The following is a 112951-nucleotide window of genomic DNA, read 5'->3' as shown; positions in this document are numbered from 1 at the left end:
TAAAGAAGGGGGATGGATGCCTTATTTCACCTGCTATTTGTTTGGATTCGTTTATCCATTATGCACTTATATCGTTTTTTTATCCCGAGATTATAAACGTATCCAACCATAGCAGCACCCAAACCCCGATTTGAAAGGAACGCCGTGAAGCGATTGCTGTCTGGCTGTTATTTGTGATGATATCGGCAGCGGGGCTGGCATTTGTTTGGATAATTATTGCTGGGCAGGTGTGATAGGCTTTCAGGTAGCCTTTATCAATGATGAACAAGGTGGTTCTGAAAATAAAATGAGCAATAACGAATTGATTGAACAAATCAAAAATCCGCAAACCCCGCTGCGGGACAAAATCCCACTGATTTTAGACCTTGCCGAACAACGTAATCGGGAAATCTACCCGTTGATTTTGGCCGCACTAGACAGCGCGGAATACACCAAAGTTCGCGGTACGCTGATTTATGCCTTGGCAAACTATCCGGCAGAGCCTTTGTTTGAGAAAGCCATTGGCTGGCTGATTGACGGCAATTTCGAAATGGCGCATGAAGCAACGGGCATTCTCGACAAAATTGAAAAAATAGAAGGCGTACGTGCAGACAAAGCATATGCCGCCCTCTCTACCGCGTTGGACAATCCTGCCAACGAAACATGGCGCGTTGAACTGTTGGAAGAGGTGCTGGGGATGTTTGAATAGCAAAGAGAAACGCGTAGATAAAGCCTATATCGCCTAATAAAGGCTACCTGAAAACCTAAAAAGCAGCCTGCACTTCGAATTCGCAAAGTGCAGGCTGCTTTTCCCACCTCCGCCTTCACACCGCCATTCCTTGTCACATGCTAAAAACCCCTATACCATTCAATCCACTAATCACCAACACGGCCAAACCCCATGCCCTCATCCCTTCCCTTCTCCCCTGCCGAACTCTGGCAAATGCTGCTCACACATTTATGGCTTTCCGGACTGGCTTTGTTCGCGGCAGTGGCAATTGCGGTGCCTGCCGCCGTGTTGTTTGCGCGCAGACAGCGGGCAGCGGAAGCGGTATTGCAGTTCACCAATATATTGCAAACCATCCCGTCTTTGGCACTGCTGGGTTTGCTGATCCCGTTTGTCGGCATTGGATCACCGCCCGTCTTGATTGCGCTCACGCTATACGCGCTGTTGCCGATTTTTCAAAATACCTATTTGGGGCTGACCCAAATCGACCAATCGATTCAAGATGCGTACACGGCATTCGGGCTATCACGTTGGCAGTCGCTATGGCGGATTGAGCTACCGATGGCGTTGCCTGCCATGATTTCGGGCATCCGCACAGCGGCAGTGCTGATTGTTGGCACGGCAACACTGGCGGCGTTAATTGGCGCAGGCGGCTTGGGTAACCTGATTCTGCTCGGTATCGACCGCAACAACATGACGATGACGTTTACCGGTGCATTGCTCTCCGCGTTACTGGCTGTCAGCGTAAGCGGCATTATCGGGCTGTTGCAGAAATCGCGACGCAAGTTGCCGATTATTTTGGCATTGGCGGTGGGCCTCGGCGCACTCGGTCTGTCGCAGATTTCATTTACGCCTACCACAAAAAATGTGGTGATTGCCGGTAAAATGGGTAGCGAACCGGATATTCTGATTAACATGTATAAATTATTGATTGAACGTGAAAATCCGAATGTGAAAGTCATAGTCAAACCTAATTTCGGCAAAACCACCTTCCTGTTTAACGCACTGAAAAGCGGTAAAATTGACATTTATCCCGAATTCACCGGCACAGTGTTGGAAGCCTTAGTACAAGTACCACCTGAACAGAAAAACCGCCATCTGTCGCCCGATGAAACCTATCGACTGGGCAAACAATTATTGGCGGAACAATATCAGTTAGAGTTTCTGCCGCCTATGTCTTATCAGAACACTTATGCGTTGGCAGTTAAAGAAAGCTACGGCGCGGTGCACCAACTGAATGCCATCAGCGACTTAAAGCAGGTTGCGCCCGATATTCGGGCAGGTTTCTCACTGGAATTTACCGACCGAGCAGACGGCTACAAAGGCATGCAGGCTGCCGGTATCACGCTAAAACATATTGTTAGCCTAGAACCTGCCCTGCGCTATACGGCGCTGCTGAACGACAAAATCGACCTGGTGGAAGCCTTTTCCACCGATGCCGAATTGAAGCAATACCAGCTGCGCCTGCTGAAAGATGATATTTCCCTATTCCCCGCCTATCAGGGCGCGCCACTGATGAAAGCAGAATTTGCCGAAAAAAATCCTCAAATTGTGACCGCACTTAACCGACTGGCGGGAAAAATCAGCGAAGAGGAAATGAGCGAGATGAACTACCGCGTAAAAGTGCAAGGCGAAAGCGCGGAAAACGTGGCGCGGGATTATTTGGAGAAAAATGGGTTGTTAGGAAAGTGAAATTGGTAGCAGGCTACCTGAAAGCATCAGATTCTTAGGGAGGTATTATGAAAGCCGTAAAAATCTACCAAGCCGGCGGTCCAGAACAACTGATTTATCAAGACGTGCCAACACCTGATATCAAAGAGGGTTGGTCACTGGTAAAAATTAAAGGCTTCGGCATCAACCATTCCGAGATTTTCACACGCGAAGGCAAATCGCCATCCGTCCAATTTCCGCGCATCTTGGGCATTGAATGTGTGGGCGAAGTGGCGCAAAGTTCCACGCCCGCGCTGGCGGTCGGACAAAAGGTCGTCTCTATTATGGGCGAAATGGGGCGCGCCTTTGACGGTAGCTACGCCGAATATGTGTTGCTACCCAACGAGCAAATTTACCCCGTTCATACCGACTTGGATTGGACAACCCTTGCCGCAATTCCCGAAACCTACTACACCGCATTCGGCTCATTGCAGCAGCTTCGTATCGCGCCGCAAGATCGTGTGCTGGTACGTGGTGCAGGCAGCGGCGTGGGCGTAGCCTTTGCACAGCTGCTTAAAGCGCAGTTTCCGCATGTCGTACTGCATGGTTCAACGCGTAATCCTGTCAAAGCTACCCGTTTGCAAGCGGTCGGATTTGACGAAGTGATTACTGAAGCCGATGGCAAACTGCAAACTGACCAAAGCTACGACAAAATTCTGGAATTGGTCGGGCCGGCAACTTTGCGTGATTCCTTCTCCCACATCAACGAACACGGCATCGTTTGCAATACGGGGCAGCTTGGTAACATATGGTACGTGAACGATTTTGAGCCGATTATCGAACTCAAAAACAACAGCTATCTCACCGCCTTTTATTCGGGCAATGTGTCGCAAGCCAAGCTGGATGCGATGTTTGACTATATCCGGCAGTTTAATGTGAAAATCTTAATTGAACGCGTGTTTGCATTGGAACAAGTTCCCGAAGCCCACCGTTTTTTACAAAGCACGGACGGATTTGGGAAAGTGGTGGTGGTGAACGAATAAGGCTACCTGAAACCCAAAAAGCAGCCTGCACATGGTTTGACAGAAACCCTGCAAACGGCAAAGCCATCACTTTTGAAAACGCATAAGGAAAACACCATGAATCTAGCCATCACAGGCGCCAGCGGCAACATCGGCGGCATGGTCGCCCGTCATCTAAACACACGCGGCCTGCCGCTTATCCTGCCGCTGCGCAACCCCGCCAAAGCGCCCGACCTGCCGAACTGCGAAGCGCGACGGTTTGCCTATGGCGATTTGGAGCTTGCCAAGCAGGCGTTAAACGGGGTGGACGTGCTGTTTATGGTGTCTGCCGCCGAAAGCCCAACACGCGAGCAGGAGCATTTGACTTTGGTGCAGGCTGCTTCGGAAGCGGGCGTGAAGCACATTGTCTATCTCTCTTTTGCACAAGCGGCGTTGGACAGCACCTTCACGCTAGCGCGTACCCATGCGGTTACCGAAAATTCAATCCGGCAAACAAATATGCGCTACACCTTTCTGCGCGACAATTTTTACAGCGAGATGATGGCAACGATTACCAACACAGACGGCATCATCGCAGGCCCTGCCGACGATGGGCGCGTTGCCTGCGTTTCGCAGCGCGATGTCGCCCAAGCGGCGGCAAACGTCATCGCCGACATCGCATGCGGCAACCACCGCCACGACAATCAGACCTACACGCTAACCGGTTCTCAATCATTAAGTTTTGCTGAAATAGCCGCCGTCTTAACCGAAATCACCGGCAAACCGCACCGCTACTACAACGAAACCCTAGAAGAAGCCTTCGCCAGCCGCAAAGCCGCGTACCCTGACACGCCCGATTGGCAGATTGAAGCGTGGGTTTCCACTTACACCGCCATTGCAAAAGGCGAACTTGCCGCCGTTTCAGACGACCTGCCGAAATTGTTGGAACGTGCACCGCTTAATTTTGAAGATGTAGTAAAGGCGCAATATGCAAAATAATCTTGTCCCGTTTATCGAATTTCGCGGCGCAGGCAAGCACTATGACGGCAAATATGCCGTGCGCGATTTGGATTTGACCATTTATCAGGGCGAATTTTTCGTGTTGGTGGGCGGTTCGGGCAGCGGCAAATCCACCACTTTGCGCATGATTAACGCGCTGATTGAACCGACCGACGGCAACGTTTATCTGCACGGCAAACGAATTAAAGACTACAACATCCGCCAGCTGCGCCACCAAATCGGCTATGTATTGCAGCAAATCGCGCTTTTTCCCACTATGACTGTGGCGGAAAACATCGAACTCATGCCAGACGTACTGGGGTGGCCGAAAGCAGAACGCAAAACGCGTGTGAATGAGTTATTGGAACTGGTGGAACTCGACCCCGCGCACTACCGCGACCGCTACCCGCACGAACTTTCCGGCGGTGAACAGCAGCGCATCGGCATTTTGCGAGCCATTGCCGCCAAACCCCAGGTGCTGCTGATGGACGAACCGTTTTCCGCGCTCGACCCGCTGGTGCGCACCGTGCTGCAAGACCAAATCGCCATGATTCACCAGAAATTCGGCACCACCATCGTGTTCGTAACCCACGATATGCAGGAAGCCCTGAAACTCGCCTGCCGCATCGGCGTGATGCACAACGGCCAACTGGTACAAATCGGCACGCCCGAAGCCATCAAAAAGCAGCCTGCAAACGATTACGTGCAATCGCTGTTTTCTACCGCCGACGCACCCGATGCCGAACGCATCATCCACCAATTCCTGCGGCTGGACCCACAAGGACAGGAGGCGGTGAGAAGGGCATTGCTTTGATGCGCGTTTGAGGCTACCTGAAAATATGGAAAAGCAGCCTGCACCTTGAATTTCTCAAGTGCAGGCTGCTTTTGCTATTTTTCAAACAGCCCTCAGCTTCTAAAGGCCGCCTGAAACGCTCAAATATCCACAATCTGATGTTCCATCCCTTTCACCGGCGGCAACCACGGCGAGTTGGTCAGGCAACGTTGCCACAACAGATCGGGCAGGCGGTGGTGGTCGGCACGGTCGGGATCGAGTGCGGTTTGGATGTCGGTATCGCGGTTTTCGCGCACTAAGTCGGCCAAATCGGGGTTAATCATCACGGTTTTGCCCAGCGCGATAAACTCCGCCCAGCCGGTATTAAACGCCTTGGCGATGTCGCTGCCGGTGTAAAGGTTGCCCACGCCGATTAAGGGCAGGCGGCCGGCGATGCGTTCGTGCAGCAGTTCCATACGGGCGCGATGGGGGTCTGCGCCGCGTCGGGCTTTTTTGTAGAAATCGTGCAGGGAAACATGCAGATATTGCAGCGGTTTTTGCACCAACGCGTCCACAAGGGCGAAGGTTTCCGCCATGGTGATGCCCTGCTCGCCCGGCTCTTCGGGCGAGAATCGGTAGCCCAAGATGAAGTCGGGTTTGGCGTGCGCTTTGACGGCGGCGGCCACGGCATCGACCACGGCCAGCGGGAAGCGCAGGCGGTTGTGCAGACTGCCGCCCCATTCGTCGGTGCGGCGGTTAGTTTGGGCGGACACGAATTGTTGCAGCAGGTAAGCGTTTGCGCCGTGGATTTCCACGCCGTCAAATCCGGCCTGCACCGCGAGGGTGGCGGCATTGGCATAGGCGGCAATGAGCTGTTCGATTTCGGCGGTGGTCAGTTCGCGCGCGCCCGTGGTCTCATCGACGGACGGAGCGACGATGTCGCCGCAAAGTTCTTTGGGGGCGAGTTTGCCGCCGTGGTGGATTTGCAAGATGGCTTTTGCGCCTTGCGCTTTGGCGATTTGAGCTACTTCGCGCAGGCTGGGCAGGTCGTCCTCGTTGATGGCATACGGCTGGCCGTGGAAGGTTTTGCCGTCGGCCTGCACCAGCGTGGCGGCGGCGATAAACAGGCCGAAGCCTTTGAAGCGATTTCGCAAAAACGTGCGCTCTTGGTCGGTAATGTGGCCATTTTCATCGGAGGCGAAATGCGTCATGGGGGCGACGGCGAGGCGGTTGGGAACGGTGGCGCCATTGTTGAAGGTGTAGGGCTGGAAGACGGGGTTCATGGGGATTCCTTTGCGGGATGAGGTTTTCAGGTAGCCTGAAGCGGCAGGCGCATTCGGTATACACGCAATTACCGCATCAGCAGCACTTTGCTAGTTGGGCGGTTTGGCTTGGTTTTCAAGCAGACAGGCTACCTGAAAATACCACGAAGCAGCCGGCGTTTCCCCCTGATATAGCTGCTTTAACTATCCGGGTGAGCCACTTTAGAGCTTTCAGGTAGCCTTTCACATCATCTCAAGCTGCTTATTCAGGTGTATAATCACTTTTGTAAGATTCTCATTTCTATTTAGCCCAACAGGCTACCTGAAAGCAGAGCTGCAACCCAGTTTCTGTACAGCTCAAATCTCCGTTTAAGGAAACGCCTGCAGGCAGCCCGGTTCAGGAGAGATACTATGCTGAAAATCCAAGACGCCGTCAGCGAAACCCTGCTGATTCCGCTCTACATGAAATACCTCGACGCACAGCAAAGCCGGCCGATACTGAACGACCCCGCCGCCCTGCGCCTTGTGCCGCAAATCGACTACGACTTCGCCCTGTTCCGCGCGGCCCGCAACAGCCGTGTGGGCACAGCCCTGCGCGCCCGCTATTTCGATCAAGTGGCCGCCGATTTCATCCGCCACCACCCCGAAGGCATCGTTACCATTCTCGGCTGCGGGCTCGACGGCCGCCGCGAGCGACTCGGCAGCGCCGCCGACCAAACCCCCTTCTACCAGCTCGACCTGCCCGACGTCATCGCCCTGCGCGAAGCACTACTGCCACCGCAAGCCAACGAAACCCTCGTCCCCGCTTCCGCATTCGACACCGGCTGGATGGAACGGCTGCGCCAAAGCCATCCCGCCGCCCCCGTGCTCTTTATCCTCGAAGGCGTGCTGATGTATTTTGCCGAAGCCCAAGTGCGCGAACTGTTCCAACAGCTTGCCCAACGCTTCCGCGGCGAAATCGCCTTCGACGTGGCCGGCACGTTCATGGTGAAACATTCCGACCAACACGACGCCCTCAAACACGCCCGCGCCCGCTTCGATTTCGCCTGCGACGACGACCGCCAAATGGAAAGCTGGGCCGCCAACCTCCATCTTGTGTCCGCCAAACACATGACCGATTTCCCCGAAGCCAAAGACATCGGCCTCAACTACTGGCTCATGCGCCTATTTCCCAAAATCCGCCATGCCTACCGATTGCTGCACTACCGGATTGATTAGGGCAAACAGAGCAAAGGCTACCTGAAATTTCAGGTAGCCTTTTCAGCCCAACAGGCCATGCCACAAATTCAGGCAACCAGGCATTGGCGTTTGAAAATTAACAGCCCAAACCTAGATGTCCGATAAAACCTTATAATCGAGCTACCAACTTTTCAGCCTGCCTCATCCCAACACACCACAGAAAGCCAGCCATGCTCATCCTGCTCGACCAAGACAACGTGCTCGCCGACTTTGAAAGCGGATTCCGCCGCCATTGGCGCAGCCGCTTCGGCGAAGACGCCCCAATAGAAGGCAAAGAACACCTTTTCTACATCCGCGATCGCCTGCCCGAGCACCTGCGCCCGCACGCGGCCGAGCTCTACGGCGCAGTCGGGTTTTTCGAAAGCCTGCCGCCCATGCCCGGCGCAGTGGAAGCCGCCCATGCCCTCTTGACCGCCGGACACGACGTGCGTATCTGCACCGCACCGGTAAACCAATACCGCTACTGCGCCGGCGAGAAAATCGCCTGGGTGGAACAACACTTGGGCGCGGAATGGACACGGCGCGTGATTATCGCCAAAGACAAAACCTGGGTGCGCGGCGACATCCTCATCGACGACAAACCGACTATCGAAGGCAGCCTGCCGCCCCTGTGGCAACACCGCCTCTACGATGCGCCACACAACCGCCACCTGAAAGTACCGCGCATTGTGTGGACACAGCCGGAAACCTGGGCTGATTTGCTGGATAATTGATACCGCCAGCTTGAAGGCTACCTGAAAAATGAGTGCAACTGTTTTTCAGGTAGCCTTTCTTATTTAAATAGCACGCCACTCTGCTCCCCGGCTGATAATTATCTTTTCCGCTCATCCGCACCTAAACTCTGCTTATGCAGAAACTACTTTCCTGCTTTTCAGGTAGCCTTCACTATTCTGCTAAATCGGCGGGGAAATTTATTCACAGCCAATCAATCTGCCTGTTGCCTGCCGCTTTTTCCGTTGTTATACTCATTTCCCGATTAATGAAATAAATCTGCGGCCAACGTCCATCCGGCCACAAAGCTAAAGCGCTTATTTCTCCACATCGGGCAATAAACGGAGAAATTGGGCTTTGGCTTTTGCTTTTGGCGGATGTGGATTAGGCGCAGGAAAGGAGAAAGCAAAATGAATGCCGTAGTGTTGGCTGTGCTGGTGATGCTGATTTTGTCGGCGGCACGGGTACACGTTGTGTTGAGCCTGGTTATTGGCGCATTTGTGGGCGGCCTGGCCGCTGGGTTGCCGCTGGCGGATATTACCGACCCGGCCACCCATGAAGTCATCACCAAAGGCGTGATTACCCATCTTCAAAGCGGCTTGGCCGGCGGTGCGAAGATTGCTCTCTCCTATGCCATGCTCGGCGCATTTGCCATGGCGATTGCCCACTCCGGCCTGCCCTATCAGCTGGCTGGCATGGTGGTGCGCAAAATGGGCGGCAATGCCAGCCGCGACCAAATCCCTTCCGGCGTAAACGGCCTGAAATGGGGGCTGATTGGTGCGCTCTTACTGATGAGCGTTATGAGCCAAAACATCATCCCGATCCACATCGCCTTCATCCCGATGGTGGTGCCGCCGCTTTTGCTCGTATTCAACCGCATGCAAATCGACCGCCGACTGCTGGCCTGCGTGATCACCTTTGGTTTGGTGACCACCTATATGTTCCTGCCCTATGGCTTTGGCGCGATTTTCTTAAACCAAATCTTGTTGGCCAACATCCAAAAAGCCGGCATGAACGTGCAGGGCATCAACGTGATGGAAGCCATGGCGATTCCCGCCGCCGGTATGTTCACCGGCCTGCTACTCGCCTTCATCCACTACCGCAAACCGCGCCACTACACCAATAATCAGGTGGATTTGAGCTCCGAGCAGGCCGCTGCCAATGCGCCGAAAATTTCCACCTACCGCAGCGTGGTGGCCGTGGTGGCGATTGTGGCTTCCTTTGTGGTGCAGCTGGTGTATAGCGATGCGCTGCTCTTAGGCGCAATGGTCGGCTTCGGCGTATTCATGGCCACCGGCGTGGTGCGCCGCCGCGAAGTAGATGTCGTATTCGACAGTGGTCTGCGCATGATGGCGATGATCGGCTTCATCATGATTGCCGCCCAGGGCTTTGCCGAAGTGATGCAGGCCACCGGCCAGATCGAACCCTTGGTCGACACCAGCGCCAACCTGTTTGCCGGCAACAAAAGCATGGCTGCCCTGGTTATGCTTGCCGTTGGCTTGTTGGTAACTATGGGCATTGGCAGCTCCTTCTCCACCCTGCCTATCATTGCCTCCATCTACGTTCCCCTGTGCGCCAGCATGGGCTTCTCACCGATGGCCACCGTAGCCATCATCGGCACTGCCGGCGCACTGGGCGACGCCGGATCGCCTGCTTCCGATTCCACCCTCGGCCCCACTTCCGGCCTAAACGTAGACGGCCAGCACGACCACATCTACGATTCGGTTATCCCCACCTTCATCCACTACAATCTGCCGCTGATGGCCGCAGGCTGGGTGGCCGCCATGGTGCTGTGATGACGCATAACGACACCGAAGCGCGGCTGGCCGAGCTGGAAATTCAGGTCGCCCTACAAAACGACCTGCTCGACAGCCTGAACGACACTGTCGCCCGCTTGCAGCAAGCCTTAGACTTGCAACAAGCCCAGCTGCGCCTGCTCTACGGTCGCTTGCAAGAGAAAGACGGTAGCGGCACCAACCAAACCTTTAATCCCGCTGCCGAAATCCCACCGCATTATTAAAGGCCAAGCGTGTATCAACCAAGAGGCTACCTGAAAAACATAAAACGTTTTCAGGTAGCCTCTTGCCAACTTGCCCATTCCTTTTTTTATCATTCCGCCTTTCATTTCCACCATGAAGAAAGCACATTATACCCACCCGAATCTCTATCGGCCGCACCACCCTCCTGGCCGGCCTCGTTTGCCTCACTGCCGGCTGTGCCAGCCTAGACACACGTATGAAACGCTTTGTTGGCAAACCCATCGATGCCGTTATCAAATCCTATGGCGTCGAACCAACAGGAGGTAGGGTCAAATCCGGAAACAATCGCTATGCCTACCTCTGGCGCTATACTTACTACTCCTACGGCGGCCGTGAATACGAAGGCAGCAGTCAAAACGGCCCCATCATTACCAACTACTATAGCGACGTCTGCTACGGCCAAAACCAAGACCGCATCTTCTACACTGATAACCAAGGCATCATCGTGGATTATTATTGGCAAAACAGCAACAAATGGCGCGTGAATTGCCGTACTCACCAAATTGGCCGGTATTTCCGAAGATCTCTGTAGTCAACCACATCCTTTAAACTGCATTGATGAGTTTGCCATAACGGAAACGGGTCAGCCACAGCAAAACCTTATCAAATAGTGGAAAAATAAGAGTGGAATAAAGTGGCAAGCCGCAGACAATACAACCTAGTGAGCTTGCACAATAGCATTCTTATTTTAACCCACTACAAATCAAGGCTACCTGAAACTTTCAGGTAGCCTTTCTACACTGCCAACACACTTCAAGCACACAAAAAATAGCAGCCCGAAGGCTGCCCAAACAAGTTTTACAAAAAGAAATCTGGTGGAGGCGGGGGGAATCGAACCCCCGTCCGAAAGTCCTCTACAAAGCGTTCTACATACTTAGTCTTGCCAACTTAAAATCTCACCCCCATTCCGCCGACAGACAGGCTGTTTGGGAGCCAGTTACCTTAAATCTCATTTCCCGCCAAGTAACCCGACGGGAAACCAGTCAATGTAGAATGACGTTGCGGTAGCTTACGCTACACAGCCCATTGACCAACTGCTGCAACGGCAGGCCTTAGGCGGCCAATGCGAAAGTTTCGTCGTTTGCGACTATTTAAATTCAGTGTTTTACGGGAAATCTGAGACCCCGGTATGCCCGCATCTGCTTCGCAACCCCCGTCGAAACCAAGGTCGCCCCCAGATAAAGGAAAATGGATTATACGCTGCCGGCCAGCTCTGGACAATTTGTTTTGCCGGCCGCCCCCCCTAAAGGCTACCTGAAAGCGCAACTTCAACGAGATGAACCGACGTCTTGGCGCAACCAAAGCCTGGTTGCTGCGAAGCTAAAGCGTTGGCTTCGGCTAAGCGGATCGATGGTTTGGCGTGGCCAAGGTTGAGTTACTGCCCAACCTTCTTCTCGCATTTAATTTCCGCACAATAAAAATCGGCCGGAAAACTCCGACCGATTTTCTAATCAGGCATTAGGCCAAAGCGGCTTTGGCTTTTTCAACCAGCTGCGCGAAAGCAGCTTTGTCGAATACGGCCAAGTCGGCCAATACTTTGCGGTCCAGCTCGATAGCGGCGCGTTTCAGGCCGTTCATGAACTTGCTGTAAGACAGGCCGTGCTGGCGGGCACCAGCGTTGATACGGGCAATCCACAGTTGACGGAACTGGCGTTTGCGCTGACGGCGGTCGCGGTAGGCATATTGGCCTGCCTTCATCACCGCCTGTTTGGCAACGCGATAGACGTTTTTACGACGGCCGCGATAGCCTTTGGCCAGAACTAATACTTTTTTATGACGGGCACGTGCGGTTACACCGCGTTTTACGCGTGGCATATTTCAGACTCCTTTAAGCGTAGGGCAACATTTTGTGAACAGAAGCCACGTCGCGCTCGTTCACCATAGCGGTACCGCGCAGCTGGCGTTTGTTCTTAGTGGTTTTTTTGGTGAGAATGTGGCGTTTGAACGCGTGGGCGCGTTTGATGCCACCGTTGCCCAGCACTTTGAAGCGTTTCTTCGCACTGGATTTGGTTTTCATTTTAGGCATGGGAAAACTCCATTGGTTTATCGGATTAGGCATCGGGAGGCTGCCTGCAACAGGCCGCGCTTAATACCCGAAACCACGGTTTTATGCCGCACACACAACATTGAAGCCGTTTCCCGCGGGCGGCGGAGCGGAAAACGGTGAATTATACGGTTACTTCTTCTTGGGTGCAACCATCATCACCATCTGGCGGCCTTCCATTTTTGGAAACTGCTCCACAGCGGCCACCTCGGCCAAATCGGCCTTCACACGCTCCAGAAGCTGCGCGCCCAAGTGCTGGTGCGCCATTTCGCGGCCGCGGAAACGCAGGGTGATTTTTACTTTGTCGCCATCGGCCAAGAAGCGGGTAACGTTGCGCATTTTGATTTGATAATCGCCTTCGTCGGTGCCGGGGCGGAATTTGATTTCCTTAATCTGCACCTGCTTCTGCTTTTTCTTGGCTTCGTCGCGTTTTTTCGACTGCTCGTATTTATATTTGCCGTAGTCCATCAGCTTGCAGACAGGCGGTTTGGCAGTGGGGGAAATCTCCACCAAATCCACATCTTGTTCTTCGGCCATGGCCAGGGCTTCTTTCACGGTTACGATGCCGAGCTGCTCGCCCGTGCCGCTGATTAAACGCACTTCTTTGGCGTGGATTTCGCCGTTAATCCGTGCTTCGCGTTCTTGTGCGATGATGAATCTCCTATTAAGGTTAGTCTTCTGGTGGTGCGCTTTGGCGCACCTGTTGTTCAGATAGCCTTAGGTGATAACGCTGTTCAACCCGGCTACCAAAACACTGTATTTTATCAAAAACCGCTGCGCTTGGCGCAATGCGCCCGCGATTATAGCAAGTTTCGCCATAAATACACCAAAAACCTGCATTTAGCCACCAAAAACGATACTTCCCGCCAACAATCCAAGCAATCCGTGTTGGCGATACACCCGATTTTGCCTGCTTACTGCCAAACATGCGCTGCGTATCCGCCCGAATTTTTCAGGTAGCCTCCAGTAATCGCCGGTACAGTGCTGCATCTTGCTGCGAAAAACAACAAAACACCACGCGCTCTATCTGCGGGCATTGCGGCAGCGTTTCGCGCACCGTCCGCACCGCAATTTTCGCTGCTTCGCGCACTGGGTAGCCATACACGCCGGTGCTAATACAGGGGAAAACAATGCTTTGCGCACCCTGTTCCGCAGCGAGGCATAGAGAATTGGTATAGGCTGCGGCCAGTAGTTTCGCTTCGTCATGCTGCCCGCCGCGCCACACCGGGCCGACGGTATGCACCACCCAGCGTGCCGGCAGCCGATAGCCTTGTGTGATTTTAGCCTCACCGGTGCGGCAGCCGCCCAGCTGGCGGCACTCGGCCAATAGCTCCGGCCCGGCAGCGCGATGTATCGCACCGTCCACCCCGCCGCCGCCCAACAGCGAGGAATTGGCAGCATTAACTATCGCGTCCACCGCCAGCGTGGTGATGTCGGCTTGGCATACTTCCAAAGTGGCATTCATATTGTTCCCCTTAAGTTTTAAATGAGGCCACCTGAAACTGGCTTCGGCCTTGCCGCAGGCTATTTTCACTATGTTGCAGCAACAGTTTTCAGGTAGCCTGATTTTACGTTGGCACGATACGCCCAGTTTACCGCCCGCCCTGATTTAGAGGCTACCTGAAATCTGTGCTGCCGTTTTAACTGCAGCAAGGCCAAAGCCTTAGCTACGCCAAAACCTTGGTTCACCTCGTTGAAGCCACGCTTCAGGTAGCCTTTGCCATTTCAGGTACAATAGCCGCCATCTCCGTACTCACACACAACCACCGTGCCCTACTGCCAAGTTGCCCTCAATGTTCCGCTCGACACGCTGCTTACCTACCGTGCCGACCACATTCCCGCGCCCGGAGTGCGAGTGGCCGTGCCGTTTCGCGGCAAAACCGTGGCCGGCATCGTGTGGGGTGCGTGCGAAGAGCCGGAAATCAGCCCGGACAAAATCCGCCCGCTCGCGCAAGTGTTTGAACACGAGCCGCCGCTGCCCGCCGCCTGGCGCAAACTGATTGAATTTACTGCCCGTTATTATCACCATCCCATCGGCCAAACCGCCTTCACCGCCCTGCCCGCCGGCCTGCGCGAAGCCAAGCCCTGCCCGCTGCCGCAGCCGGAAACCTATTTTTCTCTCACCGATTTGGGGCGGCAGCAGCCCGCACCGCCGCCGCACCACCGCCGCAAAGCCGCGCTGTGGCAGGCGCTGCTGGAGGGCTCGGTGAGCCAAAGCGCCGCCCGCACCATCGCGCCGCAGGCCGCCGCTCAGCTGGCAAGCTGGCAGGCGCAAGGCTGGCTGGCAGCCGAAACCGGCGCTTTGCCCGCCCGCCTGCCTATTCCGCCCTCGCCCGTGCCGCTCAACCCCGAGCAGCAGGCCGCTGCCGATGCGGTGGCGCAGGCACAGGGTTTTGCCCCCTTCCTGCTGCACGGCATCACCGGCAGCGGCAAAACCGAAACCTATTTCGAAGCCATGGCCGCCGCGCTCTCGGCGGGCAAACAGGTGTTGTTCCTACTGCCTGAAATCAGCCTAACACCGCAGCTCATCGCCCGCTTACAGCAGCGCTTTGCCGACGTGCCAACTGCCGTGCTGCACAGCCAAACCGCCGCCGGCGAGCGCACCCAAGGCTACCTGAAAGCCATGTGCGGCCAGGTGCGGCTGGTAGTGGGCACACGGCTGGCGGTGTTCACGCCGCTGCCGGATTTGGGGCTGATTGTGGTGGACGAAGAACACGATTCCTCGTTCAAACAAGACAGCGAGCTGCGCTACCACGCCCGCGATTTGGCCGTGTGGCGCGCACAGCAGGCCGGTTGCCCGATTGTGCTCGGCAGCGCCACGCCCTCGCTGGAAAGCTGGCACAAGGCGCAAAGCGGCGGCTACCGCCTGCTCAGCCTACCACAACGCGCTCGTGCGGCTGCCAGCTTGCCCGAAATCCGCCTGATCGACATCCGCCGCGAGCTATTGGACCAAGGCTTCAGCCCGGCCGCTTTCAAGCTGTTGCAACAAAATCATGCTGCCGGCGGCATGAGCATGGTATACCTCAACCGGCGCGGCTTCGCCCCCGCCCTCTTCTGCGGCGACTGCGGCCACACCTTCGGCTGCCCGCACTGCTCTGCCAAACTGGTGCTGCACCAGCGCGCACGCCAGCTGCGCTGCCACCATTGCGGCCTGGCGGTGCCGATTCCGAAAAAATGCCCCGACTGCGGCAACCAAGACCTCACCGCAGTGGGCATCGGCACGCAGCGGGTGGAAGAAGCTCTGCGTGCACAACTTCCCGAGGCCAAAATCGAGCGCGTGGACCGCGACAGCGTCGCCCGCAAGGGCGACTGGCAACGGCTCTACCAACGCATCGCCGAAAACGGCGTGGATATTTTGGTGGGCACGCAGATGCTGGCCAAAGGCCACGATTTTGCCCGCCTGAATTTGGTGTTGGTACTCAACGCCGACGGCAGCCTCTACAGCGCTGATTTCCGCGCCCCCGAGCGGCTGTTTGCTGAACTGATGCAGGTGGCCGGCCGTGCCGGCCGTGCCGAGCTGCCCGGCCGCGTGTTCATCCAAACCCGCCTGCCGGAGCATCGCGTGTATCAAACGCTGCTGCGGCAAAACTATGCCGACTTCGCCGCTGGCGAGTTGGCCGAGCGCGAAAGCTTCGATATGCCGCCCTTCGCCCACACCGCCGCCGTCCGCGCCGATGCCGCCAATATGGCCGATGCGTTGGAGTTATTGCGCCTGGCCGCCGAATGGGTGGCGCAACAAAGGCTACCTGAAAGCGTGGAAACCGAAGCCGCGGAAGTGCTCTGCCTCGGCCCCGTGCCCATGCTGCTGGCCAAACTCGCCGGCCGCGAACGCACCCAAGTGTTTCTGGAAAGCCCCTGCCGCAAAACGTTGCACCGGCAAGTTTCCCTCTGGCAGCAAGCCCTCGCCGTGCTGGCACGGCAATTTGCCGCGGCCAGATGGTCAGTGGATATCGATCCCTTGGAGACGTAAAGTTTCAGGTAGCCTCTACGCCTCCACCATCTTCCCGATATCGCCAAAAGCTACCTGAAAACCTAAGCTGCTATTTCTCTTTCTCTGCAAAACTGCATAATGCCCGCTTTTCACTTCACAATACAAAAAGGAAAACCGATAAAAACCCTAATTACCGCCACCCAAGCCTGTGCCCGCCAAGCAGGCTGCCAATCATCGGGCATAAAACAAGGCTACCTGAAACAGATTTGCTGTTGTTCATCTTTATCTAGCGAGGGGCAGATGAAAGTGAATTGCTCGTAAACCGTGCCGTAATCGTGTTCCACCACAATCATAGCCGGCACACTGGCATGGTTTCACCCAGAATCGGCTCGCACTCGCCAAGTTTCCAGTCTTTCGGCTCAAAGGGCCGGCCGAGCTCCTGCAAGCTGTCGTACATCAGCGGGGAGGGGAGTTACGATGTCTTTGTGTATGCCGAGGTAGTCTTTGGCCGGCTCGCTGAGTTTTTTGGCCAAGTCTTTGTGGATTTTTCAGTCAGGCCTGCTCTGCCACAGAGACTGCACCGCTTCGGTAAGCTGGCAGATGTGGAGGTGCATGTCAGACCTGTTCAAATCGTCTTTTTCATACCAGGTGGCGATGAGGAAATCACGTCAGCATACGTAAAGCGGTGGCATTCATGCGGAAATCGAGCAGGGCAAACAAATCCAGCTTGTCTCCTACGCCGTCACGCTGTTTCTCTTCGGTGGGTTTCAAGCAATCTTCTTCGACGCTCATCAGGCCGTTTTGCGTATCGGGCAGGTATTTCAGGAAATAATCGTACCCTTTACCGGAAGAAACCAAAATGTTGGAGTGCAAAATAAACATATTGTACGGCCAGTTTTTCGGATTTTCCGGATCGTTGCAAGACATTTCCAGCGTGCCCTCCTTCAACCCTTTCGCCACATAATCCACCGGTGCCATGCCGGCTTTTTCGGCCGCATCGGCTACATCCAGCGGATTGATTTCCAACTGCGGCGCGTTCGAAACCCAACCCATGCAAGCAACTTTGGCACAGTAATCAATTATGGTCAGGCGGCGCATTTCGTCGCCGACATCGGCAGTGGGCAGCTCCCCGGCAGACACGGCTTCGTGGCAGTATTGGCCGGTGTAACCGTAGCAGAATGCTGTACCATCACTCCCCGACCCCGCCCAATAACGCCTACTTAGGCTGGCCTGATCAGCAACTCCCGCCCTGTATGTCTCCTAAACTGAAAGGGCAGTTTACGGGTAACGGCAAAGCGAGCCGACTCAGTAGGAGGTGAAGTGCTTTAGCTGTATATCACTTCGCTGAAACCCCACTTTCAGGTAGCCTTTTGCCGTTCAAACGCCCTTTATGAGGCGCTTCGGCTATAGACAATTCCGCCGCCAAACGGCACAATATGGTTTCGTTCCCAATTCATCGTGTTAGAAAGGAAAGCCTAATGAAAAAATACCTATTTGCCACCGCCGTATTAGCCGCTGTTGCTGCTCCTGCCGCCCAAGCCAAAACCCTGCAGCAAATGCGCAATGAATTCGTGAGCGCTTGCACCCAATCTGCCACCTCTCAGGGCAGCACCCTGAACCAACAAATGGCTCGCACCCTTTGCTCCTGCACCTTCGACGAAACCGGCAAACAATATGGCACTCGCTGGAAAGCCGCGCTGGATGCCTACGACCGCACCGGCAACGACCCCCAGTTTGAAAGCCGCATGAAACGCAACACCCAGGCCTGCGTAGACCGCCACCTCAGACGCCGCTAAACGGTGCACAGGCAGCCCGCCATTTCGCAGGCTGCCTGATTTTTATCTTTAATTCATTCACATCAAAACATTATGTTCAGAAAACTCATCCCCGCCCTATTCCTGCTCGCCCTCATCCCCGGCGCCGCCGCCTATAACCCCTCATCCAGCATGCGTGATTTGTTTATCAGCCGCTGCACCGGCGAAATCGCAGCCGCCGGCATTTCCCACCAATCAGCCGCCGATATCTGCGCCTGCACTTTCAATCAAATCAGCAGCCGCTACGGCAGCAACTGGCCGCAAACCCTCACCAGCCAAGACATCAGCAACAAGTCCGAACTCACCAGATTCATCGACACCGCCACCCGGCAATGCGTCTCCCGCCATGCACCCCGCTAAATGCGGCATGATTCAAACCCACTTTTCAGGTAGCCTTTCCGTCATCATAAAGGCTACCTGAAAACACAAAATCCACTGCTTAAGGAAACTCATCATGCTGATTCGCCGCCTGTTCCCCGCAGCCATTGTCCTCACTGCCCTCGCCGCCTGCCATACCACCGGCAGCAACACCACCAACCAAACGCCCACCACCCCGCGCAGCAGCTTCGTCAACGCCTGCGCCGACAACGCCGCCGAATGGCGGATGACCCCCAACCAAGCCGCCGGCGTTTGCGCCTGCGCCTACGACAAAGTCAGCAGCCGCTACGGCCACAACTGGATTCGCCAGCCCGCCAACCCCAACACCCCGCTGGGCCGCTATTTCATCAGCAGCGTGCGCCAATGTGCCGCCCGCCCCAACGCCAATGCCAACCCCAACCGCCGCAGCATTGCCAGCCACCGCAGCGCCTTCCTCGATCTCTGCACTTCCAGAAACATCGGCACCCCCGCCCAAACCCGCCGCATCTGCGCCTGCACCTACGACACCCTGCGCAGCCGCTACAGCGCCCGCGAATGGCAACGCGTTACCAGCGCCTACGACCGAGGCCAAAGTAATCCCGTCCTCGAACGTCAGATGAGCGCTGCCGCAAACAGCTGCGTCCGCCGTTATCCCGTGCGCTGAATTTATAGTGAATTAAATTTAAATCAGGACAAGGCGACGAGCCGCAGACAGTACAAATAGTACGGCAAGGCGAGGCAACGCTGTACTGGTTTAAATTTAACTCACTATACAGCCAACTCCCTTCACCACACTTCTTTCAGGTAGCCCCATGCCCCAGCCCCGCACCCTGCCCGCCGACTTTGCCGCAGCCTACCGCGAGCGCATGGCCGAACTCGGCTTCAGCGAAAAACCCGCCGCCGAATGGGACGACAAAGCCCCGAGCTTCAGCGCCAAAGTCCTCCAGCCCAGCCCCTACGCCGATGCCTTTATCGCCCAAATGCACCTCCGCCCCGGCGACACCCTGCTCGATGTCGGCTGCGGCCCCGGCACCCTCGCCCTGCGCCTCGCCCCCAAAGTACAGCGCCTCTACGGCCTCGACTACAGCAGCGGCATGCTCCAATGCCTGGAAGCCAACGCCCGAGCCGCCGGCCTTACCAACATCACCCCCATCCACCTGAGCAAAGAAGACAGCTGGCACAACGTGCCCGTGTGCGACCTCGTCGTTTCCTCCCGCAGCGGGCTCGACCGCGACCTCGCCGCCCTCTTTGCCAAACTCAGCGCCCACGCCCGCCACAGCGTGTATTTCACCATCCTCGCCGACGGCCATTTCAACCCGCCCCAAATCAGCCGCCTGCTCGGCCAGGAGCGCGGCCCCTACCCCGGCTACATCTACGCCCTCAACATCCTCTACCAAATGGGCTACGACCCCACCCTCAGCTACATCACCACCCCCGGCCGCCTCGCCGACTGCACCCAACTGCCCGACTTCCTGCAGCGCATGGCCGCCGCCTACGGCACGCTCACCCCCGAACACACCCGACTCCTCACCCAATTCTTCCACCGCCACCACAGCCAATTCGCCGAAGCACCCTTCGCCATGAAATGGGCACTCCTGAGCTGGGATACCGAAGCCGCCGCATAACAAGCGGAAACAGAAAGGCTACCTGAAAACCTTTGCTGCAACGCCATGCAAATCAACACACGGCGTCCCGCCAGGCCGAAAGTTTCAGGTAGCCTCATCTCCCCTCATACCGCACCGGGTGCTTTAATCCGCCCTTCCCGCTACAATAGCCCCTTTTTCCCACCCCGCCCGCCATGAACATCCGCTTCGGCAACACCGTATTCCGCCCGCACCCGCACGGCAGCGCCGTTACCATCGGCAATTTCGACGGCGTCCACCTCGGCCACCGCCACATCCTCGAACGCCTGCGCCGCGAAGCCGACGTGCGCGGCCTCGCCGCCGTGGCCATCGTATTCGAGCCCCAGCCGCAAGAATTTTTCAGCCGGCAGCGCGGTGCGGAAAAACCCTTCCGCCTCAGCCCCCTGCGCGAAAAACTGCGCCTGCTGCGCGACACCGGCTGCCTCGATGCCGTCTGGGTGCTGCGTTTCAACGCCCGCCTCGCCGCCGTATCCGCCGCCGACTTCATCCAACACCTGCTCATCGAACAGCTGCACACCCGCCACCTGCTCATCGGCGACGACTTCCGCTTCGGCGCCGGCCGCCAAGGCGACTTCAGCCTCCTCAGCCGCCGCCCAGAATTCACCACCGAGCGCACCCCCTCCGTGATGGTGCAAGACGTGCGCGCCAGCAGCACCCTCGTGCGCCAAGCCCTCAGCGAAGGCCGCCTCGGCTACGCCGAAAGCCTGCTCGGCCACCCCTATTCCCTCAGCGGCCGCGTGAAACACGGCGCCAAGCTCGGCCGCACCATCGGCTGCCCCACCGCCAACCTCCACCTCCCCCCGTACCGCTACCCGCTCTGCGGCGTATTCGTCATCGCCGCCCACGGCGCATTCGGCACGCGCTACGGCGTGGCCAGCTTCGGCCGGAACCCCACCGTATCCAGCCTGCCCACGCAAAAACTGGAAGCCCACCTGTTCGACTTTGCCGGCCAGCTCTACGGCCAACGCCTGCGCATCGACTTCCTGCACAAACTGCGCGACGAAGCCAAATTCCCCGGCCTGCCCGAGCTGCAAGCACAAATCGCCGCCGATATCGCCCACGCCCGCGACTGGCTGGCGCAACACCAGCGATAGGCACATCATCAGCCGTACTGCCGAATCCGACTAGCACACAAAAGGCTACCTGAAAGCGCAGCTTCAACGAAGTGAAAAACCGCGTGCGTGCGTTCCGCAGCACCCCCACCCATACATGCTGCGCTGGCTTTGGCAGGTGGTTTCGGAAGGCGGGCATTGTGCAGCATTGGCGGAGCAGCAAGATGAAAAGGCTACCTGAAACTTTCAGGTAGCCTTTTGGTTTGAATAGCTTCTACAGCTTCTAACGTTGGTTGTAGTTGCTGTAGTCGTAGCCGGTACAGAAGGCGGTGCCGTTTTTGGTTCTGCTGGCTGAATACAGGCAGTTACCTTTACCGTGGCGGGCTTCGCAGGCACGAATGGATTTTTCTGCCGCCCTGTTGTGGTCTCGGTCATAACCGAAGAAGAAATCGCTCACAGAGTGGAGTTCGCGACCAGCGGGGAAAGTTAAAACCGCACAGGAGTTGCTGAAAGTAGTCAGTACTTGGCAGTTGCCGCTGCGGCAAAATTTCATGGCATCTTCAATGGCGCGTTGCTCGGTTCTAAACCCGCCTGCATAGGCTATTCTATCTGTGCCGAAATCATTGATGATGGCCATATAAAACGGCGTGCGGCGCAGTTCCGCGATTTCGGCTTGCACCTTTGCCTCGCGCTGCTGCCAGGCGCGTATTTCGGCGGCGGTGGGGCCGCGGTTGATCGGCTGTTGCCGTGTGGCATTGCGCTCGCGTTGTATCCGATCTGCTTCTGACTGCATGATGCCATTAAAGTTGTGCCATTGCTGCGAGCCAACCGGATAGGGGTTGGCATATGCCAAGCCCGCGCCGCCCAATAGCACTGCCGCCAACGCGCCCGCTGCCGTGTTCATCATGGTTTGCTTCATCTTGCCGCTCCTGTTTGGAAAGGGGAATAAGGGTATTGCCGATGATCGGATTGTAACAAAAAACAAGATATTGTAAACATCTATCCCGCTGCTTGAAGGCTACCTGAAAACCATAGGTCGGATTCACGAATCCGACACCCTGCCCAAAGCTACCTGAAAAAAGGCTACCTGAAATTTCAGGTAGCCTTTGTTTGCTTACAGCCAACTCCAACCCGTCAGCCGCGTGTCCAGCTGGTGCCGTCCGCGCCGTCGCGCAGGGTGATGCCTTGCTCGGCGAGCAGGTCGCGGATGCGGTCGGATTCGGCCCAGTTTTTGTCGGCGCGGGCTTGTTTACGCTGGGCGATGAGGGCTTCGATTTCTTCGTTGCTCAAACCGTTTGCGGTCGCGCCGCCTTGCAGGAATTCGGTCGGGTTGCGTTGCAGCAGCCCGATGGTGCCGGCAAGGGCTTTGAGGCAGCCGGAAAGCTCGGCAGACCGGGTTTTGTTGGCTTCGCCGGCCAGCTCGAACAATACGGCCACGGCCTGCACGGTGTCGAAATCGTCGTTCATGGCGGCGAAGAAGCGGCGGGTGTAGTCGTTGGCTTCGGAGGCTACCTGAAGATGGTTTTCACGAGTTTCGGCAGAGCCAAACTCGGCTGCGGGCGGCACGTTGGCCAGGGTGTTGTAGAGGCGGGTGAGGGCGTTTTTGGCGTCGTCTAAATGCGCATCCGAATAATTCAGCGGGCTGCGGTAGTGGGCGCGCAGGATGAAGAAGCGCACGACTTCGGGATCGTATTGCTTCAGCACGTCGCGGATGGTGAAGAAATTGCCCAGAGATTTGGACATTTTTTCTCCGTCTACGCGGATAAAGCCGTTGTGCAGCCAGTATTTAACGTGGCTGGCGATGCTTTGGCCGTGGTGGGTGTGCGCGTGTTCGTGTCCGCAAACATGGCCGCTGGCGCCAACGCTTTGGGCGATTTCGTTTTCATGGTGCGGGAACTGCAAATCCGCGCCGCCGCCGTGGATGTCGAAGGTATCGCCGAACAGCTTGTCGCTCATGGCGGAGCATTCGATGTGCCAGCCCGGGCGGCCGTTGCCCCACGGGCTTTCCCATGCCGGTTCGCCTGCTTTGGCGGCTTTCCACAACACGAAATCGAGCGGGTCGCGTTTGAAACCGTCCACTTCCACGCGCTCGCCGGCGCGCAGGTCGTCCAGCGATTTGCCGGATAATTGGCCGTAAGCAGCAAACTCACGCACGGCATAATAAACGTCGCCGTTGGCGGCGGGGTAGGCCTTGCCGTTGCGAATCAGGGTTTCAATCATGGCAATCATCTGCGGAATATTTTCCGTGGCCTTCGGCTCAACGTCGGGGCGCAGCACGCCCAAGGCGTCGGCATCTTCGCGCATGGCTTGGATAAAGCGGGCGGTGAGCTCGCCGATGGTTTCGCCGTTTTCGGCCGCTCGGGCGATGATTTTGTCGTCGATGTCCGTAATATTGCGCACATAAGTGAGCGGATAGCCGCACTCGCGCAGCCAGCGGGCAATCATGTCGAATACCACCATCACGCGGGCGTGGCCGAGGTGGCAGTAGTCGTACACGGTCATGCCGCAAACGTACATGCGCACGTTTTTCGGGTCGATGGGGGCGAAGGGCTCTTTTTGGCGGGTGAGGGTGTTGTAGATGCTTAGCATAATGGCAATGGATGTGGTTAGTTAAAGATTTAGAGGCTACCTGAAAATAAAACCACAGCGAAGTTTCTGTGCAGCCGAAATTTATTTGCTATCGGCTTCGGCGGGACAACTTGGGCCTTGGAAGGTGTAGCGCTGGTTAACTTGGGTGTTGTGGACGGAATTGCGTTCGGTGTCGGTGGAGTTGATTGAGAAGGCAACGGCAGGGCGGCCTTGCGGGTCTTCTTTCAGCACCATGCTCACGGTATAAGCATCCAAACCTGGCTTGGCTTGGGCGGGGTTGAGCAGGGTGTAAACCCAGCTGTGGCCGGTTTGGCGTTCTTCAAACCGGCCTTGGGGATAGAGGCCGGTGGTGAGCCGACTTATTTGCTCTTGCAGCCAGGCTTGGCTGTCGGCAGGGATACAAACTTTCCGCTCGGCATGGAAGGAGGGTGAACGCGGGAACGGAATAGCATCGGGCTCGTCGGCGGGGCGGTAGTTGCCGCCATCGTTGCCCTGGTATAAATAGAGGCCTGCGGGGAGCTCGGCGTGGGAAAAAGCAGCGGCAACCACGGCGAGCGCGGACAGGAGGAAGCGGGAGAGGCGCGGCATGTTTTCAGGTATCCTATCAGGTTGTTGGGAAGGGCATTGTAGCCGAAAGCCTTGTTTGCAGCCACCTGACGGGCAAATGTAAACAAACATTTGGAAAGTTTTGAAAACGGTAAATGTTGCAGCGGCGGCTTTTGTTTGCGCGGCGGCTCGCCTATAGTAACTGCTGCAAGCAGCATGCTCTATATTAACTTTTTGTTTTCAATGAAATCTACAAAACAAGGGAATCGATTATGATGAAACGTCTAACCGTTTTAACCCTGGCCGCCACCTTTGCCCTGAACGGCTGCGTTACCGACCCGGTTACCGGCCAGCAGACTATTTCCAAAACCGCTCTATTCGGCCTCGGCGGCGCGGCGGCCTGCGGCGCCATCGGGGCACTGACTCACGGTGGCAAAGGCGCGCGCAATGCGGCACTGGGCTGCGGCGTGGTAGGTGCGGGTGTTGGTGCCTATATGGACGTGCAAGAGCGCCGTTTGCGCCAAGAACTAGCTAATACGCCGGTGGAAGTGCAGCGCCAAGGCGACCAAATCAAACTGACTATGCCCAGCGGCGTAACCTTCGCCACCAACAGCGCCAGCCTGAGCCCCGATGCGGTAAATTCGCTCAACACCGTGGCCAATGTGTTGACGCAGTATCCGGAAACCACCATCACTGTGGCCGGCCACACCGACAACACCGGCAACGACCGCATCAACAACCCCTTGTCTGAAAACCGCGCCCGCTCCGTGGCCGGCTACCTCACCGGCCGCGGCGTGGCTGCCAGCCGCATCAGTACCGTGGGCTACGGCTCACGCTCGCCGGTGGCGGACAACTCCACCGAGAGCGGCCGCGCGCAAAACCGCCGCGTGGAAATCTTAATCAACCCAACCACGCAGGCAGGCCAATAGTAAGCGTAATAGCTGAAACAAAGGCACGACGGAAGCAGCTCCAGCGTGCCTTTAGTTTTTTTTGGGGGGGGGACAGCCGCCTTCATCAGGATCAAAGGCAATGCTGCTTTATTCAAATCTTCATCTCTATCTCTGCCGCGACAAAGGCTACCTGAAAACGAAGAATGATGCGCGACACAGTCAAAACCAAAATGTGCCGTTCCACTGGCGTTCTCAGGTGGCTTTTGCACCAGAACCCAGCTGTTTTCATGTTTTTCCGGTTTTGTCTACTCTAAAAACAGCATCCGGGCAGATTTTCCCAAGTAAAATCCGCAACACAGCAGGGAAAAATATTTTCTTCGACAAATCAAGCATACTATTGCAGAATATATTCATAAAACCAGAGCAGAAAGTGTTGCATTGCTACAACTTATGTTGCATTTCTGCTAAAATTACATCTATGTTCCACTCTCGTTTTGATTATGCTGCTCGACCTAAACCGTTATTCCACCGCCGTTTTCCGCAAAGAGTCCTCCAAATTGGGTGCTTTGGCGGTGCCCATGCTGCTGGCGCAGATTGCGCAAGTGGGGCTGGGGTTGGTCGATACCGTGATGGCCGGCGGTGCGGGCAAAACCGATTTGGCCGCCGTGGCACTGGGTAGCAGCGCATTCGTTACTGTTTACATAACCTTCCTCGGCATCATGACCGCGCTCAATCCGATGATTTCCCAAGAACACGGCGCGGGCGAAATCGAGAAAGTGGGTGAGCTGGGCCGGCAGGGCATATTATATGGCCTGATACTGGGCATTGTGGGCATGATTCTGCTGTGGCTGATGATTCAGCCCATCAATGGCTTTTTAGACTTGGATGCCGAAGTGAAACGGCAATTTGCCGTGTATGTGGGCCTTATTGCCCTTTCCATGCCGGCAGCCATGATTCACCGTGCACTGCACGCTTTTGCCTCCAGCTTGGGTAAACCCAAACCAATTATGTGGATGAGCTGGATTAGCCTGTTTTTAAACATCCCGCTCAACCATATCTTCGTTTACGGCGATTTAGGCATGCCTGCCTTGGGCGGCGCGGGCTGCGGCCTGGCCAGTACTTTGGTGTTCTGGTTTAACGCCGCCGCGCTGTGGGCTTATATTGCCAAACAGAAATATTTCCAACGCTTCGGCCTGTTCGCGCGTTTCACCAAGCCCAGCGCCAAGATTTTCCGTCAAATTACCAAGCTGGGTGTGCCGATCGGCTTGTCTTTCTTCCTCGAAGTGAGCCTGTTTACTGTGATGATGCTGCTGATCGCCCAACTGCCGGGCAATGCCGAAGACCACGTGGCCGCACAGCAAGTGGTAAACAGCATCACCAGCCTGATTTATGTGATTCCGCAAGGCATCGGCGCGGCAGTAACCGTGCGCGTGGGCTATGCCATCGGTGCCGACCGCTATTTCCAGGCGCGTTATGCCTCCGGCGTGGCCTTGGCCTGCGGCTCGGCTCTGGCCATTGTCACCGCGGTACTCACTCTACTGTTCCGCTATCCGATTATGCGCGTTTACACGGATGACCAGGCCGTGATCGGGCTCGGCGCCACTATCCTGCTGTTCGCCGCTGCCTTCCAATTAGCCGACGCCATCCAATGTATTGCCTCCTACGCCTTGCGCGGTTATAAGGTAACCAAACTGCCGATGGTGATTCACGGCATCGCCTTCTGGGTGGTCGGCCTCGGGCTGGGCTGCCTGTTGGCCTTCGGTACGCGTATGGGGATTTACGGCTTCTGGGCGGCGCTGGTGCTGTCACTAGGCTGTGCCGCTGCCGCCCTCTTATGGTGTTTGGCGGTAGTAAGCCAAGAAATGCTGGAACATGAAGACGATGAATAGGCTGCAATACGATGCCGATTTAACCGCACTGAACACCTTCGGCCTGCCCGCCCGCGCCGCCGCACTCTACACGCTGGACGCCGCCGAAAGGCTACCTGAGATTTTCCAACTGCCCGAATACCGCCGCGAGCACACCCTGTGGCTGGGCGGCGGCAGCAATATCCTGCTGATGAAAAACTATGGCGGGCTGGTGGTACGCATGGCCAATAAAGGCATTTCCGCGCCAGAGCCGGTCGGCATCGGCAAAATGCGTATTACCGCGCAGGCCGGCGAAAACTGGCACGATTTCGTGCAGCACACCATCACACTAGGCTTGAGCGGGCTGGAAAACCTCAGCCTGATTCCCGGCACAGTGGGCGCCGCGCCGGTGCAGAATATCGGCGCCTACGGCGTGGAAGCCGAAAGCTGTATCGAAACCGTACACGCCTGGGATTTAGACAGCGGCAAACCGGTATCGTTCGGCCATGCCGACTGCCGTTTTGCCTATCGCAACAGCGTGTTCAAACAATCCGGCGGCCGCTTCGTGATTACCGCAGTAACGTTCGTGCTGGATAGCGAATTCAAACCCAAGCTGCACTACGGCGACGTGCAAGCCGAAGCCGAAACCCTGGCTCAAGGCGCGCCGCTCACCGCTGCCATCGTGGCCGAGGCCGTGTGTCGCATCCGCCGCCGCAAGCTGCCCGACCCCGCCGAAACCGGCAGCTGCGGCAGCTTCTATAAAAACCCCATCGTTCCCGCCGAACAAGCCGCCGCGCTGAAGAAGCAGCACCCCGCCCTGCCGGTATACCCCCAGCCTGGCGGTCAGGCCAAACTCGCCGCCGGCTGGCTTATCGACCAATGCGGGCTCAAAGGCCACCGCGAAGGCCATGCCGCCGTACACCAAAAACAAGCCCTGGTGCTGATTAACCTCGGCGGCGCCAGTGCCGAAGACGTACGCCGTTTGTCCGAACACGTGCAAAACAGCGTTTACCAACGCTTCGGCGTGCGGCTGGAGCCCGAGCCGGTGTGGCTGGAATAAGGAAGCTGAAGCATATTTTTCCTACCAAGCGGCGAAGCACAGCCGTATGAAAAATAAGTGCTTTATCTATAAGGCAATACAATCGATAATGTATTAAAATCCCGCTATATCATTTTCAGGTAGCCTCTTGCACAGGCATAATTCACATTGCAGCCAAGGAGATAACCCATGCCCAGGAAGCCCGGCAAACCCAACACCTACAACCGGATCATCGACATCAGCCTCCAGCTGTTCAACGAGGAGGGTGAGCGCAACATCAGCACCAACCACATCTCCCAACGCCTCGGCATCAGCCCCGGCAACCTGTACTATCATTTTCGCAATAAAGACGAAATCATTGTTCAGCTGTTCCAGCGCTACAGCAACAAACTGCTCGACTACATCCGCCAAACCGAGCTGCCCGACAGCATGGCCAAAATGGGGGGATACCTACAGGGTGTGTACGACATCCTGTGGGAATACCGCTTTTTATTCAGCGATGTAAACACCCTGCTCTCCCGCAGCAAGCAGCTTTTGGGCGAACACAACGAATTCACCCATGTGAAAATCTCCCCGCTTTTGGTGAAAATCTTCATCGAACTACGCGACAAAGGCATCATCGAAGCTGACGACGAAGCCCTGCGCGAGCTCGGCCTAAACGTGTGGCTGCTCACCAAATACTGGTTCGACTTCGACAACTCCCAGCACATCGGCTGTTGGGACGAAAACGCCAAGCGGCGCGGCATCTACCAAACCATGAGCCTGATACGCGGCTTTGTGAGCAAAGAGCACTACCCAAACTACTGCGAACTGATGGCGCAATATCGCTCCTAAAGCAGCAAACCAAACGGCAGCCGGAAATCGCCCTTCCGCTGCCGTTGAATATTGCAGACTGGCTTAGCGGCATTTCCCTGCAGCTATCATGTCCAGCAAGCTGAAGCCTTTGCAAAACCCAGCTTGTTTCGCCCAACATTTTCAGGTAGCCTGCCACCCGCATTGAGGCTACCTGAAAAATAAATCTACCTCCTATTCCCTTCTATATACCGTCGATTAAGTTTAAGCAGAATCAGGCAACAAGCCAACGCCATGCTGGTTTAAAATGAATCACTATAAGCAAAAAAAGCTACCTGAAACACACTAACCATGATCCAATCCCTCACCATCCTCGGCAGCACCGGCAGCATCGGCAGCAGCACGCTCGATGTGGTTGCCCGCCACCCCGAACGCTTCCGCATCTTCGCCCTCAGCGGCCACAGCCAAACCGCCAAGCTGGCCGAACAATGCATTGCCTTCCGTCCGCAATACGCCGTAACCGCCAACGAAGCGCAAGCCGCCGAACTGCGCGCGCATCTGTCTGCTGCCGGCTGCCACACCGAAGTGCTGCATGGCGAGCAGGCCTTGTGCGACATTGCCGCCGCGCCGGAAACCGACGGCGTGATGGCCGCTATCGTCGGCGCCGCCGGCCTGCCGCCCACATTGGCCGCCGCCCGCGCCAGCAAAACCATCTACTTGGCCAACAAAGAAACGCTGGTGGTTTCAGGTAGCCTCTTCATGCAAACCGCCGCCCAATCCGGCGCCCGTATCCTGCCGGTGGACAGCGAACACAACGCCATCTACCAAGTGTTGCCACAAGAAAAAGGCTACCTGAAACATAACGGCGTGCAATCCATCATCCTCACCGCTTCTGGCGGCCCCTTCCTGCACACCGATTTAGCCGCCTTCCTTGCCATCACCCCCGAGCAGGCGGTCAAACACCCCAACTGGCAGATGGGGCGCAAAATTTCGGTGGACAGTGCCACCATGATGAACAAAGGCCTGGAGCTGATTGAAGCGCACTGGCTATTCAATTGCCCGCCGGACAAACTGGAAACCGTTATCCATCCGCAAAGCGTGGTACACAGTATGGTGCGCTATGCCGACGGCTCGGTGCTGGCGCAAATGGGCACGCCCGATATGCGCACGCCCATCGCCTACTGCCTCGGCCTGCCCGAACGCATCGCCTCCGGCGTGCCGCCGCTGGATTTCGCCGCCCTCTCCGCGCTCACCTTTGAAATGCCCGACTACCGCCGTTTCCCTTGCCTGGAACTGGCCTATCAGGCCATGCAGGCCGGCGGCGGCGTGCCCTGCGTACTCAATGCCGCCAACGAAATCGCCGTGGCCGCCTTTCTGGCCGGCCGCATCCGCTTCACCGACATCGCACACACGGTGCGGCATTGCTTGGAACAGGATTTTTCAGGTAGCCACCACAGCCTGGAAGGCCTGCTGGATTTAGATGCCGCTGCCCGACGCACTGCAGAAGCGTTTGTGCAGCAAGTGGCACATCGCTGAACATCTTTTTCATGCCAGGCAGTAAGCCGCATGAGTAATGCGGCAAGTCAAGCCAATATGACAGGCCTTAGTTATGGGCGCAGGCTTTGTCGGGAACCTCTGTTTCCATTACAATTACGTTTTTCTTCCTGCAGCCGATTGGCGGCTGAGGCTACCTAAAAATACGGCTTTCTCTCTTTCAGGTAGCCTGCATCCGATTCGCCTGCTTCAAGGAGCTTCTTGTTTGTTTCTTTTGCACACACTCGGCGCGTTTATCGTTGCCATCCTGATTTTGGTCAGCCTGCACGAGCTGGGGCATTTACTGGTGGCGCGCTGGTGCAGCATCAAAGTGCTGCGCTTCTCGGTGGGCTTCGGCAAGCCGTTTTTCAACAAACGCTGGCGCAATATCGAATGGTGCCTGGCGCCGATTCCGCTGGGCGGCTATGTGAAAATGGTCGATACCCGCGAAGGCAACGTGACCGAGGCCGACCTGCCCTACGCCTTCGATAAGCAACACCCGTTCAAACGCATGCTGGTGGTAGCCGCCGGCCCGCTTACCAACCTGGCGCTGGCCGTGCTGCTCTACACCTTCTCCTTCGGCTATTTCGGCGTGCAGGAAGTGCGCCCGATGGTGGGCATGGTGATGCCCGACACACTGGCCGCAAAAGTAGGCTTTCAGCCGGGCGACACCATCACCGCCGTAAACGGCAAGCAGGTGCTCACTTGGGGCGACGCACAATCGGAAATCATCCTGAATTTGGAAGCCAGTAAGGTTCAGGTAGCCGTGCGCGAGGCCAATGGCAGCCAAACCACACGCACCATCGATGCCGCCGGCACGCCGGAAGCGGAAGCCGTGGCCAAACGCGGCGGCTGGTTCGGCATCACCGCCCTACGACTGAACACTACGCTTGCCTCTATCCAGCCCGGCTCCCCCGCCGAACACGCCGGCTTGCGCAAAGGCGACCGCGTGGTGGCCGTGGACGGGCAGATCGTGCATACTTGGCCGGATTTAACCACCACCATCCGCCAACACCCGCAAGACAAACTTGCTATCGATATTTTGCGCGGCAAAAAACCGCTTCAGGTAGCCTTGCGCCCCGACAGCCGTGAAGACCGCAATGGCGAGCGCTACGGCTATGCCGGTTTTGAAGCCGAAGTCGACCAACAATGGATGGTTCGCGCCACCTACCGCTATCAGCCCACCTGGCTGGGCGCAGCCGAAATGGGTATGCAGCGCGTGTCTTCCTACACCGCGCTCACCGGCCGCCTGTTTGCCTGCCTGCTCACCGGCCAGGCTTCCGTAAGCCACATTTCCGGCCCAATTACCATCGCCAGCTATGCCGGCAAAACCGCCTCCGCCGGCATTCAGGATTATTTGGAATTCCTCGCCGTGGTGAGCATCAGCCTGGGGATTTTGAATTTGCTGCCGATTCCTGTTTTAGATGGCGGCCATTTAATGTATTATGCCGCCGAATGGATTCGCGGCAAGCCCGTTAGCACCAATGTACAAATGTGGGGGTTGCGCCTCGGCCTCTCCCTGATGCTGATGCTGATGCTGCTGGCTTTTTTCAACGATATCACCCGCTTATTGGGATAAGGCATGAAACTGAACAAACTTACTTTCTCTTTATTCGCAGCCGGATTGTCTTCTTGGGCGCTGGCCGCCGCACCGTTTACCGTCCAAGATATCCGCATTGAGGGCTTGCAGCGTACCGCCCCCTCCACTGTATTGGGCCACCTGCCGGTTAAAGTGGGCAGCACCTTCACTGATGGCGAAGGCGAACAAATCATCAAAAACCTCTATGCCACCGGCCTGTTCGACGACGTACGCGTGGAAACCATGGGCAACCAAGTATTGCTAACCGTAGTAGAGCGTCCCATCATCAACACGCTCACCGTTACCGGCGGCAAAACCCTGCCCAGCGACGCGATCAAGAAAAATCTCGACAGCTTCGGCCTGGGTCAATCGCAGCCCTTTAACCAAGCAATCCTGAACCAAGCCGTGACCGGCCTGCAGCAGGAATATGCCAACCAAGGCAAACTCTCTGCCACCATCACCCCCGAGATTTCCCGCCTCTCGCGTAACCGTGTGGACATCACGCTGAAAATCGACGAAGGCCCTACCACCCACATCAAAGAAATCGACTTTGAAGGCAACCAGCACTTCTCCAACCGTACTCTGCGCCGTCAAATGCAGATGGATCGCCACGGTATGTTGAGCTGGCTCTCCAAAGACGACCGTTTCTCCGACGAAAAATTCCGTCAAGACCTGCAATCCATCACCGATTTCTATCAAGACGAAGGCTTCTTTGAAGGCCGAGTGCAGGATGCCGATGTGCGCTACAACGCCGACCGTACCGAGCAGACGCTGTGGATTAAAGTACACGAAGGCGAACGTTACCGTTGGGGCAAAGTGCGCATCGAAGGCGACACCCGCGAAGTGCCGCGCGAAGAGTTGGAAGCCCTGCTGAAAATGCGCGAAGGCCGCCGCTACAACCGTTCACAGATGGTAGAAAGCCTGCAAGCTATCCAAGACCGTATGGGTCAGGCTGGTTACGCCCTGGCCCAAGTGGGCGTGCAGCCGCAGCCCGACCAGGCCAACCACACTGTGGATTTCGTTCTAACGGTAAATCCCGGTCGTAAATACTATGTGAATCAAATCCACATTTCCGGCAATAACAAAACCCGTGATGCCGTTATCCGCCGCGAAATGCGCCAAACCGAAGCAGCACCCTACGATTCGGCCAAACTCAACCGCTCCAAAGACCGTATCCAGCTCTTGGGCTATTTCGACGATGTGAAAGTGGAAACCCGCCCGCTGCCCGATACGCCTGACCAAGTGGATGTGGATGTATCCGTGAAAGAACGCTCTACTGGTTCGGTGGAAGTAGCTGCCGGTTGGGTGCAAGACACCGGCTTGGTACTTTCTGCCGGCGTGGCACAAGATAACCTGTTCGGCACGGGCAAATCTGCCAACTTCCGCATTGCACGCGGCAAAACCCAAAATACCGCGTCCCTGTCGTTTACCGATCCCTACTTCACTCCCGACGGTGTGAGCTTGGGCTACGACATCTACTATCGCGGCTACATGCCCTATAAATCCAGCTCCAGCTCCAGCTCCAACAACTACGAAACTACCCGTATCGGCTTAGGTGCGCGTATGGGTGTGCCAGTTACCGAGTATGACCGCGTAAACTTCGGCCTCGCAGTGGAGCACCTGAACGTGAAACTACATGGCGACGTAAATTATCAACCCTACCGCTACCGCCAGTTCCTCCAAGAACATGGTGAGAAAAACTGGATTCTCAAAGGCAATATCGGTTGGGGACGCAACAAAACCGACGATGCCCTGTGGCCAACCCGCGGCTACACCACCAGCGTAAACGCCGATCTCGGCCTGCCTGGCGGTGATTTAAAATACTACATCCTTACCCACGACCAACGCTGGTTCTTCCCCTTAAGTAAGAGTTTCACCCTGATGCTGGGTGGCGAAGTGGGCTATGCCGGCTCCTACGGCGGCACCTCCACTGTACCCTTCTTCAATAACTTCTACGGCGGCGGCCTGGGCTCCGTGCGCGGCTACGAAAGCGGTTCTCTGGGTCCGAAGGTGTACGAAATTTACGGCAACTCTCGCAACATCGTCAATTACGGCGGCACCTATAAAGCCTATGCCTCCGCTGAGCTGCTCTTCCCCTTCCCCGGCGTGAAAGACCAGCGCTCCGTGCGCCTGAGTGTATTTGCCGATGCCGGCAGCGTGTGGGATGGCAAAAACTACAACACCGGTGCCTACAGCTCTACTAACCCCTACGGCACCAACGGCTACTACAGCCAAGACCATCGCTCCACCTTCAGCAACGAATTGCGCTATTCTGTGGGCGCAGCGCTAACTTGGCTTTCGCCACTAGGCCCGATGAAATTCAGTTTCGCCCACCCGATGCGCCGGCGGGATAACGACCAGATCCAACGTTTCCAATTTCAATTAGGCACGACTTTCTAAGGAAAGCAGATGATGAAGATTAATCTCCCCCGTATAGCAGCGGCAGCTGCTGCGATGCTGCTCGCATTGCACGCCGCGGCCGACAGCATACAGAAGCTGGGGTTTATCGATACTGAGCGTGTGTATCAGCAGTCCACCCAAGCGCAGCGTATCCAAACCATCCTGCAAAACGAATTCAGTGCCCGACAGCAGGCACTGCAACGGCTGCGTAATCAAGGTATTGCCCTGAAAACCAGGCTCGACCAGGGGCGCCTGAGCACCACCGAACGCCGCCGCACAGAGCAGCAGCTGATTGCCCTGGATAGGGATTTGCGCCGCCAGGCCGCGCAGCTCACTGAAGAATACAACCTGCGCCGCAACGAAGAGTTCGCTGCCCTGCAGCAAAATGCCAACCGCGTGATTACCGAGCTGGCACAGCGCGATGGCTATGACTTGATTATCCAAGACGTTATCTACGTAAACAGCAAATTCGACATCACTGACCAAGTTATTCGCGCTCTCAACAACCAATAAAGGCCACCTGAAAATTCCGGCCTCCCTGCCGCAAAACAGGCTACCTGAAAGCGAAACTTCACCGAAGTTAAAATGCAGAAACAGCTTTCCCACATTATCGCCGCCTTAGGCGGCACGCTTACCGGACAAGACATCGCCATCAGCCGTATTGCCCCGCTGCATACCGCACAAAAAGACGACATCAGTTTTGTTTCCCACCCCAAACACCTGCCCGAAGCCCTGGCCAGCCAAGCCGGCGCGCTGATTGTGCACCACAAATTGGCCGACAAACTGCCCGGCCGCAATCTGATTGCGTGCGACAACCCGCAACTCTATTTCGCCCAAACCGCCCGCCTGTTCCACCCCGCTCCCGCCGCCAACCCCGGCATTCACCCCAGCGCCGTGGTGGAAGCAAGTGCCATCGTGCCCGATAGCTGCGAAATCGGTGCCAACGTTTACATCGGCGACTGCGTTGTGCTGGGCGAAGGCTGCCGCATCCTGGCCAACTGCGTGGTGGAAGCCAACTGTGTGCTTGGCGAGCATACCGTGCTGCACTCTAACGTAACCGTTTATGCCGGCTGCCGCCTCGGCGAACGTGTGGAAATCCACTCTGGCACCGTGATCGGTGCCGACGGCTTCGGCAATGCCTGGGCGCAAGACCATTGGTACAAAATCCCGCAAGTGGGCGGCGTGGAAATCGGTAACGACGTGGAAATCGGCGCCAATACCACCATCGACCGCGGTGCAATCGAAGATACCGTGATTGCCGAGGGCGCTAAAATCGACAACCTCGTGCAAATTGCCCACAACGTACATATCGGCGCCCACACCGCCATCGCCGCCTGCGTAGGCATTGCCGGCAGCACCCATATCGGCGCCTACTGCCAAATCGGCGGTGCTGCCATGTTTGTCGGCCACATCCACGTTGCCGACCGCACCTTCATTGGCGGCGGCACCCTCGTGGCCGCCTCCATCAACCAGCCCGACTACTACGCCAGCTCCTATCCGCTGCAAACCCACCGCGACTGGGTGAAAAATGCCGTGCACCTGCGTCGGCTCAACGAACTGCACCGCCGCGTAAAAACGCTGGAAAACACAATCAACTATCCCGAAAACAAGGAATAACCCATGCAAATCGAAAATATCGAACTCCCGCTGGACGTGCGCACCCTGCAACGCCTGCTGCCGCACCGCTATCCCTTCCTACTGCTGGATCGCGTGATCGGTTTTGAAAAAGAAAAAAGCCTCACTGCCATTAAAAACGTTTCTGTAAACGAACCGTTTTTCCAAGGCCACTTCCCCGAGTTCCCTGTGATGCCCGGCGTGTTGATTATCGAAGCCATGGCACAGGCTGCCGGCGTGCTCGCCATCCTCAGCCGGGGCGAGCGCAAAGAAAACGAAATCTACTTTTTCGTTGGCATCGATGAAGCCCGCTTCAAACGCCAAGTCGTGCCCGGCGACCAAGTGCAGATTCATCTGGACGTAATCACCCACAAACGCGACATCGGCAAATTCAAAGCCACCGCCACCGTAGACGGCCAAATCGCCGCTGAAGCCGTCATCATGTGTGCCAAACGCGCGGTAGATAAATAAGCCAGCAAGATAGGTAATGCCCTTTTCAGGTAGCCTCTGCCAAACTATCCGCCGCATTTAGTGCCGAACCATTTTCAGGTAGCCTCCCCCGGCAAAGCCCGCTGCCACAAGGAAACCCCATGTCCCTAATCCACCCCACCGCGATTATCGACCCCAAAGCCGAGCTCGACAGCAGCGTTAAAGTCGGCGCCTACACCATCATCGGCCCGAACGTGCAAATCGGCGCCGGCAGCGAAATCGGCCCGCACGCCGTTATCGAAGGGCACACCACCATCGGCGAAAACAACCGCATTTTCCAATTCGCCAGCCTGGGCGCCATACCACAAGATAAAAAATACCGCGGCGAACCCACCCGCCTGATTATCGGCAACGGCAATACCATCCGCGAATTCACCACCTTCAACCTCGGCACCGTAACTGGCATCGGCGAAACCCGCATCGGCGACGACAACTGGATTATGGCCTACTGCCACCTCGCCCACGACTGCGTGATCGGCAGCCACACCATCTTCGCCAACAACGCCTCCCTCGCCGGCCACGTTACCATCGGCGACTACGTCATCCTCGGCGGCTACACCCTCGTGTTCCAATTCTGCCAAATCGGCAACTACGCCATGACCGCCTTCGCCGCCGGCGTACACAAAGACGTCCCCCCCTACTTCATGGCCGCCGGCTACCGCGCCGAGCCCGCCGGCATCAACAGCGAAGGCATGCGCCGCAACGGCTTCACGCCCGAACAGATCACCAATGTGAAAAACGCTTACAAGATCCTCTACCGCCAAGGCCTGGCCTACGAAGAAGCCTGCAGCCAGATTGCCAAAACCGCTCAAATTTTCCCCGAGCTGGCCGTGTTGCGCGATTTCCTTGCCGACTCACAACGCAGCATCATACGCTGACCCCCAAGACCATCTGAAGCAACCAAACCGTTTTCAGGTAGCCTGCCGTTTTCCCCTTCAGCAAGCCCCCACCGCCATGCCCACACGCTGCCTTATCTTCGCTTCTGTCCATTCTGCTGTTGTCTGTCGCAGGCGCAGCGCATGAACCGCGAAATCGTGCGCAAAGAAGACCGACGCGCCCGGCTGCACAAACATTTCCGTGGCAGCCTGTCCCAAGGCAAATCCAAACCCCAGCAAATCAACCTGCGTGCCGGCAAACACTACCCCTTCTTCGCCGATTGCAGCCGCCAATGCAACAACATTAACCTCACCCTGCTGCGCGACGGCCGCACCCTTATCGCCGACACCGATCCCCACGCCTCCCCCATGTTTGGCTGGTATGCCCGCCAAAGCGGCCAATACACCCTCACCCTCACCATGCCCAACTGTATCGACCGCGTGTGCGACTACAGCATCCAAGTATTCGAAGGCAGCCAAAAAATCCTCTAACCGCCAAATCGGGGCGCACACAACTCGTCCAGACTTTGCCGAAGCCCGACAAACGGTAATGGCATGGAATACCTTCACCACAAATTTTTCAGGTAGCCTCTATCTCAAAGGCTACCTGAAAACTTAAAATACCCCTATGAACCTAATTTTAGCCCCCATGCAGGGTCTGCTCGACCCCGTCATGCGCCGCCTGCTCACCGACATCGGCGGCTACAGCGAATGCGTTACCGAATTCGTCCGCATCACCCACACCCTGCACTCCCGCGCCACCTGGCGGCGGCATATGCCCGAAATCGATCACGGCTGCCGCACTCACGCCGGAACCCACTGCACCCTCCAGCTGCTCGGCAGCGTCCCCGACAACATGGCCACCAACGCCCAAGCCGCCGTGGCCGCAGGCGCGCAAAAAATCGACCTCAACTTCGGCTGCCCCGCCCCCACCGTCAACAAACACCAAGGCGGCGCCATCCTCCTACGCGAGCCAGAACGCATCCGCCAAATCGTCTCCACCGTGCGCCAAAGGCTACCTGAAAATATCCCCCTCACCGCCAAAATGCGCCTCGGCTACGAAGACAGCTCCCTCGCCATCGAGTGCGCCCAAGCCATCGCCCAAGGCGGCGCCTCCGCGCTGGCCGTGCACGCCCGCACCAAAATCGAAGGCTACCGCCCGCCCGCCCATTGGGAGCAAATCGCCCCCATCCGCCAAGCCCTCAGCATCCCCGTCATCGCCAACGGCGACGTATTCAGCCTGGCCGACTACCTCGCCATCCGCCGCACCAGCGGCTGCCAAGATGTGATGCTCGGGCGCGGCGCCGTCATCACCCCCGATCTCGCCCGCCAAATCCAGCGCCACAACCAAGGCCTCCTGCCCCAGCCCGCCGGTTTCGCCGACTATCTCGTGTGGATACGCCGGTTCTTCCAACTCTGCTGCGAACACGCCGGCAACACGCCCTACCCCGCCGCCCGCCTCAAACAATGGCTCGGCATGATGAAAACCAGCCACCCCCAAGCTGCACACCTCTTCACCCAACTGCGCCCCCTCACCTCCCTCCAACAAATCGAACAGCTGCTGGATAACTACCAGCCCCAGCCCGAATAAGCAAAGGCTACCTGAAAGCCAAGCCCCGCGAAGCCCAAACTTTCAGGTAGCCTCAAACCGCACACCATGCCCAAACTTTCCCGCCTCATCCGCCGCAGCCTCCTCAGCCTGGCCGCCCTCCTCCTACTCTACGGCGCCGCCGTTTGGCTGCTGCCCCGCATCAAAAGCCCCGGCCGGCCCGAAGGCGAACCCGAAATCACCGTATGGCTGCTCTCCAACGGCGTGCACACCGACATCGTCGTCCCCACCTTCAGCAGCGAAGCCGACTGGCGAGCCGTCTTCCCCGCCGAACACACCCGCAGCCAAGAATACGCCCCCTGGCTCGCCATCGGACTGGGCGACAAAAACTTCTACCTCACCACCCCCACCTGGGCCGACCTCAAATTCAGCACCGCCATCAAAGCCGCCACCGGCCTATCCAGCAACGCCGTCCACGCCACCTACTACCACAGCCTCGAAGGCTGCACCCGCTGCGCCCCCATCCTCATCAGCCGCGCCCAATACCGCCGCCTCGTTTCCTACATCCGCCAAAGCCTGCAATGGCAAAACGGCCGCACCCTCCCCATCCCCACCGATATGGCCTACGGCGAAAACGATGCCTTCTACGAAGCCGTCGGCAGCTACAACCTTTTCTACACCTGCAACACCTGGACCAACAACGCCCTCAAAACCATGCACACCGACGCCGCCCTCTGGACCATTACCGAACAAGGCCTCTTCCACCACCACCTGCCCCAACCTCCCGCCAGCGGAAATGAAGGACTGCCTGAAACAACATCGCAACCCGGCAATTGAGGCTACCTGAAAATTCGAAAGAACAGGCAAAACTAAACGGCGGAGCCACTTGCCGCCCTGCCCCGCCACATAAGCTATCGCCCACAGCTAAACAAAAAGGCTACCTGAAAACTCAGCTTCGCAGAAACTCGCAAAGATAACGCTTTCAGGTAGCCTTTTTCTAACTTGCCAGTCGCATCAGCCCCGCAACCACGGCGGATTAGCGGCAGCAGCGCGCTCGGCGGCTGGGCAGTCTTCACTGTGCGCGCCTTTCAGGTAGCCTGTGCTCACCAAAAATTCGCGTACGATTTTGGGGCCGGTGAATTTGAAAGTACGGCGAAACAGCTTCACCCAATCGGCCAACGGCTGCGGATGGTGGCCATCGAGCCAGTTTTTGAACGAACCGAATGCCTGTTGCAGCTGCAAGATTTGCTGCGCATTGTGGATGGCGGCATTGATTTTCAGGCGGTTGCGGATCACTTTCGCGTCGGCCAGCAGGCGTTGGCGGTCGGCTTCACCGAAGACGGCCACTGCGGCGATGTCGAAACCGGCGTAGGCGGCTCGCAGGCCGGCGGCGCGTTGCAAAATCAGCGTCCAGCTCAAGCCGGCCTGATTGATTTCGAGCAGCAGGCGGCCGAAGAGTTCGTTGTCGTCTTCGATGGGGAAGCCGTAGAGATAGTCGTGATAATGCTTGTTGGGGTCGGGGCTGTCGGCGGGCAGGCTGTTGGCAAGGGCGCAGTAGCTGTTCATGCGGCTAGTTTTTCAAGAAGGCAAACGCGGGCGAGCCGATAAAGTACACCAGCAAAACATAAGTGCCCACGGCATTCAGCGCCACACTAAACCAAAAAGCGCGCACAAAGCGGATATTGGCGGTGTGCTGCTGATAACGCATCTGCGCCAACAGGCCGCCGGGCCAGCCGCCGAGCATGGCCAACAGGTGCAGCACGCCATCGGGCACGCGGGTGCGGCCGCTTTGGGCGCTGCGCTTGTCCGTACGGTAGAGAATAAGCAGCAGGCAGCTGGCCAGCAAATAGGCCGCAGCCAGCGGCAGGGAAATAAAGGACACGGCGGCAAGGAACAGCAGGATAAACGTGCCGCCGAGCAGGCTTTCGCTGAAACCGCCGCCCAAAATCGTGCCGGAAGAAGGGCTTTCGCGGTCGGCCCAGCCCAGTTCGTAGCCTTGCGGAATCACACGGGTGGCCACCCATTCGCCACGCCGCCGCCCCAGCACAAAGCTCACCTGCTGGTGATTGGCCGGACTTTTATCGCGGAACACAAAGGCCGATTGCGGGAAAAACACCCGCGCTTTGATGGATTTAACCTTGATATAGCCCGATTTTTCCTCTTCGTTCCAGCGCACCACCTTGCCCACATAGGTTTCGCCGTTCACCAATTTATCTTGCCGCTTGGCCTGCTTGCGCTCTTTATGCAGCGCCTCTTCTTCTTCCGGGCTGCGCCGCTGTAGGCTGGACGTGGCGGCATTTTCTGCGCTGTCGAGCAGCCAATAGCCGCTAACGGGGTGGCTCTGCAACACGCCGCGCAACACATCGCCCGGCTCGGGGGCAAGGTCGGTGGCGGCAAACAGGTCGCCCACCAAAAACACGCTCAACGGCGGCTCGTCGCCATTGTTCACCACATCGGCCACGCCGGTGCGCTCTGCAGCATCCCACACACGCACGGCAGCATCCACAATCCGCCCCTCGCGCCACTTGCGCCCCGGCTCGGCAACCTCTTCACCGCCATCAGCCACTAGCTGCGCAGGAATTTCCGCCAACACGGCAGCCTGCGACTCAGCCACCACTGCGGCAAGCGTTTCAATCGCAGCAGACTCAATCTCAACCGCCCCATCGGGCAAAGCTTGCGACGCAATTTCGGGCAATTCGTTTTCGGTGTTCATGGCGGGCGGAAAATAGGATTTGGAAAAAGAGAAAGGCTACCTGAAAAGCGCCCGCCTGCCAAGCAGCAAGCGGGTGTTGGGGGAATTTGCAGGCAATCTGTTGCAGGTATTGGCAAGGGAGCGAAGATGCCTCATCAAAAAGGCTACCTGAAACGGAGATTTGCGGTTTCAGGTAGCCTTTTTAGACGGTCTTGAAGACGATTATGCTGGCCACGTTTACCACCTATTCTATGGTTTAAATACCTTGTTTCGATGCCATTCAAAATATTTTTCGCTGTCAGGGTGGATTTCTAATACCGCATCAAGAGAGATACCAAGTCGGAACAAGTTTTTTTCAGAAAGCCTTTTACTAATACGAATTTTGCCATCAGATTCAAACATAATCAGCCCACTATCAAACAAGGCATCAATATTCGGGGCAAGCATCAAGCCGTTGTGCTGGTCAAGCCGTTCGTTATCATCTTTGCAGTCACACCAAGGTTTGATATGGCTGGCAATCAATAATTCGGGCATATCTACGCCGCTAATGGGACACTGCGGATATAGTTTCAATACACTGTTTCTAAATGTTCCTTGACCTTTTCTGGCGTTAATCAAACGTTGGATTTGGGTTTCTTCGGTTGTGCCTTTTTCTAGGCGTTGGTTAAGTTCATCTAAATCATTTTCTAAAGATTGCTGAGAGGCTACCTGAAAAGTGGATATTCCAATGTATTCGTTGGGGATGTAGTCCCCCATACATTTTTTACATGGAGTCAAGGCTTTGTGATGTTCCTGCCAAGAATAGGCTTCCAGTTCAGTAATAGAACTGGAGCATACTTTGTAGTAGTCGTTTGTTGTGTACGCACTCGTTCCATCTTTCTTTTTTGTACTCATACATCCTGTTCCATTTTCTTTTACTCTATGTATCATGGGGTAATCAGAAAAGTAGGTTTTTCTTATATTCAACACATAGCCTCCAGAGTTACTTCTCCTCCACGCAAAATATTCGGTATCATCAGGTTCGTCTTTAAAAATTTTGAGTTCAGACATAATATTTCCTTTGCAAATAAACTACGCTGGATTATTGGAAATTTCACAGCCCTGTAAAAAATGAATGCTGGAACTTGCTCCAAACTACATCAGAAGCATCCATACAAGGATATTTTGTTTGTTTCCTGCTTTGCCAATCGGCATCATAAATCTTTCGCCTACTACATGAAAAGTTTTTCCAAACAGGTGTAGGTCGGATTCTCGAATCCGACAGCTTCATGTAGGAGGTTTTGTCGGATACAAGTATCTGACCTACAAATTTTGGATAAGAAAAGGTCGTCTGAAAAATTTTCAGACGACCTTTTCTTTCATTACTCTTTATTCCTTCATCACTCTTTCTTTCAAAGTCTTCAACACGTTCTTCACGGTGTTGATCCTGACTTCGATGTTTTCCATTTCCTCCGTAAACTTCAACTTATCCGCCCCAGCCAGCCGATAGTTTCTATCGGTCTGAATCAGCAGAATAATTTCCACTGGATCGATTTGGTGATTTTTGCCGAAGGTAACGGTTACAGCTTCGCTGGTCGCATCAATGGCATCGATACCCAATTCTTTTGCTGCAAGCCGTAAGTGGTGGCTTTCGATGAGGGTTTTGACGGGTTGTTCAGGCAGTCCGAAGCGGTCAACCAGCTCTTCGTGTATTGCATTGATTTGCTGCACAGTTTCGCAGACGGCGAAGCGTTTGTAGAGGACGAGCCGTTCGTGGATGTCGGGGCAGTAGCTTTCAGGCAGCAGGGCGGGGCTGTGCAGTTTGATTTCGGTGGTGATGCCCAGCGGTGCGTCGAGGTCGGGCTGGCGGCCTTTTTTGAGGTCACGCACGGCTTGTTTGAGCATTTCGGTGTAGAGCGTGAAGCCGACCTGTATCATTTCGCCGGACTGCCCTTCGCCGAGGATTTCGCCTGCGCCGCGGATTTCCAAATCCTGCATGGCGAGGGTGAAACCTGCGCCGAGTTCGTCTGCCGCCGCGATGGCGTCGAGGCGTTTTTCTGCGTCTTTGGTGATGTATTCGGACATGAGCAGGTAGGCGTAAGCTTGGTGATGGCTTCGGCCGACGCGCCCGCGAAGCTGGTGCAGTTGCGCCAGCCCGAATTTGTCGGCGCGGTTGATGATGATGGTGTTGGCATTGGGGATGTCGATGCCGGTTTCGATAATGGTGGAACAGAGCAACACGTTGAATCTTTGCTGCAAAAAGTCGCGCATGACTTGCTCCAGTTCGCGCTCGCGCAGTTGTCCGTGCGCCACGCCGATGCGGGCTTCGGGCAACAAGGCTTCCAGCCGCTCGCGCATATTTTCGATGGTATCCACTTCATTATGCAGGAAAAACACCTGTCCGCCGCGTTTGAGTTCGCGCAACACGGCTTCGCGCACGCTGCCTTCGCTGAACGGTTTGACAAAGGTTTTCACGGCGAGGCGGCGGCTGGGCGCGGTGGTAATCAGCGAGAAGTCGCGCAAGCCTTCGAGCGCCATGCTGAGGGTGCGCGGAATCGGTGTGGCGGTCATGGTGAGGATGTCGACATTAGAGCGCAGGCGTTTGAGCTGCTCTTTTTGGCGCACGCCGAAGCGGTGTTCTTCATCGATAATCACTAAACCTAAGTTTTTGAATTTGATGTCGTCCTGCACCAATTTGTGCGTACCGATAACGATATCGACCGTGCCGTCCGCCATGCCTTCCAGTGCGGCTTTGGTGGCTTTGCTGTTGTTGAAACGCGAAAGGCTGGCGACTTTCACGGGGAAATCGGCGAAGCGGTCGGCGAAATTTTGCGCGTGCTGCTCGACCAGAAGCGTGGTCGGGGCGAGTACAGCGACCTGTTTGCCGCCCATCACCGCCACAAACGCGGCGCGCAGGGCGACTTCGGTTTTGCCGAAACCGACATCGCCGCACACGAGGCGGTCCATCGGCTTCGCCTGCGTCAAATCTTTAATCACGGCGGCGATGGCGGCGGCTTGGTCTTCGGTTTCTTCGTAGCCGAAGCCGTCGGCAAACGCCTGATAGTCCAACTCGTTGATTTCAAACTTGTGTCCCGATTGGGCGGCGCGCTGGGCGTAGAGATTGAGCAACTCGGCGGCGGTGTCGCGCGCCTTTTCGGCGGCTTTGCGTTTCGCCTTGTTCCACGCGCCACTGCCGAGCTTGTGCAGGGCGACGTTTTCATGCGCCTGACCGGAGTAGCGGCTGATTAAATGCAGTTGCGAAACAGGGATATAGAGCTGTGTTTCGTTGGCATATTCCAGTTGCAGCATTTCGTCTTCGCCCATCAGCACCAACCCGCGATACCGCCCGATGCCGTGTTCTTCGTGCACCACGGGGTCGCCGATGCTGATTTCCGCCAAATCGCGCAGGCTGCCGTCCGACACGGCGGCGTGCTTCTTGCGGCGGCTGGGGACGCGCGAACGGGCAACGTATTGATACAGCTCGGATTCGGTGATGACGGCGAGGTGCAGGCTACCTGAAAGGGCATTCTGGCTGTTTTCAGGTAGCCCGCCCAATTGGAAGCCTTCTGCCAACGGCGTAACCGTGATGCACAGCGGCGCGTTGTCATCTAAAAATGCCTGCCAGCCGGCCACGGGTTTGGGCTTCAGGCCATGCTGGGCAAAGAAACCGAGCATGGTTTCGCGCCGGCCGGCGCTTTCGGCACACAGCAGAATGCGGCCGCCAAAGGCTGTCTGAAAATCTTGCAACGCAGCCAGCGGTTGTTCGGATTGGCGGTTTACCGCCACATCGGGCAGGGTATGGGGCGAGGTGGCGGAAAGATCGGGCCAGATTTGCGGGTAGGCTTTCAGGCTACCTGAAAAGCGGTCGGCAGTAAGATACAAATGCTGCGGGTGCAACGGCGGATAACTTGGGTCGCCCTGCGCCAGCGCGTGGCGCGATTTGATTTCGCCTTCGAAGCGCACGGCTTCGGCGTGCACATCGCCCACGCATACGGCCAGGGCGTTTTCGGCGATGTAGTCGAACAGGCTGGCGCAGCCGTCTTCAAAAAACAGCGGCAGGTAGTATTCCACGCCCGCGCCGAATTGGCCGTTGCTCACGGCTTGATACACGGCGGCCTCGTTCGGGTTGCTTTGGATTTCCTCGCGGAAGCGGGTGCGGAAGATTTTTTGCGCATCGGCATCGGTGGGGAATTCGTGCGCGGGCAGCAGGCGGATTTCAGACACGGGGGCAAGGGTGCGCTGGGTGTCGGGATCGAAAGTTTTGATGCTGTCGATTTCGTCGTCGAATAAATCGATGCGATAGGGCGTGCTGCTGCCGATGGGGAACAAATCCACAATCCCGCCGCGCACGGCAAATTCGCCGCCGGCCACCACGTTGGACACGGCAGAATAGCCGGCTTCCACCAGATTTTCGCGCAGTTTATCCAAATCCAGAGTCTGCCCCGTTTTCAGCCAAAACGTGCGCCCCAGCAGGAAGGGCGGCGGCGCGAGCTGTTGCATGGCGGTGGCAACGGGCACAAACAGCACGTCCGCCGCGCCATTTTTAAGCTGCCACAAAACGGATAACCGCTCAGACACCAAATCCTGGTGCGGCGAAAAACGCTCGTAAGGCAGGGTTTCCCAATCTGGCAGGAACAGCGTGTTGTCTTGCGGGCGGAAGAATTGCCACGCGGTTTGCAAGCGCAGCGCAGTTTCGGCATCGGGCGTGAGCACGAGCTTGAGCGGTTTTTCCGGCAGGGCGGAGGCAAGAAAATAAGGCAGGCTGCCAGCGGAAAGCTGCGGCCAGCAGGACTTTTGCGCGGGTTTGGGCAGAGGGAGATTCATAGTGTACCGACAAAGGTGTGCGGCAGCCTGAAGCAAGTTCGGGCTGCCGAGTGTTTATGGTTATCCAAATAGAAACAATACGGCGTTGGCTCACTGCACGATCTGGTTTCTATTTTGAGCAACTGTGGTTTGGATTGATGAAAAACGGATTTTAGCAGATTAAGGCTACCTGAAACTTTAGCTTTGCAGCAATTCACACCACTTATTTTCACTGCGTTGCAGCTTGCGCTTTCAGGTAGCCTTTTATACCGCGCTCCAAGCGGCTAATCCACCGCCACTTCCACCGGCTGCGCGTTCAGGGCGGCGAGCGCGGGGGCGGGGGCAACGGTTACAAATAGGCCGCGGCCGCCGCCGTTGATGTACATCAGCGGCAAATCCCAGATGCTGCGTTCGGCATACACCGGCAGCGCGGTGCGGCAGCCGAAGGGGCTGGTGCCGCCCACAAAATAGCCCGTCCATTTATGCGCTTGGTCGTGCGCGGCCAGCTCCACGTGTTTCATGCCGAGCTGGCGGGCAAGGTTGCGGGTGGAGATTTGGCGGTCGCCGTGCATCAACACAATCAGGCCTTTTTTGTGTTCGTTAATCAGCACGATGGTTTTCACGATTTGGTGTTCGTCGATACCGAGGCACTCGGCGGAATGCGCCGTGCCGCCGTGCTCTTCGTAGGGATACTGCATGGCGGTGTGCTCGATTTTGTGTGCACGCAGAAAACGGATGGCTGGGGTAACAGGGTGGTGGGGTTTGCTCATAATAAAGGTTTCATCGATGGATACAGCAATCAAAAAACACAGGCCAGGCAAAACTGCCGGCCTGTGCTTTCAATATGTCTCAGACAGTTTTTCAAACTATAACTGAACTGAGACTACCCCCGCAATTAACAGCGGCCTGCTGCATGCGATACTTCGTTACATAGCCCTTGCTCGCCACGGGCGGGAGCTGCCCGACTACTGGAGCACCCACCTGAGCAAACAGTATCAGAAGTGGTTGAGGGTATAGCTTTCAGTAATCATCACATACAACTGCCGAAATCCGGCAAAGCAGATACAAAACACGCCGGCGAGCAGGAAAATCAGGCCGAGCTCTTGGCGGCTCATGGTGTGGTTTTTTGAAAAATTTGCTCAGGCAGCATTAATAAGATTACCTGAAAACGTAGTGAAGCGGAGTTTCTACGAGGTCAAATTAGACAATATGCCTAAAAAACATTACATTTTACCTTTCCTCGAGCCTATTTTGAAAACTTGTCTAAAAACGCTGTCGACTTGTCAAAATTCGGGTAGCATGCATCATCTAAATACATGCGACGGTGCCTTTACCTGCCACCGCTATGTCCACCTGCCAGCCCGCCGCACTGCATAACGGCCGCGCCGGCTACCCTGTTTAACCGAATCCAAAAAAGGAATCCACATGCAAGTTTACTTCGATAAAGATGCCGACCTCTCCCTCATCAAAGGCAAAACCGTGGCCATCATCGGCTACGGCTCGCAAGGCCACGCCCACGCGGCCAACCTGAAAGATTCAGGTGTAAACGTGATTGTCGGCCTGCGCAAAGGCGGCTCCTGGAACAAAGCCGAAGCTGCCGGTTTCGACGTGCGCACCGTGGCTGAGGCCACCAAAGCCGCCGATTTAGTGATGATTTTGCTGCCGGATGAATCCCAGCCCGCCATATACCGCGCCGAAATCGAGCCCAACCTGAAACAGGGCGCCGTATTGGCCTTTGCTCACGGCTTCAACGTGCACTACAACCAAATCGTGCCGCGTGCCGATTTAGACGTAGTAATGATTGCCCCCAAAGGCCCAGGCCACGCCGTGCGCAGCGAGTTCCTCAAAGGCGGCGGCGTGCCCTCACTGATTGCCGTGTATCAAGACAAAAGCGGGAAAGCCCGCGACATCGCCCTCTCCTACGCCGCAGCCAACGGCAACACCAAGGGCGGCGTGATTGAAACCAACTTCCGCGAAGAAACCGAAACCGACCTGTTCGGCGAACAAGCCGTATTATGCGGCGGCGCGGTCGAACTGGTGAAATGTGGCTTTGAAACCCTGGTGGAAGCCGGCTACGCGCCCGAAATGGCCTACTTCGAATGCCTGCACGAGCTGAAACTGATTGTGGACTTGATGTACGAAGGCGGCATTGCCAACATGAACTACTCCATTTCCAACAACGCGGAATACGGCGAATACGTTACCGGCCCAGAAGTCATCACATCTGCCACCAAAGAAGCGATGAAAAAAGCCCTGTACCGCATTCAAAGCGGCGAATATGCCAAAATGTTCATTCAAGAAGGCGCCACCAACTACGCCAGCATGACTGCCCGCCGCCGTCTAAACGCCGCCCACCAGATTGAAAAGGTGGGCGCACAGTTGCGCAGCATGATGCCTTGGGTTACCAAAAACAAACTGGTGGATCAGAGCAAGAACTAATCATCGGCAAGCGATTGCCTAAAAACAGGCTACCTGAAAACACAGCTTCAACGCCTCTCAAACGCCGCACAGCGGGGTTTCGGCGAAGCTAAATTTTCAGGTAGCCTTCTTATCTGCTTCCATGCTGCTCAACTCAACACCATATTTATGCCGTGAACCATTTTGGCGACATCGGCAGAAGGATGGCTAGCCAATCCATCGCTAGTGGATTGTTCCATATAACTTAAATGCAATATATGCTACCTGAAATGCTGCCCTGTTTTAGATAATTGGTTTCAGCTAGCCTCCACCTCAACATGAATCCTATTCATCTACTAGCGCTAATTTTTCAGCGCTACGCCCTTGCCTAACCCCCCGTTGCCCGCTACCGTATCGCCTTTCTTTCGCATTTAGTTTCCACCATCATGCAACACAATACTCTCGGCTTCGAATTTTCCCCACCCGCACGCCTGAAGGCCGCAAAAACAGAAAATCACCCGCAACCAATCTAATAGTGGCTGCCTACTCCGAATACCACCTGCAATCGTTCAACACCGAAGACAACATCCAAAGCTTCGTGCACAAAGTGTAAAGCCGGCGCCGATTCCGCCATCATTCAGTTTTTCTTCAATGCCGATGCCCACTTCTCCAAACTCACCTGCTTCGCCGATATGTTCGGCACCGAAATCTCACGCCGGCGGCGGCTGAAGCTGCAATCCTATGCCGACGACACCGCCTCCATCAAAGCCTTGGGGCTGGACGTGGTAACCGAAATGCGGCCGCCTCCTGCGCCACGGTGCCCCCGGCCTGTATTTCTACACCCTCAACCAGGCCGGATTGTCTTCCACCATCTGCCAGCGTTTGGGCTACTAATCCGCCCTTTTCCAAATAGAGATGAAGGCTACCTGAAAAGGTTTCAGGTAGCCTTCATCTCTTCCGAGCGCCCATCCGGTGCTATAATTCGCCCTTTCCAACATTGCTCTTAGGCCAGTAACCATGTTACGCGCACTCATTATCGTTTTCGCCTGCCTAGCCGCAGGCGAAGTGCTTTTACACCTCACCCACCTCAAGCTGCCTGCCAGCATTGTGGGCCTGCTGATTTTGTTCGGCCTGCTCCAAGCCGGCTGGGTGAAGGAAGCCTGGTTCAAACCGATGACCGAATTCCTCATGCAGCACATGATGCTGCTGATGATTCCCGCCTGCGTGGCATTGATGGATTATTTCTCCATCGTGGCGCACGATTTCTGGTCGATTACCATCGCCACCGTGGCCAGCAGCGTGCTGGTGCTGCTCTCCAGCGCGAAAACGCATGAAATACTGAGGAAACACAAATGAGGGAAATCGCCACCAACCCCATTGTGCTGGTTTTGATGATGCTCGGCCTCTACCGCCTCAGCCTGTTTTTGCGCCTGCGCAGCGGCAGCCCGCTGGCCAACCCGCTGATGGTGAGCACGCTTTTGGTAATAGGCTACCTGAAACTCTTCGGCATCCGCTACGACGATTTCATGCAAACCGGCCGCATGGTCGGCTTTTGGCTGCAGCCGGCCATCGTGTGCCTGGCTATCCCCATGTATCAGCAATGGCCGCGCATCCGCAGCCAATGGCTGCCGATTGCCGCCTCGCAGCTGGTGGGCAGCGTGGTGGGAATTGTGAGCGGCGTGCTGTTTGCCCACTGGTTGGGCGCCAGCCACGATGTGAGCCAGTCGCTCGCCGCCAAATCGGTTACCATGCCGATTGCGCTGGAAATTACCCACGTGCTAGATGGCATCCCCGCCGTTTCCGTGGCCGCCGTGCTGCTGGCCGGCCTCACCGGCCAGTTTATCGGCTTCTGGATTCTGCGCCACAGCCACATCCGCAACCCCATCTCGCACTCCATCGCACAGGGCACGGCCTCGCACGCCATCGGCATTGCCGCCAGCCTGGAAATCAGCGGCCATTTCGCCGCCTACGCCACCCTCGGCCTGATCTTCAACGGCATCCTCACCTCCTTCCTCGCCCCGATTATCGTGCCGCTGCTCGGCGTTTGAGCTGGCCGCGCAAACCAAAGGCTACCTGAGAATATCGCAAAGAGCACGCACAAAACGCCGGCAAGACCGCCATTTTTCAGGTAGCCTCCATCCATTAGGCTACCTGAAAAACAGCCCGCCTCCCCCTCCTCACGCATTCACCCGCCATGCTCCTCTTCCCGCCCGCCCTCGCCAGCTTTATCGCCACCATCCAAGCCAAGCCCGACAACAACGGCTATTTTCCCCTGCATTTCCCTAAAAACGCCGATTTAGCCGCCTTCCAAGATCCCTACTACAAAGAAAACACCCCTCTCTCCGCCAGCCAATACGTCTTCGCCCTCAACGCCATGGACGATCCTTTCATCATCGACTTAAACCAAGCCGCAAAAGGCTTTCCCGTTTACTTCGCCTGGCACGACCAAATGCAACCCGAAGCCATCGCCGGCAGCCTGGCCGAGCTGGCGCAACATATCCAACACATCCGGCAACACGCCGCCCGCAGCCCCGAAGCCACCGCCCAATACATCGCCGATTATTGCAACACCGCCGCCTCCTTCTGGCGCGAAGTGCAACAATCCTTTGCCGAACAGCACCTTGCCGCCGAAATCGCCCGCTGCACCACCCCGCCCAACGATCCAGACTACGTTTTCGGCGACATCATCGTTTCCCATCCCGGCCGACAAAGCACCCGCCTCGCCGCCGGCCTGAAAAAACACCGCGGCCTCAACACCGCCCAAGCGCTCGCGCTCAGCAAATCCCCGCCCTTCGTGTACTGCAGCGGCATCTGGAAACACATGAAAAACCACCTCGCCGAACTGCAGGCAATCGGCGTACAGGCAAAATTTGTGCCCAAGCCCTAAGCAAAGGCTACCTGAAACAGTTTTCCTGTTTTCAGGTAGCCTTGTCAGCCTCAAACGGCAGGTTTTAGCGCTGATTGTAAAGACTGTGGTCGTAGCCCACGCAGAAAATGCCTTCCCCATGCGGCGTTCGCAGCAGGGAGGAGAAGCATCTGTCTTCCCGCTTGCCATGCACCGCCTCGCAGGCCTGAATGGCTTTTTGTTCTGCCCGATTACCGTCACGATCGTAGGCCACAAAGAAATCCCGTACCGAGCGCGGTCTTGGCACTGAACTGACGAAATGCGCGCAGGTATTGTTGAAGGTGGCAATAATGTGGCAATTGGGAGAGGCACATATTTCTTTTGCGCGTTCAATAGCCCTTTGCTCTGAACTAAATCCTCCAGGCCATGCTATGGTATTTTTATCAGGATTCCAAGCCAAAGCCATCCAATACGGTGTGCGGCGCAGTTCCGCGATTTCGGCTTGCACCTTTGCCTCGCGCTGCTGCCAGGCGCGTATTTCGGCGGCGGTGGGGCCGCGGTTGATCGGCTGTTGCCGTGTGGCATTGCGCTCGCGTTGTATCCGATCTGCTTCTGACTGCATGATGCCATTAAAGTTGTGCCATTGCTGCGAGCCAACCGGATAGGGGTTGGCATATGCCAAGCCCGCGCCGCCCAATAGCACTGCCGCCAACGCGCCCGCTGCCGTGTTCATCATGGTTTGCTTCATCTTGCCGCTCCTGTTTGGAAAGGGGAAAAAGGGTATTGCCGATAATTGGATTGTAACAAAAAACAAGATATTGTAAACATCTATCCCGCTGCTTGAAGGCTACCTGAAAACGCACGCTTCAACGGAGTTCAAACGCTGCAAACCTGCGGCTTTCCGCCTCTCCCACAGCGAGAAGAAACAGGTTTTCAGGTAGCCTCCAACTCCAACCAGCCTTTTGCCGCCCATCAGCCCCGCCGCACAAAACCCGCGCCCGCCATACCCAAGCCCGCGCAGATTTGCTATGCTAGCCCGTATCTTTTCCCTACTACAAAGGAGCCTTCCATGTCCTACCGCGCCCCCGTAAACGAACTCTTATTCGCCCTGCAAACCCACGGCAACCTGGCCGAAATCGCCCAATGGTATGCCGAAAGCGGCCTGGACGAAGACACCGCCGCCGCCATCATCGAAGAAGCCGCCAAGTTCAGCGAAGAAGTATTCCTGCCCACCGGCCGCACCGGCGATTTGCACGGCGCACGCCTGGAAAACGGCAAAGTCGTTACCCATCCCGACCTTGCCGCCGCCTACCAAGCCTTCTGCGAAGCCGGCTGGCCCGGTCTGCGCGCCCCGGCCGAATACGGCGGCCAAGGCCTGCCCGCCGTGATCTCCGCCGCGTGCGAAGAAATGTATTACTGCGGCAACCTCGCCCTCTCGCTGCTGCCCATGCTCACCGTGGGCGCCATCGAAGCCATCATGCGCCACGGCTCCGAAGAGCAGAAGCAAACCTTTCTGCCCAAAATGAGCCAAGGCCTCTGGAGCGGCACCATGAACCTCACCGAGCCGCAGGCCGGCACCGACCTCTCCCAAGTAGCCACCAAAGCCGTGCCGCAGGAAGACGGCAGCTACCGCATCAGCGGCCAGAAAACCTTCATCACCTGGGGCGAACACGAACTGACCGAAAACATCATCCACCTCGTACTCGCCCGCCTGCCCGGCACCACCTCCGGCATCAAAAGCCTTTCGCTGTTTATCGTGCCCAAATACAAAATCAAGCCCGACAGCAGCATCGGCGAGAGAAACGGCGTATCCGCCACCGCCATCGAACACAAAATGGGCATCCACGCCAGCCCCACCTGCGTGATGCAGTTCGACGAAGCCGAAGGCTACCTCATCGGCAAAGCCGGGCGCGGCCTGCTTTATATGTTCACCATGATGAGCCACGCCCGCCTGGGCGTGGGCATCGAAGGGCACGCCGTGGCCGAAGCCGCCTACCAGCTCGCGCTGGCCTATGCCAACGAACGCATCCAAGGCAGCGCGCCCGACGGCACCCCGCTCACCATCATCCACCACCCCGACGTCGCCCGCATGCTGCTGGTGCAAAAAGCCACCATCGCCGCCCAGCGCGCCCTGTATCTCCAAGCCGCCGCCGCGCTCGACGCTTCGCACCAACACCCCGACCCTGCCGCCAGAAAAGCCGCCAAAGGCCGGCTCGACTACCTCATCCCCATCGTTAAAGCCTGGTGCAGCGACAACGGCACCGTGCTCGCCAACCTCGCCATGCAGGTGTTCGGCGGCGCAGGCTATATAGAAGAAACCGGCATCGCCCAGCTCGTGCGCGACGTGCGCATCACCGCCATCTACGAAGGCACCAACGGCGTGCAGGCCGCCGACCTCGCCCGCAAAACCGTGTCCGACAAAGGCAGCCTCGTACGCACCCTGCTCGCCGAAGCCCAGCAGACTGCCAACGAGCTCGCCGCCATTGAGCCCGCCACCGCCGAGCCGCTCCAGCGCGCCCTCGAATTAGCCGAACGCAGCACCGCCCTCCTCGTGCAGCAGCACGAAACCAACCCCGCTGCCACCGCCCTAAACGCCACCGCCTATCTGGAGCAAATCTCCCTCACCCTCGGCGCTGCCGCCCTGGCACAAAACTTCCTAGCCGCGCGCAACGCAGAAGCACGCTTCGGCAGCGCATTCTGCCAAGCCCAGCAGCACACCGCCCGCGCCTACCTCGCCTACGTTCTGCCCCAAGCCCACGCCTGCGCCGAACGCATCCGCCAAGGCGCCGAGCCCATGCTCGCCGTGCCGTTTGAAGCCTTCGCCTCATCTTAAAGCGCGGCATGACAAAGGCTACCTGAAAATGCAGAACCGCTTTTCAGGTGGCCTCTCAATATCTCCTCTCGCCACAAGGACAGTCAATGGAACAACATATCAACTACATTACGCTCGGCGTGGCCAACCTCGCCGAATCGCGCCGTTTTTATCGGGATGTATTCGGCTGGCAGGAAATGGCAGACAGCAACGAAAATATTGCCTTTTTCCAAGCCGGAAACACGCTGCTGCTCGCCCTGTTCGGCAAAGCTGCCCTGGCGCACGATGCACAAATACCGGAGCAAAGCAGCGGATTCCCACGCTTTACCTTGGCGCACAACGTGGGCAGCGAAGCCGAAGTGGACGCACTGTTTGCCGGGTTTGCCGCGAAAAACATCACCATCATCAAAGCCCCGCAGAAAGTGTTCTGGGGCGGCTACAGCGGCTACCTCGCCGATCCAGACGGCTTTTTGTGGGAAATCGCATTTAATCCGTTTTTGCAGAAATTGCGCTGAAACCGCGCTTTCAGGTAGCCTGTGGGCATCAATTAAGAATCAAACAAATATAAACGAAATTCCAACAGAGAACCCCATGTCCGAACCCTTAACATACAGCTACACCGTGCCGACCACGCCCGAGGAATACCTGAAAGGCGCTTATGCCCAGATGAGGTATTACAACAAAGCCGCGCCGCGCAAATATTCGCCGCTGCTGTGCTTTTATCTGCCGCTCCTCATTATTGTGTTGGCGATGTCTTTTCTGCTGTTCCACAACCAAACCCAACTGTCTGCCCTGCTGGAAGAATGCTATTTAGACGAAGATACGCTCGGCTCCATCATACATGCCAACACAACAGCGGCGAATATCGTCGCAGTCGGCTTTCTCCTGATCTACGTCATCAGCAGCATATTCAACCGCCGAATCCTGAAATATATCTACCGCTACAGCTACCTGCTGCACGAAAGCCGCTTCACCGCCGACAGCGCAGGCTGCCGCCAAATTTATCCGCAGCAGCACGAATCATGGTTCGGCTGGGCAACTTTAGACAGCGTGCAAACCGTAAAGGGCGATATCCTCCTGATTTTCGGCAGCGCGTTCATCGTTCTGCCGCACAGCATTTTTGCTGATGAAGCCGAAAAACAAGGTTTTATCGAGCAAGTAACTGCATGGCAGCAGGCCGCCCAAAAGCAGCCTGCACCCTGAGAACCCCATTCCGGCCATACAAGGCATTGGTAGGTGTTTTCTGCCGTATATCCCTTTCAGGCTACCTGAAAACTGTAAAATGGCTTTCCGCCTCGCCAAAACCAACATTTTCAGGTAGCCTTAACTATCTCATCCAAGCGAAGCACCGCCATGAAATCACTCCTCCCCTTCCTCGCCGTCCTTCTGCTCGCCCCCGCCCTGCACGCCGCACCCAACCTTATCCTGGCCAAAGAATACAGCGGCCAAAACATTGCCGGCTGGGCGATAAGCGAAAAGCTCGACGGCGTGCGCGCCTATTGGGACGGGCGCAGACTCATCAGCCGCCAAGGCCACCCCTTCTCCCCACCCGCCGGTTTCACCCGCGATTTCCCGCCCTACCCGCTCGACGGCGAGCTCTACAGCCGGCGCGGCGCATTTGAGCAGATTTCCGCCGCCGTCCGCAGCGCCAACGGCGATTGGAGCGGCATCAGGCTGCACGTTTTCGATGCGCCGCAAGCCCCGGGCAACCTGTATCAGCGCCTCGCCCTCGTGCAGCGCCACCTCGCCGCCCATCCGCAGGCCAAAATCGCCGTCATCCCGCAAACCCCCGTGCGCGATGCCGCCCATGCCCAACAATTCCTGCGCCAAATCGAAGCCCAAGGCGGCGAAGGAGTGATGCTGCGCAACCCCAATATCCCCTACCAGGGCGGCCGCAGCGACAACCTGCTCAAGCTCAAAAGCGCGCACGACGCGGAATGTATCGTTACCGCCCACCACGAAGGCAAAGGCCGCAACGCCGGCCTGCTCGGCGCCGTGTCCTGCCGCAACGAAACCGGCGAATTCCGCATCGGCTCCGGTTTCAAAGACACCGACCGCCGCAACCCGCCGCCAATCGGCAGCCGCATCACCTACAAATACCGCGGCTTCACCGCCAAAGGCACCCCCCGCTTCGCCACCTACCTGCGCCGCGCCAACTGAACCCGGCAGGCTACCTGAAAGCTGATAAACGCAGCCAAACGGCGGCACAGCACCACCCTGCCCTGTCATATGCTCACTTCGTGGCCGCTTCGTTTTCAGGTAGCCTCCTGCCTATCCACCCCCGCCCCGCACTTTGCTATACAATAGCGCCCAATTTGAATTTCTCGCCAAACATCCCATGCTAACCTACGTTCCGCCCGAGCAACGCCCCGCCCCGCCCACCTACGAGCGGCCCTGGCTCTTGCTGCTGCTGGCTTTTGTCTGGCTGTGGCCGGGCGTGTTCGCGCACGATTTGTGGCAAGACGAAACCTTGGTGTATGCGGTCATCCGGCAGGCGGCGGAGGGCGGGCAGTGGTGGCTGCCGCAGGATGGCGGGGCGCTGTTTTGGGATGTGCCGCCGCTGTATATGTGGCTTTCCCTGCTGTTTTTGAAACTGTTCGGCCATCTGCCGCCGTATGAGGCGGTGCGCATGGTGAACGCCTTGCTCGCGGCGGTGTCGCTCGCGGCCATGGGCGGCGCGGGACGGATGCTTTTGGGGCGGCGCAACGGGCGTACGGCGGTGCTGGTGCTGATCGGCTGCCCCGGTCTGCTGATGATGAGCCACTTCATCGGCGGGCAAATCGTTACCCTGTGCGGCTTAAGCCTGAGTTTCTACGCGCTGGCAATGGCGCGGCAGAAAACGGTGAAGGCGATTGTGCTCACGCTCTTGGGTTGGACGGTATTGTCGCTTTCAGGTAGCCTGTTGCCGCTGTTGGGCGTGATGCTCACCACGGCGCTGTTGCTGCTGGATTCGCATTGGCACAACAAACGCTTCTGGCTCACGCTTTTGGCGGCGGCAGGGCTGACGCTGCCTCTGCTGTTTGTATGGCCGCTGGTGCTCAATGGTTTGTCGCACGAGGCCTTCCTGCAGTGGTGGCGGTATCACGCGCTCGCGCCGTTCGGCGGCTTCGCCCGCTTGGATTTCGGTTTTTCCGCCGCTTATTATCTGAAAAACCTGCTGTGGTTTGCCTTCCCGGCCTGGCCGCTGGCCTTGTGGACGCTCTACCGCCAGCGCCGCCTGCCGTGCCACGGCTGGAACAGCCTGTGCCTGATTTGGCTGGCTGTGTTCGGCCTCGTGCTGGCCGCCTCGCCGCAGCACATGGAAGACCATTTAATGTTGCTGTTGCCGCCTTTGGTGTTGGCGGCAGCGGCGCAGGCCGACCAGCTTCGGCGCGGCGCAGCGGCGTTTTTCAACTGGTTCGGCATCATGACGTTCGGCTCGCTGGCGCTGTTTGTGTGGCTCGGCTTTTTCGCCATGAACTTCGGCTGGCCGGCCAAGCTGGCCGAGCGCGCGGCTTATTTCAGCCCGTATTATCAGCGGGATATCGATTACTTCCCGGTTATCGTGGCCGTATTGTTCACGCCGGTGTGGCTCTTGGCGATTACGCGCAAATATGTGCGCGGCCGGCAGGCGGTAACCAACTGGGCGGCCGGGCTCACGCTGTGCTGGTCGCTCATCCTCACTCTGTTCCTGCCCTGGCTGGATGCAGCCAAAAGCTACCGCCCCGTGGTGCAGCAGCTGGAAGCCGAACTGCCGGCCGATGCCTGCGTTTCCGCGCAGCATGCCGTGGTGCGCCACGCCTGGCAGGAATACAGCCGTTACCCTCTAGGCGAAAACTGCCGCTTCGTCACCACCCTGCGCCACGAATCCGTGCCCGATGCCACCGAACTCGCCAGCGCCAACCGCCCGCGCGAAAAACACGAGGCGTTTGTGTTGTGGCAGCGACAAGAATAGCTTCAAGGCTACCTGAAAATACAATAGGCACAGTCATGAAAGCTATCGCCTTTTCACCTGCCTTACGCCATGATTCCGCCATACGCACAACATCCCGCCCGAACGCCGACAGCCGCCCGGGCAGGCTCTCCCACCGCTGTCATAACGAGAGAAAAAACCATGAAACTTAAAACATTGCTTGCCGTATCCGCTCTACTTCTGCCCGCACTCGCCCTGGCCGCACCAAACGGCAGGGCAAACCGCCGCCCCCGTCAGTCGCAAAAAGCCTTGTGCCTAGAGATTGCCGTCGCACGGGCACACATGGTCACCTACAACGTAACATGCAGAAGCTACAGCAAGGAAGAGGCCGTGCGAACCCTTCAAGTTGAGAACGCCGGCGCCGTTTATCGCAACCAAGGCTGCCAAAATATATTGAGCGAAGCCGATGTCCGCAACGCCACAATGGCCGAAATCAACCTCCTTGGCGGCAGAAAGCTCAACAATGAGCAATACTGCTCCGCCATCAAACCCGCTGTCGATAAAGCGGAAGAATGGTTCGACAATGCAGACGTCGACGGCGTCCACTAAGCCTTCTTTAGCACCGCAATATAAGGCTACCTGAAATCCATCAAACCCATTTCCCACAACGCCATAAAGCAAACTCCATGAAACTCAAAACCCTCGCCACCCTTGCCGCCGTCCTTCCCGCACTCGCCATCGCGGCCCCCGCCAAACCCTCATCCGGCCGTGCATCCCAATCCAAACCCGCGCAGAGCAGGCCTCAAGAGCGCGCCTCCTCCGGCAGAAACTCATCTTCCAAACCGCAAGACAACAAACCCCAGCGAGGCCGCAACAGTCAAAACAGAACCCAAGACAGCAACAAACCAGCCAACGGCCGCGCCAACTCACGCCAGCAGCAAGAAGCCAAACCCGCCCGTGGTCGCAACAGCCAAAGCAGGGAGCACGACAACAACAAGCCTGCCACCGGTCGGGCACACTCGCGCCAACAACAGGAAACCAAACCTGCCAACACCCGCACAAACACCCGCCAGCAGCGCAATACCGGACACAACACCACCCAATCCCCAATCCGGCACAGCCGGCCAACCCGCCAGCAAGGTAACGAACAACCCGCCCACACCCAAGAGCGCCCGCAGCCTAACCCCGAGCCACAAGACAACAGCCCGCAAGACAGCACCCAAGCTGCCGAACACGCTGCCGCAAAAGCCCAATGCCTGCGCTACGTTGTCGATGGCAACAACCTCTCCGCCTTCACCCAAGCCTGCCGTCCCGATGCCGCCACCGAGGAGCGCTACCAAACCGCCTTCAAAAACACCCAGACCCAATTTGAGCACGACAGCTGCCTAGACATCGTCAACGAAGACGAAGCCCAAGCCGCCATCAATCTTGAACTCCAGCGGCTAGGTCAGACCAGCCGCCTGTTCTGCCCAGCCGTCAAAGATGAACTGCCAGGCATTGCCCACCGCTACCGCAACGTCAAATAACCCACAGGCTACCTGAAAAACTGAAAAGCAATTTTCAGGTAGCCTCTTCTTCCCAGCCACATACAAGGAACTCCTCCAATGAAACTCCGTACCCTAGCCCTCCTTACTGCCGCTCTCCTCCCCGCCCTTGCCCAAGCCGAGCCCGTCCAAGCCAGCAAACAGCAATGCCTGGGCTACCTGAAAGATGGTTTCCAAATCACCATCCACACCTTTGCCTGCGACAGCACCGCCGCCCAAGACGAACGCTATAAAAACGCTTTCTTCGCCGCTATGAAACAGTTTGAGCAAGGCAGCTGCGAAAGTCTGGTGAGCAAAGCCGAAGCCCGCGCCTTCCTCAACAGCCAAACTGCAGGCAAAGACCACGAACAATACTGCGCTTCCATCAAAACCCCCGTACAGCGCAGCCTGCAACGCTACAACAGCAGCAACCGATAAAGCGTCTTGCCGCCGCATTTTTCAGGTAGCCTCCACGCTTGAATGAGGTTACCTGAAACCCCCTTTGGGAGAAAAAATGAACCCTGGTGCCCCAAATGTCGATGCCGCCCGATTGGCACAGTTTGAACTCGGCACTATCTGGCAATCAAGAATCAAGGCTGCCTAAAACCGGTAAGAATAGTTTCAGGCAACCTGTTCACCGCCTCTCTACCCCGCCCTTTCTGACAAACAACGGCAGGCAATCTTTGCAAGATCTGCCATACGCCGTTTGCTAACAGCAAATTGGGCAACCCCACAGGTCAGAGTGACTCAATAAACAACCACAACACTCAGGCTCTCCGGCAATGGACAAAAAATCCTGACGCCCAAGAAAGGCAAAAACAGCAGATAACCAGAAAAGTTACCTATTAACCAAACTATTGCAACAACAACCCCGCCAAGCCTCAGCCGGTGGGTGAAGCGGGTTCGTAAACTTCCCAAGTCATCAGGCAATCTCCCAATCCTCCTGATTTTCTATACCTTACAAGTTTCCTAATTTAAGCCAACTTGCCAAAAAGACCAAGAACGCTTTATCATACTACTTATGTACCAGTTATTTTTAAAAATTTGTTAATCCTTCTATCTGCAAGCAGCATGGTATCGAAATTGCTTGCCATACAAGGTAGAGCATTCCGTTCTCGGTATGGCAGTTATTGGCTAAATTTAACAAAAATTCAATCAATCAAAATATAACGTGTTTACAGGACGCGCCGAATTCGCCCAGTAAGACTAGGGCTTACACGGTGTCTATATATATCCGCGGGAGTTTTAAAAATGAAAACCACAACGAGAAAACAGCAAGCCAACGTCGGAAAAAGAATCACCCCGACTTATCAGGCATTGGTAGCCGCCCTGATGGCGGTTTATATACCACAAGTGCATGGTGATACCCCTTTTAACGGCGTAATTGAAGAAAACTTTTCCGGCGGAACAACTACTAATAAATGGTTGATGCCGCTGCCGGGCGATGGCTTTAAAAATCCTTGGGATCCGTCCTCTCCCTCACCCACAGTAATTAATAGCGCTTGTCTGACTGCGGGAACTCAATCATCCAAACCTACAGCTACAGTTGCTGGCTCTCCTCCTAGATGTACCGGGGTTCAGGATAATCTGGGCAAAGGGGTCTTGCGCCTAACTCCTGCGCAAAACCAAGTAGTTGGCGGCATTGTTTCAGATTTCACTTTTGGCACCCAAGAAGGTGTGGAAATTACTTTTATTACCTACACATGGGGTGGTAGTGGTGCCGACGGCATGACCTTCTTCTTGGCCGATGGTAGTAAACCGGCTACGTTAGGGGCATCAGGGGGTTCAATTGGTTATTCATGTACCAATGAAAACCCGATTTTTAGTGGTGTTTATGGCGGATACATGGGTATCGGTATTGATGAGTGGGGTAACTTTGTTTACAAGCATGATAATACTACTACTGGTGCGCCAGGCTTGAGCCAACGGTTGCCAAATACGATTGGTATTCGCGGTGCGGGCTCCATTAATCATACCTATATCAGTAAACATTTGTTGCAGGAGATTTATACTAAGTTTGGGTGGGGTACTGTACCTGCATCCGTACAAAACAACTGGACTAACTTATGGACTTCTAAAGCTGGATTCGGGCAGTGGGCTATTAATGCTCCGTCTTATCGTAGATTTGTCAATGTATGCAAAACCGGTCAATTAACCATTGATTCCGCATACCTGCCTTCAGGCCAAGGGGCTCTTGTATTAAGTGATAAAGCAACAGATCCAAGATTAAAATTATATAATTATCAGTATTTTGCCCATAAACAACTACCTCGGCGATTTGCCACAGAATCTGCCCATTCGCGTGACCAAGCAGTTCCAATGTTATATAAAATCCGTATCACGCCGAACGGCAAAGCTAGTGTATGGATTAGCTATAACGGTGGTGACTTCCAACCGGTAATGACAGATTTTGATATTGTGGCCGCAAATGGTCCATTGCCAAAAAGTTTCCGCTTTGGATTTATGGGGGCAACAGGTGGCGCTCATAACAACCACGAAGTCTTGTGCTTCAAAGCCACCCCAGCCACTCAATCTGAAGGTTCTGCAGACGTAAATCTGCCTGATGCAAAATTAGCATCTGATTCACAGGTTTATCTATCTTTCTTCAACAAAGTGCACTGGTATGGCAACTTAACGGCACAAAACATTCTCCGTAAACCCAATGGAACTTATGCGGTGCAGCCTGGTGCCAACTGGGATGCTGCGTGCGTTCTAACCGGCGGCCCATGCGAGAGAAAAGGTAACCAAATTGTTAATAAACAGCCCGTGCGTAAATTCTTTACTTGGACTGGTACAGCGGGTGCCGCATTGGAGTGGTCAAACATCAGTCCTTCGCAACAGGCTGCCTTGTCATCCCCTGGCGAGCCTGCCGGCATGGGCGAAGCCAGATTAGCCTATCTGAAGGGCGATACAAGCCGGGAAGTCGGTCAGCCCAACGGCGTCTTCCGTCCCCGCAAAAAACTATTAGGCGATATCATCAACTCCAGCCCGGTATGGTTAGGGTATCCGAATAACAAGAATTATCTATCTGCTCCCCGTTGGCGCGATTCGCGTTATCTAGGTGCAGCCATGCAGGAAAACAATGGTCAACCTTACACCACCTTTGCCAATTCGAACCGCACACGCACCAATATTGTGTATGCGGGTTCGAATGACGGTTTCCTGCATGCCTTCCGCAGCGGTAGCTATAACGCAGCCGGGCAATTCCAGACCGCAAACAATGACGGTCAAGAAATGTTTGCCTACATCCCCGGTGCTGTACTATCACGGATTCACAATAAAACCAATGCAGGCTTGGATCTCTTCAGCCCACAGTATGCCCACAACTACTATAACGATGCCCCTGTAGGTACTGGAGACGTGTTCTACGGAGGTTCATGGCACACTTGGGTTATGGGTGGCTTGGGAGCCGGTGGCGATACTATCTATGCTTTGGATGTTACCAACCCCGATTCCTTCAATGCATCTAATGTAATAGGCGAATGGTCTCGCTCTTCCGGAGGAGAATGGAGCAATTTGGGTAACACCTACGGCACACCCGTCTTCGGCCGTTTCCATGATGGCAACTGGGGTGCTGTGTTCGGTAATGGCTGGTGTTCTACCACTGATGCTGCTAACGGTAACTGTACCGCCTCCAACGGTCCGGCTGGTATTTATGTAATGTCCATCAACCAAAGTACTGGTAAGCCTTCTTTCAAATTCATCAGTACGGGAGAAGCAGGCACACCTGATGCTCCCAACGGTATTGCTTATGTTACCCCTGTGGATTTGGATGGGGACAACATTTACGATTATGCTTATGCAGGTGACATAAAAGGCAATGTGTGGCGCTTTAACCTTCTATCCCAAAATAGTAATGATTGGACTGTGCAACCGCAGAAGCTCTTTACTGCCCCCGCTGTTCAACCAATTTCCACCAAAATTATTGTAACTCGCATGGGACGAAATGGTGCTTCTGGCGACGTTATTCTGAACTTTGGTACAGGCATGCGCAAAGAGGGTTACTTGGGTACAAAAACCACTTACGCCACCGGCCAACAAAGTATCTATGGTATCCGCGACAAAACGGCTTTGGCTTTTAATCCTGCTGCTGGAACCACTGCAGCTCAGGTAAATCGTAGCCAAATGCAAGCACAAGTAATACATGAAGGTGGTAAAAAAGATCAGTTGAGTAATATGAACGTTGATTGGAATACCAAATCAGGTTGGTATTTAGACTTAACTCGAGTAACTATCAATGGCAAAGTTGAATATGAGCAAGTAATTTACAACCCCTACCTGGAGAGAGGTAAATATTTGATTGTAAATACTTTCATTGATGGCAGTAACCCGGCTTTATCTTGTAACGTAATTCAATCTTCTGGTTATACTTATCCGCTGAATGCGGTAACTGGCTCCGGCTTGAGAGGCTTCTTCGATGGCAACTTTAACGGCTCCTCATACCGCAAACAGCTGAATGCAGTGGGTTCTCCTCTCTTGTTGAAAACAACCGACGGTAAATTGCTGCTCTTAACAAAAGATAGCCAGGGTAATGTGAACTTACACGAAGTTTACTTGCCAGAAACCCCCTCAATCCGCCGTATCTCTTGGCGTGAGATTTTCTAAGGCTGTAGTAGTAGCAAAGCCGTCTGAACTATTCAGACGGCTTTTTTATATGGGAGGATACTTAAAATTACTGGGAGCATTAGCTAGCCTTGCCTGATTCTGCACTACTGCGGCTTGCCGTATTGTATGAAAAATTAGTTCAATGGACAAAAGGATGGGTTTTCCATCTCTTTTGTCCTTTCTCTAGCCATAAGATAAAATTATTATAAATAGTCTTTTAGTACATAATTTCATCCCAGCCTGATAGTGATTTTAGCCTTTATTTTCACTAAATTTGCTCTCCAATATATTGATAACGTTAGGCATCATCAGTTCCTTACTCTTTGCAAAATCACCCAGATACGGCGGGTTGCGTTTCAGACTGCCATAAGCACCTCCCTCAGATTTTTGTAGGTGTAGCACCACTCTTCTTCCCCCGTTTTCACTTTGGTTTTTCTTCTCTTGCCGGTCTTAGTAATCATCGTTTCAAATAGCTTTCTAAGCCTGCTTGGCAGTATAATGCCGCGTTTTGAAACAAACTGAAACAGCAAGCAAAATGTGGTTTAAACAAGTCAGCTTTTATCCCCTAAACAAAGACAAACTGCCGGATTTGGAAACCTTGTCCTCCAAGCTGCAAGAGGCCGAATTTGCCCCGCCGCAGGGTTTGGACTGGTTTGGCGAAGGCTTTGCCCCACCGGAAGGGTTTTCGCCGGAATTGGTGTTTCCCGCCGATTTCACTTGGAGCGTGGCGCTGAAGAAATCCGAAAAAGTGCTGCCTGCCGGCGTGATCCGAGAGATTTTGGACGACAAAATCACCGAAATCCAAGAAGCCGAAGCGCGCACCGTGGGGCGCAAAGAAAAGCAGGAGCTCAAAGAGCAGATTACGGACGACCTGCTGCCCCGCGCCTTCACCCGCAGCAGCAAAACGCAGGCCGTGTGCGACACGCGCAGCGGCTTCCTGCTGGTAAACCAAGCCTCGGCCACCCGTGCGGAAAACCTGCTGGCCAAGCTGCGTGAAGCCTTGGGCGGGCTCGAAGCCAAACTGCCGAACACCAAACAATCGCCTTCCTCCCTGATGACCGAATGGCTGCTCGCCGGCACGTGTGGCGGCGGCTTCGAGCTGGATGATATGTGCGAACTCAAAGGCACGGGCGATGCCGCGCCTACCGTGCGCGTGTCGAAACAGGATTTGACCGCCGACGAAGTGGTGCAGCACGTGAAAACCGGCAAAACCGTTACCCAGCTCGGCCTCGTGTGGCGTGATCAGATTGCCTTCGTGCTCACCCAGGATTTCACGCTCAAACGCATCCAATATCTTGACGTTTTGCAGGAAGAGGCCGAAAGCCACGGCGACGATGCCGCCAGCCTGGCCTTTGCCTCACAAATCCTGATGGCTGAAGCGCTCTCCACCCTGCTGCAGGAGTTGGTATCGCTTCTAGGCGGCTGGCAGGATTAAATACCCATTTTTCAGGTAGCCTCCCCCCAAACCAACCCCAACCCAGGACAAACACCATGAGCATCAAATCCGACCGCTGGATACGCCGCATGGCCGAAGAGCATGGCATGATCGAGCCGTTCGAGCCCAAACAAGTTAAAGAGCAAGACGGCCGGCGCATTATTTCCTACGGCACCTCCAGCTACGGCTACGATATCCGCTGCGCCAACGAATTCAAAATCTTCACCAACATCAACAGCACCATCGTCGATCCGAAAAACTTCGATCCAAAAAACTTCGTGACCGTGGAAGACGACTGCTGCATCATCCCGCCCAATTCCTTTGCTCTGGCGCGCACGATGGAATACTTCCGCATCCCGCGCAACGTGCTCACCGTGTGCCTAGGCAAATCCACCTATGCCCGCTGCGGCATTATCGTGAACGTGACCCCGTTCGAGCCGGAATGGGAAGGCTACGTTACCCTCGAATTCTCTAACACCACCCCTCTACCCGCCAAAATCTACGCCGGCGAAGGCGTGGCGCAAGTCCTCTTCTTCGAGAGCGACGAAGTGTGCGAAACTTCCTATAAAGACCGCAAAGGCAAATACATGGGGCAAACCGGTGTTACCCTGCCCAAAGCGTGAGGCCGACGGCTTGAATAAAGGCTACCTGAAATTTTCAGGCAGCCTTTTCCATTCCAATCAACCCTGCCGGGCTATCGCTCCAAATACTTTTTCATCAGTATCAGGGCAAAGCGCACGGCTTGGGTGCGGATGGCTTCGCGGTCTCCTTCAAAGTGCTGCTCTTTGGCCCAGATGCGCTGTTTGGTGGCCAGGCTGAACCAAACCGTGCCCACGGGTTTCTCTTCGCTGCCGCCGTCGGGGCCGGCGATGCCGGAGATGCTGAGCGCATAGTCGGCTTTGGTGGTGATGAGTGCACCCAGCGCCATTTCGCGCACGGTTTCTTCACTCACTGCGCCGTAGTGGCCGAGGGTGGCGGCGTTCACATTAAGGAGCTGCTGTTTGGCGTGGTTGCTGTAGGTAACGAAGCCTGTTTCAAACCAGGCGGAGCTGCCGGGCAGGTGGGTGAGTGCGGCGGCAAGCAGGCCGCCGGTGCAGGATTCGGCGCAGGTGATGGTTTCGCCGCGTTGGGCGAGTTGTTGGGTAACTTCTTGCAGCAGGGTATCCATAACAGGGCTCGTTTGGGGTGATGACTGCCATCATCTATCAAAGCGGTGGGGCAGTCAATTTTTCAGGTAGCCTGCCTTCGGTTTCGGCGGCCAGACGCAACAATGCTTCGCGGTTGGAAGGGGAAAAGGCGAGATGGGCGGCTTCGGCCAGCGGCAGCCAGCGGTGGGCGCGGTGTTCGCGCGCGGAAAGACACACAGGGCTGGCAGCGGGAATGCGGGCGGAGAAGACGTGTTCGGTGTTGCGGGTAACGCCGGGAGCGTAGCGGTGGCGCCAGTGTTCGTAGATTTCGTATTCGTTCTGTGTATGCCAGTCTTCAAGCTCTTCTGGCGCAAGCAGGATGCCGGTTTCTTCGGCCACTTCGCGCAAGGCAGTGGCAAACGGGCTTTCGCCTTTTTCCAGGCTGCCAGTTACGGATTGCCAAAAGCCGGGCGGAGACACGCGCTCAAGCATCAAGGCGCGGCCCTGCCCGTCGTGCAGCACCACCAGCACGGATTCCGGGCGCTTGTAGGCTGGGCGGCTCATGACCGGGCGTCCTCTTGGCTTTCCGATGACTCGGCCGGCTCGGGATTGGCGTTGGCAAATTCGTCGGAGGCGGTATCGCCCTGCGCCTGATAGCCGGCTTTGAGCAGAGCGGCAGCATCGGGGGAGAGGTCTTGATTCAGAATGCGTACTTCACGCTGCGGGAAGGGGAATTCGATGCCTTCTTCGTTAAACCGCCGCCACACGGTGAGCAAAATGGCTGAGCTAAGGCCGAGAAAGCCGTTTTCGGGGTCGCGCACCCAAAAGCCAAGCCGCAGATTGATGCCGTTATCCGCGAAATCAATCAGATAGGCCTTAGGTGGCGGATCAGCCTTCACGCGCTCCTGCGCGGCAGCAGCCTCCTGCAGAATCTCAATCGCTTGGGTTAAATCAGTATGGTAGGCTACCTGAACATCTAAACTCTGCCACAGGGATTTGCCGGTGTAGGATTCGTTGATCACGGTGGAGGTGATGAAGGTTTCGTTCGGAATCAGCGCCTCCTGCCCGTTGCCGCTGCGCAGCACCACAAAGCGGGAAGTGATTTGTGTTACATAGCCGGTAAAGCCGTTCACCGTGAGCCGGTCGCCCGGGCGCACCGAGCGGTCGCCCAAAATAATGAAGCCCGACACATAATTGCTGGCAATTTTCTGCAAACCAAAGCCCAAGCCCACACCCAACGCGCCGCCGAACACGGAAAGCACGGTTAAATCAATGCCCACCAGCGGCAGCGCAATCAACACCGACAACACCAAAAGCAACGAGCGCGCCAATTTGGAAAGCACGATTTGCAGGTTCGGATCTAGCCGCGTGCTGCCTTTGAGCCGCGCATCAATATAGCGCGACAGCCACATCGCGCCCACCAGCATCACGCCTACCCACAACAATCCGGTGAGCACGGTATAAAGAGAAAGCCGCGCCGAACCAACTGAAAACTGCAAGCCGCGCAACCAGGCCAGAATCAAATCGTCAATGCCCGAAGCCCACAACAGAAACGCGCCCCACAGCGCAGCGGCCAGTGAAGATTCCATCCGCTCGGAAAAACGGTTGGCCGGAATCGCCGAATGAAACACCGCCAGCACCACCCGAATCAAAATCATCCAACGCGCCGCCATCACCAGCAGGCGGAACCACACCGCCGTTGCCCCGAAAAAGGCAAACCAGCCGCCCAAAGCCAACGCCCCACCCAGCAGCATCAATAGCGGCCAAGCAATGCGGCGCCCGATATGGCGCAAAAAATGCGGCTTGCCGTCTTCCGTCGGCATCTTGCCCAGCAGCCGGCTGGAAAGGAAATACGCCCCCACCAGCAAAGCTAACGCCAACACCAAATCCACCCAACCAAGCGTTTTGGATAAGCTGCCGAGCAGCTGGTTCAGCCCGAATTCCTCACGCGAAAACAGGCTGAGCAAAAAGGTGTGCAGATTGGTACCGAGTTGGTCGAGCCAATCGGCATTGGTGGCGGCAGTGAGCAAAGGAGGCATAATGATTTTCCGTGCGGTGTGTGATGGCGGCGATTATATAGGCAAACGGTGGGGCTTCATATGGTGGCAGGATTAGCAGAGAAAGTAATGTTTAACTGAGGCATGAAATGGGAAGATGGGAGCAGGCTACCTGAAAAGTTTCAGGTAGCCATAACAATAATCGCTGCTAAGATGTAAAAACAGGAAACCTTTATCTTACCGCTTTTTCCCAATCAATACGGGGGCAGCATTACTCCTCTCCACAGCACTCCTGATGCCATCTACAGTACTCTGCCCTAATATTGTATTGGTCCATTGAGAACCTCTCTGTAGTCATTACCAGTTTCCAACATCCTAAAAATTAACCACTTTGCTTGACTGCGGAAATTGCCTTGTTTCAAACTTCCTTTATATAATACTGGGCAATGTGGATTATTTGCAGGTTTTGGTAAAGGATAGTGTTTATGACGCAGCAAAACGTCCAACGGGCAGACGCGCTGGTTGCAGGTAGCCAGCTTCACACTTACATCGTCCTCAAAGTGCTCGGCTCCGGCGCATTCGGCATCACCTATCTGGCCGAACATATCCATTTCGGCTCGCAACACGTTATCAAAGAATACCTGCCCGACAGCGGCGTTCGCGTTCAAGGGCTGACCATTCAAGCCAAAAGCAGCAGTGACCAGGAAATCTTCAACTGGGGCTTAAACGGCTTTTTCAACGAAGCCAAGCTGCTCTACGGCTTAAGCCACCCCAACGTAGTCAAGGTAACCGACCTGTTCGAGGCCAACGGCACCGCCTATTTTGTGATGCCCTATCTGCGCGGTATCACCCTGCACCAATGGATTAAAGAACACCCCAGACCGAGTGAAAATGAGCTGGCCAGTATTTTTATCCCCTTGCTTGAAGGCCTGAAATATATTCACGAGCGCCAGCTGCTGCACCGTGACATCAAACCAGAAAATATCTTCATCACCGAAAACCAAACCCCGGTATTAATTGATTTCGGAGCCGCCCGGCAGGCTGTCGGCCAAAAAAGCCGACCACTTACCCAAATCCTTACCCCTCCTTTCGCCCCTATCGAACAATACCACTCACGCGATGTTTTCATGCCTGCTCTGGATTTATACAGTATCGGCGCCTGCATTTACCAATCCATTACCCACCAGCTGATTGAAGAAGCCCCCGCCCGCATCGCCGGCGAAGATACCCAACCCAAGCTGGCCGGCAGTCGCTATGAAGGCCGCTACAGCCATCATTTCCTTGCCGCCATCGACTACGCTCTCAACGTGCGTGCCGAAAACCGTTTCCAAAATGCTATGGATATGCAGCAGGCACTGCTTGGACTGGCAGAAATTCCATCTCAGGCTGCCTCCCTCCCCGAAGCCGGCAATACCACCCAAGCCTCTTACCCGACACAAACCGCCGTGCACGGGAAAGTGCTACCCAAACAGCGTAAAACTGCTCCAGCAGCGACCAGCAGCAAATCGAAATGGCTGTTGTGGGGTAGCATCGTTGCAGCAATGTTGGTAGTGCTGGTTATCGCCGCTTCCGTCCTGATGCGCGACAGTGATAAAAACGGCGAACCTGCCTCCCCACCCACTGCCTCAACTGCTGCTGATACACCGGTAGTACTGCCACCCGCCAGCCAAACCCAACCTGAGCAGCCCGCCGAAAACGATAGCGGCAAGAATGACGGCACCGGTATCTCGGCTGCTTATCTCAACGAAATTAACAAACAGCTGCCACAAATGATCAGCGACGGTGTGCGTTGGGACAAAACCGTCTATGTCGAGAGTAGCAACGAACTGATAATGCAGATTACCATGACCGACCTGCACCTCCGTGACCTCAACAACGACCAGCTCAACGAATTGCAGAGTGCTATCGGCCCAGCTATGGCCAAAACCTCCTGTACCGATCCCAATATCAGCCCGTGGCTGATCCAGCATAACGGTACCCTTATCATTGCCTTCTACGACAAAAACGGCAAACACCTTGTCGATGGCACAGTATCCGGCAGCGACTGTCCATAAACCAGCCCCTTCTGCCACATAGTTTTCAGGTAGCCTGCTGCCCAATTGCGGTATCAGATGGCCGCTGAAGGAGTACCTATGCAGATCAATTTCCATCAAGGCCAGTACATCGGCCAACGTGAAGAACAGCAAGACGCACTGGGCAACCTGGTGCTTTCTCCCCAGCACAAACTCTATGTGCTGGCCGACGGCATGGGCGGGCAGCGCGGCGGGCAAATTGCCGCCAAAACCGTAGTAGCTGCCTTTTTAGACTATTTTCAACAATATGGCCTACACGAAGCTGAGCAGGATTTGCGCCGAGCCCTGCACCAAGCCAACCAGACCCTGTCCGACACCCTGCGCCGACAGCCAGAACTCGAAGGTATGGGCACCACCGTTATTGCCGTGGTGGTAGACGAAACCGACAACCGCTACAGCTACATCAGCGTCGGCGACAGCCCTCTCTACACCTACGACCAAGGCAGCCTGCGCCGCATCAATGCCAACCATGCCTTTGCCGAAGATCTCAAACGCATGATCGCTGCGGGGGAAATCAGCAGCGAAGCCGCCGACCGCCACCCCGCCCGTCATGCCGTAACCAGCGCCGTAATGGGCAAAGACATCGCCCATATCGATTGTTCCTCCGGCACACTCTCTCCCGGCGAATTACTGCTCTTGGCCAGCGACGGTGTGCAAACCTTAAGCGATGAGGAAATCGAGCAAACCCTTATAGCTGCTTCAGGTAGCCTCGAAGACAAAGTAAACACCCTACTGGCCCTTGTGCAGGCCAAACGGCATCCGCATCAAGACAATACCTCGCTACTTTTGGTACAGGCAACTGCCAAACAAACCTCGCCCGCTACCCAAGTGCACGACCTGTCTACGCAAGCCCTCCCTACCACCGGCGAGTCCACGCTCTCTACCCGAATTTCAGGTAGCCCCCCGCCCGCACCATCCACCCCCAGCTTCCCAGCCAAAGGCCTTATCATTGGCTTTATTTTGGGTGCCCTCTTAGTTGGTACCTGGTGGTTCACATCCGACCGCCACACCCAGCACATGCCGCCAAACGAGGATGTTTCCTCCGCATCCGCAACCTCTGCACCGGCCACATCCGAACCTTATACACCGGCCTCTCCTACCCCTGCATCTGAGCCACCCTCTGTCGTATCCAACCCGAAAAATCCACCCGCTGCTTCCGTGCCGCTACCACTGACGCCGCCTGACTCCTCTGCGCCGCAAACCCGATAACACCATCTGCACAATCAATTAAGGAACCTCTATGAAACACTTTTGGCGAAAATTTCTGCTGCTATCCCTTTTGATGCTGCCCTGGCAGGCCAGCGCCAATCAGCCCGATGTTTTGAGCGCGGCCAAATCGGTATACCGCCTATGGATAGGCGTGCCGCTGCCGACGCAAATCGCCTCGCAGCTGGTCAGCCCGCAGATGCTCTCGGAAATCAACAGCAACGGCTATGTGCGCGTTGCCGCACAAAACGGGCAGAACCTTACCCTCTTCAAACAAAACGGCCAAATCTACCTCTTTGCCGGCCACGGTTCGGGCTATTTGGTGTCGACAGAAGGCCACCTCGTAACCAATGACCACGTTGCTAACGCAGATGTGGGTGAGATGGCACAGCTGGGCAAGCCGGAAGTGTTTGTGGTGCGCACCATTGCCCCCCACCTAGAGCTAATTTCCACCCAGCAGATTTTCAGCGACAGTGCCAAAGATCTTAGCCTACTGCAAGTGCACGGCCTCACTGGCAAACCGCTGCCGCTGGCTGCCGAAAAATTCCTCCAACCTACCCTACCGGTGTTTTCCATCGGTTTCCCCGGTGCTTCCGATGATATTACCTCCGGCTTCGGCTTCGGCGACCCCAATGCCTACATCCAGCCGGTAATTGCCGAAGGTACGCTCAAACGCGAATTCAAAAACTACGAAAACCGCAGCTACTGGGAACACCACGCCCCCATCAGCGGTGGCAACAGCGGCGGCCCGCTGGTAAACCGCTGCGGCCAGGTGGTCGGCACCAACGAAGGTGCGCACAAAGAACAGGTTAATACTGTTATTGCCGTTTCCAATTCCGAACTTGTACCGATTCTGCAAAGCCACAACGTCAAATTCACCCAAATCAAGAACGAATGCGTAGACAGCGCCACCGCCAGCACTAAGCGCCAGCTCACCCTGCTTTATAGCGGCATGGGTTTGCTGATATTGCTGGCCGGCGGCGGCGGCGTGTATCTGCTGCGCCTGAAAAAACAAGTGAAAGCCGGCTCCAATCCGCCGATCAACTCCCAGTTGATCCGCCGCATCGTCGGCGCGCAGCAGGTACAACAGGCGCAGCCAGCCCAAGCCGGCATTTCAGGTAGCGTTACACTCTCTGCACTCTGTGGCGGCAGCAATATCGTCTTGCCGGCCGGCAAACCCACGATTATCGGCCGCAGCGCACCCGCCTCCGTTATTATCAACCAAGCACAGGTATCCGCCCGCCACGTACAACTGCTGTTCGACGGCCGCCAAGTACAGGTGGAAGACTTGGGCAGCACCAACGGCACCTATGTAAACGGCAGCAAAATCACCCGTGCCGTTTTAAACGCCGGTGATGTATTGCAACTGACTGCCGACGAAAACATTGCCCGCTTCAGCATGGGCTCGCCACAAGCCGCCCAACCTCGTATTACCGCCACCCTACAACCGCTCAGCGCCGGTCTGCCCGCCATCGCACTCTACCTCGGTCAAACCGTCCGCATCGGCCGCAGTAGCGGCAACGACGTGGTGATCAACCGCCAGCAAATCTCCGGCAGCCACTGCCGTATCAGCGTAGATGCAGCCGGCAACGTTGTGTTGGAAGACCTGCAATCCACCAACGGCACCTTTGTAGACAGCCTGGAGCAGCGCATCAGCCGCACCACCTTGCGTCCCGGCCAAACCATCTATCTGGCCAACCGCGATATTGCCTACCAACTCACCCAATCATAAAAGGAACACAGCATGGCAATGACTCTCTGTGCTGCCGGCAAACACTACTACGACTCCGCAGTACAGGCCGACTGCCCCTATTGCGGAGATTCTGGCTTTTCCGGCAGCCCCTACAGTGTAGCCACCCCGGCTCTCGCCAACGAACGCACCCAAATGCTCACTGCCGATTCGCAGGGACTGGCTGCCCAAAGTGCCAAGACCCAAATTCTTGATAACTCCACCACTACGGCAAATGGCAACCCTGCCTTGAAAACCCACATCATCGGCATGAGCAACCGACCCGATGCCGAAGCCCGCGCCAAAGGCATGTGCGAATTCCCCGTGGTCGGCTGGCTGGTTATTACCGAAGGCCAAGGGTACGGCACCGATTTCCGCCTGATTCAAGGGGAAAACCGAATCGGGCGCAACGCCGACCTGGAAGTCTGCCTCGATTTCGGCGCGCAAAGCGACAACACCGTCAGCCACGAAGCCCATGCCGTCGTGGTATACGACCACCACGCCAACGAGTTCTTCATTGAGCGCGGCAGCAGCCGCAACCTTGCCATGCTTAACGGCAGCACTATCCGTGGCGAGCCCACCCTGCAACGCAACGACATCATCCAAGTCGGCGCCACCAAGCTGCTGTTCCTGCCCTTCTGCGATCACAGCTTTAAATGGCAGGCAGACTGATCGAGAAGACGTGAAAAGGCTACCTGAAAAGCAGCACAGCAAGTTTCTGCGAAGCTGAAATTTTCAGGTAGCTTTTATTTACATCCACTTTTCGACACAAGCAGTAGGCCGTCGCGAATACAAGAGTACGGCAAAGCGGGCTAATGCCGTACAGAAGGGAAATACTTTCGTTATATACCCGCCCCAACATTGTTTCAGGTAGCCTCAAATACCCGAGCCACTCAATCCTCGGGCTGGATAAAGCGCCACTGCCCCGGCAGCAAATCATCACACTCCCAATCGCCGAAGCGCAGGCGGTGCAGGGCTTCCACGCGGTTGCCGGCAGCGGCCACCATGCGTTTTACCTGGTGGTATTTGCCCTGGGTGATGGTGAGCAGCAGGCTGTGCGGGTTTTCCAATTCGGCCGCGGCAGCGGATACGGTTTCGTTGTCGTCGTGCAGCAGCACGCCTTGGCGCAGGGCGGCGCACAGCTCTTCGCCGGCAGGATGCTTGAGCGTGGCGCAGTAGAGCTTTCCCACATGGTGTTTGGGCGAGGTTTGGCGGTGGTTGAACGCGCCGTCGTTGGTGATGAGCAGCACGCCGGTGGTGTCGGCATCGAGCCGGCCGATGGCTTGCGGCTCGGTGGCGCGGATGTGGTCGGGTAGCAGGGAAAACACGCTGGGATAGTCGCGCGGTTTGTGCGAAGTTTCGTAGCCGGCGGGCTTGTGCAGCAGGATGTAGTAGTGCGGCAGGGGGATGACAGCGAGCTCTTCGCCGTCGATGGCGAGACGCTGCACTTGGTCGGGCTCGATTTCGGCAGCAGGCTGCTCGGCAGCTTCGTCGTTAATCGTAATGCGCCCTTGTTCGACCAGCTGGCGACATTGTTTGCGGCTGCCGATACCTTGGGCTTGCAGGTATTTGGTGAGTTGCATGGTTGGCGAATAGCGGATTGGATGCGGGGATTATAGCAAAGCAAGTTGGCGGCCTAGCTGTACTGCTAGAGGCTACCTGAAACCCAAAGGAACAGACGGAGCCCTATATCGGCATGGTAATGCCGACCTGCCATACAAAAGGCTACCTGAAAACGGTAAACCGTATTTTCAGGTAGCCTCTTCATATTGCAGCAGTGCAGTTTATGTGCGCCGTTGCAGTTTGCAGGCGAGCATAATGCTGGCGGCAAGCTCTTCCACGGATTTATGGGTGGTGCTGGTGTGGGGGATGCTGTGTTGACGGAACATGGATTCGGCTTCGCGCACTTCGCGCCGACAGTTTTCGGGGCTGGCATATTGGGAGTTGGGGCGGCGTTCGGTGCGGATATGGTGCAAACGGGCGGGATCGATGGTGAGGCCGAAGATTTTGGATTTGAAGGGCTTAACCATGCGCGGCAGGTCGGTGTTGTCCAAATCGTCGGGGGTAAGCGGGTAGTTGGCGGCACGGATGCCGTATTGCAGGGCGAGGTAGAGGCAGGTGGGGGTTTTACCGCTGCGGGATACGCCCATGAGGATTACGTCGGCGTCGGCAAGATCTTTGGCGGATACGCCGTCGTCGTGGTTGAGGGAGAAGTTTACGGCTTCCATGCGGGCATCGTAGCGCTCTGTGTTTTGGATGCTGTGGGTGCGTCCCACCTGCAATACGGCTTGGGTGCCGAGTTCTTCTTCAAGTTTATTGATAAAGGCATCGAAAAAGCTCAGGTGTAGGCCGTTGCAGTTGCGGATGATGTGGCGGATGTCTTCGCTGACGATACTGGTAAAGATAATGGGGCGCAGATTGCAGCCATCGGCAATTTTATTCACTTCGGCCACAATGCGTTCAGCTTTTTCGGGAGTATCAATGAAGGGGTAGGTGAAGCGTTTGAATTCGATGCTGTCGAACTGGTTGAGCAGGGCGTCGCCCATGCCTTCGGCGGTGAGGCCGGTGCGGTCGGAAATAAAGATGGCGTGGCGTGTGCAGGGTGGCATTGGTGTTCCTTTCAGCTAGCCTAGTGGGATTCCTAATAAATTATTGATGCGTAAATATGCTTAAAAACGACTTATTCTAGCAGCTTTTGCGGTCCAGGTTTGGGTGTAGTTTTCCTACAAGGCAACGAGCCAACAGTACAGGCAGTACAGCAAGACGAGCCAACGCAGCAGGAAAAAAGCATGTGCTTCAGCTATAGCCCATGACAGAAACCCAGCCAGCGGCTAAAATACTGCCGCTTTCCCTTAACTACCCACAGGACGGAATAGAATCATGTCTGGCAACAATGTAATCTGGTTTGAAAATCTGCGTATGACCAACGTGGAACAGGTGGGCGGCAAAAACGCTTCCCTGGGAGAAATGATCAGCCAGCTGGCTGAAAAAGGCGTGCGCGTGCCCGGTGGTTTTGCTACCACGGCCAAAGCATACCGTGCGTTTCTGTCGCACAACGACTTGGACAAGCGCATTTCCGTCGCGCTGGCTGCGCTGGATGTAGACAACGTGACCGAACTGGCACGAGTGGGCGCACAAATCCGCCAGTGGATTTTGGATACTCCGTTTCCGGCTGAACTAGAAGCCGACATCAAAGCCGCTTGGGATAAACTGGTGGCCGACGCGGGCACCGACCAAATCTCCGTGGCCGTACGCTCTTCTGCCACTGCTGAAGACTTGCCGGATGCATCTTTTGCCGGCCAGCAGGAAACTTTCCTCAATATCCAAGGGCTGGACAACATGAAGGAAGCGATGCACCATGTGTTTGCCTCGCTCTATAATGACCGTGCCATTTCCTACCGTGTGCACAAAGGCTTCGCACATGACATGGTGGCCTTGTCTGCTGGCGTACAGCGTATGGTGCGCTCCGACGCTGGCGCTTCTGGCGTAATGTTTACCATTGATACCGAATCCGGCTTCGACCAGGTAGTATTTGTTACCGCCTCCTACGGGTTGGGTGAAACTGTAGTGCAAGGTGCGGTAAACCCCGACGAATTCTATGTGCACAAGCCCACCCTGCGCGCCGGCCGCCCCGCCATCCTGCGCAAAACCATGGGTTCTAAACTGATTAAAATGGTGTTCACCGACACCGCCGAAACCGGCAAATCTGTGCAGGTGGTAGATGTGGACGAAGCCGAACGCAAACGCTTCTCCATCAGCAACGAAGAAATCACTGAATTGGCCAAATACGCGCTGATTATTGAAGAGCACTACGGCCGCCCGATGGACATCGAATGGGGCCGCGACGGCTTGGACGGCAAGCTCTACATTCTGCAGGCTCGCCCCGAAACCGTGAAATCGCAGGAAGAGCGCAACAGCACCCTGCGCCGCTACCGCATCGAAAACAAATCTGCCGTATTGTGCGAAGGCCGCGCCATCGGCCAAAAAGTCGGTCAAGGTACCGTGCGCCTGATTAAAAACGCCGCCGAGATGGACCAAGTGCAGCCCGGCGACGTATTGGTGACCGACATGACCGATCCGGATTGGGAACCAGTGATGAAGCGCGCCTCCGCCATCGTTACCAACCGCGGCGGCCGCACCTGCCACGCTGCCATTATCGCCCGAGAATTAGGCATCCCGGCAGTAGTGGGCTGTGGCAACGCCACCGATGTGCTCACTCACGGCCAAAGCGTAACCGTATCCTGCACCGAGGGTGACACCGGCCTGATTTATGACGGTCTGCTAAAAGTAGAGGTAATTGATTTGGCATTGGATAACATGCCTGCTTCGCCAGTGAAAATCATGATGAACGTGGGCAACCCTGAGCTCTCCTTCGGCTTTGCCAGCCTACCCAGCGAAGGCATCGGCCTGGCGCGTATGGAATTCATCATCAACCGCCAAATCGGTATCCACCCGCGCGCATTGCTCGAATTCGACCGCCAAGATGCCGAACTGCAGGTGCAGATTAACGAGCGCATCGCCGGCTACTCCTCACCGGTAGATTTCTACGTGGACAAACTGGCCGAAGGCATCGCCACCATCGCCGCCTCCGCCTATCCGAAAAAGGTTATCGTGCGGATGTCCGACTTCAAATCCAACGAATATGCCAACCTGCTCGGCGGCAATATCTACGAGCCGCACGAAGAAAATCCCATGCTCGGCTACCGCGGCGCCGCCCGCTACATTTCACCCGATTTCAAAGACTGCTTCGCGCTCGAATGCCGCGCCCTGAAATACGTGCGCGACGAAATGGGTCTCACCAACGTGGAAATTATGATTCCCTTCGTGCGCACCCTGCACGAAGCCGAAGCCGTGGTGAAAGCACTAAAAGAAAACGGCCTAGAACGCGGCAAAAACGGCCTGCGTCTGATTATGATGTGCGAGCTGCCTACCAACTCCATCCTTGCCGAACAGTATCTGAAATACTTCGACGGCTTCTCCATCGGCTCCAACGACATGACCCAGCTCACCATCGGCGTAGACCGCGACAGCGGCGGCCCGATTGCCGGTACCTTCGACGAGCGCGATCCGGCGGTGAAAGTGATGCTGCACCTAGCCATCAAAGCCTGCCGCAAGCTGAACAAATACATAGGCATCTGCGGCCAAGGCCCGTCCGACCACCCGGATTTCGCTAAATGGCTGGTTGAACAAGGCATCGAAACCATTTCGTTGAACCCGGATACCGTGATTGAAACCTGGCTCTATCTGGCTAAAGAGCTGCCGCCCAAGCAGTAAGCCCGGCTAGACAGCCATAGCAAAGGCTACCTGAAACGCCACGCCGCTATTTTTGCACGGCGGGGTTTTCAGGTAGCCTCAATTACGCTTTGCCCGCCCGTATAGAAGGCAAGCTGTGCTGCATTTTGCAGCAATATGCAAATTTTGCTGCCGCCGCAGGCAGCATGAATTACAATGCCGCATCGCAACAGGCTACCTGAAATTTCAGGTAGCCTCTGCATCACCCCACGCCTAATCAGAAGAACTTGCCTGATATGAACAATTTCATCATCACCCCCTTCGAATCGGTACGCACCAACTCGGAAATATTCCGTTTGGATAGCACGTTCGACAGCATCAACCAAGAATGGGGCGAGGCCTCGAAAATCCTAATCGACAACATCCTGCGCCAAACCACCGAATACCGCTCTGCCTGCGAGCTGGTGTATGAAAATCAGGGCAAGAAATTGAAATCCATCATCTGCAACAAGCACACCAACCCCACGCTAAACAGCCTGGCCGTGTTCTCTGCCGAGAGCATTGCCGCCTGGAACGAACAATACGATTATGTGGAAGACAACTACTACCTCACCATCCCCGGCCTGGGCGTGTGCATCGGCAGCATGGGCGGCAAAAAATCCCCAAAGCGAAGACCGGCTGGTGATTGCGTTTGCGTGCGGCGAAATTGAGTATTACAAAATGTTTGTTCAGGTATAGCCGGTTTTTCAGGTAGCCCATTACACACCACTACAAGGATTTCCCTTATGACTACCCATTTAGGTTTCCCGCTGGAAACCGTTGCCGTTTTCGTTGTCCTCTCCGTGGGCGCTATTGCCATTGACCTGTTTGCCCACCGCAGCGACAAGCCCATGTCGCTTAAAAGCGCCGCACTGTGGTCGGTGTTTTGGATTGCGGTGTCGCTGGCGTTCGGCGGCTATTTGTGGTTCCACCACGGCAGCGAGATGGCCAGCCTGTTTTTCACCGGTTATGCGCTGGAGAAAGTGCTGTCGGTGGACAACTTATTCGTGATTATGGCCGTGTTTTCCTGGTTTAAAATCCCAGAGGCCTACCGCCACCGTGTGCTGTATTGGGGCATCATCGGCGCGATTGTGTTCCGCATGGTGTTCGTGGCCATCGGCACCGGCCTGATGGCGCTGGGGCCGTATGTGGAGCTCGTGTTTGCCGTAGTGGTGGGCTGGACGGGCGTCATGATGCTGCGCCGCGATGAAGAGGAGGAAGCCAACAAAGACTACTCCGAACACCTGGCCTACCGCTGGGTGCACCGTTTCTTCCCGGTATGGCCGCACCTCTATGGGCACAATTTCTTCCTACACGGCCACGAGCTTACCGAAGCTTGCCGCCAAAACCCCGACGTGCGCCTCGAGCCGGCCGGCGAAGACCTGAAACACCCAGAGCAACACCACCCGCAGCCGGTGAAAAAAGGCGCACTAGTGGCCACGCCGCTGTTTTTGTGCTTGGCCATTATTGAGATTTCCGATGTGATGTTTGCCTTCGACAGCGTGCCGGCGGTGATTGCCGTATCCAAAGAGCCGCTGATTGTGTACAGCGCCATGATGTTCGCCATCCTCGGCCTGCGTACCATGTATTTCGTGCTCGAAGCCCTGCGCGGCTATTTGGTACACCTGGAAAAAGCCGTGGTGGCGCTGCTGTTTTTTATCGCGGTAAAACTGGCGCTTTCCGCCTCCGAGCACCTGTTCCAACACGGCTACGAAATTTCGCCCAACGCCTCGCTGGTGGTGGTGCTGGTGGTACTGGCCTTGGGCGTGGCCGTTTCTTTCGTGTTCCCGGAAAAAAGCAAAACAGAAGAGCAAAACAAACAGCCCTAAGCACACAGGCTACCTGAAAGCGCTGCTGCAATTCAGCACGGCAAAGCTCAATTTCAGGTAGCCTTTGCGTCTGCTAAGGGCAGGCCCTTTGTGGCATAATACCGCCCATTTCCATCTTTCCAACAACCGCTAATCATGACCAAATCACTGCAACGTAAAATCTTGGTTACCTCCGCCCTACCCTATGCCAACGGCAGCATCCACCTCGGCCACATGGTCGAACACATTCAAACCGACGTTTGGGTGCGCTTTCAAAAACTGCGCGGCCACGAGTGCCACTACTGCTGCGCCGACGACACCCACGGCACGCCCGTGATGCTGGCCGCGCAAAAACAAGGCATCGCGCCCGAAGACATGATTGCCAAAGTGCGCGAAGAGCACATCGCCGACTTCACCGGCTTCCACATCGGCTACAGCAATTATTACAGCACCCATTCACTTGAAAACAAACAGTTTTCCGAACAGATTTACCGCGCGCTGAAAGCCAACGGCAAAATCGAAAGCCGTGTCATCGAGCAGCTTTTCGACCCTGAAAAACAAATGTTCCTGCCCGACCGCTTCGTCAAAGGCGAATGCCCCAAATGCCACGCCCAAGACCAATACGGCGACAACTGCGAAGTCTGCGGCACGACCTATTCCCCGACCGAACTGATTAACCCGTATTCCGCCGTTTCCGGTGCCAAACCCGAATTGCGCGAATCCGAACACTTCTTCTTCAAACTGGGCAAATGCGCGGGCTACCTGAAAGAATGGACTTCCGGCAACAACCCGCACGACGGCAAGCCCCATCTGCAAGCCGAAGCCCTCAACAAAATGAAAGAATGGCTGGGCGAAGGCGAAGAAACCACCCTGTCCGACTGGGACATCTCTCGCGACGCGCCATATTTCGGTTTCGAAATCCCCGACGCGCCGGGCAAATACTTCTACGTTTGGCTGGACGCGCCTGTCGGCTACATGGCGTCGTTTAAAAACCTGTGCGACCGTATCGGCATCGATTTTGACGAATACTTCAAAGCCGACAGCCAAACCGAGATGTACCACTTCATCGGCAAAGACATCCTCTATTTCCACGCCCTGTTCTGGCCCGCCATGCTGCATTTCTCCGGCCACCGCGCCCCGACCGGCGTGTACGCACACGGTTTCCTGACCGTGGACGGACAAAAAATGTCCAAATCGCGCGGCACCTTCATTACCGCCAAATCCTATCTGGAACAAGGTCTGAACCCCGAGTGGATGCGCTACTACATCGCCGCCAAACTCAACAGCAAAATCGAAGATATCGATTTGAACCTGCAAGACTTTATTTCCCGCGTAAACAGCGACCTCGTCGGCAAATACGTCAATATCGCCGCCCGCGCGTCAGGCTTTCTGGCCAAACGCTTTGAAGGCCGTCTGAAAGACGTTTCAGGTAGCCTGTTATTGCAAAAACTCGCTGCCGAAAGCGACGGCATCGCCGAGCAATACGAAAACCGCGAATACGCCCGCGCCCTGCGCGACATCATGGCATTGGCAGACGCGGTGAACGAATACGTCGATGCCAACAAGCCGTGGGAGCTCGCCAAACAGGAAGGTCAGGACGAACGCCTGCATGAAGTATGCAGCGAACTCATCAACGCCTTCACCATGCTGACCGCCTACCTCGCCCCCGTGTTGCCGCAAACCGCCGCCAACGCCGCGCGTTTCCTCAATCTGGACGCGATTACCTGGGCGAACACGCGCGAAACCCTAGGCGAACACGCCATCAACAAATACGAACATTTAATGCAACGAGTGGAGCAAAAACAAGTGGACGATTTAATCGAAGCCAACAAACAAAGCATTGCCGCCGCAGCCGCGCCTGTTGAAGACAGCAAATACGAAAAAGTTGCCGAGCAGGCCAGCTTCGACGACTTCATGAAAATCGACATGCGCGTTGCCAAAGTATTGAACTGCGAAGCCGTCGAAGGCAGCACCAAACTCTTAAAATTCGACCTCGATTTCGGTTTTGAAAAACGCATCATTTTCTCCGGCATCGCCGCGTCTTATCCCAACCCTGCCGAATTGAACGGCCGCATGGTTATCGCCGTCGCCAACTTCGCCCCACGCAAAATGGCAAAATTCGGCATATCCGAAGGCATGATTCTCTCCGCCGAACTGCCAGACGGCTCCTCCCGTATCCTCAGCCCCGATACTGGTGCTCAGCCCGGGGATAAGGTTTGCTAAATGCGGAAAGGTTATCTGAAAATTGTTAGCTTCGCAGACACTACACTACTGTGCTGCATTGAAACCTTGCTTTCAGATAGCCTTTTCTGATACATTCTACTGCCGTTTCTTGCTGAAGCAACTCTGCTAGAGGAATCAATATTATGAAAAAATCCCTCGCCCTCCTGCTACTGGCCTCCTTCGCCGTGCCTGCCTTTGCTCAAACCCGGCCAGGCACCGACCATGCCTCACTGGCTGCCGAGTGCGAGCAGCTAATTAAAGATACCAACACCTTGGCCAACGGCACGCTCTGTTATCGGGAAAGCCCGGAAGCATCAAGCTATTTCAACGATTTATCCATGATACTGCTGTTTAACCACCCCAAAGTGGATCAATGCCGCCAGCAAGCTAGGCAATCTCCAAATCAAAGCCATACGGCCCGCCCCACCAACGCTGATTTGGGCAAACTGTGCGCCGAGAGCCGAGTCGAACGCGCCCGTCTGCGCCGTGAGATTGAAACCTATCTCGACAGCAAAATAGCCGAATACGCCTCTGCAGAAGCCCCCAAACGCGGCATCTCCGCTGCAGAACTGCTGCACCAAACCCGCGCCAAGGAAACCGAGCGCCGCGCCAAAGTGGATGCCGCCATACGCCGGATAGACGGCCGTTAAGCAGCATATACCTGCAAGCAAAGGGCTACCTGAAAATTTGTTTTCAGGTAGCCTTTCCATATGCTCAAGCAGCCGTTTATTTCTGTTGCTGTGGCGCGCTCATCTGCTCCTGCCAGCGCTGCATATTCTGCTCCAATTGCGTTTGGTTGATGATACCGGCCGAAGCAAACAATACCATAACGACCATGGCCGTTACCAATAAAGTACAGAAACCAGCAAAATAGCCCAGCAACACCTGCCACAGACGCACGCCGCAGAGGCGGGCATAGCCCATCACACCCACGGCAAACGCCCAAGCCATCCAAACTTGCAGCAACAGCGCCAAAGCAGGCACATACAGCACCAACAAGGCTGGCACGGTGAGCACATCGGTGAGCAGCGTGTAGCCCCACAAGGATTGCCGCCGGCCGCCGAGTGCGCCCATCAGCCGGGTCATCACGCCGGCAAACACCGGCCATTTCACCAAATTTAGGCAAAACACAAACACCATCATGTCGTATTGCCCGGTCAGCACGGGCGAAAGCATCGCTGTGTTCACGGCAGCCACCATTACCAGCGCGCCCAGGCAATCCGGCAGTGAGTAGGCGTATTCTTCGGCAGGGCGCAATCGCAGCCGCATCAGGTTAGCGGCATCGCTCATCAATCGGTACATGGCAAGCAGTCGTTGGTTGTGGAAAGGCGGAATTATAGCGCCAAAGCTAGAGGCTACCTGAAAGCGGCAACGAAGTTAACCGTTTTTCAGGTAGCCTCTTCATCGCCCTGCCCTAGCGCGCCCGATAATCTACTACCGGCGCTGGGTAGCCGTTGGTGTTCACTTCCGCTGTGGCCAGCCACGGGGCATGGATACGACGGCTATCGAGGTGCGCCAACTGCGGCAAATGGCGGCGAATGAATTGGCCGTCGGGATCGAGCTTTTGCGACCAAACCACGGGGTTGAAGGGCTGCCGCTCAACCCGCTTGCCGCCCAAACCGGCTGCCAGCTGCCAGTTGCCGCTATTGGCGGCGGGCTCGAAATCCAGCAGCTGGCAGGCAAACCAGTCGGCACCATCCTGCCAGCGGCCGCCCAGCACGCGGCAGAAAAAGGCGGCGCAGAAACGGCGCAGGCTGTGCGGCAGCCAGCCGGTATCGCGCAAGAGGCGCATGGCGGCATCGGCCAGCGGGTAGCCGGTTATGCCTTGCTGCCAAGCGGCCAGCAGTGCTTGATTGGTCTGCCCGGCGGCGCGGTGTTCGGGCAGGCCATGCTGCAACACATCGGGATATTGGCGGAAATAATGCTGCCAAAATTCGCGCCGTGCCAAAGCTTCGTGCCAAGCGGCGGCATCAGGCACGTTACCGGCTGATGCCCACACTCGGCGCACCGACAGCGTGCCGAGCACCAGATGCGGCGAGAGCTGCGAGCTGCCGTGTTGGGCGGGCAGGTCTCGTAGCACGGCGTAATACGGCAGGCGCGGCAAAAATTCGGCCAGCTGCTGCTGGGCGGCAGTTTCGCCACCGGGAATGGTGAGCACGGCTCGAGGGACAACAGGCAGCGCGGCGATTTTCAAATTTTCAGGTAGCCTTTGCTGCTGCGCAGCCAAATCCGGCGGAGGCCAGATCGGCGCTTGCCAAGAGGCATATTGTTCAACACACGCGGCCTGCCAGGCTACCTGAAACGCGGCAAAGGCCGGCTCATTGAAATACGGCTCACGGATAAATTGGAAGGGCGGCTGCAATAAGCCGTCGGCCACGCTGTACAAACGGCAGCCCTGCTTTTCCAGCGCGGCACGTAATGCGCCCTGCCCAGCCCCGTCGCTTGCACACACTATTTCCACCGCGCGGCAATGTGCCGCCGTTTCGGCCACCGCCTGCACGGGATTGCCTTCACGCACATACAGCGGAATACCGCACTCGGCCAGCCGCGCCTGCAAATCGCGCAGGCTCTGCCAAATAAAATAGCGCCGCCGCGCCGTAAGCGTGCTTTCGCTCGGCCAGACATACAGGCCGAGCAGCGGACGGCCGCTGCGGGCGGCTGCTTGCAGGGCGGGCTGATCGTCGGTACGCAGGTCGTGGCGGAACCAGACTAAGGTGGTGGGCACACTCATTTTGCGGGGGTTTCCGGCGTTTGTTCGGGGAAGCGAGAGCAGATGGCACGGCAGCCTGCTTGGTGCACCAATTCCGGTTCGAGCTTATTGAGGCAGTCGGTGTGGCCCAGCGGGCATTCGCGCTTGAAACAGGGGCTGCACTCGAGGTGCAGGCTCACCACCTGCGCGTGCGGACTCAGGGGTGGGGTGTGCTCGGGGCTGGACGAGCCATAGACGGCGGCCAACGGGCGGCTCAGCGCGGCAGCCAGATGCATCAGGCCGCTATCGTTGCACACCACGATTTGCGCCAAGGCGAGCAAATCGATGGCTTCGGAAAGGCTGGTGTGCCCGCACAAATTGGTGCAGAGGCTACCTGAAAGCCGCTGCACTTCTTCGGCGGTTTCATGGTCTTTGGCCGAGCCGAACAACCAAATCTGATAGCCTTCGGCGGCATAGCGTTTGGCCAGCGCGGCAAAATGGCGCGGCGGCCAGCGTTTGGCCGGGCCGTATTCCGCACCTGGGCAGAAGGCGGCGATTGGCCGGGCGTTGTCCAAACCATGTGTCTGCATGGCGGCTTCGCTGGCAGCAGCGGAAACGGCGAGGCGGGGGAAATCGCCGGGGCGCGGTTCGAACGGCACGCCTTTCGGGTAGGCCAAGGCGGTGTAACGATCAACCATCAGCGGCAACGCGGCCTTATCCAGCTTGCGGATGTCGTTGAGCAGCAGATAGCGGCTCTCGCCCACATAGCCGGTGCGCTGCGCGATACCACCGGCGCGGGCAATCAGCGCGGATTTAAATGAGCCGGGCAACACGATCACTTGGTCATAACCGCACCGCGCCAGTTCTTTGCCCAGCCGCCAACGCTCGCGCAGCCGCAATGCGCCGTGAGCGAAGGGGTTTTCCAAAATCCGGTTGATTTCGGGCATGCGTTCGAACACGGCCATCGACCACTTGGGCGCAAATATGTCAATCCGGCAGCCGGGATGCAATTCGCGCAGGTGGCGGTAAAGCGGCTGCGTCATCACGCAATCGCCAATCCAAGAAGGAGAGATGATGAGGATATTTTTGGGCATGGCAAGGAATCGGCGGGATATAGCGAATGAATTTAACGTTCGCTATAGAACAGCGGCGTAGACATTTTTCAGGCAGACTCTGGCGGCTTTGGTATGCCGTTATAGAGGGATTCCTGTAGTAATGCTAAGAGGGCCAAGGCGGTAACAGTTGCGAACTGCCCCACTATACTAAAACCAGAGCGTTAGTGATGCCCACCTACTTCGCCGTTGAGCTGATAGATGCTGCCACAATACGAGCATTCGATGCTGCCGTTGGAGGTAATCGGCAAAAATACACGCGGTTGGCCATCCCAGGCTTCGTGCGTGGGGCCGCTGCAATGTAGAGGCAGATCAGCAGGCGTGATAACGATGGGAAGCTGTACTTGGTAGGGCATGGTGGGTATCCTTATTAGATAATTGGTGTGTTGGTTGCAGGAAAGCATTTTGTACACAGGGTTGCTAGCAAATTAGCCTAGTCTTGGCTATGTATTAGCTTGCTATACTGCCTTATATTGGGAATGTATTTAGCCGGCCGATTGGTGGATCTGGCTAACCTTAAGGGATTATACCGATGCTTGGATAGGAGGTGTAGCAGATAGCTATTGCGGGGGTAGATTAGTATCCGCAGCTGGAATACGAACAAAGCTGCCTGAAAATAGTGTGCCAATCATAAGAATTGAGAGCACTGAATAAACGGGATTAGTGTCCTGTCCATCAAGATAGGATACTACACCGAAGTTCAGCAAAAGTAGCGGAGTTGTGCATGATTCCAAATATGGGACGATTAGATTCAACGCCTTTCAGAAGAGAGCTTTGAAGAAAGAAGGAGTTGGCCATTTAATTGTTGCATAAATAGAATATAAATTTAGTTTGCTTTGCCACACTCCTCTGTGCTGTCCGCAACTTACCACCTTGTCTCATCCCTATTTGGAACAAATATAAAGCTTAATTCAAAGCCCAACAAATAAAAAAAGCCGAATTCTATGTAATCCACAGAATTCAGCTTTCAGCAACAGCTCAATCAAACAGTTATGCAGCCTCAGTATTTGAGTCTTCAGCGGCCAAATCGGTCAATTGCACCAATGCTAACGGCGCATTGTCACCTTTACGGAAGCCATATTTCAAAATACGAACATAACCACCATTGCGGCTGGCAAAACGAGTACCCAACTCATCGAACAGTTTCACTACAACATCTCTGTCGCGAGTTCTGTTAAAGGCAGTACGACGATTAGCCAAAGAAGGCTTCTTACCCAAAGTAATCAAAGGCTCTACTACTCGTCTCAACTCTTTAGCCTTAGGCAGAGTAGTTACAATAGTTTCATGGGTTAAAAGCGAATTAGCCATATTACGCAACATCGCTGCACGATGGCTGCTTGTGCGGTTTAATTTGCGGTTGGCATTACCATGACGCATAATTTTATTATCCTTTTCAATTAAATATTAAGGCTTATCTAAACCAACAGGTGGCCACACATCCAATTTTGAGCCCAAGGTCAAGCCTTTTGAAGCCAATACTTCTTTAATCTCGTTTAAAGATTTTCTGCCAAGATTCGGGGTTTTCAGCAATTCGGTTTCGGTTCGCTGAATCAAATCACCAATATAGTAGATATCTTCAGCTTTCAAGCAATTCGCTGAACGAACAGTCAATTCCAAATCATCTACTGGGCGTAGCAGAATCGGGTCGATATGCGGAGCTTCTTCTTTAGACTCTTCAACCGGTGTCCCTTCCAAGTCAGCAAATACCGACATTTGATCAATCAGTATCCGAGCTGCTCGACGCACTGCCTCTTCCGGATCAATTGCACCATTGGTTTCAATATCTAAAACCAAACAATCCAAGTCCGTCCGCTGCTCCACACGAGCAGCCTGAACCTCAAAGCTAACACGATGAACAGGAGAAAAGTTGGCATCCAAATGAATAGCGCCAATTTGCTTGTGGTCATCATCCCTGCTACTAACAGTTTGATAGCCACGACCCTTTTCTACAGTAATTGTCAGTTCAATCTTGCCATTATCAGACAAGCGGCAAATAACATGTTCTGGATTAATTACTTCCACATCATGCGGCAATTCCAAATCAGCAGCAGTTACTACCCCACTACCTGATTTATTTAAGCTAACCTGGACCGAATCACGTCCCTGAAGCTTGAATACCACTCCTTTAATATTCAGCAATATGTCTACAACATCTTCCTGAACACCATCTAAAGTAGAATATTCATGCAGTGCACCGTCAATTACCACCTCTGTAGGTGCAAAACCATTCATTGATGATAGCAATATACGGCGCAACGCATTGCCTAATGTATAACCAAAACCCCGCTCAAATGGCTCCATAAAAACTTTTGCACGCGTTGCAGACAAAGCATCTACATCAATCTGTCGCGGCTTCAGAAATTCATAGGTGCTGTTTTGCATTTAACTGCCCCCTTTTTTGAGCCAATGAAATTATTTTGAGTAAAACTCAACCACTAACTGCTCGTTAATATCACTATACAAGTCAGCACGGTCAGGCATATTTCTAAATACGCCCTCTTGCTTATCGACATCTACAGAAACCCAGCTTGGCAAGCCAATTTGAGCAGCCAATTGCAATGATTCTTGGATACGAACCTGTTTTTTAGCTTTTTCCCGCACAGAGACAGTATCTCCCGCTTTTACCTGGAAAGACGGGATATTAACTACTTCGCCATTCACTAAAATTGCTTTATGGGATACCAACTGACGAGCTTCCGCACGAGTAGAACCAAAACCCATGCGATATACCACGTTATCCAAACGTGACTCAAGCAGCTGCAACAACAGCTCGCCAGTCGCACCCCTACGACGTGAGGATTCAGCAAAATAACGGCGGAACTGTCTCTCTAACACACCATATAATCTACGGATTTTTTGTTTCTCACGTAGCTGAATACCATAGTCAGACAAACGACCTCTTCTTGCACCATGCTGACCAGGAGCGTTTTCAAGTTTACATTTTGACTCAATAGGACGGCGCGCACTTTTCAAAAAAAGATCGCTACCTTCACGACGAGCTAATTTGCATTTAGGGCCAATATAACGTGCCATAAGTTAATTACTCCAGATTAAATACGACGTTTTTTAGGTGGACGACATCCATTATGAGGCAATGGAGTAACATCGGTAATACTTACAATCTTAAAACCGATAGCATTTAGAGAACGAACAGAAGACTCTCGACCAGGCCCAGGCCCTTTAATGCGAACTTCCAAATTTTTCACACCATATTCCTGCGCAGCCTTACCAGCTGCTTCAGCAGCTACCTGAGCGGCAAAAGGGGTGCTTTTACGAGATCCTTTAAACCCTGCACCACCAGATGTAGCCCAAGACAGAACATTACCCTGTCGATCAGTAATGGTAATTATAGTATTATTAAAAGAGGCATGAATATGGACAATACCATCATTCACTACTTTCCGTACTTTTTTACGCGCACGCGCAACTGTAGTTGCTTTAGCCATTTAACTTAATCTCCTAACCCTTTTTGCCTGCAATTGCCTTACGAGGACCTTTTCTAGTACGGGCATTAGTCCTAGTACGCTGCCCACGACATGGCAAACCACGACGGTGACGAAACCCACGATAACAACCCATATCAATCAGTCGTTTGATATTCATAGTAATTTCACGACGCAGATCACCTTCAATTTCATACTGCGCAACCTGCTCACGCAAAGCATCTAACTGCCCCTCTGTCAAATCCTTTACCTTAATATCAGGAGCAATAGCTGCATTATTACAAATCAATTTTGCGCGACTGGCGCCAATACCATAAATTACCTGCAAACCAATTACAACATGGGCATTATTAGGAATATTCACTCCTGCAACACGAGCCATTCTTCGTTTCCTTTTAAGACGAAAAGCTACACAAGCATAGCATATTTTATTTTAAACAATTAGCCTTGTCGCTGTTTATGACGTGGATCTGTGCAGATCACTCTCACAACGCGATTGCGACGAATAACCTTGCAATTGCGACAAATCTTCTTTACCGATGGTTGAACACGCATTTATTTTCCTTTTCATGATTTAACGAGCTCGAAAAACGATACGAGCACGGGATAAGTCATAAGGTGTCATTTCTACAGTAACCTTATCACCAGGTGAAATCCGGATATAGTGCATTCGCATCTTCCCAGAAATATGTCCTAATACTTCATGGCCATTTTCCAGTTTAATTTTAAAAGTCGCATTAGGCAAAGTCTCCAATACCTCGCCCTGCATTTGTATAGTATCTTCTTTAGCCATAATCTCTTTACTTACATAGTACAATTACTTCTTAGCTGAACCTTTCCTCATTAAATGCTCATACTGCTGATTCATACGATAGGAAGCAACCTGAGTACCAAAGTCCATAGTAACAACAACCAAAATAAGAAGAGACGTTCCACCCAAATGAAATGGAATGCCGAGCACTCCCGTAACAAACTCTGGAATCAAGCAAATAATAGTTATATACAACGCACCAAAGAAGGTAAGGCGCATAACCACTTTTTCCAAATAATTTGAGGTTTGTTCACCTGGCCGAATACCTGGGATGAAAGCCCCACTTTTCTTCAAATTCTCAGCCATTTCTCTTGGGCTAAATACTAACGCAGTATAAAAATAGCAGAAGAAAATTATGGCCGCTGCAAATACTACCAAATATAAAGATTTACCTGGGGAAAGATTAGCAGCGATAAAATCAACAAATACATTACCATCCACTCTTTTATCCAACCACCCAATAATTTGAGACGGGAATAAAATTACGCTAGATGCAAAAATTGGAGGAATCACGCCTGCCATATTTATTTTAAATGGCAAATGGGTTTTCTGTCCTTGTACAATTCGGTTCCCGATTTGTCGACGCGCATAATGAATAGGAATCTTACGCTGAGCACTCTCAATATAAACAACTATATAGATCAGGCACAACCCACCGAACAATACAAAAAGAATTGCCCCATAGCCACTAGCACCAGTAATTGCCAGATTCAACAAGTTACTAACCGCGCTAGGGAGAGCAGCCACAATTCCTGCTGTAATTAATAATGAAACACCATTACCAATACCACGCTCAGTCATCTGCTCTCCAAGCCACATCAAGAACATGGTTCCGGTTACCAGACACGTAATTGTAGAAATGTAGAACTCTGACCGTCCAATCACTACAAGATCTGGTTGCTGATAAACAAACGCTGCCGCTGTAAATGCTTGTACTATCGCAACAATCAGAGTTCCCCAACGAGTATATTTGGTCAAAGCTCGGCGTCCCGCTTCCCCTTCCTTTTTCAAGGCCTTTAACGATGGTAGTACCTCAGCAACCAATTGAATAATAATAGATGCTGAAATATATGGCATAATTCCTATGGCAAAAATACTAAACCTCTCTAAAGAACCACCAGAGAAGAGATTAAGCATCCCCAAGATACCGGCATTACCTTCCTTAAAACTATTAGCGAGTGCTGCAGCATTGACTCCAGGTACAGGAATATGAGCCCCTACCCTAAAGACGATAAGAGCCCCGAGCAAAAATAACAGGCGTCTTCTCAAATCATTCATTCTTGCTAAATTCCTAATTACAGCCACCTCTCGGTATTTTCAACAAATATCAAGACAACTCTACAACCCCACCAACAGCCTCAATAGCTGCCTGAGCACCTTTGGTAACCTTAACGTCGCCACGAACAGTAAGTACTTTAGCAATAGACCCAGTAGCAACCACTTTAACCGCGCTCACCTCAGAGTTTAATAAGCCGTTTTGTTTTAATGTTAGGATATCAACCTCTTTACCATTTACTTTATTCAAGTCAGACAAAGTAATAACTGCTGCTTTCAAAGAAGAGATTGGCTTAAAACCCCTCTTGGGAAGGCGGCGTTGAAGAGGCATCTGCCCGCCTTCAAAACCAACCTTATGAAATCCACCAGCACGGCTTTTTTGCCCTTTATGTCCACGACCACACGTTTTACCAAGACCACTACCAATACCACGTCCAACACGACGCTTAACATGGATAGAGCCTGCAGATGGTTGAATTGTATTCAAAAACATAAATAATTAGCCCCCAACCTTCAAGAGATAACTTACTTTATTAATCATTCCACGATTTTCAGGAGTATCTAACACTTCAACTGAATGATGCCGATGGCGCAAACCCAAGCCCTGGACACACTTCCGATGAGATTTAACCGTACCAATCAAACTCTTAGTAAGCGTTACAATAATTGTCTTTTGCGTACTCATCTTAAACCCCTAACTCTTCCACAGACATACCGCGTTTAGCTGCCACCTCACTCGGGGTATATAATTTTACCAAACCGTCTAAAGTGGCTCGAACGATATTATATGGATTAGTAGAACCATGTACTTTTGCAGAAATATTATGAACCCCCATTGCTTCAAAAATTAGTCGCATTGGGCCACCGGCTTTTACACCGCTACCTTCTTTTGCAGGCTGCATAAACACCTTTGTAGCACCATGTTTACCAACCACCTCGTGGTGAATAGTTCCATTATTCAATGATACCTTAATCATTGAACGTCTAGCCTGATCCATAGCTTTCTGAACCGCAGCAGGCACTTCTTTAGATTTACCCTTACCCATTCCGATACGGCCATCACCATCACCAACCACTGTCAGTGCTGAAAACGCCATGATTCGACCACCCTTAACCACCTTGGTGACACGATTAACGGCAACCATTTTTTCAATCAAGCCATCATTACGTTCTTCAATATCTTGCTTTGCCATTATCTGATCCTCAAATCTGTAACTATTATCCTAGAAATTCAGGCCATTTTCACGAGCGGCCTCTGCCAATGCTTTGACACGCCCATGATACTGAAAACCAGATCTATCAAAAGCAACTCTTTCAATACCTAATGCTTTAGCTTTTTCCGCAATTCTTTTACCCACTAAAGATGCAGCTTGAACATTACTGCATGAGTCTAAGCTTTTTCTTACCTCTGACTCTACTGTGGAAGCCTGAGACAAAACAATACCACCACTTGCATCAATTATTTGTGCGTAAATATGGTTATTACTTCGAAATACGCACAACCTAATCTCTCCAAGTTGCTTTATGCGCGCACGCGCTTTATGCGCGCGACGAGCTCTTCTAGTATACTTATCCATGAATGCAATTCCTTAGCTATTTTTTCTTTGCTTCTTTCAAAACTACCACTTCGTCCAAATAGCGTACACCCTTACCTTTATAAGGCTCAGGAGGTCGAAAACCACGAATTTCAGCTGCTACCTGCCCTACAATTTGCTTATTGGCGCCCTTCAGCGCTATCTCCGTGGGAGACGGTGTCTGAACAGACACACCTGCTGGCATATCATAAACAACAGGATGCGAGAATCCCAAAGAAAGATTTAAGGTAGAGCCCTGGGCCTGTGCACGATACCCCACACCAACCAACTGTAACCTTTTCTCAAATCCTTCAGCCAACCCTTTAACCATGTTAGCTGCAATCGCCCGAATAGTACCTGACATTGTATCTGCTTCTTTAGTATCAGTAACAGCAGAAAATACTAACTGCCCATCAGCAAACTGAACCAAGATACTACTAGGCACTGCAACACTTAACTTGTCACTCTTATTCTTTATTACCAACTTACCAGCCCCAAGCTCAACATCAAGACCAGCAGGGACATGCACTGGATTTTTTGCTATACGAGACATTTTAAATAAAGCTCCTTAATTGGCCACTTAAAGTTAAGCCACGATGCACAACAACTCACCACCCACACCTGAGGCAAGAGCCTTATGCCCAGTCATCACGCCCTTGGATGTACTAACGATAGCAATACCCAACCCATTCATAACTCGCGGAATTGAATCTGCACCCTTGTACACCCTTAAGCCGGGACGAGAAACTCGCCTAATCTGCTCAATTACCGGCTTTCCCAGGTAATACTTCAACTGAATTTCCAAAACGGGCTTCACACCAGAAGACACCGAAAAGCTATCAATATACCCTTCCTCTTGCAGAACTTTAGCAATTGCACATTTCACCTTAGAAGAAGGCATAGCAACGGAAGCTTTATTTGCACGCTGCGCATTACGAATGCGAGTCAGCATATCAGAAATAGGATCATGCATACTCATTACTATTTATCCTTAAATTTACCAGCTGGCCTTAATAACACCAGGAATCTCACCACGCATCGCAATCTCGCGAATCTTAGTACGCCCTAAGCCAAACTTACGGAAGGTGCCACGTGGTCGACCCGTTAAAGCACAGCGTCTTCTTTGACGAATAGGTGATGCATTTCGAGGAATAGCTTGAAGCTTTAAACGAGCCTCAAATCGCTCTTTATCACTTACCCCAGCATCATTAATTACTGCAAAAATTGCAGCCCTCTTTGCAGCATACTTTTTTGCAAGCGCAACGCGTTTAGCTTCTCGATTAATAAGAGCTTTTTTTGCCATGATTATCCCTTAAATGGAAATTTAAAAAGCGAAAGCAATGCTCTTGCCTCTTCATCCGTTTTCGCAGTAGTAGTAATCGTGATATTTAACCCACGAAGTGTATCAATCTTATCGTACTCAATCTCAGGGAAAATAATCTGCTCACGAACACCCATATTATAATTACCTTGACCATCAAAAGATTTACTATTCACCCCTCGAAAGTCTCTAACACGCGGCAAAGCTACAGAAATTAATCTATCCAAAAATTCAAACATCCTCTCCTTACGAAGAGTAACCTTGCAACCAACCGGATAGTCATCACGGATCTTAAACCCAGCAATTGATTTTCTAGCCAAAGTAACAACAGGCTTCTGCCCAGCAATTTTTTCCAAATCGCTAACAGCATGCTCCATCACTTTTTTATCAGCAACTGCCTCACCAACCCCCATATTTAATGTTATTTTTTCAATACGAGGAACCTCCATGATGGACTTATACCCAAACTGCGACATCAACGCAGGAACAACCGTCTCAATATAAAACTCTCTCAACCGTGCCATACCTAAATTTCCTTAGCTCAACTTAAGCCAACTCAGCACCATTAGACTTAAACACTCTCACACGTCTAACCTTGCCATTCTCATCAATCAACTTAATACCAACTCGATCCGCTTTCTGCGTCTCTTTGTTATAAATAGCGACGTTTGAAATGTGAATAGGCATATTTTTAACAACCACACCACCCTCAATATTACGCATAGGATTAGGCTTTTGGTGCCTCCTAACAAGATTCACTCCCTCAACAACTACCTTATCACCTAACAAACGGGTAACTTGCCCCTGCTTACCTTTATCTCTACCCGAGATAACAACAACATGATCGCCCTTAATAATTTTACTCATAATCTTATCTCTCAGATCACTTCAGGAGCCAACGAAACAATCTTCATAAACCGCTCAGTACGCAATTCACGCGTTACCGGCCCAAAAATGCGCGTACCCATAGGCTCAAGCTTAGTATTCAGCAGTACAGCAGCATTATTATCAAATTTAATTAACGCACCATCTGCACGACGAATGCCTTTAGCTGTACGAACAACAACAGCATTATATACATCACCTTTTTTCACTCGGCCACGTGGAGCCGCATCCTTAACCGATACCTTAATAACATCACCAACGCTTGCATAACGGCGCTTAGAACCACCAAGCACCTTAATGCACATAACGCGACGAGCACCAGAGTTATCAGCCACATCCAAAATAGTCTGCATCTGAATCATGTCATTACCTTTTTAAAACCAACTTAACCTATCATTAGTCTCAAATAGATGACCAGCATCTACCAAAATAGATCAGTTTTGGCCCCGACAGGGAGAAACTCCTAGGAAACTAGAAGCTAGAAAGGCGAGGAGTCTACAGCCTTTTCTTTCCTACTGCAAGACCTCGCCTACAAAAATACCAAAATTACAACTAAATTTCTTGAGACTTCTCAAGCAGGCTTTGGACAACCCATGACTTTGTCTTGGACAAAGGGCGACCCTCAGCAATTACCACCACATCACCCACTTTGCACTCATTTCGCTCATCGTGAGCGTAAATTTTAGTGGATCGCTGGATAATCTTACCATACAAGGGGTGTTTTACTCTGCGCTCAATCAAGACGGTTACTGTTTTATCCATCTTGTCGCTGATCACCCTACCTTGCAAAGTTCGAATAATTTTGGCATCACTCATTGCCAACCCCTTTCTCAGCTAACTTGGTTTTTACGCGAGCAATATCACGACGAACGCGCTTCAGCTCACTATTCTTGCTTAGCTGGCCAGTAGCATGTTGCATACGCAAACTAAATTGCGTCTTTAACAAACCAACCAGATCAGCCTCCAGCTGCTCCAATGATTTATCTTTTAAATCAATCATTTTCATCATTTACCTACCTGCCGGGACACAAATGTTGTACGTATAGGCAATTTTGCAGCCGCTAAAGCAAACGCCTCTCTAGCCAAGGATTCTGATACTCCATCCATTTCATAGAGCACTTTGCCAGGCTTGATTTCAGCGACATAATACTCTACAGAGCCTTTACCGCCACCCATACGTACTTGGATTGGTTTTTCAGTAATAGGTTTATCTGGAAACACACGAATCCAAATACGCCCACCACGCTTAATATGACGAGTCATAGCACGTCGAGCCGCTTCAATCTGTCGAGCCGTTAATCTGCCACGACCAATTGCCTTCAAACCAAAATTACCAAAGCTGACATCGTATCCATTAGTAGCGACACCTGTATTGCGACCTTTATGCTGCTTGCGATATTTCATTCTAACCGGCTGTAGCATGGCGGCCACCTCCTTTTCTACGCTTATTCTCAGTGTTGGTATTTTCCAACAACTGCCCAGTCTCGCCCTTATAAACCCATACTTTCAGGCCTATAACACCATAGGTGGTATGAGCCTCGCTAGTGGCATATTCAACAGCTGCTCGCAAAGTATGCAACGGCACACGACCCTCACGATACCACTCGCTACGAGCGATATCCGCGCCATTCAGACGCCCTGAAGTCATAATTTTGATACCTTTAGCTCCAGCACGCATAGCATTTTGCATAGCGCGCTTCATTGCGCGACGGAACTGTACACGTTTTTCCAACTGCTGAGCGATACCATCAGCAATAACTTGCGCATCCAATTCAGGTTTACGAATTTCTTCGATATTCACATGAACAGGAACACCAAGCAATTGGTGCAAATCTTGCTTCAATACCTCAATATCCTCGCCCTTTTTACCAATCACGACACCAGGGCGTGCAGTATGAATGGTGATGCGAGCAGATTTAGCCGGACGCTCAATCACTACGCGGCCTACTGAAGCATTGGCTAAGCGCTTATGCAAATAATCACGCACATCGATATCCTGCTTCAATACAGCAGCAAATTCTGTGCTCTTAGCAAACCACTTAGATGACCAGTCTTTATTTACAGCTAGGCGAAAGCCAGTTGGATGAATTTTTTGTCCCATAGCTTTTCCTTAGTTTCCTACTGTCACATTAATATGACACGTTTGTTTTTCAATACGGTTGCCACGACCTTTTGCCCGGGCACGGAATCGTTTTAAGCTCGGCCCCTTGTCCACAAAAATCGTTACAACTTTAAGCTCATCAATGTCAGCGCCTTCGTTATGCTCAGCATTAGCGATAGCAGACTCTAATACCTTTTTAATCAGCTCAGCACCTTTCTTTGTGCTAAATGCCAAAATATTAAGAGCTTGCTCTACCTCTTTGCCTCGAATTAAATCAGCAACTAACCGGGCTTTTTGAGCAGAAATACGGGCATTTTTATGTTGTGCAGATACTCTCATAATTCACCTTATTTCTGAGCCTTTTTATCAGCCAAGTGTCCTTTAAAAGTACGAGTAAGCGCAAACTCACCCAACTTATGGCCAACCATATTATCGCTAATAAACACAGGCACATGAGTGCGGCCATTATGTACCGCAATAGTCAACCCAATAAAATCGGGGAGAATTGTTGAGCGGCGAGACCATGTTTTAATAGGACGCTTATCATTACCGGCGCGAGCAGCATCAACCTTTTTCAGCAGGTGCAGATCGACATATGGACCTTTTTTCAATGAACGAGCCATATCAATTAACCTTTATTTGAATAGCGGCGACGAACAATCATATTGTCCGTACGCTTATTATTACGAGTTCGGTAACCCTTAGCCGGAGTACCCCATGGGCTGACAGGCTCACGAGCCTCACCGGTACGACCTTCACCACCACCATGTGGGTGATCCACAGGGTTCATTACCACACCGCGGACGGTCGGACGAATACCACGCCAGCGATTAGCACCAGCTTTACCAATTTTCTTCAGACTTTGCTCTTCATTACCAACTTCGCCAACAGTGGCACGGCAATCGATATGGATCTTACGCACCTCACCTGAACGCAGACGAACTTGAGCGTAAACACCTTCTTTAGCCAGCAAAACCGCGGAAGCACCAGCTGAACGAGCAATCTGAGCACCTTTGCCAGGTTTCATCTCGATACAGTGGATGGTGGTACCAACCGGAATATTACGAATCGGCAAAGCATTACCAACTTTGATTGCAGCTTCTGCGCCAGAAACCAACACGGCACCCGCTTGGATACCGCGAGGAGCAATAATATAACGGTGCTCACCATCAGCGTAGCAAAGCAGCGCAATGAAAGCAGTACGGTTCGGATCGTACTCAATACGCTCAACTTTCGCAGGAATATTATCCTTATCGCGTTTAAAATCTACTACGCGGTAGTGATGTTTATGCCCACCACCTTTATGACGAGTAGTGATATGACCGTTATGGTTGCGGCCAGCGATAGAGTTTTTCTTCTCCACCAGCGGCGCATAAGGAGCACCCTTATGCAGACCCTCTGCAACCACGCGAACCATGCCGCGGCGGCCTGCAGAAGTCGGCTTCATTTTTACAATAGCCATAATATTTATTCCTTATCTGCAGCTGCTGCAACAGATTCCAAATCCAGCTCCTGTCCAGCAGCCAAGCTGACATAAGCTTTCTTCACATTACTGCGGCGACCCAGAGTGCGACCAAAACGCTTTACTTTCCCTTTGATTGCAACTGTAGTCACAGAGGCTACCTGAACACCAAACAACAATTCAACAGCAGCTTTAACTTCTGCCTTGGTTGCATCAGGCAACACTTTAAAAGTCATCTGGTTGCGTTTCTCAGCCAACAAATTGCTCTTTTCAGAAACAACAGGAGCCAAAATTACTTTCATCAAACGTTGTTGATTCATACCCATTGCTCCTCAAGTTGTGCAACCGCTTCCTTAGTTACCACTACTTTTTTATAGCAAAGCAAGCTGTACGGATCAATCTGCTGAGCTTCCAGAACCAACACATTTGGCAGGTTACGTGAAGACAGATATACGTTTTCGTCCAGCTGATTGGTAACAAACAAAACCTGCTCCATACCCAAATTTTTCACTTGCTCAGCAAAAGCTTTGGTTTTAGGAGTAGCAACAGACAGCTCTTCAATCACAAACAAGCGCTCATCACGCACCAACTGGGACAAAATAGTCGCCATACCGGCACGGTACATCTTACGATTAACCTTCTGAGTAAAGTTTTCATCGGGTTTGTTTGGAAACGCACGACCACCCCCTCTCCACAACGGAGAGGAAGACATACCAGCACGAGCACGACCTGTGCCCTTCTGACGCCACGGCTTTTTGGTGGAGTGTTTTACTTCAGCACGAGTCAGCTGTGCACGGTTACCAGAACGGGCATTTGCCAAAAAAGCAGTAACCAGCTGGTGGACCAATGCCTCGTTATACTCACGGGCAAACAGCGCATCGGAAGCAGCAAGGCTACCTGAAACCTGGCCTTTAGCATCAATTACTTTTAATTCCATTACGCACCTACTTTCATGCTGGGGCGAACAACCACATCACCATTGGCGGCACCAGGAACCGCACCCTTAACCAACAGCAGATTGCGTTCCGCATCCACACGAACCACTTCCAAACGCTGCACGGTCGCAGTGGTATTACCATACTGACCAGCCATACGTTTACCCGGGAACACACGACCCGGATCTTGGTTCATACCGATAGAACCAGGAACACGGTGAGAACGGGAGTTACCGTGAGAAGCACGTTGCGCACCAAAGTTATGGCGCTTGATAGTACCGGCAAAGCCCTTTCCTTTAGAGGTGCCGGTTACATCCACAAACTGGCCAGCTTCAAAAATAGCAACAGTTACTTCGTCGCCCACTTTCAATTCAGCCAATTTTTCTTCAGTCAAAGCAAACTCATGCAAACCACGACCTGCCTCAACACCCGCTTTCGCAAAGTGGCCGGCTTCCGCCTTGTTTACACGATTGACTTTCTTCTGACCAAAGGTAACCTGAACAGCAAAATAGCCGTCGGTATCTTTGGATTTTACTTGAGTGACGCGATTAGGAGACATTTCCAACACGGTTACCGGCACGGAAACACCTTGCTCAGTAAACACGCGAGTCATGCCCACCTTTCGCCCAACCAGACCTAAAGTCATGATTCTTCCTTATATAACAACGGGTCAGCTACGATTGGCCGACCTTTTGAACAAAACAAAAACTTGGCCAAAAATGCCAAGATGCTAACTATACTATATTTTCACCAAAACTTTCAAGTAGAAACTTTGCCTTAATCCCACACAGTAAGGCTACCTGAAATTAATGCATGCCTTCCAAATGCAAGCATATAACCACGCGTTATATCGACATGGCAACAGAACAGGTTTCAGGTAGCCTCAAGGCCGTTGTTAAAATAACCATAGCGGCACAACGCCTGCCAGTTTCACCAACTAATCTCGAGGAACTCATCATGTACAGCTTGGGGGCATGAACTGCAACACCCCAACCGACATCATTTTCTCCTTTGAAGGATTCCGCTTGTGCGGCGGGCCTACCGACCGACACGCCGACGGCTTCGGCATCGGCTTCTTCGAAAACAAAGGCGTGCGCATATTCCATGACGACAAACCCTACGCCAACTCGCCGATGGCCGAGTTTGTGGTAAAAACCTACCAAATCAAATCCACCAACGTCATCGCCCACATCCGCAAGGCTACCCAAGGCAGCGTCGGCCTGGCCAACACCCACCCCTTCATCCGCGAAATATTGGGCAAATACTGGCTGTTTGCCCACAACGGCCACCTTGGTGGTTTCCAACCTAAAGAAGGCAAATACTACCGCCCCATCGGCAGCACTGACTCCGAACGTGTTTTCTGCTTTATATTAACTGGAGCAACTGCACAGCCGTTTTGAGCACAAACTGCCGATGGGCAGACTATTTACCGAAGTGGCCACATTCACCGCCCAAATCCGCCACCACGAATTATTCAATTTCATGCTGTCCAACAGAGAAATCCTGTTTGCCCACGCCAGCACTCTGCTGTATTACATCATCCGTATCATCCGCCCCCCTTCGGCGAAGCGCACCTTATCGACAACGACGTAACTGTAGATTTCGCCGCGGCGACTACGCCCACGACTGCGTGACCATTATTGTCACACAACCCCTGACCGCCAACGAACCCTGGACACGAATGCCCCGATAACCCGCGCTACCTCAGCCAACAAAAGGCTTGGCCATCGCCCGCGCTGCCGACATGGCCGCATAAATCCTTTCGCGCCGCAATAATCTAGTTGTTCTGCAGACAGATTGTTTTCATTATTGCCACACCTCAAGCATTAACACTTGAAAAAATTTTGATTTACCCGCTTGACATACACCTCGCCTTTCCTTTACTTTACAGCCATGCCTTTGCGTAAAGCTGCGAGGTTTGCCGCAAATGAATGTACAAACATTGATCCTCGTCAACCTCACGGTAAGGGCGATTGATGCAACGGCATCTTCAGAAATGAAGTTCTTCAACCACAGAGACAGGCCGTCTGCCCGAGACCACTGCTTCTCATTAATATATGGATGGATATCATGAATGAATCTCAACATACCGACACCCCCCAATTAGACGAAAGTCAGGTCATGGCAGTTCGTCGCGAGAAATTGGCAGAAATCCGCAAGCATGGCGTAGCATTCCCGAACGACTTCCGCCGCAATGCTTTTGCTGGTGACCTGCAGAGCCAATACGGCGAACTGTCTAAGGAAGAGTTGGAAGAAAAGAACGTAACCGTCAAGGTAGCCGGCCGCATGATGCTGCAACGCGATATGGGTAAGGCCAGTTTCGCCACCCTGCAAGACGTTTCCAGTCAAATCCAGCTCTACGTAAATGACCAAGGTGTTGGTGAGAAGATTCACGAAGAGTTCAAGCACTGGGACTTGGGCGACATCCTCGGCGCAGAAGGCGTGCTGTTTAAAACCAACCACGGCGAGCTGACCGTACGCGTAAGCCAAATCCGTCTGCTGGCCAAAGCACTGCGCCCCCTGCCCGACAAAGTGCACGGCCTGAAAGACCAGGAAACCCGCTACCGCCAGCGTTATGCTGATTTGATCGTGAATGCCGAATCACGCGAGATCTTCAGAAAACGTGCTCGCATTATCCAGACTATCCGCAACTTCATGATCGGTGAAAAATATCTGGAAGTGGAAACCCCGATGATGCACCCGATTGCCGGTGGCGCAGCGGCTCGTCCGTTTGTTACCCACCACAACGCGCTGGACATCCCGCTGTTTATGCGAATTGCTCCCGAGCTCTATCTGAAACGTTTGGTGGTAGGCGGTTTCGAGCGCGTGTTTGAAATCAACCGCAACTTCCGTAACGAAGGTGTGTCTGCCCGCCACAACCCCGAGTTCACCATGATGGAGTTCTACGAGGCATTCTCCGACTACCACCGCATGATGGACATGACCGAAGGCGTGATCCGCGCTTGCGCCAACGCCGTTTGCGGCAGCCTGCACGTTCCTTACAACGGTAAAGAAGTGGATCTGGAAAAACGCTTTGACCGCCTCACCATCGTGGACGCGATCAAAAAATACAATCCGCACTACACCGACGAGCAGCTGAACGATGAAGAATGGCTGAAAAAAGAAGTGGTGAAACACGGCGAAGACCTGCCTGCCGCCCCCGGCATCGGCAGCCTGCAGCTGGCCTTGTTTGAAGGCTGCGCCGAAGGCAAGCTGTGGAACCCCACCTTCATTATCGACTATCCGGTTGAAGTGTCTCCCCTGGCCCGCGCTTCCGATACCAATCCGAAGCTCACCGAACGTTTCGAACTGTTTGCAGTAGGCCGCGAGCTGGCCAACGGCTACTCAGAGTTGAACGACCCGGAAGACCAGGCTGATCGATTCAGATCACAAGTGGCTCAGAAAGAAGCCGGCGATGACGAAGCCATGAACTACGACGCCGACTACATCCGCGCCATGGAATACGGCCTGCCGCCCACCGGCGGTTGCGGTATCGGTATCGACCGCTTGGTAATGTTGCTGACCAACGCCCCGAGCATCCGCGACGTTATCCTGTTCCCGCATATGCGTCCGGAAGAAGGCCAGAACTAATCCTTCAGGCTTAATCAAAGGCTACCTGAAATTTCAGGTAGCCTTTATTTTTACCTAGTTTAAACAGAGTAGTTTAGTCCAATTTGCCGTGGCATTGTTTGTAGCGTAGACCGCTGCCGCAAGGGCAGGGGTCGTTGCGGTGTACCATTTGGCCGCGGGCAGTAAGGGCTTCGGGGCTGAAGTCGTCCTCGGCAAAATCAGCGGCTTCGGCAGTACTGCCATTAACAGCCAAGTAGCTGATATCCGGCGCTGGAGCATGGTTTTCTTGATAGGCCATTTGCACGGGAGCACTTTCCTTGGCCACCGGCTCATTCTGCTCGAAACGCACTTGCGACAGGAGCCTGGCGGTTTCGCCGCGAATGCTCTGCCACAGGTTTTGGAACATCTCGAAAGATTCCATTTTGTATTCCTGCTTCGGATTCTTCTGGGCATAGCCACGCAGGTGTATGCCTTGGCGCAGGTAGTCCATAGCGGAGAGGTGTTCACGCCATTGGCTATCCATCACTTGCAGGAAGATATTGCGTTCGAACTGATGCATCAACCCGGCGCCTACCATATCGGTTTTGGCGGCGTAGTCATCTTGTGCCAGTTTCCAAGCGCGCTCTTTCACATCTTGGTTGTCAAGAGTGGGGTCTTGCTTGAGCCACTCGGTAACCGGGGCGTGAATGTGGAAGTCGGCAAACAGCTGTTTCTCCAGCGCCACCAAATCCCACTGCTCTTCGATGCTGTCGGCGGGCATATACAAATCAACCAAGTTGTCGAGCGCTTCTTGGCGCATCTCGGTCATCATGGCGGAGTTGTCTTCGGTTTCCAGCACTTCGTTGCGGCGGCTGTAGATAACCTTGCGCTGGTCGTTAGCCACGTCGTCGTATTCCAGCACTTGTTTGCGCATATCGAAGTTGCGGCCTTCCACTTTGCGCTGGGCGCTTTCAATCTGGCGGGTGAGTAGGTTGGCTTCAATCGGCACACCGCGTTCCGGAGCAAGTTTCTCGAGCAAGGCAGCGTGGCGGTCGAGCGCGAAGAGGCGTAGCAGCGGGTCTTCAAACGAGAGGTAGAAGCGGCTGGAGCCGATGTCGCCCTGACGGCCGGAACGGCCGCGCAACTGGTTGTCAATGCGGCGACTTTCATGTCGCTCGGTGCCGACGATGTGCAGGCCACCGGCAGCGATCACACGATCGTGCTCTTCCTGCCAGCCGTCTTCCAGTTCTTTGATGCGGGCGGCTTTTTCTTCTTCGCTCAAATCGGGATTGTTGCGGATGATGTGGCTGAGATGTTTCACGTTGCCACCGAGTACGATGTCGGTGCCGCGGCCGGCCATATTGGTGGCCACAGTAATCATGCCGGTTTTACCGGCCTGTGCCACGATATCGGCTTCGCGGGCGTGCTCTTTGGCGTTCAAAACGTTGTGCGCCAAGCCGGCGCGGGAGAGCATATTAGACACCAGCTCGGAGTTTTCGATGCTGGTGGTGCCCACCAGGATGGGCTGGCCTTTGGCATGGCGCTCTTTAATGTCGGCCACCACGGCTTCGAATTTTTCTTCGGCGGTGCGGAATACTTGGTCGTTGAAGTCTTGGCGGATCATCGGCCGGTTGGTGGGGATGATCACGGTTTCCAAACCATAGATGCTTTGGAACTCATAGGCTTCGGTGTCGGCGGTGCCGGTCATACCGGAGAGTTTGCTATAGAGGCGGAAGTAGTTCTGGAAGGTAATGGAAGCCAGGGTTTGGTTTTCTTGGCGGATTTCCACGCCTTCTTTGGCTTCCACAGCCTGATGCAGGCCTTCTGACCAGCGGCGGCCGGTCATCAGGCGGCCGGTGAATTCGTCCACAATCACGATTTCGCCGTCTTGCACCACATAGTGCTCGTCCAAGTTAAACAGGCTGTGGGCGCGCAAAGCAGCCATCAAGTGGTGCATCAGGGCGATGTTGGCGGTGGAATAGAGCGAATCTCCTTCTTGCAGCAGGCCCATTCTGGTAAGGACTTGCTCGGCATGTTCGTGGCCGGCTTCGCTAAGCAATATGGTGCGGTTCTTCTCGTCCACCCAATAATCGCCCTCGCCCTCTTCTTCTTTTTGGCGTACCAGCTGGGCGGGCACTTTATTCATCACCAAATACAGATCAGTGTTGTCGTCGGCCTGACCGGAGATGATGAGCGGGGTACGGGCTTCGTCGATCAGAATGGAGTCCACTTCGTCCACCACAGCGAAGTTCAGCTCGCGCTGCACTTTGTCGCTCAGCTGGTGCACCATATTGTCGCGCAGGTAGTCGAAGCCGAATTCGTTGTTGGTGCCGTAGGTGATGTCGGCGTTGTAAGCTTCGTGTTTGGAGGCCTGATCCATATTGGCCACAATCACGCCCACTTTCATGCCGAGGAAGTTGTAGAGCGGACCCATGATATCGGCATCGCGGGAGGCAAGGTAGTCGTTTACCGTTACCACGTGCACGCCTTTGCCGGCGAGCGCGTTCAGATACACGGCCAGCGTGGCCACCAGGGTTTTGCCCTCGCCGGTGCGCATTTCGGCGATTTTGCCTTGGTGCAACACCATGCCGCCAATAAGCTGTACATCAAAATGGCGCATACCCAGCGTGCGGCGGGAGGCCTCGCGGCACACCGCAAAAGCTTCTTCCAAAATGTCGTCCAAGGTTTCGCCTTTGGCGAGCCGTTGTTTGAATTCTGCGGTTTTGGCTTGCAGCGCCGCATCGTCGAGCTGCTGGATGTCTTTTTCCATGCCGTTGATGCGTACCACGGATTTGCGGTATTGTTTCAGAAGCCTGTCGTTGCGGCTGCCGAACACTTTCTTGGCCAGTGAAGTAATCATAAAATATTTAATCCCTTATGCGGTATTGCTGTTGCCCTGTGTGCTCGATTCAAACCGCGGCGGCATTCGCCTGCCGGCTTATTCCGGTTCAAATCTAATCCACTGCGATAGTAAAATAACGGGTAATTCTAGCATAATCAAACCTGTTCGCGCTTGGGAATATGGCTCGCCCTGGCAGGATTTCAAGCGCATCGGGCAAGCTTTTTTATCAGCAGCGGCAGTTTGTCTGTTTTCAGGTAGTCTCTTGATGAGGTTTTTAGGTGTATCCTGCCTGCTTTGCCGTTGCCCAACCCCTCTTTTCAGATAGCCTTATATGTCCGACCTCAACCGCCTCAACCCCAGCCGCCACAGCCTGCACAGCCGCGACAACCTCAGCCGTGGCGAATCGCTGCTACACGATTTAATCGTACAGGCCGAGAGCTGGCGGCATGCCGCCCAAGCACTGGAAGCACGGCTACCGGCCAAGCTGCAACAGCATTGCCGGGCGGTACGGGTGCGCAAAGGGGTTTTGGTTTGGTATGCAAGCAACAATATGGCAGCGGCACGGCTGCGGATGCTCGCGGCGGGGCTGCTGCCGGCTTGGCGAGCGGTGTGCCCGGAGGTGCGCGAAGTGCAGGTAAAAATCAGCCCGCCGGAGCAGGAGCGTCCAAAAGAAAAACAGGCCAAACTGAGCCGCACCGCTGCCGAACAATGCTTAGCGGCAGCGGATGATTTGGCGCACCACCCAGAGCTGGCGGCGGCGCTGCGGCACTTGGCAAGGCATGCAGAGGAAGACGAATAAGGCCGCTATCGGTTGGCAGCCAACGGCAGCAAATATTTTTTCAGGTAGCCTCTCCCCCACACATAAAAACAGCATGACATAAAATCATGCTGTTTTCTTGTTTCCCACTTCAGGCTACCTGAAAGCTTACACTCAATGCGCACAGCCGCAATGTCCGCCGCCGCAACCACCGGCTGCGTGGTGGTTTTCAGGTAGCCTTTCCACCGCCTCACCGGTTTCGGCATGGTATGACAGCGGCACCAAATCCAGCTTGGCCATCAGCAGGCGGTCGCCGTCTTCATCGGGGTTTTCCGTGGTTAAGAGCTTATCGCCGTAGAAAATCGAGTTCGCGCCCGCCATGAAACACATCGCCTGCATGGATTCGGGCATATTGCTGCGCCCGGCAGAAAGGCGCACGAAACTGTGCGGCATGGTAATCCGTGCCACGGCAATGGTGCGGACAAACTCCGTCCAATCCAAATCTTCGGCATCGGCCAGCGGCGTGCCTTCCACTTTCACCAGTTGGTTAATCGGCACGCTTTCCGGCTGCGGGTCGAGGTTGGCGAGGCTGGCAATCAGCCCGGCACGCTCGGCGCGGGTTTCGTTCATACCCACAATGCCGCCGCAGCAGATTTTCAGGCCGGCATTGCGCACTTTGCCCAAGGTGTCCATTCGGTCTTCGTGTTTGCGGGTGTGGATGATGTCGTTGTATCGCTCGGGGTCGGTGTCGAGGTTGTGGTTGTAGTAGTCCAGGCCGGCTTTTTTGAAGTCTTCCGCCATGCCGTCTTCCAGCATGCCGAACGTGCCGCAGGTTTCCATGCCCAACCCCTTCACGGCTTTGATGATTTCGGACACCACGGCCACATCTTTCGGCTTCGGCCCGCGCCATGCCGCACCCATGCAGAAACGGCTGGCACCGCGCGATTTGGCGATTTTGGCTTTTTCCACGATTTCGCCCACATCCATCATCTGCTCTTTGCCCAGATTGGTGTTGTGGTGCGCCGATTGCGGGCAGTAGGCGCAATCTTCCGGGCAGCCGCCGGTTTTGATGGAAAGCAGGGTGGAAAGCTGGATTTCGCGCGGGTTGAAATTCTGGCGGTGGATTTCGGCGGCATGGAATACGAGGTCGAGAAAGGGCAGCCCGAACAGGGCTTCGACATCGCATTTTTTCCAATACTGCGCAGTGGGATGCGGCTTTGGCTCGGTTTGACGGCGCAAAGCCACCGGGGAGAGGGTGGTCATAGGAGTGTTCCTTCAATAAGGGTTTGCGGCGGCGCAATGTCGCCGACGGGCAAAGCCGGGTCGCAATGTCCGCGGTCTGCCCTGACTGGTCGGAAGCTTTATTCCGAAGGCGGCAAGTGTAGCCAAAAACCAAACGGCAGGCTACTTGAAAGAGAAGTTTCAACGCAGTTAAAAACACAATACAGCAAAGTTTCTGCTCAACCAAAATCTTCAGGTAGCCTTTATAGCGCTCCACCCCATCAATCCGCGCTGATTTCCTCCAGCGTGCGCCCCTTCGTTTCCTCACCCAGCAGCACGATCACCATCACCACCGCCGCCAGCACCGCCGCAAACATCACGAAAATCCGCGCGAAACCGCCGCTGCCGCTCATACCGGCCACCACCATCGGCGCCACAATCCCGCCGATGCGCCCCACCGCGCCTGCCCAGCCAGAGCCAAACGCGCGGAAGCGCACCGGATACAGCTCCGGCGTGTAAGTGTAGAGCACTCCCCACGCGCCCAGATTGAAAAACGACATCAAACTGCCCCACAGCATGATTTCCAGCGTAGAGTCGCTTTGGCCGAAGCAATAGGCGCACACCGCACACGCGCCAAGAAAGCCTGCCAGTGTGGCCTTACGCCCGATTTTTTCCACCAGCACCGCCGCCGCAAAATAGCCCGGCAGCTGCGCCAGAATCATCACCAGCACATATTCAAACGTTTTCACCACCGAATAGCCCTGCCCCGCCAGCAGCTTGGGCAGCCAAGTGAAAATCCCGTAATAAGAAAACACGATGCCGAACCAAATCAGCCACAGCATCAGCGTGCGGCGGGCAAACGGCGGCCGCCACAGCTGCGCGAGGCGGATTTTCTCCTTCTTCTGCACAGTCGGCACAATCATTTCCGCCGCCTGCGCTACGCCCGATTCCGCCTCCAAACGGCACACCAATTCGTGCGCTTCCTCCGCCCTACCCGCCGCAATCAGATAAGGCACCGATTCCGGCAGCCGCTTCCACGCCGCAAACGCATACAAAAGCGGCACCGAGCCCGCCGCAAACGCGCTGTGCCAACCGAATTTCGGAATCAGGAAATACGAGGCCAGCGCCGCCGCCAGCCAGCCCAAGCCCCAAAAACTCTCCAGCAGCACGATAAACCGCCCGCGTACCTTCGGCGGCACATACTCGCTCACCAACGACACCGCCACCGGCAGCTGCCCGCCCAAGCCGAAGCCAACCCAGAATCGGAAAAACAGCAGCGCGGCCAAGTTCGGCGACAACGCGCACAAACCCGTGGCCGCGCCGTAGAGCACCATGGTGCTGGCAAACACATTGCGCCGCCCGAAACGGTCGGCCGCCCAGCCGCTCAACACCGCGCCCAGCGCCATGCCCACAAAGCCGATGCTCACCACCCAACCCGACTGCTGCGCACTCAGCCCCCACTCTTTGGCCAAAGTAACCAACACAAACGACACCATGCCCGTATCCATCGCGTCAAACAGCCAGCCCAGCCCGATTAAGGCCAGCAGGCGGTAGTGGAAACGACTTAAAGGCAGAGCATGAAGGCGCGACAAAATATCCATTGGGTTTCTCCTCGTGAAATGTGGAAAGGCTACCTGAAACACAGCGGCGCAGTTTGAAAACATCGAAACGATATAGCTAAATTTATTTCAATTTCCACCAAGTTGTATCGCTATATAGTTGGCTTAAAAACAGAATATGAATTGAGAAATTCAACTGCATAAAAATAATAATAGCTCGCATTATAGCGAACTGCATCGGGGCATGCCAGCCATGTGCCGGAAGCTTGTGGCAGCCAGCCCATTCCAATATCCCATCATCACCATAAAGAATAAATTTATATAATATCAATCATTTAATTAATAAAATATCCCTTCCAAAACAGTTATGCCTCGCAGAAAGGCTACCTGAAAATTCAGGTAGCCTTTTTCTTACTGCAAGCGGGAAACAAGTCCACAACGTGTGGTTTATTCGCCTTCCAACCGCTCTATTTGCCGATACAGAAGCGGCTGAAAATAACACCCAGAAGGTCGTCGGCGTTGAATTCGCCAGTGATGGTATTGCAGGCGTTTTGTGCCAGGCGCAGGTGTTCGGCGAAGAGTTCGAGCTGGTGGCGGCCGCACAGGGCGGCGAGTTCGAGCTCGGCTTGGGCGGCTTCCAGCGCGCGCAGGTGGCGGCTGCGGGCGAGAAACAGGCTTTCGCTTTCGCCCTGCCAGCCGATTTGCCGCAGCAGCGCCTGTTTGAGCAAATCGAGCCCGGCACCGTTTTTGGCGGAAAGTTTGATCAGGGTGTCGGCGCCGCTGGGCTGGCCGCTTTGCCTGCAGCTTTCCGCCGCTTCGCCGCTGAGGTCGATTTTATTGCGGATTTCAATGCGTTTGAGCCCGGGCGGCAGCTGGGCGAGGATTTTACAGGTAGCCTCGTTCAGCCCTTCGTTCGGATCGATGAGAATCAAGGCCACGTCTGCCTGCTGCACGGCTTGGCGGCTGCGCTCGATGCCGATTTGCTCCACCGGGTCGGTGGTATCGCGCAGGCCGGCGGTGTCGATGATGTGTATGGGAATGCCTTCAAGCGTAATCTGCTCGCGCACGGTGTCGCGGGTGGTGCCGGCAATGTCGGTAACGATGGCCACGTCCTCGCCAGCCAAAGCGTTGAGCAGGCTGGATTTGCCTACATTGGGCGCACCCACCAGCACCACGTTCATGCCTTCGCGCAAAATCGCGCCCTGCCCGGCTTGGGCAAGCACTCGGGCAAGACGCTCTTGCAACGCGGCGAGACGCTCATCCACCTTGGCTTCGGCCAGAAAATCGATGTCTTCTTCAGGGAAATCCAGGGCAGCTTCCACCAACATGCGCAAGGTGATGAGTTCGTCCACCAGCTCGTGAATCTGTTGGGAAAACGCGCCTTTAAGCGAGCGCACGGCCAGACGGGCGGCAGATTGGCTGGCGGCATCGATAAGGTCGGCCACGCTTTCGGCCTGCGCCAAATCGAGCTTGCCGTTTAAAAAGGCGCGTTTGGTAAACTCGCCCGGCTCGGCCGGTTGTGAGCCCAGCTCGAAACAGCGTTGCAGCAGCATCTGCAACACCACGCGCCCGCCGTGGCCGTGCAGTTCGATTACGTCTTCGCCGGTGAAGCTGGCGGGGGCGGGGAAATAGAGCAGAAGGCCGTTGTCGATGGCTTCGCCTGCGGCATCGACAAAATCGGTGTGGAGCGCGCGGCGCGGCTGCGGGGTTTTGCCGCCGCTGATTTGCTGCGCCAGCGGCAGCAGCTGCCTGCCGGAAAGCCGGATAACGCCCACCCCGCCCTGCCCGGCGGCAGTGGCAATGGCGGCGATGGTGGAAGTGGATGGCGATGACATAGGGCTACCTGAAACCGTAAAAATAAAAAGCAATATAACACAACCACAAAAGGCTACCTGAAAACTTGAAACACGGTTTTCAGGTAGCCTTTTATATGATGGGGTTATTCGTCTTCGTCCTCTTCCTCGTCGCCTAAATCCACTTCCTCAAGCGGGATCACCCGGGTGCGGTAGCGCAGTTTGTGGTAGAGATAGAAACCGA

General features: G+C 54.6%; 113 protein-coding genes, 1 other RNA gene and 4 pseudogenes (1 of these 118 cut by a window edge). 61 read left to right on the top strand and 57 right to left on the bottom strand.

The window, feature by feature from the left end; genetic code table 11:
• From A7Q03_RS04020 to A7Q03_RS03995, 6 genes are all read left to right on the top strand, one after another.
• Nucleotides 1–112, top strand: partial view of a hypothetical protein gene (locus A7Q03_RS04020; protein ID WP_067447562.1) — the 3' end only. 398 nt of this gene lie to the left of the window's left edge; 112 of the gene's 510 nt are visible here — the last part of the coding sequence; its start codon lies off the left edge, out of view; it ends in the stop codon at nucleotides 110–112.
• A gap of 174 nt (nucleotides 113–286) precedes the next feature.
• Nucleotides 287–688 (top strand): hypothetical protein, encoded by a 402-nt coding sequence (locus A7Q03_RS04015; RefSeq protein WP_067447560.1) that lies wholly within the window; start codon nucleotides 287–289, stop codon nucleotides 686–688.
• A gap of 192 nt (nucleotides 689–880) precedes the next feature.
• Nucleotides 881–2398, top strand: coding sequence for an ABC transporter permease/substrate-binding protein (locus A7Q03_RS04010; protein ID WP_067447558.1), 1518 nt, complete (start codon nucleotides 881–883; stop codon nucleotides 2396–2398).
• 47 nt (nucleotides 2399–2445) lie between these two features.
• Nucleotides 2446–3399, top strand: a complete 954-nt coding sequence (locus A7Q03_RS04005; RefSeq protein WP_067447556.1) for a zinc-binding alcohol dehydrogenase family protein — start codon at nucleotides 2446–2448, stop codon at nucleotides 3397–3399.
• A 96-nt stretch (nucleotides 3400–3495) separates the two neighbouring features.
• Complete coding sequence (locus tag A7Q03_RS04000; protein ID WP_067447554.1) at nucleotides 3496–4356, top strand: SDR family oxidoreductase; 861 nt, start codon at nucleotides 3496–3498, stop codon at nucleotides 4354–4356.
• Nucleotides 4346–5170 (top strand): ABC transporter ATP-binding protein, encoded by an 825-nt coding sequence (locus A7Q03_RS03995; protein WP_067447552.1) that lies wholly within the window; start codon nucleotides 4346–4348, stop codon nucleotides 5168–5170. Before A7Q03_RS04000 ends, A7Q03_RS03995 begins: the two co-directional genes overlap by 11 nt.
• A gap of 119 nt (nucleotides 5171–5289) precedes the next feature.
• On the opposite strand, the gene A7Q03_RS03990 is transcribed toward A7Q03_RS03995, so the two are convergent.
• Nucleotides 5290–6411 (bottom strand): NADH-dependent flavin oxidoreductase, encoded by a 1122-nt coding sequence (locus A7Q03_RS03990; RefSeq protein WP_067447550.1) that lies wholly within the window; start codon nucleotides 6409–6411, stop codon nucleotides 5290–5292.
• 390 nt (nucleotides 6412–6801) lie between these two features.
• On the opposite strand from A7Q03_RS03990, the gene A7Q03_RS03985 reads away from it, so the two are divergent.
• From A7Q03_RS03985 to A7Q03_RS03965, 5 genes are all read left to right on the top strand, one after another.
• Nucleotides 6802–7608, top strand: coding sequence for a class I SAM-dependent methyltransferase (locus A7Q03_RS03985; protein ID WP_067447548.1), 807 nt, complete (start codon nucleotides 6802–6804; stop codon nucleotides 7606–7608).
• A gap of 191 nt (nucleotides 7609–7799) precedes the next feature.
• A complete protein-coding gene (locus tag A7Q03_RS03980) occupies nucleotides 7800–8342 on the top strand; it encodes a 5'-3'-deoxyribonucleotidase (RefSeq protein WP_067447546.1) in 543 nt (180 codons plus the stop codon).
• 408 nt (nucleotides 8343–8750) lie between these two features.
• Nucleotides 8751–10136 (top strand): Na+/H+ antiporter family protein, encoded by a 1386-nt coding sequence (locus A7Q03_RS03975; protein ID WP_067447545.1) that lies wholly within the window; start codon nucleotides 8751–8753, stop codon nucleotides 10134–10136.
• The gene (locus tag A7Q03_RS03970) at nucleotides 10136–10360 is read left to right on the top strand and encodes a SlyX family protein (protein WP_067447543.1); all 225 of its coding nucleotides are present in this window, start codon (nucleotides 10136–10138) and stop codon (nucleotides 10358–10360) included. Before A7Q03_RS03975 ends, A7Q03_RS03970 begins: the two co-directional genes overlap by 1 nt.
• A gap of 215 nt (nucleotides 10361–10575) precedes the next feature.
• The gene (locus A7Q03_RS03965; RefSeq protein ID WP_231863725.1) at nucleotides 10576–10911 is read left to right on the top strand and encodes a hypothetical protein; all 336 of its coding nucleotides are present in this window, start codon (nucleotides 10576–10578) and stop codon (nucleotides 10909–10911) included.
• A 281-nt stretch (nucleotides 10912–11192) separates the two neighbouring features.
• Here A7Q03_RS03965 and ssrA read toward each other — a convergent pair.
• The 4 genes from ssrA to infC all read right to left on the bottom strand — a co-directional run bounded on the left by ssrA (nucleotide 11193) and on the right by infC (nucleotide 13077).
• Nucleotides 11193–11555, bottom strand: a transfer-messenger RNA (tmRNA) gene (ssrA, locus tag A7Q03_RS03960).
• A gap of 282 nt (nucleotides 11556–11837) precedes the next feature.
• Nucleotides 11838–12194, bottom strand: coding sequence for a 50S ribosomal protein L20 (rplT, locus tag A7Q03_RS03955; protein WP_023888029.1), 357 nt, complete (start codon nucleotides 12192–12194; stop codon nucleotides 11838–11840).
• 13 nt (nucleotides 12195–12207) lie between these two features.
• Nucleotides 12208–12405 carry a 50S ribosomal protein L35 gene (gene rpmI / locus A7Q03_RS03950; protein ID WP_003823953.1) on the bottom strand — a complete coding sequence of 66 codons (198 nt, stop codon included), beginning with the start codon at nucleotides 12403–12405 and terminating at the stop codon, nucleotides 12208–12210.
• A gap of 150 nt (nucleotides 12406–12555) precedes the next feature.
• Nucleotides 12556–13077 (bottom strand): translation initiation factor IF-3, encoded by a 522-nt coding sequence (infC, locus tag A7Q03_RS03945; RefSeq protein WP_082880675.1) that lies wholly within the window; start codon nucleotides 13075–13077, stop codon nucleotides 12556–12558.
• Here infC and A7Q03_RS03940 point away from each other — a divergent pair.
• Nucleotides 13033–13383: a hypothetical protein gene (locus A7Q03_RS03940; protein WP_156496194.1), complete on the top strand. Its 351-nt coding sequence runs from the start codon at nucleotides 13033–13035 to the stop codon at nucleotides 13381–13383. The two genes, infC and A7Q03_RS03940, sit on opposite strands and share 45 nt — an antisense overlap.
• On the opposite strand, the gene A7Q03_RS03935 is transcribed toward A7Q03_RS03940, so the two are convergent.
• The gene (locus A7Q03_RS03935) at nucleotides 13376–13888 is read right to left on the bottom strand and encodes an O-acetyl-ADP-ribose deacetylase (RefSeq protein WP_067447537.1); all 513 of its coding nucleotides are present in this window, start codon (nucleotides 13886–13888) and stop codon (nucleotides 13376–13378) included. The two genes, A7Q03_RS03940 and A7Q03_RS03935, sit on opposite strands and share 8 nt — an antisense overlap.
• A 303-nt stretch (nucleotides 13889–14191) precedes the next feature.
• Between A7Q03_RS03935 and A7Q03_RS03930 the strand changes: the two genes are divergently transcribed.
• Nucleotides 14192–16393 carry a primosomal protein N' gene (locus A7Q03_RS03930; RefSeq protein ID WP_067447535.1) on the top strand — a complete coding sequence of 734 codons (2202 nt, stop codon included), beginning with the start codon at nucleotides 14192–14194 and terminating at the stop codon, nucleotides 16391–16393.
• Between the two features lie 624 nt (nucleotides 16394–17017).
• On the opposite strand, the gene A7Q03_RS10830 is transcribed toward A7Q03_RS03930, so the two are convergent.
• Complete coding sequence (locus A7Q03_RS10830) at nucleotides 17018–17494, bottom strand: molybdopterin-dependent oxidoreductase (RefSeq protein ID WP_067447534.1); 477 nt, start codon at nucleotides 17492–17494, stop codon at nucleotides 17018–17020.
• 338 nt (nucleotides 17495–17832) lie between these two features.
• On the opposite strand from A7Q03_RS10830, the gene A7Q03_RS03920 reads away from it, so the two are divergent.
• The 6 genes and pseudogenes from A7Q03_RS03920 (at nucleotide 17833) to ribF (ending at nucleotide 21262) form a co-directional block, all read left to right on the top strand.
• On the top strand, nucleotides 17833–18150 hold the full coding sequence (locus tag A7Q03_RS03920) for a hypothetical protein (RefSeq protein ID WP_067447533.1): 318 nt from the start codon (nucleotides 17833–17835) through the stop codon (nucleotides 18148–18150).
• 72 nt (nucleotides 18151–18222) lie between these two features.
• On the top strand, nucleotides 18223–18528 hold the full coding sequence (locus A7Q03_RS03915; protein ID WP_067447532.1) for a hypothetical protein: 306 nt from the start codon (nucleotides 18223–18225) through the stop codon (nucleotides 18526–18528).
• Nucleotides 18529–18622: 94 nt separating this feature from the next.
• A complete protein-coding gene (locus A7Q03_RS03910; protein WP_067447529.1) occupies nucleotides 18623–19189 on the top strand; it encodes a hypothetical protein in 567 nt (188 codons plus the stop codon).
• Between the two features lie 3 nt (nucleotides 19190–19192).
• Nucleotides 19193–19299, top strand: a pseudogene (locus tag A7Q03_RS10355) (IS5/IS1182 family transposase); the annotation flags it as partial.
• Nucleotides 19300–19337: 38 nt separating this feature from the next.
• Nucleotides 19338–20150: a class I SAM-dependent methyltransferase gene (locus tag A7Q03_RS10800; protein WP_067447527.1), complete on the top strand. Its 813-nt coding sequence runs from the start codon at nucleotides 19338–19340 to the stop codon at nucleotides 20148–20150.
• A gap of 173 nt (nucleotides 20151–20323) precedes the next feature.
• The gene (gene ribF / locus A7Q03_RS03900; RefSeq protein ID WP_067447522.1) at nucleotides 20324–21262 is read left to right on the top strand and encodes a bifunctional riboflavin kinase/FAD synthetase; all 939 of its coding nucleotides are present in this window, start codon (nucleotides 20324–20326) and stop codon (nucleotides 21260–21262) included.
• A gap of 241 nt (nucleotides 21263–21503) precedes the next feature.
• On the opposite strand, the gene A7Q03_RS03895 is transcribed toward ribF, so the two are convergent.
• The 3 genes from A7Q03_RS03895 to A7Q03_RS03885 form a co-directional block, all read right to left on the bottom strand.
• Nucleotides 21504–22139, bottom strand: coding sequence for a DUF4189 domain-containing protein (locus A7Q03_RS03895; RefSeq protein ID WP_067447520.1), 636 nt, complete (start codon nucleotides 22137–22139; stop codon nucleotides 21504–21506).
• 215 nt (nucleotides 22140–22354) lie between these two features.
• On the bottom strand, nucleotides 22355–23809 hold the full coding sequence (cysS, locus tag A7Q03_RS03890) for a cysteine--tRNA ligase (RefSeq protein WP_067447519.1): 1455 nt from the start codon (nucleotides 23807–23809) through the stop codon (nucleotides 22355–22357).
• Between the two features lie 81 nt (nucleotides 23810–23890).
• Nucleotides 23891–24397, bottom strand: a complete 507-nt coding sequence (locus A7Q03_RS03885; RefSeq protein ID WP_067447518.1) for a hypothetical protein — start codon at nucleotides 24395–24397, stop codon at nucleotides 23891–23893.
• 230 nt (nucleotides 24398–24627) lie between these two features.
• On the opposite strand from A7Q03_RS03885, the gene A7Q03_RS03880 reads away from it, so the two are divergent.
• From A7Q03_RS03880 to A7Q03_RS03815, 14 genes are all read left to right on the top strand, one after another.
• Nucleotides 24628–25284, top strand: a complete 657-nt coding sequence (locus A7Q03_RS03880; RefSeq protein ID WP_067447517.1) for an OmpA family protein — start codon at nucleotides 24628–24630, stop codon at nucleotides 25282–25284.
• A 461-nt stretch (nucleotides 25285–25745) separates the two neighbouring features.
• Nucleotides 25746–27134: an MATE family efflux transporter gene (locus A7Q03_RS03875; protein WP_067447516.1), complete on the top strand. Its 1389-nt coding sequence runs from the start codon at nucleotides 25746–25748 to the stop codon at nucleotides 27132–27134.
• Nucleotides 27127–28152 carry a UDP-N-acetylmuramate dehydrogenase gene (murB, locus tag A7Q03_RS03870; RefSeq protein ID WP_067447514.1) on the top strand — a complete coding sequence of 342 codons (1026 nt, stop codon included), beginning with the start codon at nucleotides 27127–27129 and terminating at the stop codon, nucleotides 28150–28152. Before A7Q03_RS03875 ends, murB begins: the two co-directional genes overlap by 8 nt.
• Before the next feature lie 168 nt (nucleotides 28153–28320).
• A complete protein-coding gene (locus A7Q03_RS03865) occupies nucleotides 28321–28965 on the top strand; it encodes a TetR/AcrR family transcriptional regulator (protein ID WP_067447513.1) in 645 nt (214 codons plus the stop codon).
• Between the two features lie 309 nt (nucleotides 28966–29274).
• The gene (gene ispC / locus A7Q03_RS03860) at nucleotides 29275–30459 is read left to right on the top strand and encodes a 1-deoxy-D-xylulose-5-phosphate reductoisomerase (RefSeq protein ID WP_067447512.1); all 1185 of its coding nucleotides are present in this window, start codon (nucleotides 29275–29277) and stop codon (nucleotides 30457–30459) included.
• Nucleotides 30460–30691: 232 nt separating this feature from the next.
• Nucleotides 30692–32035: an RIP metalloprotease RseP gene (gene rseP / locus A7Q03_RS03855; RefSeq protein WP_193563037.1), complete on the top strand. Its 1344-nt coding sequence runs from the start codon at nucleotides 30692–30694 to the stop codon at nucleotides 32033–32035.
• A 3-nt stretch (nucleotides 32036–32038) separates the two neighbouring features.
• Nucleotides 32039–34435: an outer membrane protein assembly factor BamA gene (gene bamA / locus A7Q03_RS03850; RefSeq protein ID WP_067447509.1), complete on the top strand. Its 2397-nt coding sequence runs from the start codon at nucleotides 32039–32041 to the stop codon at nucleotides 34433–34435.
• Nucleotides 34436–34444: 9 nt separating this feature from the next.
• Nucleotides 34445–34948: an OmpH family outer membrane protein gene (locus tag A7Q03_RS03845; protein WP_082880674.1), complete on the top strand. Its 504-nt coding sequence runs from the start codon at nucleotides 34445–34447 to the stop codon at nucleotides 34946–34948.
• A gap of 72 nt (nucleotides 34949–35020) precedes the next feature.
• Nucleotides 35021–36052 (top strand): UDP-3-O-(3-hydroxymyristoyl)glucosamine N-acyltransferase, encoded by a 1032-nt coding sequence (gene lpxD / locus A7Q03_RS03840; protein WP_067447508.1) that lies wholly within the window; start codon nucleotides 35021–35023, stop codon nucleotides 36050–36052.
• Nucleotides 36053–36055: 3 nt separating this feature from the next.
• Nucleotides 36056–36520, top strand: a complete 465-nt coding sequence (fabZ, locus tag A7Q03_RS03835; protein ID WP_003823905.1) for a 3-hydroxyacyl-ACP dehydratase FabZ — start codon at nucleotides 36056–36058, stop codon at nucleotides 36518–36520.
• Between the two features lie 119 nt (nucleotides 36521–36639).
• Nucleotides 36640–37416, top strand: a complete 777-nt coding sequence (lpxA, locus tag A7Q03_RS03830) for an acyl-ACP--UDP-N-acetylglucosamine O-acyltransferase (RefSeq protein ID WP_067447507.1) — start codon at nucleotides 36640–36642, stop codon at nucleotides 37414–37416.
• A 141-nt stretch (nucleotides 37417–37557) separates the two neighbouring features.
• Nucleotides 37558–37905: a hypothetical protein gene (locus tag A7Q03_RS03825; protein ID WP_067447502.1), complete on the top strand. Its 348-nt coding sequence runs from the start codon at nucleotides 37558–37560 to the stop codon at nucleotides 37903–37905.
• Between the two features lie 136 nt (nucleotides 37906–38041).
• Nucleotides 38042–39004 (top strand): tRNA-dihydrouridine synthase, encoded by a 963-nt coding sequence (locus A7Q03_RS03820; protein ID WP_067447500.1) that lies wholly within the window; start codon nucleotides 38042–38044, stop codon nucleotides 39002–39004.
• 66 nt (nucleotides 39005–39070) lie between these two features.
• Nucleotides 39071–39799 carry a TIGR02117 family protein gene (locus tag A7Q03_RS03815; RefSeq protein ID WP_067447498.1) on the top strand — a complete coding sequence of 243 codons (729 nt, stop codon included), beginning with the start codon at nucleotides 39071–39073 and terminating at the stop codon, nucleotides 39797–39799.
• Between the two features lie 177 nt (nucleotides 39800–39976).
• Here the strand turns inward: A7Q03_RS03815 and A7Q03_RS03810 are convergent, their stop codons facing one another.
• The 5 genes from A7Q03_RS03810 to A7Q03_RS03790 all read right to left on the bottom strand — a co-directional run bounded on the left by A7Q03_RS03810 (nucleotide 39977) and on the right by A7Q03_RS03790 (nucleotide 47206).
• Nucleotides 39977–40528, bottom strand: a complete 552-nt coding sequence (locus A7Q03_RS03810; RefSeq protein WP_067447495.1) for a DNA-3-methyladenine glycosylase I — start codon at nucleotides 40526–40528, stop codon at nucleotides 39977–39979.
• 4 nt (nucleotides 40529–40532) lie between these two features.
• Nucleotides 40533–41675: a DUF1294 domain-containing protein gene (locus A7Q03_RS03805; protein ID WP_067447493.1), complete on the bottom strand. Its 1143-nt coding sequence runs from the start codon at nucleotides 41673–41675 to the stop codon at nucleotides 40533–40535.
• A 228-nt stretch (nucleotides 41676–41903) separates the two neighbouring features.
• On the bottom strand, nucleotides 41904–42704 hold the full coding sequence (locus A7Q03_RS03800) for an HNH endonuclease (protein ID WP_067447491.1): 801 nt from the start codon (nucleotides 42702–42704) through the stop codon (nucleotides 41904–41906).
• 318 nt (nucleotides 42705–43022) lie between these two features.
• Entirely contained in the window at nucleotides 43023–46457 is a 3435-nt protein-coding gene (gene mfd / locus A7Q03_RS03795; RefSeq protein WP_067447489.1) for a transcription-repair coupling factor, read from the bottom strand.
• A 263-nt stretch (nucleotides 46458–46720) separates the two neighbouring features.
• Entirely contained in the window at nucleotides 46721–47206 is a 486-nt protein-coding gene (locus A7Q03_RS03790; RefSeq protein ID WP_023887707.1) for a YbaK/EbsC family protein, read from the bottom strand.
• Nucleotides 47207–47861: 655 nt separating this feature from the next.
• Between A7Q03_RS03790 and ilvC the strand changes: the two genes are divergently transcribed.
• From ilvC to A7Q03_RS03770, 5 genes and pseudogenes are all read left to right on the top strand, one after another.
• Complete coding sequence (gene ilvC, locus A7Q03_RS03785) at nucleotides 47862–48875, top strand: ketol-acid reductoisomerase (protein ID WP_067447487.1); 1014 nt, start codon at nucleotides 47862–47864, stop codon at nucleotides 48873–48875.
• A 493-nt stretch (nucleotides 48876–49368) separates the two neighbouring features.
• Nucleotides 49369–49727: pseudogene (locus A7Q03_RS10560) on the top strand (methylenetetrahydrofolate reductase); the annotation flags it as partial.
• 123 nt (nucleotides 49728–49850) lie between these two features.
• The gene (locus A7Q03_RS03780) at nucleotides 49851–50189 is read left to right on the top strand and encodes a CidA/LrgA family protein (RefSeq protein WP_067442780.1); all 339 of its coding nucleotides are present in this window, start codon (nucleotides 49851–49853) and stop codon (nucleotides 50187–50189) included.
• Entirely contained in the window at nucleotides 50186–50881 is a 696-nt protein-coding gene (locus A7Q03_RS03775) for an LrgB family protein (protein WP_067442778.1), read from the top strand. Before A7Q03_RS03780 ends, A7Q03_RS03775 begins: the two co-directional genes overlap by 4 nt.
• Nucleotides 50882–51027: 146 nt before the next feature.
• The gene (locus A7Q03_RS03770) at nucleotides 51028–51720 is read left to right on the top strand and encodes a hypothetical protein (protein WP_067447485.1); all 693 of its coding nucleotides are present in this window, start codon (nucleotides 51028–51030) and stop codon (nucleotides 51718–51720) included.
• Between the two features lie 64 nt (nucleotides 51721–51784).
• On the opposite strand, the gene A7Q03_RS03765 is transcribed toward A7Q03_RS03770, so the two are convergent.
• Nucleotides 51785–52426, bottom strand: coding sequence for a DUF4189 domain-containing protein (locus A7Q03_RS03765; RefSeq protein WP_067447481.1), 642 nt, complete (start codon nucleotides 52424–52426; stop codon nucleotides 51785–51787).
• A 321-nt stretch (nucleotides 52427–52747) separates the two neighbouring features.
• Between A7Q03_RS03765 and A7Q03_RS03760 the strand changes: the two genes are divergently transcribed.
• From A7Q03_RS03760 to dcd, 11 genes are all read left to right on the top strand, one after another.
• Complete coding sequence (locus A7Q03_RS03760) at nucleotides 52748–54511, top strand: acyl-CoA dehydrogenase (RefSeq protein WP_067447479.1); 1764 nt, start codon at nucleotides 52748–52750, stop codon at nucleotides 54509–54511.
• 86 nt (nucleotides 54512–54597) lie between these two features.
• Nucleotides 54598–55005, top strand: coding sequence for a VOC family protein (locus tag A7Q03_RS03755; protein ID WP_067447473.1), 408 nt, complete (start codon nucleotides 54598–54600; stop codon nucleotides 55003–55005).
• Between the two features lie 76 nt (nucleotides 55006–55081).
• Nucleotides 55082–55693: a hypothetical protein gene (locus A7Q03_RS03750; protein ID WP_067447470.1), complete on the top strand. Its 612-nt coding sequence runs from the start codon at nucleotides 55082–55084 to the stop codon at nucleotides 55691–55693.
• 150 nt (nucleotides 55694–55843) lie between these two features.
• Complete coding sequence (locus tag A7Q03_RS03745) at nucleotides 55844–56650, top strand: DNA ligase (RefSeq protein WP_067447468.1); 807 nt, start codon at nucleotides 55844–55846, stop codon at nucleotides 56648–56650.
• A gap of 178 nt (nucleotides 56651–56828) precedes the next feature.
• The gene (locus A7Q03_RS03740) at nucleotides 56829–58424 is read left to right on the top strand and encodes a glycosyltransferase family 39 protein (RefSeq protein WP_067447845.1); all 1596 of its coding nucleotides are present in this window, start codon (nucleotides 56829–56831) and stop codon (nucleotides 58422–58424) included.
• Between the two features lie 159 nt (nucleotides 58425–58583).
• Nucleotides 58584–58991 (top strand): hypothetical protein, encoded by a 408-nt coding sequence (locus A7Q03_RS03735; RefSeq protein ID WP_067447466.1) that lies wholly within the window; start codon nucleotides 58584–58586, stop codon nucleotides 58989–58991.
• A 77-nt stretch (nucleotides 58992–59068) separates the two neighbouring features.
• Nucleotides 59069–59908, top strand: a complete 840-nt coding sequence (locus tag A7Q03_RS03730; RefSeq protein WP_067447464.1) for a hypothetical protein — start codon at nucleotides 59069–59071, stop codon at nucleotides 59906–59908.
• A 78-nt stretch (nucleotides 59909–59986) separates the two neighbouring features.
• Nucleotides 59987–60343 (top strand): hypothetical protein, encoded by a 357-nt coding sequence (locus A7Q03_RS03725; RefSeq protein ID WP_067442764.1) that lies wholly within the window; start codon nucleotides 59987–59989, stop codon nucleotides 60341–60343.
• A gap of 813 nt (nucleotides 60344–61156) precedes the next feature.
• Nucleotides 61157–64510, top strand: coding sequence for a PilC/PilY family type IV pilus protein (locus A7Q03_RS03720; RefSeq protein WP_082880673.1), 3354 nt, complete (start codon nucleotides 61157–61159; stop codon nucleotides 64508–64510).
• Nucleotides 64511–65045: 535 nt separating this feature from the next.
• Complete coding sequence (locus A7Q03_RS03715; protein ID WP_067447460.1) at nucleotides 65046–65945, top strand: recombination-associated protein RdgC; 900 nt, start codon at nucleotides 65046–65048, stop codon at nucleotides 65943–65945.
• A gap of 56 nt (nucleotides 65946–66001) precedes the next feature.
• Nucleotides 66002–66568, top strand: coding sequence for a dCTP deaminase (gene dcd / locus A7Q03_RS03710; protein WP_067447458.1), 567 nt, complete (start codon nucleotides 66002–66004; stop codon nucleotides 66566–66568).
• A gap of 71 nt (nucleotides 66569–66639) precedes the next feature.
• Here the strand turns inward: dcd and pncC are convergent, their stop codons facing one another.
• The 3 genes from pncC to A7Q03_RS03695 are packed head-to-tail and all read right to left on the bottom strand — an operon-like array spanning nucleotide 66640 to nucleotide 69111.
• The gene (gene pncC, locus A7Q03_RS03705; RefSeq protein ID WP_067447456.1) at nucleotides 66640–67113 is read right to left on the bottom strand and encodes a nicotinamide-nucleotide amidase; all 474 of its coding nucleotides are present in this window, start codon (nucleotides 67111–67113) and stop codon (nucleotides 66640–66642) included.
• A gap of 37 nt (nucleotides 67114–67150) precedes the next feature.
• Nucleotides 67151–67636 (bottom strand): dihydroneopterin triphosphate diphosphatase, encoded by a 486-nt coding sequence (nudB, locus tag A7Q03_RS03700; RefSeq protein ID WP_067447453.1) that lies wholly within the window; start codon nucleotides 67634–67636, stop codon nucleotides 67151–67153.
• Complete coding sequence (locus A7Q03_RS03695) at nucleotides 67633–69111, bottom strand: mechanosensitive ion channel family protein (RefSeq protein ID WP_067447451.1); 1479 nt, start codon at nucleotides 69109–69111, stop codon at nucleotides 67633–67635. The genes nudB and A7Q03_RS03695 overlap by 4 nt, the downstream gene beginning before the upstream one ends.
• Nucleotides 69112–69554: 443 nt before the next feature.
• On the opposite strand from A7Q03_RS03695, the gene A7Q03_RS03690 reads away from it, so the two are divergent.
• The 4 genes from A7Q03_RS03690 (at nucleotide 69555) to A7Q03_RS03675 (ending at nucleotide 74748) form a co-directional block, all read left to right on the top strand.
• Complete coding sequence (locus A7Q03_RS03690) at nucleotides 69555–71123, top strand: serine/threonine-protein kinase (RefSeq protein ID WP_067447450.1); 1569 nt, start codon at nucleotides 69555–69557, stop codon at nucleotides 71121–71123.
• Between the two features lie 78 nt (nucleotides 71124–71201).
• The gene (locus A7Q03_RS03685) at nucleotides 71202–72350 is read left to right on the top strand and encodes a PP2C family serine/threonine-protein phosphatase (protein WP_067447449.1); all 1149 of its coding nucleotides are present in this window, start codon (nucleotides 71202–71204) and stop codon (nucleotides 72348–72350) included.
• Nucleotides 72351–72381: 31 nt separating this feature from the next.
• A complete protein-coding gene (locus tag A7Q03_RS03680) occupies nucleotides 72382–74079 on the top strand; it encodes an FHA domain-containing protein (protein ID WP_067447448.1) in 1698 nt (565 codons plus the stop codon).
• A 12-nt stretch (nucleotides 74080–74091) separates the two neighbouring features.
• Complete coding sequence (locus A7Q03_RS03675) at nucleotides 74092–74748, top strand: FHA domain-containing protein (RefSeq protein ID WP_067447446.1); 657 nt, start codon at nucleotides 74092–74094, stop codon at nucleotides 74746–74748.
• Between the two features lie 221 nt (nucleotides 74749–74969).
• On the opposite strand, the gene A7Q03_RS03670 is transcribed toward A7Q03_RS03675, so the two are convergent.
• Nucleotides 74970–75659 carry a pseudouridine synthase gene (locus A7Q03_RS03670; protein WP_067447445.1) on the bottom strand — a complete coding sequence of 230 codons (690 nt, stop codon included), beginning with the start codon at nucleotides 75657–75659 and terminating at the stop codon, nucleotides 74970–74972.
• Between the two features lie 201 nt (nucleotides 75660–75860).
• A complete protein-coding gene (locus A7Q03_RS03665; RefSeq protein ID WP_067447444.1) occupies nucleotides 75861–76685 on the bottom strand; it encodes a pyruvate, water dikinase regulatory protein in 825 nt (274 codons plus the stop codon).
• Between the two features lie 271 nt (nucleotides 76686–76956).
• Between A7Q03_RS03665 and ppsA the strand changes: the two genes are divergently transcribed.
• The 5 genes and pseudogenes from ppsA to A7Q03_RS03640 all read left to right on the top strand — a co-directional run bounded on the left by ppsA (nucleotide 76957) and on the right by A7Q03_RS03640 (nucleotide 84028).
• Nucleotides 76957–79350: a phosphoenolpyruvate synthase gene (ppsA, locus tag A7Q03_RS03660; protein ID WP_067447436.1), complete on the top strand. Its 2394-nt coding sequence runs from the start codon at nucleotides 76957–76959 to the stop codon at nucleotides 79348–79350.
• A 254-nt stretch (nucleotides 79351–79604) separates the two neighbouring features.
• Nucleotides 79605–80018 (top strand): hypothetical protein, encoded by a 414-nt coding sequence (locus A7Q03_RS03655; RefSeq protein WP_067442733.1) that lies wholly within the window; start codon nucleotides 79605–79607, stop codon nucleotides 80016–80018.
• 75 nt (nucleotides 80019–80093) lie between these two features.
• Nucleotides 80094–81176, top strand: coding sequence for a TerC/Alx family metal homeostasis membrane protein (locus tag A7Q03_RS03650; protein WP_067447435.1), 1083 nt, complete (start codon nucleotides 80094–80096; stop codon nucleotides 81174–81176).
• Nucleotides 81177–81305: 129 nt separating this feature from the next.
• Nucleotides 81306–83378, top strand: a pseudogene (gene metG / locus A7Q03_RS03645) (methionine--tRNA ligase); the annotation flags it as partial.
• Between the two features lie 143 nt (nucleotides 83379–83521).
• Nucleotides 83522–84028 (top strand): hypothetical protein, encoded by a 507-nt coding sequence (locus tag A7Q03_RS03640; RefSeq protein ID WP_067447434.1) that lies wholly within the window; start codon nucleotides 83522–83524, stop codon nucleotides 84026–84028.
• A 76-nt stretch (nucleotides 84029–84104) separates the two neighbouring features.
• Here A7Q03_RS03640 and A7Q03_RS03635 read toward each other — a convergent pair whose 3' ends face one another.
• From A7Q03_RS03635 to rplC, 32 genes are all read right to left on the bottom strand, one after another.
• Complete coding sequence (locus A7Q03_RS03635) at nucleotides 84105–84680, bottom strand: hypothetical protein (RefSeq protein WP_156502927.1); 576 nt, start codon at nucleotides 84678–84680, stop codon at nucleotides 84105–84107.
• Nucleotides 84681–84792: 112 nt separating this feature from the next.
• Nucleotides 84793–86103: a deoxyribodipyrimidine photo-lyase gene (locus A7Q03_RS03630; RefSeq protein ID WP_197474742.1), complete on the bottom strand. Its 1311-nt coding sequence runs from the start codon at nucleotides 86101–86103 to the stop codon at nucleotides 84793–84795.
• 2 nt (nucleotides 86104–86105) lie between these two features.
• The gene (waaF, locus tag A7Q03_RS03625; protein WP_067447430.1) at nucleotides 86106–87161 is read right to left on the bottom strand and encodes a lipopolysaccharide heptosyltransferase II; all 1056 of its coding nucleotides are present in this window, start codon (nucleotides 87159–87161) and stop codon (nucleotides 86106–86108) included.
• 182 nt (nucleotides 87162–87343) lie between these two features.
• Nucleotides 87344–87535 carry a zinc-finger domain-containing protein gene (locus A7Q03_RS03620; protein WP_067447429.1) on the bottom strand — a complete coding sequence of 64 codons (192 nt, stop codon included), beginning with the start codon at nucleotides 87533–87535 and terminating at the stop codon, nucleotides 87344–87346.
• 634 nt (nucleotides 87536–88169) lie between these two features.
• A complete protein-coding gene (gene rplQ / locus A7Q03_RS03615; protein ID WP_067444105.1) occupies nucleotides 88170–88556 on the bottom strand; it encodes a 50S ribosomal protein L17 in 387 nt (128 codons plus the stop codon).
• Between the two features lie 27 nt (nucleotides 88557–88583).
• Nucleotides 88584–89561, bottom strand: coding sequence for a DNA-directed RNA polymerase subunit alpha (gene rpoA / locus A7Q03_RS03610; RefSeq protein WP_067442718.1), 978 nt, complete (start codon nucleotides 89559–89561; stop codon nucleotides 88584–88586).
• Between the two features lie 30 nt (nucleotides 89562–89591).
• Entirely contained in the window at nucleotides 89592–90212 is a 621-nt protein-coding gene (gene rpsD / locus A7Q03_RS03605; protein ID WP_067442716.1) for a 30S ribosomal protein S4, read from the bottom strand.
• A gap of 17 nt (nucleotides 90213–90229) precedes the next feature.
• Entirely contained in the window at nucleotides 90230–90625 is a 396-nt protein-coding gene (rpsK, locus tag A7Q03_RS03600; protein ID WP_067447428.1) for a 30S ribosomal protein S11, read from the bottom strand.
• A 13-nt stretch (nucleotides 90626–90638) separates the two neighbouring features.
• On the bottom strand, nucleotides 90639–91004 hold the full coding sequence (gene rpsM / locus A7Q03_RS03595) for a 30S ribosomal protein S13 (RefSeq protein ID WP_067447427.1): 366 nt from the start codon (nucleotides 91002–91004) through the stop codon (nucleotides 90639–90641).
• A gap of 59 nt (nucleotides 91005–91063) precedes the next feature.
• The gene (gene rpmJ / locus A7Q03_RS09735) at nucleotides 91064–91177 is read right to left on the bottom strand and encodes a 50S ribosomal protein L36 (RefSeq protein ID WP_049259016.1); all 114 of its coding nucleotides are present in this window, start codon (nucleotides 91175–91177) and stop codon (nucleotides 91064–91066) included.
• Between the two features lie 19 nt (nucleotides 91178–91196).
• A complete protein-coding gene (infA, locus tag A7Q03_RS03590; RefSeq protein WP_049259017.1) occupies nucleotides 91197–91415 on the bottom strand; it encodes a translation initiation factor IF-1 in 219 nt (72 codons plus the stop codon).
• A 24-nt stretch (nucleotides 91416–91439) separates the two neighbouring features.
• Entirely contained in the window at nucleotides 91440–92711 is a 1272-nt protein-coding gene (secY, locus tag A7Q03_RS03585; RefSeq protein WP_067447425.1) for a preprotein translocase subunit SecY, read from the bottom strand.
• Nucleotides 92712–92760: 49 nt separating this feature from the next.
• Entirely contained in the window at nucleotides 92761–93201 is a 441-nt protein-coding gene (gene rplO / locus A7Q03_RS03580) for a 50S ribosomal protein L15 (RefSeq protein WP_067442709.1), read from the bottom strand.
• A 6-nt stretch (nucleotides 93202–93207) separates the two neighbouring features.
• Nucleotides 93208–93393: a 50S ribosomal protein L30 gene (gene rpmD, locus A7Q03_RS09730; RefSeq protein WP_082880671.1), complete on the bottom strand. Its 186-nt coding sequence runs from the start codon at nucleotides 93391–93393 to the stop codon at nucleotides 93208–93210.
• Between the two features lies 1 nt (nucleotide 93394).
• Nucleotides 93395–93901: a 30S ribosomal protein S5 gene (gene rpsE / locus A7Q03_RS03575; protein ID WP_067442707.1), complete on the bottom strand. Its 507-nt coding sequence runs from the start codon at nucleotides 93899–93901 to the stop codon at nucleotides 93395–93397.
• A 30-nt stretch (nucleotides 93902–93931) separates the two neighbouring features.
• On the bottom strand, nucleotides 93932–94285 hold the full coding sequence (gene rplR / locus A7Q03_RS03570; RefSeq protein ID WP_067442706.1) for a 50S ribosomal protein L18: 354 nt from the start codon (nucleotides 94283–94285) through the stop codon (nucleotides 93932–93934).
• Between the two features lie 16 nt (nucleotides 94286–94301).
• Entirely contained in the window at nucleotides 94302–94835 is a 534-nt protein-coding gene (gene rplF, locus A7Q03_RS03565; protein ID WP_067447422.1) for a 50S ribosomal protein L6, read from the bottom strand.
• A gap of 33 nt (nucleotides 94836–94868) precedes the next feature.
• Complete coding sequence (gene rpsH, locus A7Q03_RS03560) at nucleotides 94869–95261, bottom strand: 30S ribosomal protein S8 (RefSeq protein ID WP_067447420.1); 393 nt, start codon at nucleotides 95259–95261, stop codon at nucleotides 94869–94871.
• 18 nt (nucleotides 95262–95279) lie between these two features.
• A complete protein-coding gene (rpsN, locus tag A7Q03_RS09725; RefSeq protein WP_049259020.1) occupies nucleotides 95280–95585 on the bottom strand; it encodes a 30S ribosomal protein S14 in 306 nt (101 codons plus the stop codon).
• Nucleotides 95586–95587: 2 nt separating this feature from the next.
• Nucleotides 95588–96127: a 50S ribosomal protein L5 gene (rplE, locus tag A7Q03_RS03555; RefSeq protein WP_067442703.1), complete on the bottom strand. Its 540-nt coding sequence runs from the start codon at nucleotides 96125–96127 to the stop codon at nucleotides 95588–95590.
• 22 nt (nucleotides 96128–96149) lie between these two features.
• On the bottom strand, nucleotides 96150–96470 hold the full coding sequence (gene rplX / locus A7Q03_RS03550) for a 50S ribosomal protein L24 (RefSeq protein WP_067442701.1): 321 nt from the start codon (nucleotides 96468–96470) through the stop codon (nucleotides 96150–96152).
• An 11-nt stretch (nucleotides 96471–96481) separates the two neighbouring features.
• Nucleotides 96482–96850 (bottom strand): 50S ribosomal protein L14, encoded by a 369-nt coding sequence (rplN, locus tag A7Q03_RS03545; protein ID WP_067442699.1) that lies wholly within the window; start codon nucleotides 96848–96850, stop codon nucleotides 96482–96484.
• A gap of 190 nt (nucleotides 96851–97040) precedes the next feature.
• Nucleotides 97041–97304, bottom strand: coding sequence for a 30S ribosomal protein S17 (gene rpsQ / locus A7Q03_RS03540; RefSeq protein ID WP_067442697.1), 264 nt, complete (start codon nucleotides 97302–97304; stop codon nucleotides 97041–97043).
• Nucleotides 97297–97494: a 50S ribosomal protein L29 gene (rpmC, locus tag A7Q03_RS03535; RefSeq protein WP_035573964.1), complete on the bottom strand. Its 198-nt coding sequence runs from the start codon at nucleotides 97492–97494 to the stop codon at nucleotides 97297–97299. The genes rpsQ and rpmC overlap by 8 nt, the downstream gene beginning before the upstream one ends.
• Nucleotides 97494–97910, bottom strand: coding sequence for a 50S ribosomal protein L16 (gene rplP / locus A7Q03_RS03530; protein WP_003823806.1), 417 nt, complete (start codon nucleotides 97908–97910; stop codon nucleotides 97494–97496). Before rplP ends, rpmC begins: the two co-directional genes overlap by 1 nt.
• Nucleotides 97894–98589, bottom strand: a complete 696-nt coding sequence (gene rpsC / locus A7Q03_RS03525) for a 30S ribosomal protein S3 (protein WP_067444103.1) — start codon at nucleotides 98587–98589, stop codon at nucleotides 97894–97896. The genes rplP and rpsC overlap by 17 nt, the downstream gene beginning before the upstream one ends.
• Nucleotides 98590–98598: 9 nt before the next feature.
• Nucleotides 98599–98928 (bottom strand): 50S ribosomal protein L22, encoded by a 330-nt coding sequence (rplV, locus tag A7Q03_RS03520; RefSeq protein WP_064083613.1) that lies wholly within the window; start codon nucleotides 98926–98928, stop codon nucleotides 98599–98601.
• Nucleotides 98929–98936: 8 nt separating this feature from the next.
• Nucleotides 98937–99212 carry a 30S ribosomal protein S19 gene (gene rpsS, locus A7Q03_RS03515; RefSeq protein ID WP_003823801.1) on the bottom strand — a complete coding sequence of 92 codons (276 nt, stop codon included), beginning with the start codon at nucleotides 99210–99212 and terminating at the stop codon, nucleotides 98937–98939.
• Between the two features lie 5 nt (nucleotides 99213–99217).
• A complete protein-coding gene (rplB, locus tag A7Q03_RS03510) occupies nucleotides 99218–100051 on the bottom strand; it encodes a 50S ribosomal protein L2 (protein ID WP_067447418.1) in 834 nt (277 codons plus the stop codon).
• Between the two features lie 5 nt (nucleotides 100052–100056).
• Complete coding sequence (rplW, locus tag A7Q03_RS03505) at nucleotides 100057–100371, bottom strand: 50S ribosomal protein L23 (RefSeq protein ID WP_023887662.1); 315 nt, start codon at nucleotides 100369–100371, stop codon at nucleotides 100057–100059.
• Nucleotides 100368–100988 carry a 50S ribosomal protein L4 gene (rplD, locus tag A7Q03_RS03500; protein WP_067447416.1) on the bottom strand — a complete coding sequence of 207 codons (621 nt, stop codon included), beginning with the start codon at nucleotides 100986–100988 and terminating at the stop codon, nucleotides 100368–100370. The genes rplW and rplD overlap by 4 nt, the downstream gene beginning before the upstream one ends.
• Complete coding sequence (rplC, locus tag A7Q03_RS03495; RefSeq protein WP_067442691.1) at nucleotides 100988–101632, bottom strand: 50S ribosomal protein L3; 645 nt, start codon at nucleotides 101630–101632, stop codon at nucleotides 100988–100990. Before rplC ends, rplD begins: the two co-directional genes overlap by 1 nt.
• 328 nt (nucleotides 101633–101960) lie before the next feature.
• Between rplC and A7Q03_RS09720 the strand changes: the two are divergent.
• Together A7Q03_RS09720 and lysS are read left to right on the top strand one after the other, a co-directional pair.
• Nucleotides 101961–102670 (top strand): annotated as a pseudogene (locus tag A7Q03_RS09720) (class II glutamine amidotransferase); the annotation flags it as partial.
• A gap of 386 nt (nucleotides 102671–103056) precedes the next feature.
• A complete protein-coding gene (gene lysS / locus A7Q03_RS03480) occupies nucleotides 103057–104577 on the top strand; it encodes a lysine--tRNA ligase (protein WP_067447405.1) in 1521 nt (506 codons plus the stop codon).
• A 73-nt stretch (nucleotides 104578–104650) separates the two neighbouring features.
• Here the strand turns inward: lysS and secA are convergent, their stop codons facing one another.
• Nucleotides 104651–107395, bottom strand: coding sequence for a preprotein translocase subunit SecA (secA, locus tag A7Q03_RS03475; protein WP_067447404.1), 2745 nt, complete (start codon nucleotides 107393–107395; stop codon nucleotides 104651–104653).
• 313 nt (nucleotides 107396–107708) lie between these two features.
• Here secA and A7Q03_RS03470 point away from each other — a divergent pair, with 313 nt between their 5' ends.
• Complete coding sequence (locus A7Q03_RS03470) at nucleotides 107709–108176, top strand: DciA family protein (RefSeq protein ID WP_067447403.1); 468 nt, start codon at nucleotides 107709–107711, stop codon at nucleotides 108174–108176.
• Nucleotides 108177–108308: 132 nt separating this feature from the next.
• Here A7Q03_RS03470 and bioB read toward each other — a convergent pair whose 3' ends face one another.
• From bioB to mnmE, 3 genes are all read right to left on the bottom strand, one after another.
• On the bottom strand, nucleotides 108309–109397 hold the full coding sequence (gene bioB / locus A7Q03_RS03465; protein WP_082880670.1) for a biotin synthase BioB: 1089 nt from the start codon (nucleotides 109395–109397) through the stop codon (nucleotides 108309–108311).
• A 239-nt stretch (nucleotides 109398–109636) separates the two neighbouring features.
• Complete coding sequence (locus A7Q03_RS03460; RefSeq protein WP_067447401.1) at nucleotides 109637–110956, bottom strand: MFS transporter; 1320 nt, start codon at nucleotides 110954–110956, stop codon at nucleotides 109637–109639.
• A 425-nt stretch (nucleotides 110957–111381) separates the two neighbouring features.
• Complete coding sequence (gene mnmE, locus A7Q03_RS03455; RefSeq protein WP_067447399.1) at nucleotides 111382–112749, bottom strand: tRNA uridine-5-carboxymethylaminomethyl(34) synthesis GTPase MnmE; 1368 nt, start codon at nucleotides 112747–112749, stop codon at nucleotides 111382–111384.
• Nucleotides 112750–112951 lie beyond the last annotated feature (202 nt).

The sequence above is a fragment of the Eikenella sp. NML99-0057 genome (genome assembly GCF_001648535.1).
Classification (GTDB): Bacteria; Pseudomonadota; Gammaproteobacteria; order Burkholderiales; family Neisseriaceae; genus Eikenella; species Eikenella exigua.
The sequence above is the reverse complement of the archived record's forward strand: the minus strand, read 5'-3'. Positions and strand labels throughout refer to the sequence as shown.

What these genes read in the sequence shown, in the direction of transcription:
- A7Q03_RS04015 (WP_067447560.1), top strand. Translation starts at nt 287, where the DNA reads ATGAGCAATAACGAATTGATTGAACAAATCAAAAATCCGCAAACCCCG.
- A7Q03_RS04010 (WP_067447558.1), top strand. Translation starts at nt 881, where the DNA reads ATGCCCTCATCCCTTCCCTTCTCCCCTGCCGAACTCTGGCAAATGCTG.
- A7Q03_RS04005 (WP_067447556.1), top strand. Translation starts at nt 2,446, where the DNA reads ATGAAAGCCGTAAAAATCTACCAAGCCGGCGGTCCAGAACAACTGATT.
- A7Q03_RS04000 (WP_067447554.1), top strand. Translation starts at nt 3,496, where the DNA reads ATGAATCTAGCCATCACAGGCGCCAGCGGCAACATCGGCGGCATGGTC.
- A7Q03_RS03995 (WP_067447552.1), top strand. Translation starts at nt 4,346, where the DNA reads ATGCAAAATAATCTTGTCCCGTTTATCGAATTTCGCGGCGCAGGCAAG.
- A7Q03_RS03990 (WP_067447550.1), bottom strand. Translation starts at nt 6,411, where the DNA reads ATGAACCCCGTCTTCCAGCCCTACACCTTCAACAATGGCGCCACCGTT.
- A7Q03_RS03985 (WP_067447548.1), top strand. Translation starts at nt 6,802, where the DNA reads ATGCTGAAAATCCAAGACGCCGTCAGCGAAACCCTGCTGATTCCGCTC.
- A7Q03_RS03980 (WP_067447546.1), top strand. Translation starts at nt 7,800, where the DNA reads ATGCTCATCCTGCTCGACCAAGACAACGTGCTCGCCGACTTTGAAAGC.
- A7Q03_RS03975 (WP_067447545.1), top strand. Translation starts at nt 8,751, where the DNA reads ATGAATGCCGTAGTGTTGGCTGTGCTGGTGATGCTGATTTTGTCGGCG.
- A7Q03_RS03970 (WP_067447543.1), top strand. Translation starts at nt 10,136, where the DNA reads ATGACGCATAACGACACCGAAGCGCGGCTGGCCGAGCTGGAAATTCAG.
- A7Q03_RS03965 (WP_231863725.1), top strand. Translation starts at nt 10,576, where the DNA reads ATGAAACGCTTTGTTGGCAAACCCATCGATGCCGTTATCAAATCCTAT.
- rplT (WP_023888029.1), bottom strand. Translation starts at nt 12,194, where the DNA reads ATGCCACGCGTAAAACGCGGTGTAACCGCACGTGCCCGTCATAAAAAA.
- rpmI (WP_003823953.1), bottom strand. Translation starts at nt 12,405, where the DNA reads ATGCCTAAAATGAAAACCAAATCCAGTGCGAAGAAACGCTTCAAAGTG.
- A7Q03_RS03935 (WP_067447537.1), bottom strand. Translation starts at nt 13,888, where the DNA reads ATGAATGCCACTTTGGAAGTATGCCAAGCCGACATCACCACGCTGGCG.
- A7Q03_RS03920 (WP_067447533.1), top strand. Translation starts at nt 17,833, where the DNA reads ATGAAAAAATACCTATTTGCCACCGCCGTATTAGCCGCTGTTGCTGCT.
- A7Q03_RS03915 (WP_067447532.1), top strand. Translation starts at nt 18,223, where the DNA reads ATGTTCAGAAAACTCATCCCCGCCCTATTCCTGCTCGCCCTCATCCCC.
- A7Q03_RS03910 (WP_067447529.1), top strand. Translation starts at nt 18,623, where the DNA reads ATGCTGATTCGCCGCCTGTTCCCCGCAGCCATTGTCCTCACTGCCCTC.
- A7Q03_RS10800 (WP_067447527.1), top strand. Translation starts at nt 19,338, where the DNA reads ATGCCCCAGCCCCGCACCCTGCCCGCCGACTTTGCCGCAGCCTACCGC.
- ribF (WP_067447522.1), top strand. Translation starts at nt 20,324, where the DNA reads ATGAACATCCGCTTCGGCAACACCGTATTCCGCCCGCACCCGCACGGC.
- A7Q03_RS03895 (WP_067447520.1), bottom strand. Translation starts at nt 22,139, where the DNA reads ATGAAGCAAACCATGATGAACACGGCAGCGGGCGCGTTGGCGGCAGTG.
- cysS (WP_067447519.1), bottom strand. Translation starts at nt 23,809, where the DNA reads ATGCTAAGCATCTACAACACCCTCACCCGCCAAAAAGAGCCCTTCGCC.
- A7Q03_RS03885 (WP_067447518.1), bottom strand. Translation starts at nt 24,397, where the DNA reads ATGCCGCGCCTCTCCCGCTTCCTCCTGTCCGCGCTCGCCGTGGTTGCC.
- A7Q03_RS03880 (WP_067447517.1), top strand. Translation starts at nt 24,628, where the DNA reads ATGATGAAACGTCTAACCGTTTTAACCCTGGCCGCCACCTTTGCCCTG.
- A7Q03_RS03875 (WP_067447516.1), top strand. Translation starts at nt 25,746, where the DNA reads ATGCTGCTCGACCTAAACCGTTATTCCACCGCCGTTTTCCGCAAAGAG.
- murB (WP_067447514.1), top strand. Translation starts at nt 27,127, where the DNA reads ATGAATAGGCTGCAATACGATGCCGATTTAACCGCACTGAACACCTTC.
- A7Q03_RS03865 (WP_067447513.1), top strand. Translation starts at nt 28,321, where the DNA reads ATGCCCAGGAAGCCCGGCAAACCCAACACCTACAACCGGATCATCGAC.
- ispC (WP_067447512.1), top strand. Translation starts at nt 29,275, where the DNA reads ATGATCCAATCCCTCACCATCCTCGGCAGCACCGGCAGCATCGGCAGC.
- bamA (WP_067447509.1), top strand. Translation starts at nt 32,039, where the DNA reads ATGAAACTGAACAAACTTACTTTCTCTTTATTCGCAGCCGGATTGTCT.
- A7Q03_RS03845 (WP_082880674.1), top strand. Translation starts at nt 34,445, where the DNA reads ATGATGAAGATTAATCTCCCCCGTATAGCAGCGGCAGCTGCTGCGATG.
- lpxD (WP_067447508.1), top strand. Translation starts at nt 35,021, where the DNA reads ATGCAGAAACAGCTTTCCCACATTATCGCCGCCTTAGGCGGCACGCTT.
- fabZ (WP_003823905.1), top strand. Translation starts at nt 36,056, where the DNA reads ATGCAAATCGAAAATATCGAACTCCCGCTGGACGTGCGCACCCTGCAA.
- lpxA (WP_067447507.1), top strand. Translation starts at nt 36,640, where the DNA reads ATGTCCCTAATCCACCCCACCGCGATTATCGACCCCAAAGCCGAGCTC.
- A7Q03_RS03825 (WP_067447502.1), top strand. Translation starts at nt 37,558, where the DNA reads ATGAACCGCGAAATCGTGCGCAAAGAAGACCGACGCGCCCGGCTGCAC.
- A7Q03_RS03820 (WP_067447500.1), top strand. Translation starts at nt 38,042, where the DNA reads ATGAACCTAATTTTAGCCCCCATGCAGGGTCTGCTCGACCCCGTCATG.
- A7Q03_RS03815 (WP_067447498.1), top strand. Translation starts at nt 39,071, where the DNA reads ATGCCCAAACTTTCCCGCCTCATCCGCCGCAGCCTCCTCAGCCTGGCC.
- A7Q03_RS03810 (WP_067447495.1), bottom strand. Translation starts at nt 40,528, where the DNA reads ATGAACAGCTACTGCGCCCTTGCCAACAGCCTGCCCGCCGACAGCCCC.
- A7Q03_RS03805 (WP_067447493.1), bottom strand. Translation starts at nt 41,675, where the DNA reads ATGAACACCGAAAACGAATTGCCCGAAATTGCGTCGCAAGCTTTGCCC.
- A7Q03_RS03800 (WP_067447491.1), bottom strand. Translation starts at nt 42,704, where the DNA reads ATGTCTGAACTCAAAATTTTTAAAGACGAACCTGATGATACCGAATAT.
- mfd (WP_067447489.1), bottom strand. Translation starts at nt 46,457, where the DNA reads ATGAATCTCCCTCTGCCCAAACCCGCGCAAAAGTCCTGCTGGCCGCAG.
- A7Q03_RS03790 (WP_023887707.1), bottom strand. Translation starts at nt 47,206, where the DNA reads ATGAGCAAACCCCACCACCCTGTTACCCCAGCCATCCGTTTTCTGCGT.
- ilvC (WP_067447487.1), top strand. Translation starts at nt 47,862, where the DNA reads ATGCAAGTTTACTTCGATAAAGATGCCGACCTCTCCCTCATCAAAGGC.
- A7Q03_RS03780 (WP_067442780.1), top strand. Translation starts at nt 49,851, where the DNA reads ATGTTACGCGCACTCATTATCGTTTTCGCCTGCCTAGCCGCAGGCGAA.
- A7Q03_RS03775 (WP_067442778.1), top strand. Translation starts at nt 50,186, where the DNA reads ATGAGGGAAATCGCCACCAACCCCATTGTGCTGGTTTTGATGATGCTC.
- A7Q03_RS03770 (WP_067447485.1), top strand. Translation starts at nt 51,028, where the DNA reads ATGCTCCTCTTCCCGCCCGCCCTCGCCAGCTTTATCGCCACCATCCAA.
- A7Q03_RS03765 (WP_067447481.1), bottom strand. Translation starts at nt 52,426, where the DNA reads ATGAAGCAAACCATGATGAACACGGCAGCGGGCGCGTTGGCGGCAGTG.
- A7Q03_RS03760 (WP_067447479.1), top strand. Translation starts at nt 52,748, where the DNA reads ATGTCCTACCGCGCCCCCGTAAACGAACTCTTATTCGCCCTGCAAACC.
- A7Q03_RS03755 (WP_067447473.1), top strand. Translation starts at nt 54,598, where the DNA reads ATGGAACAACATATCAACTACATTACGCTCGGCGTGGCCAACCTCGCC.
- A7Q03_RS03750 (WP_067447470.1), top strand. Translation starts at nt 55,082, where the DNA reads ATGTCCGAACCCTTAACATACAGCTACACCGTGCCGACCACGCCCGAG.
- A7Q03_RS03745 (WP_067447468.1), top strand. Translation starts at nt 55,844, where the DNA reads ATGAAATCACTCCTCCCCTTCCTCGCCGTCCTTCTGCTCGCCCCCGCC.
- A7Q03_RS03740 (WP_067447845.1), top strand. Translation starts at nt 56,829, where the DNA reads ATGCTAACCTACGTTCCGCCCGAGCAACGCCCCGCCCCGCCCACCTAC.
- A7Q03_RS03735 (WP_067447466.1), top strand. Translation starts at nt 58,584, where the DNA reads ATGAAACTTAAAACATTGCTTGCCGTATCCGCTCTACTTCTGCCCGCA.
- A7Q03_RS03730 (WP_067447464.1), top strand. Translation starts at nt 59,069, where the DNA reads ATGAAACTCAAAACCCTCGCCACCCTTGCCGCCGTCCTTCCCGCACTC.
- A7Q03_RS03725 (WP_067442764.1), top strand. Translation starts at nt 59,987, where the DNA reads ATGAAACTCCGTACCCTAGCCCTCCTTACTGCCGCTCTCCTCCCCGCC.
- A7Q03_RS03720 (WP_082880673.1), top strand. Translation starts at nt 61,157, where the DNA reads ATGAAAACCACAACGAGAAAACAGCAAGCCAACGTCGGAAAAAGAATC.
- A7Q03_RS03715 (WP_067447460.1), top strand. Translation starts at nt 65,046, where the DNA reads ATGTGGTTTAAACAAGTCAGCTTTTATCCCCTAAACAAAGACAAACTG.
- dcd (WP_067447458.1), top strand. Translation starts at nt 66,002, where the DNA reads ATGAGCATCAAATCCGACCGCTGGATACGCCGCATGGCCGAAGAGCAT.
- pncC (WP_067447456.1), bottom strand. Translation starts at nt 67,113, where the DNA reads ATGGATACCCTGCTGCAAGAAGTTACCCAACAACTCGCCCAACGCGGC.
- nudB (WP_067447453.1), bottom strand. Translation starts at nt 67,636, where the DNA reads ATGAGCCGCCCAGCCTACAAGCGCCCGGAATCCGTGCTGGTGGTGCTG.
- A7Q03_RS03695 (WP_067447451.1), bottom strand. Translation starts at nt 69,111, where the DNA reads ATGCCTCCTTTGCTCACTGCCGCCACCAATGCCGATTGGCTCGACCAA.
- A7Q03_RS03690 (WP_067447450.1), top strand. Translation starts at nt 69,555, where the DNA reads ATGACGCAGCAAAACGTCCAACGGGCAGACGCGCTGGTTGCAGGTAGC.
- A7Q03_RS03685 (WP_067447449.1), top strand. Translation starts at nt 71,202, where the DNA reads ATGCAGATCAATTTCCATCAAGGCCAGTACATCGGCCAACGTGAAGAA.
- A7Q03_RS03680 (WP_067447448.1), top strand. Translation starts at nt 72,382, where the DNA reads ATGAAACACTTTTGGCGAAAATTTCTGCTGCTATCCCTTTTGATGCTG.
- A7Q03_RS03675 (WP_067447446.1), top strand. Translation starts at nt 74,092, where the DNA reads ATGGCAATGACTCTCTGTGCTGCCGGCAAACACTACTACGACTCCGCA.
- A7Q03_RS03670 (WP_067447445.1), bottom strand. Translation starts at nt 75,659, where the DNA reads ATGCAACTCACCAAATACCTGCAAGCCCAAGGTATCGGCAGCCGCAAA.
- A7Q03_RS03665 (WP_067447444.1), bottom strand. Translation starts at nt 76,685, where the DNA reads ATGCCACCCTGCACACGCCACGCCATCTTTATTTCCGACCGCACCGGC.
- ppsA (WP_067447436.1), top strand. Translation starts at nt 76,957, where the DNA reads ATGTCTGGCAACAATGTAATCTGGTTTGAAAATCTGCGTATGACCAAC.
- A7Q03_RS03655 (WP_067442733.1), top strand. Translation starts at nt 79,605, where the DNA reads ATGAACAATTTCATCATCACCCCCTTCGAATCGGTACGCACCAACTCG.
- A7Q03_RS03650 (WP_067447435.1), top strand. Translation starts at nt 80,094, where the DNA reads ATGACTACCCATTTAGGTTTCCCGCTGGAAACCGTTGCCGTTTTCGTT.
- A7Q03_RS03640 (WP_067447434.1), top strand. Translation starts at nt 83,522, where the DNA reads ATGAAAAAATCCCTCGCCCTCCTGCTACTGGCCTCCTTCGCCGTGCCT.
- A7Q03_RS03635 (WP_156502927.1), bottom strand. Translation starts at nt 84,680, where the DNA reads ATGTACCGATTGATGAGCGATGCCGCTAACCTGATGCGGCTGCGATTG.
- waaF (WP_067447430.1), bottom strand. Translation starts at nt 87,161, where the DNA reads ATGCCCAAAAATATCCTCATCATCTCTCCTTCTTGGATTGGCGATTGC.
- A7Q03_RS03620 (WP_067447429.1), bottom strand. Translation starts at nt 87,535, where the DNA reads ATGCCCTACCAAGTACAGCTTCCCATCGTTATCACGCCTGCTGATCTG.
- rplQ (WP_067444105.1), bottom strand. Translation starts at nt 88,556, where the DNA reads ATGCGTCATGGTAATGCCAACCGCAAATTAAACCGCACAAGCAGCCAT.
- rpoA (WP_067442718.1), bottom strand. Translation starts at nt 89,561, where the DNA reads ATGCAAAACAGCACCTATGAATTTCTGAAGCCGCGACAGATTGATGTA.
- rpsD (WP_067442716.1), bottom strand. Translation starts at nt 90,212, where the DNA reads ATGGCACGTTATATTGGCCCTAAATGCAAATTAGCTCGTCGTGAAGGT.
- rpsK (WP_067447428.1), bottom strand. Translation starts at nt 90,625, where the DNA reads ATGGCTAAAGCAACTACAGTTGCGCGTGCGCGTAAAAAAGTACGGAAA.
- rpsM (WP_067447427.1), bottom strand. Translation starts at nt 91,004, where the DNA reads ATGGCTCGTGTTGCAGGAGTGAATATTCCTAATAATGCCCATGTTGTA.
- rpmJ (WP_049259016.1), bottom strand. Translation starts at nt 91,177, where the DNA reads ATGCGTGTTCAACCATCGGTAAAGAAGATTTGTCGCAATTGCAAGGTT.
- infA (WP_049259017.1), bottom strand. Translation starts at nt 91,415, where the DNA reads ATGGCTAAAGAAGATACTATACAAATGCAGGGCGAGGTATTGGAGACT.
- secY (WP_067447425.1), bottom strand. Translation starts at nt 92,711, where the DNA reads ATGAATGATTTGAGAAGACGCCTGTTATTTTTGCTCGGGGCTCTTATC.
- rplO (WP_067442709.1), bottom strand. Translation starts at nt 93,201, where the DNA reads ATGTTTTTGAATACAATTCAACCATCTGCAGGCTCTATCCATGTTAAG.
- rpmD (WP_082880671.1), bottom strand. Translation starts at nt 93,393, where the DNA reads ATGAGTACGCAAAAGACAATTATTGTAACGCTTACTAAGAGTTTGATT.
- rpsE (WP_067442707.1), bottom strand. Translation starts at nt 93,901, where the DNA reads ATGGCAAAGCAAGATATTGAAGAACGTAATGATGGCTTGATTGAAAAA.
- rplR (WP_067442706.1), bottom strand. Translation starts at nt 94,285, where the DNA reads ATGGATAAGTATACTAGAAGAGCTCGTCGCGCGCATAAAGCGCGTGCG.
- rplF (WP_067447422.1), bottom strand. Translation starts at nt 94,835, where the DNA reads ATGTCTCGTATAGCAAAAAATCCAGTGCATGTCCCTGCTGGTCTTGAT.
- rpsH (WP_067447420.1), bottom strand. Translation starts at nt 95,261, where the DNA reads ATGAGTATGCATGATCCTATTTCTGATATGCTGACTCGCATTCGTAAT.
- rpsN (WP_049259020.1), bottom strand. Translation starts at nt 95,585, where the DNA reads ATGGCAAAAAAAGCTCTTATTAATCGAGAAGCTAAACGCGTTGCGCTT.
- rplE (WP_067442703.1), bottom strand. Translation starts at nt 96,127, where the DNA reads ATGGCACGGTTGAGAGAGTTTTATATTGAGACGGTTGTTCCTGCGTTG.
- rplX (WP_067442701.1), bottom strand. Translation starts at nt 96,470, where the DNA reads ATGAGTAAAATTATTAAGGGCGATCATGTTGTTGTTATCTCGGGTAGA.
- rplN (WP_067442699.1), bottom strand. Translation starts at nt 96,850, where the DNA reads ATGATTCAGATGCAGACTATTTTGGATGTGGCTGATAACTCTGGTGCT.
- rpsQ (WP_067442697.1), bottom strand. Translation starts at nt 97,304, where the DNA reads ATGAGTGATGCCAAAATTATTCGAACTTTGCAAGGTAGGGTGATCAGC.
- rpmC (WP_035573964.1), bottom strand. Translation starts at nt 97,494, where the DNA reads ATGAAAATGATTGATTTAAAAGATAAATCATTGGAGCAGCTGGAGGCT.
- rplP (WP_003823806.1), bottom strand. Translation starts at nt 97,910, where the DNA reads ATGCTACAGCCGGTTAGAATGAAATATCGCAAGCAGCATAAAGGTCGC.
- rpsC (WP_067444103.1), bottom strand. Translation starts at nt 98,589, where the DNA reads ATGGGACAAAAAATTCATCCAACTGGCTTTCGCCTAGCTGTAAATAAA.
- rplV (WP_064083613.1), bottom strand. Translation starts at nt 98,928, where the DNA reads ATGAGAGTATCTGCACAACATAAAAATGCCCGTATTTCTGCTCAAAAA.
- rpsS (WP_003823801.1), bottom strand. Translation starts at nt 99,212, where the DNA reads ATGGCTCGTTCATTGAAAAAAGGTCCATATGTCGATCTGCACCTGCTG.
- rplB (WP_067447418.1), bottom strand. Translation starts at nt 100,051, where the DNA reads ATGGCTATTGTAAAAATGAAGCCGACTTCTGCAGGCCGCCGCGGCATG.
- rplW (WP_023887662.1), bottom strand. Translation starts at nt 100,371, where the DNA reads ATGAATCAACAACGTTTGATGAAAGTAATTTTGGCTCCTGTTGTTTCT.
- rplD (WP_067447416.1), bottom strand. Translation starts at nt 100,988, where the DNA reads ATGGAATTAAAAGTAATTGATGCTAAAGGCCAGGTTTCAGGTAGCCTT.
- rplC (WP_067442691.1), bottom strand. Translation starts at nt 101,632, where the DNA reads ATGACTTTAGGTCTGGTTGGGCGAAAGGTGGGCATGACTCGCGTGTTT.
- lysS (WP_067447405.1), top strand. Translation starts at nt 103,057, where the DNA reads ATGAATGAATCTCAACATACCGACACCCCCCAATTAGACGAAAGTCAG.
- secA (WP_067447404.1), bottom strand. Translation starts at nt 107,395, where the DNA reads ATGATTACTTCACTGGCCAAGAAAGTGTTCGGCAGCCGCAACGACAGG.
- A7Q03_RS03470 (WP_067447403.1), top strand. Translation starts at nt 107,709, where the DNA reads ATGTCCGACCTCAACCGCCTCAACCCCAGCCGCCACAGCCTGCACAGC.
- bioB (WP_082880670.1), bottom strand. Translation starts at nt 109,397, where the DNA reads ATGACCACCCTCTCCCCGGTGGCTTTGCGCCGTCAAACCGAGCCAAAG.
- A7Q03_RS03460 (WP_067447401.1), bottom strand. Translation starts at nt 110,956, where the DNA reads ATGGATATTTTGTCGCGCCTTCATGCTCTGCCTTTAAGTCGTTTCCAC.
- mnmE (WP_067447399.1), bottom strand. Translation starts at nt 112,749, where the DNA reads ATGTCATCGCCATCCACTTCCACCATCGCCGCCATTGCCACTGCCGCC.